The following is a 99,566-nucleotide window of genomic DNA, read 5'->3' on the forward strand; positions in this document are numbered from 1 at the left end:
AAGGAATCTCCAACCCGGATCAAGCGATCCAGGCCGGGGATGTCAACATATCTGGCGTTGACTTTTGGCACGCTGTTGAGTTCTCAAGGAACGGATGCTTCCTTCGAGCCGCCTTCCGGCGAGGCCCTCCGGGCTTCGTTCGTGATTCGAGCTTATCAGATCCGTTTGCTTCGTCTTAACCGAAGCTTTGCGAGCCTGTCACTCAAAATTCATCGCTGCGTTGCGGCGACTCGACAAACCATAGCGGGTCCCGGCGCGAGTGCCTAATCGAGCGCCGCCGGGTGTCACCCGGTCGGACTACGCGAGGCCGGCCGACCTGCGCGGTCGGTTCGATCGTGCCTCCTCACCTCGATGCCGTAGAGTGCGGCGCATCGACCAAGAGGACTAGACCACTTGCCGAGGTCGGCCGCACCGACCGTTGGTACGACAGGGCTGTCGGGCCGTGCGGGCGCGCCAGTGCTGCTCAAGTGGCAGCTTGGGCGGCCTGCGGGCCAGTTGCCATATGTCCGTAGTTGTCATGATTTAGGCTTCAGTCGATGGTTCTGACTGCTGCTCTGCTGCTGGCCGGCGGGGCCGTGGCCGCAGCACGCCGTACTTCTCTGCTCTTCTCCGCTCTTCTCCGCACGCGCTGTACTCCGCACCTGGGAGGCTCACCCATGACCACTGTCACGTCGCCGCTGGCCGGTCGCGCCGTCGGGCTCGCCAATGTGCCCGACCCCGTCTTCGCCGGTGCGATGGTCGGGCCCGGCACCGCCATCGATCCCGTCCGTGAGGTGACCGAGGCGCTGGCTCCGATCGACGGGCAGGTCGTCTCGATGCACCCGCACGCGTTCGTGGTCGTCGACCAGGACGGGCACGGGGTGCTGACCCACCTCGGGATCGACACCGTGCAGCTCAACGGCGAGGGCTTCGAGCTGCTGGTCAACAAGGGCGACACCGTCAAGCGCGGCGAGCCCGTCATCCGCTGGAACCCGGCGGCCGTCGAGGCGGCCGGCAAGTCGCCGATCTCGCCGATCGTCGCGCTGGAGGCCGCCCCCGACGCGCTCAGCGGCGTTGCCGAGTCCGGCGAGATGACCGCCGGTGGCGAGCTCTTCGTCTGGAGCTGACGGCCGATACCAGGCGCTCGCGCCGAACCTGCACCGTCCCACCGCTCGCGTGGGACGGTTGCGTACTGAACGGACAAGTCCAGCCCGGCGACCGGCCGGAGGCGACCGGGTGAAAGGAACAGCAGAGATGGAACAGGTGCTGCGCGGCGTAGGTGTCAGCCACGGCGTCGCGATCGGGCAGGTGCGGCACATGGGGACTGCGGTCCTCGAGCCGCCCGCGACGCAGATCCCGACCGAGGATGCTCCGCGTGAGCAGGCCCGGGCGCAGGCTGCCGTGGACGCCGTCGCGGCGGACCTGATCGCCCGCGGCAACCTGGCCGGTGGCGAGGCGCAGGCCGTGCTCGAGGCCCAGGCGCTGATGGCGCAGGACCCGGAGCTGCTGGCCGACGTCAACCGCCGGATCACCGTCGGCAGCAGTGCCGAGCGCGGTGTGTACGACGCCTTCGCCGCCTACCGCGCGCTGCTGGCGTCGGCCGGGGACTACCTGGCCGGCCGGGTCGCGGACCTGGACGACGTGCGGAACCGGATCGTGGCGCGGCTGCTGGGCGTGCCGATGCCGGGTGTGCCGGACAGCGACGAGCCGTACGTGCTCTTCGCGCGGGACCTCGCGCCGGCCGACACCGCGCTTCTCGACCCGACCCTGGTGCTCGGCTTCGTGACCGAGGAGGGCGGGCCGACCAGTCACAGCGCCATCCTGGCGCGGGCGATGGGCGTGCCCGCGGTCGTGGCACTGCCGGGCGCCGGTGCGGTCGGCGAGGGTGTCGTGGTCGCGGTGGACGGCAGCACGGGTGACGTGATCCTGGAGCCGTCGGCGGACAAGCAGGAGGAGCTGCGCAAGCAGGCGGCCGAGCGCAAGGCGGCGCTGGCGTCCTCCTCGGGGCCGGGGCAGACCTCGGACGGGCACAAGGTGCCGCTGCTGGCCAACGTCGGTGGTCCGGGGGACCTGCCGGCGGCGCTGGACGCGGGGGCCGAGGGCGTCGGGCTGTTCCGCACTGAGTTCCTCTTCCTCGACGACTCGGCCAAGGCGCCGGGCGAGGAGAAGCAGATCGAGGCCTACCGCAAGGTGCTCGAGGCATTCCCGGAGGGCCGGGTGGTGGTCCGGGTGCTGGATGCCGGGGCCGACAAGCCGCTGGACTTCCTCACCCCGGCGGACGAGCCGAACCCCGCTCTCGGCGTGCGCGGGCTGCGCACCCTTCTGGAGAACCCGGACGTGCTGCGGACCCAGCTGACCGCGCTGGCCAAGGCCGCCGCGGGTCTGCCGGTCCACCTGGAGGTCATGGCGCCGATGGTCGCCGACCGGGTGGACGCCAAGGCCTTCGCGGCGGCCTGCCGGGAGGCGGGGCTGCAGGCGAAGTTCGGCGCGATGGTCGAGATCCCCTCGGCCGCGCTGCGGGCCCGCTCGATCCTGCAGGAGGTCGAGTTCCTGTCGCTGGGCACCAACGACCTCGCCCAGTACACCTTCGCCGCCGACCGTCAGGTCGGTGCACTGGCCCGTCTGCAGGACCCGTGGCAGCCGGCCCTGCTCGACCTGGTCGCGGCCTCGGCGGACGCCGCGCAGTCGCTCGGCAAGAGCTGCGGCGTCTGCGGCGAGGCCGCCTCGGACCCGCTGCTGGCCTGTGTGCTGACCGGGCTCGGGGTGACCAGCCTGTCGATGGGCGCGGCGTCGATCCCGTACGTGCGGAGCGCTCTCGCCAAGGTGACGCTGGCGCAGTGTCAGCGCGCGGCGGAGGCGGCCCGGGCCGCTGACACGGCGGACGAGGCACGGGCGGCGGCGCAGCAGGTGCTGTCGGGCGAGTAGTCACCGTCGGAACGAGAAGGGGCGTGCGGGTGAGCCGTGCGCCCCTTCGGCGTTGCCGGGTTCAGGACGATCCGGTGAGCCGGGCCGCCGCGAGGTAGTCCGGGTGCTGCGGGCCGAGTGCGGCGGCCAGGGTGGTGAGGATGCGCTTGGCCTCCGGGGCATCGGCGGTGGCGAGGGCGTGGAGGTGTCGGAGGGTCAGGCCGTCGGGGTGGTCCGGGCCGATGGTGTCCGGGATCGCTCCGAGAGCTGGTGCCGCGTGGGCGGCCGCCTGGTCCCGGTGGCCTGCGGCGAGCGCGATCCGGACCAGGACGGTGCACGCCTGGAGGGCCGTCGGGTGGCCCGGCTCGCCGTCGGCCAGGGCGGTGTCCCAGATCGGTCCGGCGAGGGGCGCGGCCTCCTCGGGGCGGCCGTCGGCGTTCAGCGCGTCGGCGAGGCCCACGGCGGTCTGGCGGGTGGTGGGGTGCTCGGCACCGAGGGCGGTGACGGCGTCCTGGTGGGCCTGCCGGGCGTGCCCGACCGCGTCCGCCGTGCGGCCGGCGCGGCGGCAGGTGGCGGCGAGGTTGGCGCGGGCCCAGACGGTGTCCCGGTGCTGCGGGCCGAGCACCCGTTCGCGCCGGGCCAGCACGTCCTCCTCCACGGGGATCGCGGCCTCGGCCTGGCCGGCCCGGGAGCGCATGGCAGCGAGGTTGCCGGTGAGCATCAGGACGCGGGGGTCGTCCGGCCCGAGCGCTGCCACCCGCGCGGCCTGGACCGGCGTCAGCATGGCAGCGGCTGCGGCGTAGCGGCCGGCCCGGAAGGTGGCCGCCGCGAGGTCCGCCCGAGCGGACTGGCTGTCGGGGTGGTCGGGCCCCTGCAGCCGCTCACGGATGTCGAGCAGTTCCTGCTGGAGCGCCAGCGACTCGGTGGTCCGGCCGAGGCGGCCGAGCAGGATCGCGACATTGGCCCTTGCGGTGAGGGTTTCCCGGTCCTCCGGACCGACCCGTTCGGCGAGCTCCGCCGTGACCTGGCGCATGAGCTCCAGCCCTTCGGCGGTGCGGCCGGCCTCGTCCAGGGCGAGGGCGAGCTGCAGCCTCAGGCCCGAGCGGACCACCGTGTCCGTGCTGGTGGCTTCGGCGGTCGCCACCACGTCCTCGAGCTCGGCCAGCATGTCGCCGGGCTGCCCGGCCGAGCCCAGCGCACGGGCTCGGGCGCAGCGGCTCGCCAGCACCGCCTGATGGCCCGCGCCGAGCAGTTCTGTGGCGAACTCCGCGTTCCGGCCGTGGAGTTCGGCTGCGGTCCGGCTGTCGCCGAGCGCCGACAGGCTGTGGGCCAGATTGTTGCGGGTCAGCATGGTGTCGGGGTGGCCAGGGCCGAGCGAGTCCTCGCGGAGGTGTAGTACCTCCCGTTCCAGGGCCACTGCCTCGGCCACCCGGTCGGCGTCCCACAGGGAGGCGGCAAGGTTGACCTTGGCGGTGAGGGTGTCCGGGTGCTGCTCGCCGAGCAGGCGGCGGCGTGCGTCGAGCACCTCCGTGCCCAGGGCGAGGGCCTCCTCGAACCGGCCGGTGCGCTCCAGTGCCGCGGCGAGGTTGGCCTTGGCGCCGAGCGTGCTCGGATGAGCGGGGCCGTGGAGGTCGGTGAGCGCCTGGCTGACCTCCCGGGCGAGGGTGAGCGCCTCGGTGGGGCGGCCGGTCCCGACGAGGGAGGTGACCAGGTTGCCGCGAGCGGTGAGTGCTTCGGGCGACTTCGGCCCGTGCACTTTGGCGGTGGCCTCCGCGATCGCCGCGGTCACCTCCGTCGCCTGTTCCATCAGCCCTGCCGCGTACAGGGCGGCGCCGAAGTTGACGGCGGCCGAGAGGCTCTGCGGGTGCTCCTCGCCGTAGCGCGCCAGGACGGCTGTCAGCGTGCTCCTGGCGACCTCCACCCCCTGCGCGAAGTCGCCTGCCTGGATCAGCGCGAGGCCGAGGTCGCTGCGGGCCACCAGGGTGGTCGGGTGATCCGGGCCGAAGGCAGCCTCGGCGTCGGCCAACAGGTCCGCCTGGACGGCCACCGCCTCGGCGTCCCTGCCCGCCCGCCGCAGGGCCCGGGTCAGGCCGGTCCGCAGGGTCAGTTCCTGCTGCCTCCCGGGCGACCTGGTCGCCGCGGCCCGGTCGGCCAGCTCCCGCGCCAGGTCGACCGCCTCGGTGTGCCGGCCGAGGTCGGACAGGGCGGCGGCGAGGTTCGACCGCGCCGTCCGGGTGAGCGGGTGGTCCCCGCCGAGGGTTTCGGTCGCGTCCGCGGCGATCGCCTCGTACTCCTCGGCGGCCTCCGCGACGCACCCGCTGTTCGCCAGGGCGAGCGCCGCGTTGTTGCGGCTGTTCAGGGTGCTGGGGTGGGCGAGCCCGAGGGTCTGCGCCTGGAGCTCCCGGACGGCGCGGTTCTCGGCGAGGCTGTCCAGTGTCCGGCCGGTGTTCGCCCACACAGCGGCGAGGGAGGTCCGGGCGGTGAGGGTGGCCGGGTGGCCGGCGCCCAGCAGGGCGGTGCGCAGCCGGACCACCTCGGTCAGGGCCTCCTCCGCCTCCCGGTCGCGCCCGAGCGCGGACCGGACCAGGGCGAGGTTGTGCCGGGCGGTCAGGGTCTCGGGGTGCGTCTCGCCCCGGCGCGCCGCCTCGTCGGCGTGGCATTCGGCGAGCATCACCTCGGCCTCCGCCAGCCGGCCTTCGAACCGGCGCAGTGCGGCGAGTTGGGCCCGGGAGACGACAGTGTCCGGGTGGGTGGCTCCCAGCACTCTGGTCCGTGCGGCGAGGGTCCGTTCCAGCACGGGCCCGGCTTCGTCGACGCGTCCTGCCGTGGTGAGGGCGGCGGCCAGGGTGGCGGAGCAGTGCAGCGTGGCCGGGTGTTCCTCGCCGAGCGCCGCGCGGGCGGTCGTGACCAGCGCGGCAGCCATCGTGGCGGCGTCGGCCGGGCGCCCGGCGGCGATCAGGGCCGCCGCGGCGGCGACCTGGGCGGAGAGCGTCGTCGGGTGGGCCTCGCCGAGCCCGGCGGTGAGGGTGTCGGCGGCCTCGGTCGCCTGCGCCAGTGCCTCGTCGGCGCGTCCGCCGCGCAGCGCGGTCAGGGCCACGCCGAGACGTGCCCCGGCGATCGCCGGGTGTCCGGGACCGTGCAGGCGCTCACGGCGTTCGAGCAGGCCGACGGCCGCACGGTGGGCGGCGTGCGCGTCCCCCGTCCGGGCGAATCGGGTGGCCGCCACCGCGCCCTCCAGGGCCAGCTCGCCGTTGCCGCTGAGCGTGCCGGGGACTCCTGCCTGGTCGAGCACCGCCTGTTCGTGCGCCGCCGCCGCCTCCGACCGGCCGCAGGCCCGCTCGGCGTCCGCGGCCTCCAGCCGGGCGGCCAGGGTGACCCGGTGGGCCGGGCCGAGGGCGGGTTCCGCGTCGTGGGCCAGCGCGCCCGCGAGCTGGGCGGCGGTCTCGTACCGGCCGGCCGCGCCATGGCCCTGGGCGACGACCAGCCGCGCGTGCAGGTGGGCTTCGGAGGCGGTGCCCGCCGTGGCTGACGCGCGGTCGGCGGCTTCCTGGGCGAGGGCCAGCCCGTCCGCGTGGTCGCCGATGGCGATCATGGTGCGGGCCCGGCCGGTCAGGGCGGCGACGGTCTGCGGCGCGTCCGGGCCGAACAGGTCGGTGAGCCTTTCGGTGTGGGCGCTCCACAGCTCTGCCGCTTCACGGAGCAGGCCGGTCGCAGCGGTGCTGCGGAGGTGGCGGGTGAGCAGCGCGGGGCCGTCCGGGGCGGTGTGGAGCTGGTCGCCGAAGGTTCGCTGCAGGGCTCGTGCGTTGGCCCGCAGGGTCTCCTCCAGCTCCCGGTCGGTGTACTCGAACTCGGGCCACTGGCCGAGCAGGGCGGTGGCGGAGCAGGCGGCCCAGGCGGTGCGCCGGTCGGGGGTGAGCTCCTCGCGGGCGGCTCGGGCGGTCAGGGCGTGCAGGCGGACGACCCGGCGTTCGGCCTGCCCGTCGTAGCTGATCAGCCCGTACTCGTTCAGCAGCCGCAGCACGGCGTCGCCGATCCCGCGGCCCCCGATCCCGGCGTAGTCCTCGGCTCCGTGGCCGGTCAGCAGCTCCCGGACGGCGGGTGCCTGCCAGAGCCGGGCGGGGTGGCCGGCCGGGTCGAAGCAGGCGGCGAGTCTCAGCGCCAAGGTGGCGGCTCCTTTCGGGCTGCGGCGGTCGGCGGCCTCCAGCGAGAGCAGGAGCGCGGCGGTGAGGCTCCGCCCGCCGCTGGTCGGGTCGGCGGGGAGCACTCTGTCCAGGCGGGCGGCGTGGTCACGCAGTGCCGTGAGGTACTCGGCGGCGGTGAGCTCCTCGACGGCCATGGCCACCGCGGCGTGGCCGAGGGCCAGCGGGAGGTGTCCGAGCTCCTCGGCCAGTTCGGTCAGCGCCGGGCCGTGCCCGTCCCCGGCCAGGTGCGGGTAAGGGGAGACGAGCAGGCGCCGGTGCAGGAAGGCGAGCGACTCCTCCGGTGCGAACGCGTCGACCGTGACCACGGCGCCGAACGCCGAGCCGGTGTAGCCCCCGCGCAGGCGGGAGGTCGCGAGGACGTGCCGGTCGTCGGCGGTGCTGTGCGGCAGCCGGCCGGCCAGCACCTCCGGGTCGGTGAGGTTGTCGAGGACGACCAGCGCGGACGGACCAGGTGCCCGGAACCACTCAAGGAAGGCGTCGGCCTCCCGCTGCTGGTCCCGGCCGGCCGGGTCGCACAGCTGCAGCCGGTGCGCGGCCGTGGCGTACGAGGTGACGAGCGAGCCGCCGTCGGTCGCGTCGGCCCAGAGCACGAGCCGGCCCGCGCCGCTGTCCAGGACCTGGCGGGCGTGAGCCGCTGCCAGCTGGGACTTGCCCGCTCCGCCGGGCCCGCTGAGCAGCACGGCGCGGTGCGCGGCCAGTGCGGCCGCCAGCCGCCTCCTGGCCTCGGTACGTGGTTGGGCCGCCGGGTCGGGGTCCGGGAACCGCCCGACCGTGACCGGCCAGGAGACGGGCGGGGGCGGCGCAGCGTGTTCGTGGTGGTGGTACTCGACGCTGTTGATCGCGGCAGCGGCGACGCTGCCGACGATGGTGGTGGCGGCCGGGTCGCGCAGGCCTGCGCCGGGTACGGTCAGCCCTGGGCCGTACCCGGCCGGGGAGGGCCCGTCCGAGCTCCCATGGTCAGGTTCTCGATCTGCGTGGCGACGACCGAATCCGCGCCGGAGGCCGTCATCGTCACCGGGCCGTTGAAGACCTGGTTGTGGTGGCCGGCGCCTGCCCCGGACGGACCGGCGGCCCGCAGCTGCTCGACCAGGGCCGCGAGGGCCTGGTCGAAGGCGGGGTCGTGCTCGGCGGCGTCCTCCAGCGAGAACACCAGTCGTTGCCTGGTCCGTGCCGAGAGCTTCCCCGGCTCGGCGGAGGCCTCCTCCTTGGCGCGCTCCAGTGCCGGGTCCTTGCCGAGCTTGCGGGTCACCAGGTCGTGCAGGCGGTCCATGGCGGCCTGCACGGCGCGGTCGACCTCCGCGTCCGCCTGCTGCGCCACGGGCCGTGCCTTGCGCACCAACCACGCGAAGACATAGCCGACCGCGACCTCGATGCCCGTCATCCGCCCCCCTCTGAGCACTGCGACTGCGTGTCAGACAGTAGCCCGTGACGCGCGCCCCCGGGCCGGAACGAGCCGAATCGGCTACCGGGGGCGTGCGTCCGACGGTTCACCCCCGGCGCTGGGCGCCGAGCTGCTCGAAGAAGCGCAGGTGGTCGAGGTTGTCGACCGAGCCGGGGTTGACGGCCTGCTCGAGGGGGGTGCCGGAGAGGAGGCGCTTGACCGGGACCTCGATGCGCTTGCCGGTGAGGGTGTGCGGGAGGCCAGTGACGGCGATGACCTCGTCCGGGACGTGGCGGGGGGAGAGTTCGGTGCGCAGCGAGGTGCGGATGCGGCTGGTCAGGGTGTCGTCGAGGGTGGCGCCGGGGGCGAGGACGACGAACAGCGGCATCCAGTAGCCGCCGTTCGGCTCCTCGAGCCCGATCACCAGGGACTCGGAGATCTCGGGGAGGCGCTCGACCACCTCGTAGATGTCGGAGGAGCCCATCCGGACGCCCTGGCGGTTGAGGGTGGAGTCGGAGCGGCCGTGGATGACGACGGTGCCGCGGGAGGTGGCGGTGATCCAGTCGCCGTGGCGCCAGATGCCGGGGTAGGTGTCGAAGTAGCTGTCGTGGTAGCGGGTGCCCTCGGGGTCGTTCCAGAAGCCGGTGGGCATGGAGGGCAGCGGCTTGGTGACGACGAGCTCGCCGACCTGGTCGGTGTGCGGCTTGCCCTGGACGTCCCAGGACTCGACGGCGGCGCCCAGGCAGGGGGCCTGGATCTCGCCGAGGTGGACCGGGAGGGTGGGGACGCCGCCGACGAAGCAGGAGCAGACGTCGGTGCCGCCGGAGACGGAGGCGAGCCAGACGTCGTGCTTGATCTCGTCGTAGATCCACTGGAAGCCGTCGGGGGGCAGCGGGGAGCCGGTGGTGCCCAGGCAGCGGACGGCGGAGAGGTCGAGGTCGCGGCCGGGGTGCAGCTCGGCCTTGCGGCTCGCGATCACGTACGCGGCGGAGGTGCCGACGACGGTGGCGCGGGTGCGGGCGGCGACGGACCAGAAGGCGCCGGTGTCGGGGTGGCCGGGGCTGCCGTCGTAGGTGACGATCGTGGACCCGACGAGCAGGCCGGCGACGAGGAAGTTCCACATCATCCAGCCGGTGGAGGTGTACCAGAGGAAGCGGTCCTCGGGGGTCAGGTCGATGTGCAGGCCGACCTGCTTGAGGTGCTCGACCAGGATGCCGCCCTGGCTCTGCACGATGGCCTTGGGCAGGCCGGTGGTGCCGGAGGAGTAGAGCACCCAGAGCGGGTGGTCGAAGGGGACGGGCTCGAAGACGGGCTCGACGTCGTCGGCGACCAGGTCCTCCCAGTGCTGGGCGCCCTCGGGGGCGGGGCCGCCGAGCAGCGGGATGTGGACGACGGTGCGGACGGTGGGGAGTTCGCGGCGCAGCTCGGCGACGATCTCGGTGCGGTCGTGGTCCTTGCCGCCGTAGTGGTAGCCGTCGATGGCGAACAGGACCGCGGGCTCGATCTGCTGGAGGCGGTCGAGGACGCTGCGGGCGCCGAAGTCGGGGGCGCAGCTGGTCCAGATCGCGCCGACGGCGGCGGTGGCGAGCAGGGCGACGACGGCCTGCGGGATGTTGGGCAGGTAGGCGCCGACGCGGTCGCCGGGGCCGACGCCCTGGGCGCGCAGGGCGGCGGCGAGGGAGCCGACCTGGCGGCGCAGCTCGGCCCAGCTGAGGGGCTGGGGCTGTTCGGTGGTCTCGTCCAGGTGCAGGATGGCCGGCCGGTCGGCGTTCTCCGGGGCGGCGCCGAAGCGCAGGGCGTGCTCGGCGTAGTTGAGCCTCGCGCCGGGGAACCAGCGGGCGCCGGGCATGGCGGCCTCGGCGAGAACGGCCTCGGGGGCGGTGTCGAAGCGGACGTCGAACCACTGGGTGATCGCCGTCCAGAACCGGTCGAGGTCCTCGGTGGACCAGGCGTGCAGCGCGGCGTACCGGGCGGCGGCCTCCTCGTCGCTCCCGGTGGGGGCGAGCGGGGCGGCGGGGGCGCCGTGGTGCTCGGCCGCCCAGGCCTGGAAGGCGACCAGCTGGGTGGCCGCGGCCTTGGCGGGGTCGGGGCGCCAGAGGGGCTGGTCCTGGATGGGGGTGCTCACGGTGGTGGTCTCCCGGCCGAAGGGATGGGGACGGGATCCGCTGGTGGCAGGGCCCGTCCGGGGTGGCTCTGACGGCCTTGACCATGCCATGTGATCGTCCGGTGCGCCAGAGCCCCCCGGCGCGGTCAGGCGTAGGAGCCGTCGAAGAAGGCCGCCGCGGTGCGGGTGTGAAAGGGGAAGGCCAGGGGCGTGTCGGCGGTGGCCAGCTGCCAGCCGTCGGTCTCGTCGGTGGGGGCGGAGGGCGGCAGCTCGGCGAGGTCGCGGGCGGGCAGCAGTCCGAAGAGGCAGAGGAAGCCGCCGGCGGCGTCGGAGTCGGTGGAGACCAGGGTGACCTCGGCCGGGTCCGCGAGGATGCCGGTCTCCTCGCGCAGCTCGCGGACGGCGCCCTGCTGCCAGGTCTCGCCGTAGTCGAGGTAGCCGCCGGGGAGGGCGAGCTCGCCGAGGCCGGGCTCGATGGTGCGGCCGATGACGACCAGGGACTGCTTGCCGTCGGGCGTGTTGACGGGGAGCAGGACGACCACGACGGGCAGCGGGTTGCGGTAGCTGATCTCGGCGCAGCCGGGGCAGGTGCGGGGCCATTCGACGGTGCCGGACGGGTACGGGGTGCCGCACCAGTGGCAGTGGCTGTGGGGCGCGGCGGGCGGCCGGAGGGCCTCGGAGGTGGTCATGCGGTGGATGCTAGCGGCGGCGCGGGGCGTCCGGTGGGCGGACCGGGAAGACGGCGTTGAGCTGGGCAGACCTAGGGTGGCTGGTATGCGGAGCTTCATGGCGGCGGTGGCGGCGGGGCCGCTGGTGCTGGACGGTGGGTTGTCGAACGAGCTGGCGGCGGCCGGGCACGACCTGGCGGACGCGCTCTGGTCGGCGCGGTTGCTGATGGACGAGCCGGGGGCGCTGGTCGCGGCGCACGCCGCGTACTTCCGGGCCGGGGCCCGGGTGGCGATCACCGGGAGCTACCAGGCGAGTTTCGAGGGTTTCGCGCGGCGTGGGGTGTCGCGGGCGGAGGCGGTGCGGCTGTTCGGGCTGAGCGTGGAGCTGGCTCGGGAGGCGGCGGGCGGGGTCGAGGGGCGGTACGTGGCGGCCTCGGTGGGGCCGTACGGGGCGGTGCTGGCGGACGGCTCGGAGTACCGGGGGCGGTACGGGCTGAGCGTGGCGGAGCTGGAGCGGTTCCACGGGCCCAGGGTGGCGGCGCTGGTGGCGGCGGGGCCGGACGTGCTGGCACTGGAGACGGTGCCGGACGTGGACGAGGCGCGGGCGCTGCTGCGGGTGGTGCGGGGGCTGGGGGTGCCGGTGTGGCTGTCGTACAGCGTGGCCGGTGACCGGACCCGGGCGGGGCAGGGGGTGGCGGAGGCGTTCGCGGTGGCTGCGGAGGCCGAGGAGGTGGTGGCGGTCGGGGTGAACTGCTGTGCGCCGGAGGATGCGGGGCACGCCGTGCGGGTCGCGTCGCGGGTGAGCGGGAAGCCGGTGGTGGTGTACCCGAACAGTGGGGAGAAGTGGGATGCCGAGGTCCGGGACTGGGCGGGCGGCTGGTCGTTCCGGCCGGAGGACGTGGCGGGGTGGGTGGCGGACGGCGCCCGGCTGGTGGGGGGCTGCTGCCGGGTCGGGCCCCGGCAGATCGCCGCGCTGGCTCGGCTGATCCAGTCGGGCGGGGCTCGGCGGAGTGCGGGGCCGGTCGCGCCGTTCCCCGCGCCCCTGACAGTGCAACGACCTCGTAGACTCTGAGCAACACCCCTGCGGTCGACATTGTCGAACGCCTTTCTGCGGAGGTCCTCATGCCCGGCCCGATCCAGTCGCTGTCCCGGGCTGCCGCGATCATGCGTCTGCTGGCGGGCGGTGAGCGGCGGCTGGGGCTGAGCGAGGTGGCGACTTCGCTGGACCTCGCGAAGGGGACGGCGCACGGGATCCTGCGGACGCTGCAGCAGGAGGGCTTCGTCGAGCAGGACCCGGAGAGCGGCAAGTACCAGCTGGGCGCCGAGCTGCTGCGGCTGGGGCAGAGCTACCTGGACGTGCACGAGCTGCGGGCCCGGGCACTGGTCTGGGCGGACGACCTGGCCCGGGCCAGCGGGGAGACGGTGTACCTGGGCGTGCTGCACCAGCAGGGCGTGCTGATCGTGCACCACGTCTTCCGCCCGGACGACACCCGGCAGGTGCTCGAGGTGGGCTCGATGCAGCCGCTGCACAGCACAGCGCTGGGCAAGGTGCTGCTGGCGTACGACCCGGTGGCGCGCGGCGAGCTGGGCGACGGGCCCTGGGAGTCGTACACGCCGCGGACGCTGTCCACCGCCGAGGAGATCGACGCCGAGGGCGCGCTGATCCGCGAGCGGGGCTGGGCGGACTCGGTGGAGGAGACCTGGGAGGGCGTGGCCTCGATCGGCGCGCTGATCCAGGACCGGCGCCGCAACCCGGTGGGGGCGGTCTGCATCAGCGGCGCGGTGGAGCGGGTCTGCGAGGACGGCTTCGTGAAGCCGGGCCTGGTCGCCTCGGTGCGCAGCGCCGCCCGCGCGATCTCGCGCGACCTGGGGGCCGGCCGGTTCTGAGCCGGTCCGGGGTCTCCTGACACAGCGTCGACACCACCTGTGGGCGGACGGGCCAAGGCCTGTCCGCCCACAGGTGTTTTGTCACGTTTACGCCTGGTCCGGCTGCTGGTTTCGCGGCAGCGAGCTCGTCACAGCGAGTGATGGATCACAGCTCGGCAACCCGGCCTTGACGTAGCCAGGACGAGATAGCAAGCTTCCGCATGACGGTCGACATTGTCGAACGGTGTCCGGGAAACGCCGACCACCGCCGTCAGGGTGTGACCCCGGGACGGGAAACACCCACCGCGCGGCCTCCCCCGCCGCACCCCACATCCCCCACCTGCTCCGGGCCATACGGACAAAGGAGTCTCTGTGTCCGCGTTCTCCAACGGCGACATCTTCGTCGGCGAAACCCTCGGCACCGCCGCCCTGATACTCCTGGGCGGTGGCGTCTGTGCCGCCGTCACGCTGAAGAAGTCCAAGGCCGTCAACGCCGGCTGGCTCGCCATCACCTTCGGGTGGGGCTTCGCGGTGCTGATCGCCGCCTACCTGAGCGCACCGAAGTCCGGTGCCCACCTCAACCCGGCCGTCACCCTCGCCCTCGCCGTCGACAGCGGTGACTGGAGCAAGGTGCCGGTCTACCTCGGCTCCCAGCTGCTCGGCGCGATGATCGGCGCCGTCCTGGTCTGGGTCACCTACCTCGGCCAGTTCCAGGCCAACGAGGAGCCGACGCTCGGCATCTTCTCCACCGGGCCCGAGATCCGGAACCCGCTGCAGAACCTGCTCACCGAGATCATCGCCACCATGGTGCTCTGCCTGGCCATCCTCACCCAGGGCCTCAACAAGCAGCTCGGCCTCTCCGGCCTGGGCATCCTGATCACGGCCTTCACCGTGGTCGGCATCGGCCTCTCGCTCGGCGGCCCGACCGGCTACGCCATCAACCCGGTCCGTGACCTGGGCCCGCGCATCGTCCACTCGCTGCTGCCGATCCCGAACAAGGGCGGCTCGGACTGGTCGTACGCCTGGATCCCCGTGCTCGGCCCCGTCATCGGCGGTCTGCTCGCGGGCGCGCTCTACAACGTCGCGTTCTGACGCGGTGCTCTAGCTCTCTCTAGCCCGGGTTTGCCCCGGCACGCTATACGGGACTGGACACTGAGTCCCGCCCTCACTGTTGAACCCTCATTCGAGCCGAGGATCCTCATGACCACTGGCACCGCCAACTACATCGCCGCGATCGACCAGGGCACCACGTCGAGCCGCTGCATCATCTTCGGCGCGGACGGCCGGATCGTGTCCGTCGACCAGCAGGAGCACAGCCAGATCTTCCCCCAGCCGGGCTGGGTCGAGCACGACGCCGCGGAGATCTGGACCCGCGTGCAGTCCGTGGTGCGCGGCGCGCTGGAGAAGGCCGGTCTGACCAAGGACGACATCCGCGCGATCGGCATCACCAACCAGCGCGAGACCACCGTGCTGTGGGACAGGAACACCGGCGAGCCGGTGCACAACGCGCTGGTCTGGCAGGACACCCGCACCGAGGGCCTCTGCCGCGAGCTCGGCCGCAACGTGGGGCAGGACCGCTTCCGCCGCGAGACCGGCCTGCCGCTGGCCAGCTACTTCTCCGGCCCGAAGATCCGCTGGCTGCTCGACAACGTCGAGGGTCTGCGCGAGCGCGCCGAGGCCGGGGACATCCTGTTCGGCACCATGGACACCTGGGTGATCTGGAACCTCACCGGCGGTGTGAACGGCGGCAAGCACGTCACCGACGTGACCAACGCCAGCCGCACCATGCTGATGAACCTCAAGACCCTGGCCTGGGACGAGAGCATCGCCGAGTCGATGGGCGTGCCGCTGGCCGTCCTCCCGGAGATCCGCTCCTCCGCCGAGGTCTACGGCGAGGCCGTCGGCGAGCTGGCCGGCGTGCCGGTCGCCTCCGCGCTCGGTGACCAGCAGGCCGCGCTGTTCGGGCAGACCTGCTTCAACGAGGGCGAGGCCAAGTCCACCTACGGGACCGGCACCTTCCTGCTGCTCAACACCGGCGAGAAGATCGTCAACTCGTACCACGGCCTGCTCACCACGGTCGGCTACCGGATCGGCGACCAGGCCCCGGTGTACGCCCTCGAGGGCTCGATCGCCGTCACCGGCTCGCTGGTGCAGTGGCTGCGCGACCAGCTCGGCATCATCTCCACCGCCGCCGAGATCGAGACCCTGGCCTCGACCGTGGAGGACAACGGCGGCGCCTACTTCGTCCCGGCCTTCTCCGGCCTGTTCGCCCCGTACTGGCGCTCCGACGCCCGCGGTGTGATCGCCGGTCTGACCCGGTACGTGACCAAGGGCCACCTGGCCCGCGCCGTCCTGGAGGCCACCGCCTGGCAGACCCGCGAGGTCGTCGACGCCATGCAGAAGGACTCCGGCGTCGAGCTGACCGCGCTCAAGGTCGACGGCGGCATGACCAGCAACAACCTGCTGATGCAGAACATCGCCGACGTGCTCGCCGCCCCGGTCGAGCGCCCCTTCGTGGCCGAGACCACCGCGCTGGGCGCCGCCTACGCGGCCGGCCTCGCGGTCGGCTTCTGGAACGACCTCGACACCCTGCGGGCCAACTGGCACCGCGCCGCCGAGTGGACTCCCCGGATGGACGAGGCCACCCGCGAGCGCGAGTACAAGAAGTGGCTCAAGGCCGTGGAGCGCACCATGGGCTGGGTGGAGGAGGACGAGCAGCAGTAACCCGCACCGCCGGTCGGGGCCCCGTGGCCCCGGCCGGCGGGCAGCCGTATCCCGGCCCCCGACCAGGGCCGGGGCCGGTCTCCCCCGGAGGCCGGACCCGCACACCCCGAGAGGAGACTCGGCGCCCGCCCACACCGGGAGCCGGACACACAGATGGCTACCTTCCCGACCCTGGGCGCCGGACGCAGCACCGGCCGCACCGCCTCCCGTGCCGAGACCCGCGAGCTCCTCGGCAAGGCGACCTACGACCTGCTGGTGATCGGCGGCGGCATCCTCGGCACCGCCACCGCCTGGACGGCGGCCCAGGCCGGCCTGAAGGTCGCCATGGTGGACGCGGGCGACTTCGCCGGTGCCACCTCCAGCGCCTCCTCCAAGCTGGTGCACGGCGGCCTGCGCTACCTGCAGACCGGTGCCGTGAAGCTGGTCGCGGAGAACCACAAGGAGCGCCGCGCGCTGGCCACCGACGTGGCCCCGCACCTGGTCAACCCGCTGACCTTCTTCGTCCCCGTCTACAAGGGCGGCCCGCACGGCGCGACCAAGCTCGGCGCCGGCGTCTTCCTCTACTCCGCGCTCTCCGCCTTCCGCGACGGCATGGGCCGGGTCTCCACCGCCGCGCACGCCGCCCAGCAGGTGCCGGCGCTGCGCACCGAGGGCCTGCGCTCGGTGGCGGTCTACGGCGACCACCAGATGAACGACTCGCGCGTCGCCGTGATGACGGTCCGCGCGGCCGTGGACGCGGGCGCGGTCGTGCTCAACCACGCCGAGGTCACCGGCCTGCGCTTCTCCGGCTCCCGGGTGACCGGCGCCGAGCTGAAGGACCGCCTGGACGGCACCGAGTTCGGTGTCAACGCCCGCCTGGTGCTCAACGCGACCGGCCCGTGGGTCGACCACCTGCGCAAGATGGAGGACGCGGGCGCGGCCCCCTCGATCCGCCTCTCCAAGGGCGCGCACGTGGTCGTCAAGCGCCGCTCGCCGTGGCGCGCCGCGCTGACCATCCCGATCGACAAGTACCGCGTCTCCTTCGCCATCCCGTGGGAGGACCACGTCCTGCTCGGCACCACGGACGAGGAGTACACCGGCGACCCGCAGGACGTGCGCGCCACCGACGCCGACATCGACCAGATCCTCGGCGAGGCCGGGCACGCCATCCGGGACGAGCACCTGGACCGCGACCTGATCACCTACTCCTTCGCGGGCCTGCGCGTGCTGCCCGGCGGCCCGGGCGACACCGCCGCCGCCAAGCGCGAGACGGTGGTCACCGAGGGCCGGGGCGGAATGCTCTCGGTCGCCGGCGGCAAGTGGACCACCTACCGCCACATCGGCCGCACCGTGCTCGAGAAGCTGGCGCACGTGCCGGGCACCGGGCTGGCCGAGGACATGTCGGCGATCCCGGCCACCGTGCCGCTGCCGGGTGTCGGCGCGCCGAACGCCGTGGCGCACCGCCTGCTGATCGACCGCGAGCCGGGCTCGCGGATGGAGCCGCTGGTGGCCAAGCACCTGGCCAGCCACTACGGCACCCTCTCCTTCGACATCGCCCACCTGATCGCCGAGCACCCCGAGCTGGGCGAGCCGATCCACCCGGACGGCCCGGACGTCTGGGCCCAGGTCGCCTACGCGGCCGACAACGAGTGGGCGTACACGCCGGACGACGTCCTGCGCCGCCGCACCACCATGACGGTGCGCGGGCTCGACACTCCGGAGATCCGCGAGCAGGTGGCGGACTTCCTGAAGAAGCGCTCCGCGAGCTAGTCGCAAGCCACCGAAGGGGCGCGGGACTCCGCGCCCCTTCGGTGTGCCCGATCCTCAAGGGAGGCTCAAAATCCTCCGGACCGTGATCACGTACCGGTGAGACTTCCCTAGGCTCCCGACCATGCATTCCATGACGGGGGACCTTCCAGTGAGCTGGCTCGGCGTGCCCGGCCTCTCCGCGACCACTCTGCTCCTGCTCTGCCTGGCCGCGGCGGGGGCCGGCTGGGTCGACGCCGTGGTGGGCGGCGGCGGGCTGATCCAGCTGCCCGCCCTGCTGGTCGGCCTGCCACAGCTGCCGGCGGCGTACGTGCTCGGCACCAACAAGGCCGTCTCCATCGTCGGCACCAGCGCGGCGGCCGTCACCTACGCCCGCCGGACCAAGGTCGACCTGCGCACGGCCCTGCGGGTCGGCCTGGCGGCCGCGCTCGGCTCGCTCCTCGGCGCGAGCTTCGCGGCCGGGATCGACAGCGCGGTGCTCCGGCCCGTGATCATGGTGGTGCTGCTCCTGGTGCTGGCCTTCGTCCTGTTCCGCCCCTCCTTCGGCACCGCCCCGGCGGGCGGGCCGGTCACCCGGCAGCGCGTGCTGGCCGCGATCCTGCTGGTCGGCACCGGCATCGGCTTCTACGACGGCCTGATCGGCCCGGGCACCGGCACCTTCCTGGTGATCGCTCTGGCCGCCGTCCTCCAGCTCGACCTGGTCCACGCCTCCGCCACCACCAAGATCGTCAACGTCTGCACCAACCTGGGCGCGCTCGTCATGTTCGGCTACCAGGGCACCGTCCAGTGGCGCCTGGCCGCCCTGCTGGCCGCGTTCAACCTGACCGGCGGCATGCTCGGCGCCCGGATGGCACTGAAGCAGGGGGCGGGCTTCGTGCGCGGGGTGCTGGTCGTGGTGGTGGTGAGCCTGGTCTTCAAGCTCGCCGCCGACCAGTGGTTCTGACGGATCGACCGAACGGGCGAAGCCGGGAGGATATGACGATCAGTCACATTACCCGGCGCACCGGTCACACTACCTTGAGTGACAGGCTGTCCGTCCTCCAGAGAGAAGCGCACCGTGCCCGCAGTCCGTCACCGCACACTTGTCATCGCCGCCTTCGCCGCCGCGGCCACTCTCGCCACCACCACCCCGGCGCTCGCCCAGCACACCGCCCCGGCGGTTCTCCATGCGCCGATGCTGCGCCCGCAGGGCGCCCCGCACGGCCGGGTCAACGGAGACAGCGCCAACTGGGCGGGCTACGCGGCCACCGGCGCCAAGTTCACCAGTGTCAGCGCGAGCTGGATCCAGCCGGAGGCGCACTGCACCGACCAGGACACCTACTCCGCCTTCTGGGTCGGCCTGGACGGTGACGGCAGCGAATCAGTCGAACAGACCGGCAGCTCGGCGGACTGCTCCGGCGGACTGCCGCAGTACTACGCCTGGTACGAGATGTACCCGGCCTACCCGGTGGGCTACACGGACACCGTCGAGGCCGGGGACCACTTCACGGCCGGCGTCACCGCGACCACCGGCGGCGGGTTCACCCTGACGATCAGTGACGAGACGCAGGGCTGGAGCCACACCGAGCACAAGACCCTGCGCGGCGCCGCCCTGGCCTCGGCCGAGGTGATCGCCGAGGCTCCGTCCACCGCGTTCGGGCCACTGCCGCTGACCGACTTCGGCACCGCCGCCTTCACCGACGCCACCGCCAACGGCAGGCCGATCGGCGACTTCGCCCCGGAGAACATCACCATGGCGGAGCACGACGGCACCGTGCTGGCGACCACCTCCCCCCTCACCGGCGGCAGCGCTTTCGGGGTGGCCTGGCAGCACAGCTGACCAGGGGCCGCACCCGCCGCTCAGGCTCCCGCGCTCGCGGCCGCACTCCGCACGAAGGCGCAGAGGCGGTCGAGTGCGTCCTGGTAGCCGGACAGGTTGTACGACCTGTCCGGCGGGCCGCCCAGCCACCGCTGCCACAGACCGCCCGGCCGCAGGAACCGCGTCGCGTCGCTCCGGCCCGACCAGGCGTCCAGGCGCAGCAGCGTCGCGAACGCGAACGCCTGGTCGTAGGCGAGGTCGGGCCGGCGCAGGTACCGCTCCAGGTAGGCGACCAGCAGGGCGGCGTCGGCCTCGGCGCCGAAACTGGCGAGTGCCACGCAGTAGGCGGCGCCCGCATAGGGCCCCTCACTGGCGAGCAGCAGTTCGCCGAGCCGCCCGCGGTACTCCGTCCGCCGGGAGACGGCGATCAGCCAGGCTGCCGTCTTGCGCTCGCGCCAGCCGCCCGCCAGCAGGACGTCCAGCTCCTGCGGAGTGATCTCCCCGGCCGCCCGGCCGGTCTCCTGTGCGTACCGGGCCCGTTCGGCCTCCTCCAGCCGGAGCAGCGCGCCGCCGAGCTTCAGGTACCGTCGGCCGGGGGTGACGTAACGCTGGATCACCGCCCGCAGTTCGGGGTCGTCGTGGGCGCGGCCCGCTCGGGGGCCGCCCAGCCTGCGGAGCCAGTCCGTCGGCACGGCTTCCTCGCCCTCGCCGTGCGGCGGTTCGAAGCGGGCGAGGAAGTCGTCCAGGTCCTGCGGGGTGACGGTCAGCGCGTTGGCGTCCGCGCGGTGGTTGCGCTCGGCGAGCCGGTGCAGCAGTTCGTCCCGCTCGACCGGGAAGTACAGCAGCTGCCGGCGCGCACCGGCCGACTCCACCAGGGCCTTGAGCGCGTCGCGGTCCCGCCGGGGCCACAGGCCGTGGTCCCAGATCACGTCCAGGCCGTCGGCGAGCAGGGCGGCCAGGCGCCCGTGCAGCTCGGCGACGACCGGGGCCTCCTTCTCGAAGTAGCTGCTCGCCGGGTAGTCGACGCCGTACCGGCCGTACCGCTCGTGGACGGTCTCGTCCACCGACAGCCGGACCGCCCCGGTCGGCTCCAGCACCCGCCGGGCGTACGTGGTCTTGCCCGAGCCGGGGAGGCCCACCAGCAGGTGGGCCACCGGAGTGCGGGCGCTCACCGTGGGCCGCCCAGGGTGGTGGTCGTCGTCCGCTCGCCTGCGACCGCCAGGACGGCCAGGTCGCCGCACTCCGGGCTCTTGAACCCGGCCCACCCGGACCTGCTGCCGGTGATCTCCGGCCGCGGCCCGGTCCGGCCCACGGCACCGTCGGTCCGCCCGCGCAGCGGCGCGGCGGTCCACAGCCCTTCGCCGAGCGCCCCGAGGGCAGGATGACCGTCCGGCTCGACGGAGATCATGACATTCGCGACGTGGCTCATCCCGTGATCCAACCCTCCGCACCGCCCGTCCCGCCACCGGATTCCCGTCGGCCCCGGCCGGCTGCCCGGCAGTAGTGTGGACGGCATGGACCTGCCGAGCCGGTGGTTGGTGGCCCCGGACCGGGGCCTGGTCGTGCCGGCGACCTGTGCGCACCTGGACGGCCTGCCGGAGCCGGCGCCGGGCACCGCCGACGGGTGCGAGGAATGCCTGGGCAGTGGTGGCACCTGGGTCGGCCTGCGCAAGTGCCTGAGCTGCGGGCACGTGGGGTGCTGTGACAGCTCGCCGGGGCAGCACGCCTACCGGCACGCCCACGCCCACGGCCATCACATCGCCAGATCGACGGGCCCGGGCGAGGACTGGGCCTGGTGCTACACGGACGAGGTCTTTCTGCGTCCTGCCTGACCCGGTCCGCTCAGGCCCTCCAGGAGATCGACGGCGGCGGAGAGGGTACGGGGCACCGCGGTGCCCGCCGGCAGCCTGGTGCGCCCCCAGCCGGGGCCCGCGGCGACGATCACCGCCCCGTTGCGGGAGCCTCGCGGGCCCCACAGGCTGGCGCCGACCCGCCCCAGCAGCTCGCGGTCGGCACTGCCCCGGTCCTGGGACCAGATCATCACCGCCGGCGGGCCGATCCGGCGGACAGCGTCGAGCAGGGCCCGGGGCGGCACGGCCGCACCGAGCATCCGGAACGGCAGCACGCGCTCGGTCATCGCCGCCGCCGTGGCCTCCAGCGGCAGGGTGTGCAGTTCGCCGGGCGCCGCAGCCAGCAGCACCGGCGGGACCGCCCGCAGGTCGGCCGTTCCGACCGCAACACCCCGCAGCGCGCTGGACACGTGCCAGGACAGCAGGTGCTCGACCTCGACGTAGTGCTCGCCGTCCGCCGCCCACTTGCGGCCCGCGGCGCGCAGCGCGGGCATCATGACCTCCGTCCACGCCTCGATCACCCCGTACGCCTCCAGCGCCTCGCGGAGGATCCGGGCGACCTCCGGTGCGTCCAGCCGGACCGCCGCGCGGGCGAGCCCACGGCACTCGGGGCGTACCGTTCCGACCCGGAGCACGCGGCTGCCGCCCGGGCCCGGCCCGGTGGCGGGCCGCGGGTCCGGTTCGGGCGGCCCGGACGCGGAATGCGTCCCGGTGCCGTGGTCGACGCAACCACGCTCGGCCAGGGCCGCGCGGGCGGCTTCGCCCGGGCGCACTCCCCGGGCGGTCAGGCGGCACATGGCCTCCAGGACGGCGATGTCCTGCCTGCTCCAGCGGCGGTGGTGACCGGCCTCCCGGTGCGCGGGGCCGATCCCGTACCGGCGCTCCCAGGACCGCACCGTGGTCGGTGAGACGCCCAGCCGCTGCGCCACTCCACCGGTCGGCAGACCCACGTCCGGCAGCGGGTCGGCGGCGAGCACTCCGGTGTCCTGGTCGGCAGACGACCTCACCATCCCGCGATCCTCCCCACAGCGAAACCGACGCAGCACACCACCATGATCCCGATCACCACCAGGGGGATCCAGCCCGGCCACGCCGTGTGCAGTTCTACCGACTCCGGGGTCGAGATGCCCGAACAGGTCGAGGACTCGCACTCGGGCGTCTCGCTCGGCGGGCTACCCACCACCGGGCGCTGGTTATCCGGCAGCTTCGGGTCCGTGGTCATGGTGTCCTCCTGCGGTCGTGGACGTTGCGGGCCGGACGGCTCACCAGCCCGAGGTTCCGGGCCCCCCTTCCTCCGACGGCAGCGCCGCCCGGAGCCGGGCGAGCCCGTCGCGCATCCTGGTCTTCACGGTGCCCAGCGGCACGCCCACTCGGAGCGCGATCTCCCGCTGGGTGTACCCGCCGTAGTAGGCCAGCACCAGAGCCTCGCGCTGTGCCGCGCTCAGGAGCGCCAGCGCCCGGCACACGCGCCGGCGGTCCAGCGAACCGATCGCCTGCTCGTCCGGCGGATCGCCGCCCGTCAGGCCGAGGAAGCCGGCGCGATGGTCTCGGTCGGCGGAGGCCCGGGCGGCCCGCACGCGGTCCACCGCCCGGTGGTGGGCGATGGTCAGCACCCACGCCCGGACGGTCCCGCGCTCGGGCCGGTAGGCCGCGGCGCTCCGCCACACCTCCAGCAGTACCTCCTGGGCGACCTCCTCGGCGTGTGCCGGGCTGCGCAGGACGCGCAGCGCGACGCCGTACACCGGCCCCGCGACCGCGCGGTACAGGCCCTCGAAGGCCGCCTGGTCACCGCGGGCCGAGCGGTCCAGGAGCGACCGCAGCTCCTCGGCAACCGGCGCGGAGGCGTCGGCTGCCGGGCTCGGGGCGCCGTGGGTCTGCGTCGAGGTGGTCACCACTCCACGCTGCAGCGAATCGATGCAAGCGACCCAGTCGAACTGTTTGTGCAGCGTTTTGCCCGAGGCACCCGCCGGCCCGTGTCGAACGCTGCGGCACCGCTGCGACCGTCGCCGCCCGCCACTGCGGCGGACGCTCCGCAAGGGGATGCCCCCGGGCCAGGACGAACGGAACGGGCCATGAAACTGCACGACGAACTCCCGGTCGACCACCGGCTGTCGCAGGTCCACCGGACCGGCGCCGGGCTCTGCGGCGCCGCCCCGCTGGTGTTCGGCTGTCTCGGCCTCGCGGACGGGCCGGCCTAATTCAGCAGCTGCGGCCCCTGCCGCTACCGGCTCACCGAGCGCCTCGGCGACCGGGCCTGCCCGTACACCACCGGGTACTGGGCCTTCGTCCACCGCCACCACGCGCTGCTGGCCGCCGACCACCGCACGGCGCAGGCCGCCGCCGGGCCGCGGCGCCTGACCGGCCTCCCCGAACTGCTGGCAGCCGAACGCGACCGGGGCAGTCACCGCCCTGAGCCGGCTCCCAGGTCCGCCGCCACCTCGCGGGCCGCCCGCGCCCCCGAGGCCAGGGCCCCCTGCACCGAGGCGGTGGCGCGGTGGTCGCCGCAGACGTAGCGGCCCGGCGCGAAGCGGGTGCCCCGGCTGAGTGCCAGCGGAGGCGGTCCGGCCGGGAGCGCCTCGGCGATCCGGTAGGCGGCCAGCGGCTCCCAGCCCGTGGGGTCAGCTCCGTACAGGGCGGCGGCCCGCGCCCGGACCAGCTCCTCGCCCGCCTGGGTGCCCAGCACCGAGGTCGACACCAGGGCGCGCCCGTCCGGTGAGCAGCCCGGCACCACCTCCGAGAGCACCACCGTGTTGAGGATCTCCCGGCCCGTGTCCGCGACCAGGGTCGGCTCCGGCAGCGGGCTGACCGGCGCCGCGTGGTAGAAGGTCGTCACCGCGCGGGCCGCCGGGAGCGCCAGACCCGGCAGCAGCCGGGCGGCCCGGGACATCCCGGTGGCCACCACCACCGCGCGAGCGCGCAGCTCGGCGCCGTCCGCCAGGACCACTCCGGCCGCCGTCAGCCGCTCCATGCGGGTACCGAGCAGGAGACTGCCCGCGGGCAGTCCGGCGGCCAGTTGCGCCGGGACGGCACCGATCCCGTCCTGCGGCAGGCACAGGGTGCCGCGCACCAGGCTGCGCCACACCAGGTGGAACAGCCGGCTCGACGTCTCCAGCCCGTCGTCCAGGAACACCCCGGCCAGGAACGGCCGCAGGGCCTCGTCCACCGTGCGCCGGGTCAACCCGGCCAGCCGCAGTGCCCGCGAGGTGGTCGTCTCCGGCAGCCGCTTGACCAGGGCGGCCGGGAGCGCGGCGTCGCACAGCGTCAGGAGCCCCAGGGCCGCGAGGTCGCGCGGAGGCAGCGGGCCGCCGGGCAGCAGTGCGAGCGCCTGGGCCGGGCGGCGGACGGGATCCACGACACGGCGCAAGGTCCGGCCGTCGGCCAGCAGGAAGCCGGGGGTGAACGGGTGCAGGCGCAGCGCCCGCAGGTCCAGGCGCCGCCTGACCTGCGGGTAGGACGTGTTGAACACCTGGAAGCCGTGGTCGAGCCGGAAGCCCCGCACCACGTCGGTGCGCATCCGCCCGGCCCGTGAGGCCACTGCCGGGGCAGCGCCGGCCCTCGCCGGGGACGGGCTCGGCACGGGCCGAGCAACGCCCTGCAAGGGCCGGCGGGACTCAGATCAGCAGGCTGAGCGGGAGGATCAGGGCGATGGCGACCACCGAGATGACGGTCTCCATCACCGACCAGGACTTCAGGGTCTGGCCGACGCTCATCCCGAAGTACTCCTTCACCAGCCAGAAGCCGGCGTCGTTGACGTGGGAGAGGAAGAGCGAGCCGGCGCCGATCGCCAGGACCAGCAGGGCCGCGTGGGTCGAGCTCATGCCGCTCGCCAGTGGGGCGACGATGCCGGCGGCGGTGATGGTGGCGACGGTGGCGGAGCCGGTGGCCAGGCGGATCAGGACGGCGATCAGCCAGCCGAGCAGGAGGGCGGAGATGTGCCACTCGGCGGACCAGGTGCTCACCGCGTTGCCGACGCCGACGTCGATCAGGGTCTGCTTGAAGCCGCCGCCCGCGCCGACGATGAAGACGATCCCGGCGATCGGGCCGAGCGAGCCGCCGACGGTGTCGGAGATCCGCGCGGTGGAGAACCCGGCCGCCTTGCCGAGCGTCACCATGCCGAGCAGTACGGCTGCGAGCAGCGCGATCAGCGGCGAGCCGACGAAGTCCGCCACCCGCTGGACGAGCGCCTTCGGGTCGTCCACCACCACGTCCGCGAGCGCCTTGCCGAGCATCAGCAGCACCGGCAGCAGGATGGTGGCGAGCACCGCGCCGAAGGAGGGGGTGCGGTCGGGGCGCTCGGACGGCTCAGGGGCCTCGGGCAGCTCCAGCGGGCCGACCCAGCGCTCGGCGAGGCGGGCGAAGAGCGGGCCGGCCACGATCAGGGTGGGGACGGCGATCAGCAGGCCGAGCGCGAGCGTCACGCCGAGGTCGGCCTTCAGTGCGTCCACCGCGACCAGCGGGCCCGGGTGCGGTGGCACCAGGCCGTGCAGCACGGAGAGCCCGGCCAGTGCCGGGATGCCGACCCGGATCAGCGGCAGGCCGCCGCGGCGGGCCACCAGCAGCACGATCGGGATCAGCAGCACCACGCCGACCTCGAAGAACAGCGGCAGGCCGAGCACCGCGGCGATCAGCGCCATCGCCCAGGGCAGCATCCGGCGGCTCGAGCGGGCGAGCACGGTGTCCGCGATGATGTTCGCCCCACCGGAGTCGGCGAGCAGCTTGCCGAGCATCGCGCCGAGGCCGATCAGCAGGCCGACGCCGCTCACCGTGGCGCCGAAGCCGGTGACGAAGCTGCTGGTGAGCTTGTCGAAGGGGGCGCCGGCCACGGCCGCGAGCAGCCCGGAGCCGAGGGTGAGGGCGAGGAAGGGGTGCAGCTTCAGCTTGCTGATCATCAGCACGATCGCGCCGATGCTCAGCAGGGTGGCGAGCAGCAGCCGGGTGTCGCTGCCGGTGTGCGGCAGGGCCGGTGGGGCGGCCGCGAGCAGGGCGGGGAGTGTCACGCGAGGTCTCCGTTGACGGGCCGGAGCAGGGCTGCGGCCATCTCGACGAGCTGTGGGGGTGTGTGGTCGACCTCCAGCACGGCTCCGCGTTCGCCGGGCCCGAGCGGTTGCAGGGCGGCGTACTGGGAGTCGAGCAGGGAGGCGGGCATGAAGTGGCCGGCCCGGTGGGCGAGCCGGTCCTCGACCAGGTGGTGGCCGCCGGTGAGGTGCAGGAAGAAGGCCTCGGGGCAGCCGGTGCGCAGGGTGTCGCGGTAGGTGTGCTTGAGCGCCGAGCAGGTGACCACCCCGCCCTCACCCGCCGTGCAGCGGGCGTGGAGCCAGCCGGCCAGCGCGGCCAGCCAGGGGGCCCGGTCGGTGTCGTCCAGCGGGGTGCCGGCCGCCATCTTGGCGATGTTGGCGGGCGGGTGGAAGTCGTCGGCCTCCGCGTACGGGAGCCCCAGCCGCTCGGCGAGCAGCCGGGCGACCGTGGTCTTCCCGACCCCCGAGACGCCCATCACGACGACGAGCGGCGGGTGGGGGACGTGGTTCTCGACGTTGAGACCCATGCGGTGGTGCTCCTGTTCTGCCTGGTCGGTGCCACCTTGCACCCAAAGGTATGACTTATTCAACCCATCGAAACTTAATCGTCATACTTTTGCGCCGCGCCCCCGGCCCCGCGGATCACCGGCCTCTACCCTGGTCGGATGGACATCCAGGGCCTGCCGGGCCGCCTCCTCGCCGACCTCGGACCAGCCATCGCCTCGGGTGAGATCCCGGTCGGCGCGGTGCTGCGCAGCGAGGAGCTGGAGGAGCAGTACGGGGTGTCCCGCACGGTCGTGCGCGAGGCGGTGCGCATCCTGGAGTCCATGCGGCTGGTGGAGTCCCGGCGGCGGGTGGGCAGCACGGTGCTGCCCAAGGAGCAGTGGGACGTCTTCGACCCGCTGGTGATCCGCTGGCGCCTGGCGGGCGCGGACCGGGCGGCGCAGCTGCGCTCGCTGGGCTCGCTGCGGGTGGCGGTCGAGCCGGCCGCCGCCGCGCTGGCGGCCCGTCAGGCCACCGACGACCAGCGGCGGGAGCTCAGCGCGCTGGCGGTGGAACTGACCGTGACGGCCAAGGCGGCCGACCTGGAGTCCTTCCTGCGGCACGACATCGCGTTCCACGCGACGGTGCTCCGGGCCTCCGGCAACGAGATGTTCGCCCATCTGGGCGACACGGTGGGCGCGGTGCTGACCGGCCGGACGGAGCATCAGCTGATGCCCCACCAGCCCCGCCCGTACGCCGTGCGTCTGCACCGCGAGGTCGCGGAGGCGATCTGCGCGGGCGAGCCGGAGCAGGCCGAGCGCGCGATGCGGACCATCGTGGTCGGCGCGCTGGAGGAGCTCGACGCCACGCTCGGGTGATCTCGCCCGAACGGGCGAATGAGCGGGCCCCGGTACGGGAAGCTGGAGTGCCGGGGGCGCGTGGCGCGCCGCCCTGGGAGGGGGAGGCGATGAAGGAGGAACGGCGCCGCCGGAGGCTGCCGGACGAAGTACGGAACGCGGCCGTGCGGGCCTGGCTGTTCTTCTCGTTCACGGTGGTGGCCCTGATCGTGGCCTCGCTGGCCTCGATCGCGCGCAGCTCGCTGCTGACGCCGGCTCTGCTGGTCACCGCACTGGGGGTGTTCGGCACGGCCTGGGGGCTGATAGACATCGTGATCAGCCGTCAGATCGCGGCGCAGCGCCTGCGCGGCCCGAACTCGGCCTCGCCGCTCGCGGGCAGCCGCCCGCCCAGGCAGCGGCGGGCCGCGCGGTCGGCCCTCACCCCCGTGGAAGGCCGACCGCGCAGATAGGGGCAGTTACACGGCCCAGCCGTACTGGTCCGGCCAGGAGGGCGCGGCACCGAGGGTGCGGGCCGCGCGGTGCGGCCAGTGCGGGTCGCGCAGCAGCTCGCGGCCGAGCAGGACGACGTCGGCCCGGCCCTCGGTGAGGACGGCCTCGGCCTGGGCCGGGTCGGTGATCAGGCCGACGGCGCCGGTGGGCAGGCCGGCCTCGCCGCGGATCCTGGCCGCGAACGGCACCTGGAATCCGGGCCCGGCGGGGATCTTGGCGTTCGGCACCAAGCCGCCGGTGGAGGTGTCGACCAGGTCCACTCCGGCGGCCGCCAGCTCCTTGGCAAGGCGGACGGTCTCCTCCGGCGTCCAGCTCGGCTTGTCGTCCACCCAGTCGGTGGCGGAGGTGCGGAAGAACAGGGGCAGCTCGGCGGGCCAGACGGCGCGGACGGCGGCGACCACCTCGAGGGCGAAGCGGGCCCGGTTCTCGAACGAGCCGCCGTACTCGTCGGTGCGGCGGTTGGCCAGCGGGGAGAGGAAGGAGTGGATCAGGTACCCGTGGGCGCCGTGGATCTCGACGGCCTGGAACCCGGCGGCCAGTGCCCGCCCGGCAGCGGCCGCGAAGGCGTCGACCAGCTCCTTGATCTCCGCCACCGTCAGCTCGTGCGGCACCTGGTGCTTCGCGCTGAACGGGACGGCCGAGGGCCCGACCGGCTGCCAGCCGCCCGCCTCGGGCGCCACCGGCCCGCCGCCCAGCCAGGGCCGGTCGGTGGCGGCCTTGCGCCCGGCGTGCGCGAGCTGGATCGCGGGGACCGCGCCGTGACCGCGCACCAGCGCGGCGACCCGGGCCAGCTGCTCCTGCTGCCGCTCGTTCCACAGCCCCAGGTCGTACGGGGAGATCCGGCCCTCGGGCCGCACGGCGGTGGCCTCGACCAGCAGCAGGCCCACGCCGCCGGCGGCCCGCGCGCCCAGGTGGGCCAGGTGGAAGTCGGTGGCCACTCCCGTCCCGGCGCCCTCGGGGAGGGCCGAGTACATGCACATCGGCGCCATCCAGATCCGGTTCCGGACGGTCAGCGACCGCAGGGTGATGGGCTCGAACAGGGCACTCACGGCGGGCTCCTCCGGCACACGGCTGATTGGTACGAGAGAAACCGTACTACGAGAAGCATCAAACTACGACCCTCATCGAACTAACAGGCCGGAGCCGTCTCGTACCATGGCTGACGTGACCGAGACCCTGACCGACGCGCACGACGGCTGCCTCCCCGAACCCAGCCCGGAGGAGTTCCGCCTGGCGGCCGTGCTGCACGCCCTCGCCGACCCGGTCCGGCTCCGGATCGTCACCGAACTCTCCTCCGGGCAGCACGAGATGGCCTGCCAGGCCTTCGCCCTCCCGGTCACCAAGTCGACCAGCACCCACCACTTCCGCGTCCTGCGCGAGGCCGGGGTGATCCGCCAGCACCGGCGCGGCACGGCCCGGATGAGCGTCCTGCGCGAGGAGGAGCTGGAGCGGCGCTTCCCCGGCCTGCTCACCAGCATCCTGCGCGCGGCCCGCCTGCAGCCCTGACGGGCTACAGTCCTGGGCTGTGACCGAAGCCAGCCACCTGACCCTCACCCGGACGGCCTACGACACCGTCGCCGCCGACTACGCCCGGCTCGTGCCGCCGTCTTTCGAGGACGACCTGCACGGGCGCGCGATGATCGGCACCTTCGCCGAACTGGTCCGCGCGGGCGGGCCCGTCGCCGATCTCGCCTGCGGGCCCGGGCATGTGACGGCACATCTGCACGCACTCGGCCTGGCCGCGTTCGGCGTGGACCTGTCGCCGCAGATGGTGGCGGTGGCCCGGCGCAGCTACCCGGACCTGCGGTTCGAGGAGGGGTCGGTGACCGGCCTGGCGCTGGCCGACGGCTCCCTCGGTGGCGCGCTCGCCTGGTACTCGACCGTGCACACCCCGCCGGAGCTGCTGCCGGAGGTGTTCACGGAGGTCCACCGGGTGCTGGCCCCGGGCGGCCGGCTGCTGATCGCCTTCAAGGCGGGCGAGCAGCACCGGCACCTGGCACACGCCTACGGGCACGACCTGTCGCTCGAGGTGTACTGGGTCGCCGCCGACCGCTTCGCCGCGCTGCTGGGCCGGGCCGGCTTCGAGGTCGAAGCCCGGCTGGTCTGCGAGCCCGGCCCGGGGCAGCTGTCCCAGCAGGGGTACTTCCTGGCGAGGAGGCCAGACGGCCCCTCGGGGCTCAGCGGCCCCGCAGCTGGGTGAGCAGCTCGCCCTGGTCGGCGATCATGTCGGTGAGGATGCGCCGGGCCGCTCGCAGCAGCTCGGCGACGTCGGGGGTGCTGAGGGCGTAGATCACCGTGTTGCCCTCACGGGTCGCGGTGACCAGCTGGGTGCGGCGCAGCACGGCGAGCTGCTGGGAGAGGCTGGAGGCCTCGATGTCGATCTCGGCGAGCAGTTCACGGACCGGTCGCGGGCCGTCCTGGAGGAGTTCGAGGACGCGGATGCGGGCCGGGTGGCCGAGGGTGCGGAAGAACTCCGCCTTGGCCTGGTAGAGCGGCACCGCCATCTTTCAGTCCTCTTCTTCTTCCTCGGGGGTGTGCGGCAGCCGGATCCCGTACCGCGCCGCGATGTGCAGCAGGCCGGTGATCCGGCCCCGGTAGGCGTCGACCCCGTCGAGGTCGCCCGCCGCCCGGGCGTCGGCCTGGGCCCGACGGGCTTCGGCCAGCTGCTCCAGCAGCTCCTGTTCGAAGACGTCCGTCACGGCTGCCTCCGCTCCGATCGCCGTCCCGAACGCACGGCTCCGGATACAGGATCTATGAATGTGAAGAGTTCTTCAACTCCCCCCGTTCGCCGCCTCAGTCCGTGGCGGCCTCGGCGGGCCGCTTGAACATCCTGGTCGCGGTGATCTCACCGTGGATCACCGGGCCGTCCGGGTCCTGCGGAGCGGGCAGGCCAGGCCGCAGGTGCTCCTCGACCGAGATGTACTTCAGGCCGGCCCGCAGGTCGGCGTCGTTGCGCAGCCGGATGACCAGCGGGAACTCGGCCAGCGCCGTGGTGTCGAACAGGCCGGTGGTGTAGATCAGCTGGACGCCGAGGGCGTCGGCGACGGCCCGCTGGAGCTCGAGCAGGTAGGTCGCGTTGGCCCGGCCGATCGGGTTGTCCAGGAAGAGCGTGCCGGCGTGCCGCAGCTGCGACTGGCCCCGGTCGTTCGCCCGCAGCGCGGCCATCGTGCAGTAGAGCGCGATGGCCGCAGTGAGCAGCTGGCCGCCGGAGAACACGTCCGACATCTGGCCGACGCTGACCCGCTCGGCGCGCAGCACCGCGTCCGGCTTGAGGATCTCGACGCTGACGCCCTTGGGGCCGATCGCCGCCGCGACGCCGCGCAGCAGCAGCGACATGCCGTCCCGGCGCAGGTCGCTGTTCTTGCGCACGGCCGCGCTGGTGGCTTCGTCGATCACCTCGCCGAGGCGCTCGACCAGCAGGGCGTGGTCCGGGTCCTCGAAGCGGATCCGCAGGAACTCCTGGCCGGACCACTCCCCCAGGCCCTCGGGCAGCCGGGAGAGCCGCTGGGCGGCGCGCAGGGTGGCCAGCGAACTCTCCACCAGGCCGCGCAGGCGGTCCACGATCGAGCCGCGGTTGCGCTCGAGCTGGGCCAGCTCGTCGGTGAGCACCCGCAGCCGGGGCGCGAAGGCGGCGGCCCAGGCGGCGGCGTGGTCGGGCAGGGCGGCGGCCGGCAGCTCGCGGATCTGCTGGCGGGCGGGGGTGCGCACGGCCTCGTACCGGGCCGCGTTGGCGTGCCGGATCAGCCCGTCCGAGGCGTCCCGGACGGCCAGCTCGGCGGCGGTCAGCTCGGCGGCCGCGCCGCGCAGCGTCCGGCGGCTCTCGGCGGCGGCCGAGCGGGCCTCGGGCAGGCTGCCGAGGTAGGGCTCGGTGTTCGGATCGGCGTCCTCGTGGTCGCGCAGACCGTCCCGCAGCTGGGCGGCCGACTCGTCGAAGTCGGCGGCGGCGCTCTGCGCGGCGTCCAGGGTGCGCTGCAGGTCGGCCAGCTCGGTGCGGGCCGTCTCCAGCCGCTCGCGGCGCTCGGCGAGCAGGGTGGTGGCGGTGCGCAGCAGGGCCTGGGCGTGCTCGGGGTCGGTGGGGACGAGCTCCTCGGGCAGCTCGGTGTGCGCCTCGCCGCTCGCGGGGGCCGAGCGCTCGGCCTCGCCGCGCAGGCGGCCGAGCTGCTCGCTGGCGGCGGCGGAGCGGGCCTCGATGGTGGCGACCAGATCCTCCGCGCGCCCGGCGGCGGCCTGGCGGGCCGGGCCGTCGGCGCCGTCGGGGCTGGCCAGCAGCTCCTCGGCGCGGGTGCGCACCTTGTTGGTGAGCCGGTCCAGCTCGGCGGCGGCCGCCGTCTCGTCGCCCTCGGCGCGGGCCTGCTCGGCGCGCAGGTCGGCGCCGACGCCGACCTTCTCGTACAGCTGGGAGGCGGCCCGGTAGGCCTCGCGCAGCGCGGGCAGCGAGGCCGAGGCCGGGTCGTCCGACTCGGGGAGCTCGGTGACGGAGAGCTCGGCGCGCTCGGCCCGCAGGGTGCGGGCGGTGCGGCGGGCGTCGTCGGCGGCGCGCTGGGCGGCGCGGCGGTCCTCGTCGCAGGTGCGGGCGCGCTCGGCGCGGACGGCCTGGCGGCGGTCGCACTCGGTGGCGTCCTCGGCCAGCTCGCGCTGCCGGCGGGTCCAGTTGGCCCGCTCGCGCAGGCGGAAGGCCAGGCCGGCCAGCGCGTCGGCCCGGCGGCGGGTGCGCTGGGCCGCCTCGCGGCGCTCCTCGTGGGCGTACGCGGCCGCCGCGTGGTCGGTCTCGGCCTCGGTGTGCTCGGCGCGCAGCGTGCTCAGCTCGGCGGCGGCGGTCTCGGCCTGGGCGGCGGCGGTGCGGGCGGCCTCGGTCAGCTCGGCCAGGGTGCCGGGCGGGCACTGCTCCTGCCAGGAGGCCAGCCGCGCGGTGAGCGCCCGGTCGGCGCCCAGGCGGGCGGCCAGCTCGCGGATGTGCTCCTCGCGGGCGGTGGCCCGGGCGCGAAGCTCGCGGCGCTCGTCGTCGGCGGCGTGCTCGTCGTGCATGGCCGGGTTCGGCGGCACCAGGAAGAACGGGGGCTCGTCGGCGATCGGGGCGATCAGCGCGGCGGCGGTGCCGACGGCCACGGTGGAACGCGGCAGCAGGGCGGCGGCGCTCAGCGTCTCCCGGGCGCGCTCCAGCGATGCGGGGTCGGTGACCACCACACCGTCCACCAGCTCGGGGCGGGCCGCCAGGATCGCCTCGTGGTCGGCCGGGTCGACGGACTGGGCGAGGTAGCGCCAGCCGGGCAGCGCGGGGATGCCGTGCTCGCCGAGGTACTCGACGGTGGCCAGCACGTCCGGGCCGGGCGGCAGCAGGCCGCCGTCGCCGAGCGCGGCCAGGATCCGGGAGTCGTCGGCGGCGGCGGTGCGCAGGTCGAACAGCGTGCGCTCGGCGGTGGCCACCGAGTTCTCCAGCTGCTCGCGCAGGTCGGCGGCGGTCGTGTCGAGGATCGCGGGGGTGAGCTCGCCGTCCTCGGTGCCCTCGCGGTACGGGGTGAGGCCGAGCAGCTCGGCCAGGCGCGGCTCGGCGGCCAGCTGGGCGGCGGTGCGCTGCTCGGCGGCGAGCGCGCGGTGGGCGTCCTTGTACGCGTCGCTGGCGCGGGCGGCGGCCAGCTCGGCGCGGGCCTCGGCGGCGCCGGTCTCGCGCAGCCGGGCGGCGGCTGCCTCGGCGGCGGCCCGGGCCTGCTCGAGGGCGGCGGTGGCGGCCTGCTCGGCGTCGGAGGCGTGCAGGGCGGCCCGGGCGGGGTCGGGCTCGTCGGTCGATCCGTCGATCCAGCCGGCCTCGACGGCGGCCTGGGTCTCCTGCTCGACCTCGGCCAGGCGCTGGCGCAGGTGGTCGGCCTCGCTGCGGGCCTTCTGGGCGGCGGTCGCGGCGGCGGTGGCCTCGGTGTGGGCGCTGGTGCCGTCCTGCTGCAGCTCCTCGGCGCGCAGCTCCTCCTGGTCGGCCCTGGTCTCGGCGGCCTGGGCGGCCGTCTCCAGGGCGCGGGCCAGGGCCCCGGCGGCGCGCGAGCGGGCGGCGAGCGCCGGGGCGGCGTCCAGCTCGGCCTCCCGGATCGCCTCGGCGACCCGGGTGACGCGGTCGGCGGCGGCGCGGTGGCGCAGGACGGCCTCGGCGGCCTGCCAGGCGGAGTGCAGGGTGCGGGCCTCGGTGAGCTCACGGCGCAGCCCGGCGGCCTCGGCGGTGGCGGCGGCCAGGCCCAGGGTGGCGTGCCGGTGGGTCAGCTCGGCGGTGATCAGCGAGTGCCGGGTGCGGTCGGCCTCGGCGGCGGTGACCGCGCTCGCGGCGGCGGCCACCTCGATGGCCAGGTCATGGGCCCGCTCACGCTCGGCGCCCGCGCGGACGGCCAGGCCCTGGGCCAGGCGGCGGGTGCGGCGCTCGGCGGTGCGGTGGGTCTCGCGGACGGACTCGCGGGCGGCGGTGGCCTCGACGATCCGCTGCAGCAGGTCGAGCGAGCCGGCGGTGAAGTCGCGCTCGGCGGTGAGCTCGGCGCGGCGGCCGAGCTTGGCGGCGAAGCCGTGCACCAGGTCGGCCAGGCCGTCGGTGTCGCGGGTGTCGGTGACGGCGCGCAGCAGCAGGTCGGTGAAGTCGGCGTCGTGCTTGACGGCGAACAGGCCGGCCGCCTCGCCCTCGTCGGCGTTCATCTCGCGCTGGTAGCGGAACAGCTCCGGGTCCAGGCCGAGCTCGCCGAGGTGCTCCGTCCAGCGGTCGTGGCCGTCCTCGAAGACCAGGTCCAGGTACGGGTAGGCCTTGCCGGCCTCGGTGAGGGCGTCGCGGAAGCCCTTCATGGTGCGGCGCCGGCCGCGGGCCTTCTGGTCCGCGAGGCTGACCCGCTCGGCGACCGGCAGCGCGTCCAGCGTCAGGCCGGGGCCCGGCCTGAAGGAGTACCAGGTCTCGGCGAACTTGCGCGGGTCGGAGGAGACCTGGCGGCCGCGCCACTCGCTGACCTTGCCGACCACGATCAGCTCGCCGGTGACGGTGTGCTGCCACTCCAGCGCGACGTGGCCGCAGTCGTCGGCCAGCAGGAACTTGCGCAGCACGCCGGAGCTGGCGCCGCCGAGCGTGTTGCGGTGGCCCGGCAGCATCACCGAGAAGATCAGCTTGAGCAGGACGGACTTGCCGCCGCCGTTCTCCAGGAAGAGCACCCCGGCCGGGGCGGGCCGGCGGGCCGGGCCCTCCGGCTCCTCGCCGAACAGCCCCGGCTGCTGCGGCGCCGGGTCGGCCACCGGCTCGCCGACCCCGCGAAGGTCGAGCACCGTGTCGGCGTAGCGGGCACCGGCAGGTCCGATGGAGTACAGGCGGACCCGGTTGAGCTCGTACACCTTGCGCACTCTTCCTGTTCTCGGTCGACAGGCGGGGGCGCCTGGTCTCACCAGAGGATATCGACTGATTGCCGTGCGTTTTTGACGCTCACGCCCTCCCCCTGGCGAGGGAGGCGGATCGCCGCCAGGTGGGATGACCCCGCGCGGCCCCGCCGACAGGCTGAGGGCATGGACACCAGCCACCACGGACCGCTGCGCCGACGGCTCGGCCTCGCCGCCATCGTCGCCTGCCTGCCGGTGCTCGGGGCCGGTCTGTGGGGGCTGCCGGCTGTGGGCGCCGGACGTCCTTCGCGGCTCCGCGCCGCTGTCCCGCAGACCGTCTGAGAGAGGGTGGGACCATGGCACGACTGACCGAGGCCGCTTACACCGGGCAACCGTGGCGCATCCACGAATTCGCCGCCGACTTCCTGGTCGAGGACGTGTGGTCGTTCCGCACGCCCGGCGCCGGGCCCGGGGACTTCCCCGTGATGCTCGCGGCCCTGCGCACCGCGGGCGGGCTCGCGGAGCAGTCCGCACCCGCGAGGTTCCTGTTCGCCGTCCGCTGGAGGCTCGGCGCACTGCTCGGCTGGGACGAGCGCTCACAGGGCGTCGGTACCCGCGTGGGGTCGCTGCGCGAGCGCCTGCCCGCCGACCTGCGGGACGCTCCGCGCGGGCACGACGACGAGGCGATGCCCCTCGAACCGGTCTACGAGCTGCCCCGGGAGGCGGTTCGCGAGCTGGCGAACAAGACCGTGCACACCCTGATGCACCTCGGCTGGGTCGAGTCCGCCGACGGCGGCTACGAGCTGCGGATGACCGTTCTCGTCAGACCCAACGGCGGCTTCGGGCGGCTGTACATGGCCGCCATCGCGCCCTTCCGCCACCTCGTCGTCTACCCGGCCCTGACCCGGCAGTGGGAACGGGCCTGGCTCGAACGGGAGACGGGCGGGCCGGTCTAGAGCGAGTGGAACGGCAGGCCGGCGTCGGCGACCAGGTCCTCGGTGTGGTCGGCCGGGAGGAGGGTGGCCGAGCCGTCGCTGACCGGGACGACGCCGAGGTCGAGCAGCTCGCCCATCGCGGCGCTGCCCGCGAGGTCGCGGACCTGCAGCTGGTAGCGGGCCGTGGTGCGGTAGGTGCCGCCGGCGTCGTCGGAGGTCTTCTGCAGGAAGCCGGAGTCGACCAGGAAGAGCACCGCCTTGGAGACGATCCCGATGGTCGAGCCGGAGAGGCGGCGGGCGTCCTTGGTGGCACCGGTCGCGCTGCGGCGGGCCCAGACCCGCCAGGCCGCCTCCAGCCCGGGGGCGTCGCTGGCCGGGTCGGTGTTGGCGCCCTCGGCGTCGGCCCGCTCCTCCAGGCGGCGGCAGGCCTGGCGGACGAAGGCGTCGACGCCGTTGACGGTGATCCGGCCCAGGTAGCCGTCGTCGGCCAGGTCCTCCGGGCGGGGGAAGGCCATCGCGGCCACCGCGAGGTGGGCCAGCCCGTGCAGGAACCGGTCGGTCGACTCGCTCGCGGCCCGGCGCGAGTAGTCACCCATCCGGACGGCGAACACCGAGTCCTCGGCGGCGGCCACGGCCATCCCGGCCCGCGGCGACACCTCCAGGACGACCAGGCCCATCCCGGTGGCCACCGCATCCGCGAGGCGGGCGAAGCCCTGGTCCTCGCGGTGGCGGCGGACCAGCTCCGCGTACTCCGCGTCCCGCGCGGGCAGCAGCTTGGCCTGCAGCCCGAAGGAGACCAGCCGCGCGGCATCCGCCACATCGGCGGGCGTCAGCGCAGCCGCCGGCGCGGCGGACTCGGCCTCGGGCTCTGGGTGGATCATCACTACAGGGCTTCCTTAAGTTGCACTATTCAGGGGCGCGGGGAACTGCGCGAGGTCGGAAGAGGCGCCAGTCGCAGGCTAACGCCAGGGATCAGTTGCAACTCCCCCAGGGGCGCGGGGAACTGCGCGAAATCGGGAAGCAGCAGGTCCGCGCCTTCCGCGCTCGCGCACGCGGTTGATCGAGCAGAGCCTCGCGCCCCTGGGGGAGTTGCAACCGGCTCACCTGCCCTCAGCGCGGCGGGGCAAGTGGGTTGGCCGCGCCGTTCCCCGCGCCCCTGGGCTTACCCTCGGTGCGTTCTGCAGCCATCCCGACCGCGTCGAGAAGGGCGCTGCCCACGATCAGGTCGGCGCCGCCGAACTCGGGGTCGTCGAGGCGGGTGCCGTCGTCGACGGCGAAGAGCAGGCGCTCCTCGCCCTGGCGGTAGGCGGTGCCGACCGGCGGGCTGGCGGCGTGGACGGCGAGCAGGGCGACCAGGTAGGGCAGCTCCGGGTCGCTGCGGCGGGCCTCGGCGAGCAGGCCGGACAGGCGGCGGGGGGCGTCGGCCGGGAGGTCGAGCAGCTCCAGGGCGGCCTCCAGCTGGGCTTCCGAGAAGCGGCTGTCGTCCGGGGTGGCGACCAGGTCGGGGTCGGGCAGCTCGGCACCGAGGTGCTCGCGCTCGACCGGCGGGGTGAGCAGCAGGTCGACCAGGTCGGCGACCCGGACGGAGACCGGGGTCCGCAGGCCGATGCCCTGGGCGAAGAAGGCGTCGGTCGGCCTGGTGGCCTGCGCTATCGGCAGACCGAGCACGGGGGCGAGCAGCTGGCCGTAGAGGTCGAGCCCGCTGCGGGCGGTGGGTGCGGCGAAGGCCTGCCGGTCCTGCTCGGCGCGGAACAGCGGGCCGGCCTCCAGGAGCCGGGTCTGCAGCTGGGTGTGCCGCCGGATGCAGTCCTTGACGATGTCGACCAGCTCGGCGGCGCGACGCTTGTGCTCCGTGTCCTCGGCTTCGTCGCGGGCCTTGCGGATGTTGGTGAGGATCGCGTTCTCGTGCCGGTACCGGTCGGCGATGTGGTCGAGCGCCTCGTCGATCATGTCGGGGATGGCCTGCATCCAGTCGACCGCGCGGACGTTGCGCCTGGTCGCCTCCAGGGCGCGGCGCAGCGTCTCGGCGTACTGGACCGTCCGGTAGCGGGCCTGCTCGGCGGCGAGCTGGGCGTCGGCCAGGCGGCCGCGCCGGATCAGCACCTCCAGCTTGACCTCGGCGGCGATCTGCGCAGAGGTGACGTCGGTGTCCAGCGCGCCGACCAGCACGTTGACGGCTTCGTCGGTGGAGCGCAGGTAGACCCCGCCGTCCGGGCCGGGGACTTCCTCGAGCAGCTTGAAGTCGTAGTCGCGGCGCACGTACGTGCCGTCGGCCCCGAAGGTGCCGTACACGGCGCGGAAGCCGCGGTCGACGCTGCCGACGTTGATCAGCGACTCGAGCACCCAGCGGGCGACCCGCTCGTGCTCGGCGCTCGGCCGGCCGGGGTTCTGCGCCGCGACGCGCGGCAGCAGGCGGCCGAGCACTATCTCGCGGTCGGCCCCGGTGTCGAAGTCCATGTTGAGCGTGACCAGGTCGATCACGGCCAGGCCGACCTCGGCCATCGCGTAGGAGGAGTACTCGCCGGCCAGGTTGACCTTGCGGTTCTCCAGATCGTGCAGCGGCGCCGTGCAGGCCAGCGCCTTGAGCCGCCGGGCCAGGCCCTCGTCGGCGGCGGGGCCGGGCGCGGGCCGGGGCACACCGGCGGCTGGGGGATGGTCAGCGATGGCGGTCACGGTGGACAAGATTAGAGGTTCGCGCCGTCAAGGTCCGAAACGAGCCTGCTCGTCCCGGTTGCCACCCAGCGGTGGGCCAATATTGAACACGTTCAGTTCTACGTCTAGAGTCACCCTCGAAGCGGTCGAGGGCCCACCTCCACCGCCAGATCGACATATCGACATGGGGGCGGCGCCATGAGCGCACAGCGAGCAGCCGGCGACGAGGTGGACCTTCGGACGGTCCGCCGCTGGCTCTGGATCTTCATCGTCTGCCTGGTGCTCAGCGGCCTGACGGCCTTCCCGCTCCAGCACGAGACCGAGTGGCTGGCCGACACCCTGGACGGCTCCTTCCTCGCCGACCGCTTCCCCGCCGCCGTCGCCTGGGCGGATCGCGTGCGCGACGGCATCGCCGGCACCGACGAGCGCTACCCCTTCCTCGCGTACGGGACCGACTGGCTGGCCTTCGCCCACCTGGTGATCGCCACCGCCTTCTGGGGGCCGCTGCGCGAACCGGTCCGCAACGTCTGGGTGATCCGCTGGGCCCTGCTCGCCTGCGGCGGGATCATCCCGCTCGCGCTGATCTGCGGACCGCTGCGCGGCATCCCGCTGTACTGGCGGTTTGTCGACATGTCGTTCGGCGTGGTCGGCGCGGTGCCGCTGCTGATCGTGCTCCGGGCCATCCGGCGGCTGGAGGCCGCGAGCAGGTTCGCGGCCGGCCCGGCCTGACGGCTCCTCACCACCCGGGCCGAGAAACGTTCCGCCGGTCGGGGGAGCGCGCGAGGGCCCGCAGGCGCTCCGCACAGGGTCAGTGGCGTGGGCACCTGCGGGCAGGCCCTACCATCACCCCCAGGAGCGTGGCGCGGGAGGCGGGTCTGGCGTGGCCGGTGCGGTGATCGATCTCAATGCGGACCTCGGCGAGGGGTTCGGGCGCTGGACGCTGACCGACGACGAAGCGCTGCTCTCCGTGGTGACCAGCGCCAATGTCGCCTGCGGCTTCCACGCCGGGGACCCGTCCACCATGCGCCGGGTCTGCGCCCTGGCCGCCGAGCGCGGCGTACGGATCGGCGCCCAGGTCTCCTACCGCGACCTGGCCGGCTTCGGCCGCCGCGCGATGGACGTGCCGCCCGAGGAGCTGGCCGACGAGATCGCCTACCAGATCGGCGCCCTGCAGGTCTTCGCCCGCGCGGCCGGCTCCCGGGTCAGCTACGTCAAGCCGCACGGCGCCCTCTACAACCGGGTGGTCGGCGACTCCGAGCAGGCCGAGGCCGTCGTCGCGGGCGTGCTGCGCGCCGGGGCGGTCTGCGACGGCCCGCTGCCGGTGCTCGGCCTGCCCGGTTCGCGGCTGCTGATGGTCGCCGAGGGCGTCGGCCTGCCGGTGGTCACCGAGGCCTTCGCCGACCGCGCCTACACCTGGGCCGGCACGCTCGTCCCGCGCCGTGACCCCGAGGCCGTCGTGCACGACCCCGAGGCGGTGATCGCCCGCGCGGTCGGCCTGGCCCGGGACAGCCAGGTGACGGCCGTCGGCGGCGAACTCGTCTCCGTCCAGGCCCGTTCGCTCTGTGTCCACGGCGACACCCCGGGCGCGGCCCAGCTGGCCTGGCGGGTCCGGGGCGCGCTGGCCTCCGCCGGGGTCCGGGTCGAGGCCTTCGTATGACCGATGCGGACGGGCCTGAGCTCCGGGCGGTCGGGGAGGACGCGCTGCTGGTCGAGCTGGGCTCGGCCGAGCAGGTCGCCGCGCTCTACGCGCAGCTGCTCGACCGGCGGGCGGAGCTGCCCGAGATCGCCGAGGTCGTACCCGCCGCGCGGACCGTCCTGCTCGACGGCGTCGCCGACCGCGCCGCGCTGGCCCGGGCGCTGGCCGGCTGGGAACTGCCCGAGCACCCGCCCGCCGACGGGCCGCTGGTCACCCTGCCGACCGTCTACGACGGGCCGGACCTCGCGGAGGTCGCGGCGCTGTGGGGCGTGTCGCCGGAGGCGGCCGTCCGGATCCACACCGGGGCCGAGTACCGGGTCGCGTTCTGCGGCTTCGCCCCCGGCTTCGGGTACCTCACCGGGCTGGCGCCGCGCTACGAAGTACCCCGGCGGGACAGCCCGCGCAGCTCCGTCCCGGCCGGTTCGGTCGCGCTGGCCGGCCCCTACACCGGCGTCTACCCCCGCTCCTCCCCCGGCGGCTGGCAGCTCCTCGGCCGCACCGTGGTGCCGCTCTGGGACGAACGGCGGGAGCCGGCGGCGCTGCTGACGCCGGGGGTGCGGGTCAGGTTCACGGCGGAGCGGGGCTGAGGGGGCGGGCGTGGAGCTGGTGGTGGAGCGGCCGGGGCCGCTGACGACGGTGCAGGACCAGGGGCGGCGCGGGGTCGCCCACCTCGGCGTGCCCAGGGCCGGGGCGCTGGACGGGCCCGCCCTGGCCGCCGCCAACCGGCTCGTCGGCAACCCGCCCGGGGCCGCCGCGCTGGAGACCACGCTCGGCGGCGTCGCCCTACGGGCCTCGGCGCCGCTGCTGGTCGCGGTGACGGGCGCACCGGCCCCCGTCCGGGTCGGCGGCCGGCCCGCCGCCTGGGGCGCGGCGGTGGCGGTCGGCGCGGGCGAGCTGGTGGAGATCGGGGCGGCGACCCACGGCGTGCGCTCGTACCTGGCGGTGGCCGGCGGGATCGCCGTGCCGGAGGTGTTCGGCAGCAGGTCGGCCGACCTGCTCTCGGGCCTGGGACCCTCCCCGCTGCGCACCGGCGACCGGCTCCCGGTCGGCCCGCCGCCGCCCGCACCCGGCGGCGAGCTCGTCCCGCTCCCCGGCCCGCCGGCCGAACTGTTCCTGCCGCTGCGGCCCGGCCCGCGAGCCGACTGGTTCACCCCGGCGGCGTTCACCGCGCTCGCCCGCGGCCGCTACCGCATCTCCCCCGCGAGCAACCGGATCGCGCTGCGCACCGAGGGCCCGGCCCTCCCCCGGGCCCGCACCGGCGAGCTGCCCAGCGAGGGCATGGTGCTCGGCGCCGTCCAAGTCCCGCCCGACGGCCACCCGGTGATCTTCCTCGCCGACCACCCCACCACCGGCGGCTACCCCGTCATCGGCGTCGTCCCCGCCGCCGCGCTGCCGCTCGCCGCCCAGGCCCGGCCGGGCACGCCACTGCGCTTCACCCTGCTGGGCCGGACGGACGTTCAGCGCCGCGCGAGGTAGTACACGTTGATGATGTCGCCCTCCACCCGCTGGACCTCGACGTTGCCGAAACCCGCCTCCGCCAGCATCCGCAGGGCCGTCTGCTCGCCCCATGCGGTGCCCAGCCCCGCGCCGCCCTCGCTGAGCGAGACGCTCATGCAGTAGAAGGTCGAGAAGACGTAGAGCGCCGGGCAGAGCGGGTGGCCGATGTTCTCCTCCAGCCGGCTCGAGGCCGAGATGTCGGCCATCAGGAAGACGCCGTCCTCCCGCAGCGCACCGGCCACGGCGGCGAGCGTCTCGGCCGGGCGGGCCAGGTCGTGGATGACGTCGAAGGCCGTGATCAGGTCGTAGGCACCGGTGAGCTCCGCGCTGTCCCCGACCTGGAAGTCCGCGTTCGTCAGCCCCCACCCGGCCGCCTCCGCCCGCGCGGCGGCGACCCCCTCCTCGGACCGGTCGAGGCCCAGCAGCCGGGAGGCCGGGAAGGCCCTGGCCAGCACGTTGATCGCGTGGCCCTGGCCGCAGCCGATGTCCACCACGTCGATCCCCGCCCGCAGCCGGTCCGCCAGACCGGGCACCAGCGGCACGATCCCGTCCACCAGCGCGAGGTCGTACACCTCGCCCGACTCCTCGGCCTGGATGGCCTGGAAGCGCGGGTACGCCGAGTACGGCACCCCGGCCCCGGTCCTGAACGCCTCGAGGACCTGCTGCTCGACCTCCGCCAGCATGCTGAGGTCCTGCATGATCCGCGCCAGGTTGTTCGGCCCGGCGGAGCGGCTGAGCGCGGCCGCGTGCTCGGGCGGCAGCGCGTACGTCCCGCGCACCGGCTCGTAGTCGACCACCTCGCCCGTCACCATCGCGCCCAGCCACTCCCGGACGTACCGCTCGTTCAGCCCGGCGGCCCGCGCGATCTCCGCGCTGGTGGCCGGCTCCAGGCCCGCCATCACGTCGAACAGCCCGGTCTCGTGGCCCAATCCCGCCATCAGCCCCAGGCAGGCGTCGTTGATCGTCTGGACCATCCGGCCCGCGAACGCCTCCTGCTTCGCTTCGTCCAGTTCCGCCACAGACATCTCTCACTCCTCCCGCCACCGGACCACCGGCGGAAGGGCGAGGTCGCGTCACGGCCGCGCCCGCCCGGCGAGCAGCCCGATGTGCTGCGCCGCCCCCTCCCTCCAACGTAACCGCCGGGCTCGCGGCAGGCAGCTCAGTCGACGGTCAGCCGGCCGGCCCACCCGCCACTCCACCCGGCCCGCCAGACGGCCCGGCCGGCGTAGGTGAAGCAGCAGGTGACCCCGACGCCCCACTCCTCGGCGTCCTCCCCCTCGTACCGGACGTCCGGGTCGGCGAGGGCGGTGCGGAGTCCTTCGAGCGGGATGACCGTGAAGGCGTCGCTGTCGGCGTCCGGCCGGTGCTGGACCTCGATCCAGCCCTCCCGGACGAACGGAAGCAGCGGCGCGAGCTGCTCGTCCGCCACGGCGAGCCGCTCGGCCTCGCCCACGCCGGGCGGCAGATCCGCCCAGATGCCGTAGGGCCCGGTCAGCATGCCGCTCGCCTCGGTGGCGCAGACCAGCACCTCACGCTGCGGAACGCTCAGTTCGTCCCAGGAGGGCAGCCCGGCGAGCTCCGCGACGGGGTAGACCGCGTCCAGCCACCGCTCGCGAGCGGCCTCGCCGGCCGCGAGGTGGTACCGGTGGCCGTCCTTCGGTCCCCGGAGCCAGACGGCCGGATCGGCGAGCAGCTCGCGCAGCCGCGCCCCGGGCAGCACCGGGTCGGTCTCCGCCGCGGACCAGCCCTGCCGCTCCCGGACGGTTACCAGGCCCTGGTCGGCCAGCGCGAGCGCCGTGGCGGCGGCCTGCGGGGCCAGCTCCAGCTGCTCCTCGGTGGTCCAGCTGCGCAGCGGGGCCTCGGGGCCGCCGGACCAGCGCAGGGCCGTGGCGTAGTGCTGGACGGCACCGGCCAGGGACAGCTGCTCAAGGGCACGGCGCAGCAGCGTCTGTTCGAGGACGGTCAGGGCGGCCCAGGGGCGTCCGTCATGCATGCGCCCGTCCTGCCTGGTCAGCTCCCTGCGGAGCGCGCCGTGGCGATGTTGATCCGCATGCCTGCGGCGATCCTGCCGTCCGCGTCCTGGCGGCCGGCCGCGCTCGCCAGGAACTCGGCCTTCAGCTCCGCGGTCTGACGCTCGTCCAGCACCGTCATGTCGTAGAAGCACACGGTCAGCGCCGGCCACAGCTCCGCGGGCGTGCCGCCCAGGTCGATGGTGACGGTCCGCCAACCGACCGGGCCGAACCCGGCCGGGGCCAGGAGCTCGTCGAGGCCCTCGCGGGTACGGCTCCGGCGGTCGCCCAGGCGCGGCATGTGCCGGTCGGCGGGCGCCGCCTTGAGGTACGGCCGGAGGAGGGTGAGGAACAGCTCGACGGCCTCACCCTCGACCGCTCCACCGCCCACCGCGACGGCGAGGGTGCCACCCGGCACGAGCACCCGGGCCGCCTCGGCGGCGACCTGGTCGACGTCCGACATCAGCATCAGCGCCATGTGCGACACGACTGCGTCGAAGCTGCCGTCCCCGAACGGGAGTTGCTGCGCCCGCCCCACCCGCAGCTCCGCCCCGGCCAGCTCCGGCCGGGCCCGCGCCAGCTCCAACTCCCCGGCGGACAGGTCGACCCCGGCCAGCGTCTCGGCACCACGCCCGGCGAGCAACGCCAGCAACGCACCGTCCGCACACCCGAGGTCGAGCACCCGCCGAGCCCCCGCCACCTCGTCGGCCAGCGCCGCGTAGCTGGTCGTCCCGTCCGCCCTGGGAGCCCTCTCGACCCCGACGGACTGCCGCCCGGGTATCCGGTTGTGGATGCTGCGCAGGAAGTCCTCGGCAGCTGCTGCGGTGGCCGGCGGTCGCGGCGAATTCATGGTCACCGCCCGGACCTTACCGCCCCACCCCGAGACAGGACTCCTGATTTGCGCCCCGCCCGCTCCCTCCAAGACCTCGACGGCGGCCCCTGGCCCGCCCCGCCCGCCGACTCGACCCGCCTGGTCCTCACCGCCCACGCCCTGCGCCGCAAGCCGCTCCGCGACCTCACCCCCGAAGACCTCCGCCTCCTGATCAACCAGGGCATCGGCCTCCCCCACCTCCTCCCCCTCGCCCTGGCCCTCCTCCGCACCGACCCCCTCACCGAGGGCGACCTCTACCCCGGCGACCTCCTCGCCGCCGTCCTCCGCTGCTCCCCCGCCCTCCGGCAGACCCACCCTGACCTCGCCGCAGAACTCCGCACGATCGTCACCGCCCTGACAGGCCTCCCGCCCGACCTGGCCCGTGCTGCTGCCGCCTTCACCGCCGGCTAACGCCTCGGCGCCTCGATCGCGCCGGCCGACCGGGGCGAGCGTCTCAGCTCGAAGTGCTGATCACCTGATTGATCGCGACGGTCACGTCCTCGGCGACCTGAGTGGGCCGGTAGGAGGCCTGAGCCCATGGCCGCCCGTTCGACACCCACACGCTTCGAAGACCGAGTGCGTTCGCACCGGCGATTTCGGCATGCGGTGAATCGCCGATCACCCATGCCCCGGTGAGCGGAAGGCCGGCGAGGTCCGCTGCGGCGTGGAAGATCTCCGGTTCGGGCTTCTTGCAGCCGATCGCCTCCGAGACCACCCAGCCCTGGACGAGTCGGTCGAGTCCGGTCTGGCGGATCTTGGCTTCCTGTTGAACGCTGGTGCCATTGGTGACGATCACGCAGGTCCAACCGCCGGCCCGGGCCCTGCCGAGTGCCTCGCGGCAGGAGGCCGTCAACCTGACGCGATCGGCGGCGCCACGGTCGAGCAGGTCACCGACGGCAGCGGCAGGCACCTGGCCCCCGAATCGGTCGACCATGGCCTCGGCGACCGCGCGGCGAGCGGTGTACCCGCCGGCGTCCACGGTCATCACCCACGCGAGATCGGTGTCGGGCAGGCCGTGTTCGGCGAGGAACGCCGTGACGGCGTCGCGGAAGGCCGCGTCGCGGTCGACCAGCGTGTTGTCGAGGTCCAGCATCAGCAGCGGCATGACCGGCAGTAGACCACGAGCGGTGATCTCCGGGCAGGTGGGTTTCCGGGGCCTCGCGCCAACCCCGAAGGTGCTCCCCGTGCAGCTGCGCCGGCTCAGGAGATCGGCTGGTCCAGCACCTCGCGGAGGGTGCGTTCGCCGATGCCGTGCATCAGGGGGTTGTCGGCGGAGTGGGTCAGGAAGACCAGGGCGAGGGCGAGGGCCCAGCCGTGGGCGCGGGTCCAGGTGGCGTCGTCGGCCTGGGCGTAGGAGTGGCGGAGGGTGGCGCGGTGGTCGGCGGAAAAGAGCATCCAGGCGACGGCGAGGTCGGTCGCGGGGTCGCCGGCGGTGAGGTCGCCGAAGTCGATCACGGCGCTCAGGCGGCCGTGGTGGGTGAGGAGGTTGGCCGGGTGGAGGTCGCCGTGCAGCCAGCGGGGCGGGGCCGCCCACGCGGGGGCGGCGAGGGCGGCGTCCCAGCAGCGGACCGCAACGGCCCGGTCGGCGGGGGCGAGGTGGGGCAGGGCGGCGAGGACGCCCTCGGCGCGGCCGGCCAGCGGGATGCCGCGGAAGGGGTTGGCGGGCGCATCCGGCGGGGCCGGGACGTGCAGGGCGGCCAGGAAGGCGCCGAGTTCGGCGGCCGCGGCGTGGGGGTCGGTGAAGTCGGGCTCCGCCGCGACCCGGCCCGGGAAGTACGGGACGACGCTCCACGGCCACGGGTACTCCGCCGTCGGGTGCCCGGTCCGTACCGGTGCGGGCACCGGCAGCGGCAGCCGCCCGGCCAGCTCGGGCAGCCAGCGCTGCTCCCGGATGAGGAACTCGGCGGCCACCGCGCGCCGGGGCAGCCGGACCAGGAGGTCGTCGCCGAGGCGGCACACCAGGTTGTCCCAGCCGTTGGCCGGCTCCGAGACCGGCAGACCGGCCAAGTCCGGGTGCTGCTCGGCGAGCAGGCGCCGCACCAGCCCGACCGTGATCGGCACTTCTGCAGCGGGCATCGGGCGGACGGTCACGACCGAGTCACCTGACCAGCCACTTGCCGACCGGCCCGCTGCGCGGCTGCCGGACGATGACGCGGCCGAAGCTCTTCCGCCCCGCCAACTCCACCCGCAGCAGGGCCGGCGCGTCGAGCCCCGGCACGTACGGGTTCTTGATCTTGCTGAACTCCAGGTGCAGACCGTCCGCGTCGACCACGACGCCCGGCGGGACGACCAGGACGAGGTTCTTGCCGCGCATGGTCAGGTCGATCCGCAGGGTGTCCCGCGTGAGCACGGCCTGGCTGAGGTCGAGCAGCACGTCGCACCACTCCACCCGCAGGTCCATCCGCTGCGGTACCACCCAGCGCCCCACCCGCTCGACCGTGCCGAACCGCTGGTCGATCCGCAGGACGTCGGCGGCCACCGGCGCGCCGGGCCCGGACGGCAGATCGGCGGTCAGTCCGGCCAGCTCGCCGAGGGTCCGGGCCGCGAGGGCGGCCTCCACCCGCTCGTCCAGCTCGTCAGCGGTCAGCCGGCCGTCCCCCGCGGCCACCCGCAGCACGTCGACCACCCTGTCCCGGTCCGCGTGCGAGGCCCGCAGGGCGGGCTGCGATCCGGGGCCGGAGCCCGTCCCGGCGGACACGATCTCTCCCGACATGGTTCCCCTCCTGAGGTCGACGTAGATCTTCCCGCGACCGAGCCGATGCCGCAGCAACCAACACGCTATATCGCGATATGTGTTCCCGCCAGACCCGCCTGACGCCCGCTCAGGACAGCAGCTCCCGCATCGCGCTCACCGGCAGGGCCGGGTTGGCCGCGGCGATCGGACGGTTTGGGGTGGGCGAGGGAGACTGCCGCGGCAGTGGAACGGGCCGCCAGTGCCGACAGCTGAGCAGCGTCCAGGTCGGCTCGCCGGGCCGGTACGCCAAGGACCTCCTCGTCCGCGGTGTCGAGCAGGCGGGCAAGGAGGTCGGCAGGAAGGGCGGGGTTCGCGGCGTGGCCGAGCAGGGTGGCTTTCACGCCAGGCCGTCCTGCCGCGCGCTCCCGGGCGTCCCCTCAACCAAGGTGCCTGCCCGGCCGGTCGCATGGACGGTGGCGCCAACGGCTGGCGTCGCAGGGCCGGAAGGCGCGCACCTCGATGGGCGGCCGCCCGGCGTCATCCGCCGGGCGGGCCGTGGCCACCGGGCCGGACGTCAGCTCGCGCTGCGGCGGCGCCAGAGGAGGATCCCGCCGACGGCCACCACGGCGGCCGCCACGATGCCGATCACCAGCGGGGTGGAGTTCGAGGAGGACTTGCTCGAGGTGGCGGCGGCCGGCGCCGAGGAGGGTGCGGCCGACGGGGTCGCGGAGGCGGCCGCGGCGGCGGAGGCAGCTGCGGAGGCGGCGGCCGAGGCCGAGGCGGCGGAGCCCGAGGCGGCGGCTGCGGCGGAGGCGGCCGCAGCGGCTGCGTCGGCGGCCGAGGCGGGGGCGAGCTTGAGGACGGGGGCCGGGTGGGCCGGCTCCGCGCCGCCCTGGGAGAGGTCGATCCAGCGGTCCACGTGGCCGTCGGTGTAGTTGACCAGGGTCTTGAAGACCAGTTCCTTGGCGTTCGGGAGCCGGTTGATCTTGATCTTGTACTCGGCGGCCTTGCCCGGCGCGAGGGCGGTGCCCGCGAGGGTGTAGCCGTCGGTGCCCGGGGTCAGCTGCCAGCCCTGCGGGCCCTCGGCGAGGGTGATGTCCGCCGGGGTGAGCCCCGTGGGCAGGACGACCTGGATCTTGTTGATACCCGCCGTGTCCGACTCGCCCTCGGCGTTGAAGCCGACCACCACGTTCGCCGCCAGTGCCTGGGCCTGCGCGGGCTCGACCTCGACGTGGGCGAACGCCGGGCCCGCCAGCGCGAGCGCGCCGAGCAGGGCGGCGGCCGGGGTGGCGAGACGTGCGGCGGTACGGAAGCGGTTCATGCGGCAGGCGCTCCAGGGCGAGAGATCGGCAGTGTCCGGCCCATCATGCCCCACCCCTCGGCCCGCCATGCACCGGCGGACGCCGCCCTCTGTCAGGTGCGCGAGCCCAGGCGCATCAGCTCAGCTGCACCAGCCCAGGCGCACCAGCTCTGCTGCGCGAGCTCACGCCGACCGGTCGCGGGCCGTCAGGCGGCCCCGTACGGCGGCGTGCACCTCGGCCTCCTCGGCCGGATCGGCCGCCAGGCGGCGCAGCCGCTCCAGCACGCGGACGTCCCCCGTGGTGGTGACGTGGCGGGCGGCCAGCTCGCGGGTGGTCTCCTCGCAGTCCCAGAGGCACTCGACGGCTATGCCCCGGGCGAAGTAGGAGTCCACCGCGGCGAGGGCCTGGGCGGCCCGGCCGCGCAGCTCGGAGGAGGCGGCCTCGCCGTAGATGTGGCGCAGGGCGGGGACGGCTCCGGCGGCGGCCAGCCGCCCCACACCGTCGACCAGGCTGCCGAGACCGGCGCCGGTGACGCCGTGCACCGAGATCCACCGGCGCAGCGCGGCGACCACCAGCGGCCCGTCGGCGGGCTCGCCGGTGTCGGCCAGCAGGCGTACGGCGGCCTCGCCGAGGGCGCTGTCGGCGCCGCCGGTGGCCGGGTCGGCCCAGCGGCGGGCGTGTGCCAGCGCCTCCGGGCCGCGCATCCGGCCGACCAGCTCGAGTGCGACGGTGACGATCCTGTGGTCCACGTCAGCTGCCGCGGCCTCCAGGAGGCAGGCCACGGCCTCGTCCTGCTGGTCGAGCAGGTGGCGCAGGGCGGCCAGCCGTGCGCCGGGCACGCCGGCCCGGGCGGTGTCGAGGAGGGCGGGCCGGTCCTCCGGGCGGACCACGGCGGCCAGGCAGCGGGCGGCGGCCGCGGCGCGGCGCGCCACCCCCTCGGTGTCGAACGGATTGTGTGCGGGGGTGTCGGCCCAGGCGAGCACGTCGGCCGTGCTCCAGCCCGGGGTGACGCCCTGGCGGTTCAGCTGGCGCTGCCACAGGTCGAAGGGGGACTGCTCGCTCGCGGCGGCGATCCGGGGGTGCTCGGCGGCCCACAGCCGCCAGGGCCGGGGCTCGTACGCGGAGCGGATGGCGGCACGCAGCTCGGCCTCGCCCGCTTCGTCGGCGGGGAAGTGCGCCAGCACGGCGGGGGCCAGCGCGAGCAGCGACTTGTCGTCGTCACGCAGGGCGAGCTCGTCCAGGGCCCAGGCCCAGTTGCTGCCGGTGGCCACGTACCCGCGCAGCAGGTCGAGCGCGTCGCGGCGGCCGTAGGCGGCGAGGTGGCCCAGGACGGAGAGGGTGAGACCCGTACGGCTGTCGTCGGTGTCCAGCACATCGTCCACGCCGTGCAGGTGCTGCTCCAGACCACTGAGCGGCGCCTCCAGCTCCATGTAGAGGCGCGCGTAGTAGAGGGAGCGGTTCTCCAACTGCCAGTCGACCCTGGGGTCGCTGGTGACGCACTGCTCCAGCGCGGCGATCGCCTCGGTGCGGTCGGCGGCCAGCGCGTGCAACTGCCCGTCACCTCGGCCTCGCTGAAGGAGGCCGAGGAGGCTGGCACTGGGCGCTATCACTGGCTCGAACATGAGGTCAGCATCCGTTGCGGCGGTCGTAGTGGCAACGGGATTTCCGTCGCCGGGGGTCTGGTCGGTCCTGCGTGGGCGCCCGGGCGCCGGAATCACCGAAGGTTACCGCCTGGCCGGTCGATACGCACACAAGGCCGACAAGCTGCCGAAATGCATATGCCCCGGGGACTTTTCAAGCGAATTTGTCGTAAGACCCCACGCGGCGGCCCCGGACCTGGCAGAGTCATGGGCAGGCCGAGGCGCACCCCTGTCGCCTCGGCCTTCAACTCGAGCCCCCGCAAAGGCCGATCGGCCCCACGGCGGTCAGAACTCCCGGCGGTCAGAACTCCCGGCGGGGCATCGGCATCGACCGCTCGATCTCCGCCCGCAGCTCCGCGACCGGCGCCAGGCTCCGGTACCGCCCGGAGAGCCGGTACATCTCCCGCAGTCTGTCCCAGGTGCGGGTGGAGGAGGTCTGGCCGATCATGGCCATCGCCAGCCTGGCCTGGACCTGGGCCTCCTCCGGCTCCCCGGAGAGCCAGTGCACCGAGGCCAGCGTGATCCGGTCGAAGAGGGTGGACCGCTCCAGCCCCTTGCGCTCGCGCAGCTCCAGCGCCAGCCGGGCGTGCCGCTCGGCGAGCAGGGCCGCGCCCGGGTCGTGCTCGGCCAGGGTGCGGTAGACCAGGGCCTCCATGCCGTGCAGCTCGGCCTCGTTGAACAGCTGCATCCAGTCGGGAGCCGGCTCGTCCTGGCCCAGCGCGAACAGCTCCTCGGCCTGGTGCAGCGACCGCCGGACGGCCTCCGAGCGGCCCACGGCGGCCTGTGCCCAGGCCTCCACCGTGCACAGCATCGCCCGCGTGCAGGGCTGGGCCTGCTCGCCGCTGCTGGACCTGGCCAGACCGATGAGGTCCAGCGCGTCGTCGGCCCGGCCGAGGTGGATCATCTGACGGGCGGCCCGGGAGATCGCCTCGCCGGCCCGGGGGCGGTCCCCCGCCTCCTTGGCGGCCTGGGCGGCGATCACGAAGTACCGCTGGGCGGTGGGCTCCAGGCCCACGTCGTGGGACATCCAGCCGGCCAGCACCGCCAGGTTGGCCGCCACCGCCCACAGCCGCTGCTTCACGGCCGGCTGCAGGTCGTGCGTGAGCAGCCCGCCCACCTCGTTCAACTGGCCGACCACGGCCTTGCGCTGGAGCCCGCCGCCCCGGGAGGCGTCCCAGGCGCGGAAGACCTCCACGGCGTGTTCGAGCGCCGCCACCTCGTCGAGGCCGACCGGGCCGGGCTCGTACACGTCCGCCAGCGGGCGGACACCGCCCTGGGTGATCACTTTCCGGGGGCCCGGCCGGGCCGCGGCGTACGCCACGTCGTGCCCGGTGAGCCAGTCGTACAGGTTGTCGGCGATGACGGCCCCGGCCGTGAGCCCGGCTCCGGCCCCGACCAATCCGCGTCGGTTGAGCATGAGGTCCATTCCCGTGAACTCGGTGAGGACTTCAGCCGTCCGATCCGGCTCCCAGGCGCCGCCGCCGCTCGCGGGGGAACTGCCGGGCCTGGTGGGCCGGTGTCGTGTCAGACCGAGATCCTCAGTGGTGACGACACGACCGAGCCGCTCGGTGAACACGGCGGCCAGCACCCTCGGCACCGGATCGCGGGGGATCTCCCCCTGCTCGATCCAGCGCCGCACCCGCGAGGTGTCGGTGGACAGCTGCTGCTGACCCATCGCGGCACCGCGCCGGTTGACCAGCCTGGCCAACTCGCCCTTGGACCAGCCGGTCAGGGCGAAGAGATCGGCGAGTCTGGTGTTCGGCCCCTTGCTCACGTGAAGCCCCCAGGAATCCTCGGCTGACTCGACCCTAGTGCGATCGGCATGTGCCACGCGACCATTCGCCATGCTTCGCCAGGGTCCGCCACATGGTGTACCAGTGGCTTCCGGGTGTCATGTAGAGCTGCGCCACCCCACCTTCGGATCGGGAGGGCCGGAAACCCCGTCAGGGCTTGGCACAAGAGCACCCTGACGGAGTGTCAACGGCACTCCCGTGGCCTCATCCGAGGGGGTGGCGCGGCCGGGTGGCGCGGAGGCGCCGGGCACGGCCACGGCAGGCACGGGCACCCGCTCTCCCCAGGGCGCGGGCAGCCGGGCGGCCGTGCTCCGCGCCCGGCGCCTGCGCTCCAACCGGTCCCCCACCCGCCTCCGCCCCGCCCGTCCGTACGAGCGGGGGTCAGCTGCCGCCCCCCGGCATCGCACTGCTCCTCGGCAGCGCGTCCCCCGCGGCAGCTCTCACAGGCTGAGGCCACCGTCGGCCAGGAAGGGATTCTCAACCCCCCATGTACTCCTCCACGACCACCGGCACCTCCGCCCAGCCCCGCGCCGCGCTGCGCCCCCCCACCGCGGTGGGCGGCCGGGCCGGCCAGGGGCCCTCCCCGACCCTGCGCCCGGGCGTGTCCCCGGCCCGCAGCACCGACCTGCGCGACCCCCGCGCGCTGGTCGGCCGGTCCCCCGACCCCCGTGCGCTGGCGGGCCGTACCCCCGCCCCCCGTCCGGCCGAGCAGTACGGCCTGCGGCCCGGTGCCGACCGGCTGCTGCGCACCCGCCCGGTCGAGTCCACCCCGGACCGGGTCGACCCCGCCACCCTGCAGACCCCCGGGGTGCGCGCCGCCCTCGCCAACATCGCGCGGATATGTCCCGCCTTCCTCCCCCGCCAGGTGCTCCGGGAGGGCAGCCGCCACATCCTGATCGCCGGCACCATCGGCCGTGCCCCGGTGGTCGCCAAGTGCCTGGCGCCGCAGGCGCTGCGCACCGAGCAGCACGCCCTGCTGGCCGAGCGGTTCCACCACGAGGTCGCGGTCTACCGGGCCTTCGTCCGGCACCGCCCGCCGATCCGGCTGCCCCGCCTGGTCGCGGCCGACCCGGACAGGTGCGTGCTGGTCCTGGAGCGGGTCCCCGGCCGTCCGGCCGCCCGCGAGCGGCACCCGGTCAACGCGCCCACCCCGGGCGAGGTACGCGCCGTGCTCGGCGCCGTCCGCACGCTGAACCTCTGGCGCCCGCCGACGGACGTCTTCGGCAAGCCGCTCGACTACCAGCTGGAGATCGCCCGCTTCCACTCGGTCGGCCAGCTCACCGACCGCGACGCGGGCGACCTGCGCGGTCTGCTCCACGGCCTCGCGCACACCCCTCTCCAGCTCTGCCACGGCGACGCCCTGCTGGGCAACGTGCTGCTCGCCCCCTCCGGCCCGGTCCTGGTCGACTGGGAGGAGGCCGGCTGGTACCTGCCGGGTTACGACCTCGCGGTGCTGTGGAGCGTCCTGTCGGGCGACACCGCGGCCCGCCGCCAGATCAGCCAGCTCGCCCAGTCCGGCGGCACCGTCGCCCGCGACGCCTTCCTGGTCAACCTGGTGCTGGTGCTGATGCGGGAGATCCGCCTGCACGACGTCCCGGGCGCGGGCGAGGAGCAGCGCATCATGATCCGCCGCCTGTACGACGACGCGGCGCTGGCCCGCCGCGCGGTCCGGGCCGCCGTCGGCACTCGCTGACCAGCGGTCAGCGTCGGTCCAGGGCGGCCTGGGCGAGGGCGTCGACGGTGGCGTCCTCGGCGGGGAAGTGGCCGTGCCCGCTGAGGACGTCCCTCAGGTGACGCTCCAGCGGGTGGCGGCGGCTCAGCCCCTGGGTGCCGGTGAGGGTCACGGCCTGCTGGACGGTGGCGGTGGCGGTCCGGATCACGTGCAGCCGGGCGGGGCCGGTGCGGCCCGTGGCACCGGCCTCGCCGCGGTCGATCCGGGCGGCCAGGCCGGCCAGCAGCTCCTCGGCGACCACGAGCGCGCCCTCGAGCTCCCCCAGCGCACTCCGGTGGCGCGCGGGTTCGCCCGCGCGCGGGGTGAGGAAGCGAACCAGCCACTCCTGGGCCGCCCGCGCCACCCCGAGGTGGACGGCCGCGAACGCCAGGTCGTGCCAGGCGGTCTCCAAGGGGTCGGTGGCACCGGGCGCGGCGAGGCCGAGCACGGCGGTGGCGGGCGCCTCGGCCAGCACCACGTCGTGCCCGGCGCTGGCCCGCAGCCCGAGCTGGTCCCAGACCGGGTCGATCTCGATGCCCGGCCCGTCGCCCCGCAGCAGGAACAGGCCGGTCCTGGGCTCCGGCTCCTCGGTCCGGGCCGGGACGGCCATCCAGGCCAGCGCCTCGGCCCCGGCGCAGCCCGTCTTACGGCCCGTCAACAGCCAGCGCTCGCCGTCCCGTCGGGCCACCGTGCCCGGGAGTGTCCCGGCGCTGCCGGGCTCCGTCCGGAGCAGGTTGAGCAGGGTGGGCCCGCGCCGCGACTCGGTCAGCAGCTTGCGGTAGACGGCGGCCGGCCACGCCCCGGTGCGCCCCTGCTCGGCGTGGCACAGCAGCGTACAGGCGGCCAGCACGGCCACCGAGGCGTCGCCGCGCCCGAGGCCGGAGAGCACGGTGACGGTGTCGGCCAGCCCGCCGCCGGGGCCGCCGTACCGCTGGGCGACGGTGAGGGTGAGCAGGCCGGCCTCGTGCACGGCCTCGACGCCCTGGTACGGGAAGGTGGCGTCCCGGTCGTGCTCCTGGGCCCGGGCGGCGAGCAGGTCGACGACCCGCGGCAGCCCGGCGAGGGCGGCCGCGACGGTCGGGGCCCGGTCGGCGCGGGGAGTGGTCACGGTCATGTGCGGCGCCTCCTGCGGCGTCGGCGTGGGTGAAGGGACGCTCAGGGTCGGGGAGCCCTCACTCACACCCGCGGACACGCCGCGCTGGCGGTGCGCCGCAGGTCCAGGTACCTGCGAGCGGTCAGCAACAGGCGGCGGGGCGGCATGCTGGTGACTGTACGAATCGTTGATCGAACGCGTCAAGCATGGCCGGAAGCCGCCGTCAGCCAGGGGCTCAGCCCTGCTGGAACATGTCCGCCGGCAGCGGCTTCAGCAGTTGGTAGAGGTCGTCCGCGATCGGTCTGTCCCAGGACGCGATGGTGACCTGCACGCCGTCGCTGCGCCCGAACTGGGCGCAGAACACCCGGCCCTCGCTGACCTTGATCTTCCTCACGATCAGCAGGTCGTCGCCGAGCATGACCGGGAAGTCCTCGGCGGAGACGAACTCGACCGGCTCCTCGCTCTCCAGTGCCGCCAGCAGCTGACGGACCTCGAACGGGACTCCGTCAGCCGTGTCGCGGGCCGGGGAGCCCTCGGGGAGGTTGCCGATGAACATCGCCGGGCCGCGCCCGCCGAAGAGGTCGTAGCGCAGGAAGATGCCCTGGCACGAACCGTCCGCGCCGGTCATCGTCATGGCGCCGAAGTGGCCGGGCCAGTCGCCCGGGTCCATCGCGAGCACGTCGAAGTCCGGTCCTGCGGGCGAGCCGGAGCGTCGGCGGAGAAATGACATGACACCATCGTACGTGGCCGTCACGCCCTGCTCACGGGCCGGGTCGGCGGCTCGGCCCAGATCCACGCTCAGAGACCAATGTTGACTCTGAGCAACCGTCCGGGCTACGTTCGGTTCTGCACGACAGCCGCTGTGGACTCGATCCACCGGGGGGCGGTATGTCGCAGCGCGCCCGCGTGCGCGTTCCCTCGCTGCACATGTCGTGCGACTCACCATGATCCGCCTGGGCAGTTCCCGTTGTCCGCAGACCGTCAGACCAGCAGTCCCGACAAGACCCGCCAGTCCGACCCGACCGCGTCCGAACTACGCTCAGACCTGACACACCTGTACCGACCTGACTGAAACACCCAGAAGCCAGGTTCGCGGGGCCCCGGCCCGTCGCACCGCGAACCTCGCCCGGGACACCGCCGCGTGGGGGCGTGCGGATCTCGGGCAAACCGGTGCTTGCGCCCGAGTCGCTCTCGGACGCCGGTGCCACACCTCCCGGCGACTGCCGGCCCTCTCGAGGGCCGGGACCGGCCGACGCACCCCCGGTGCGGTGGGCAGAACCACGGGAGGAGCTCGGCACTCGTGCCGGGCGTCACAGCAGGCGCCGTGCTCGGTCGCGTGGGGGCGATGGGCACGGCGTCTGCCTGCTGCACATACTGTGGGCTGTTTCTTGTCGAACAGTCAACGACAAATCGGGGATTGGCACAGACACCGGGGCTCCGTGCAGGGCTCGGCCCCCGGAGCTGCCGCCCGGGGGCCGAGCAGGCCCGTCAGGTGAGGTCGAACTCGCCGTCCCGCGCCCCGAGCACGAAGGCCCGCCACTCGGCCGGGGTGAAGACGAGCACCGGCCCCTCCGGCTGACGGCCGTCCCGCATCGCGATGTAGCCCTCGACGAAGGCGATCTGGACGTCACCGACCCCCTGGCTGCTGGAGAGCCACTGGGCCTCCGTCAGGTCCAGCTTGGGCTTGGCCTCGACCTTCGTCCCACTGTTCGCCACCACTGCGCAGCTCCTCCCACGGTCGTCCGACTGTCCAGCCTAGCCACGGCCGCACCGCCCGGCGGGGGTTCCGGCCAGCCTCCCTCCCGAGGGGCGAGATCCACCGATCGGCCCGCTCCGGGGCGGCGAGTGTGCTAACGGGCACGGCTGCTGCCAGAGTGGATGTTTCACGCCCCGTCGGTCTCCGGGCGGGCGGCCACCACCCAGGAGCAGCCGATGGACCGCAGCGACGCCCACCGCGGTGGCACCGCGCACGACGCCGAGGTGATCCCGATCTCGACCGCCCACTCCGCGGGCGAGGCCGAGCCCGCGGAGCCGCACCCGGGGCGACCCACCGGGCTCGGGCGGGTCGGTCTGGTGCTGGTCTCGCACAGCGAGGAGCTGGCCGCCGCCACCGGCACCCTGGCCGTGGCCCTCACCGGCAGCCCTGACCCGGCCCCGGTCGCCACCACCGGCGGCAGCCTGGGCGACGGCCCGGGCAGCAGCGCCGTGCTGGTCGCCGCGGCGGCCCGCCGCGTCGACCAGGGCCACGGCGTGGCCGTGCTGGCCGACCTCGGCAGCGCCGTGACCACCGTCCGCGCCCTGCTCGCGGCCGCCGACGAACACGGCCTGCCCTTCCCCGTCCGCCTCGCCGACGCCCCGTTCGTCGAAGGCGCCGTCGCCGCCGTCGCGACCGCCACGGCGGGCGGGGACCTGTCGGCGGTGCTGGACGCGGCGGAGGAGATGTACCGCCAGCGGAAGCTCTAGGGTCTGTCCGGCCGATCACGTCGGATCAGCGGGCGGCGTCGGGTGACGCGCGGGCGGCGCCGACGCGGGGGCACCTCCCGGCCGAAGGCTGGGGGCAGGTCCATGCGGAGCATCGGCGGCTGAGGAGAAGCCGGCGAAGGGCCCCTCCTGCCCGATACCGGGCAAGGAGGGCGCGTGCCCCGGCGGCGACCGCCCGGCGCGATCGGCCGGACGGACCCTAGCCGGCCGTCCGGGCGAAGGCGGCCTCGGGCTTGCCGGCCAGGGCGTGGGTGACCCGCAGAGTGGTGTACTCGTCGAGCTCGGGGAAGTCCTCGGGGGCGAACCAGGTGATCTCCAGCGACTCGTCGTCGTTCACCCGGGCCTCGCCGGAGACCAGCCGGCAGCGGAAGGTCAGGTCCAGGTACTGCGCCTGGTCGCCGTTGGGGTACTGCGTCATCGGCGAGACGGTCACCGAGGTCAGCAGCTCGGGCTCGACCACCACCCCCGCCTCCTCGTACACCTCGCGCACCACGCAGTCGGCGGGCTCCTCCCCCGGGTCGAGGATGCCGCCGATCACCGCCCAGGCGCCGGAGTCGGCCCGGCGGCCGAGCAGCACCCGGCCCGCGTCGTCCACCACCACGGCCCCCACACCGGAGAGCCAGAGCGGGCGAGTCCCGACGTAGGAGCGGAGTTCGGCCAGAAACGGAGGGATAGGCATGCCCCGACCCTACGGGGTGGCGGCGCTGCCTACTGGCCGACCGGCGGGCGCAGCCGGGCGAAGACGACCCGGCCGAGCAGCATCACCCCGGCGGCCAGGCAGCCGGCCACGGCCATCACCCAGGCGGGCCCGTCGCTCTCCGGCACGGCCACCGCGATCATGATGCCGATCCCGACGCAGGCCGCCCCGACCAGTGCCAGCAGCACCGGGTGGCGCCGCAGCGCACCGCCGACCCAGAGCCGGGCCGCCCGGGTCACCGCCTGCTCACGTTCAGTTCCGGCCATACTGCCAACGGTATACCTCGCCGGCCCCAGGAGCACCGCTCACGGCAGTGCGGCGTGGAGGGACGGCGGAGCTCGTGTGCACTCCGCGCGCCTGTGTGAGAAAAGGTGTCACTTGCCGTACAACCATCGGTGAACGTCGGCGGTCTCCACTAGATTGAGCGATCCAGCAGCGGACGCGAATGCGGGTCGGGAGTCCCCGCAGTTCGCTGCCTGACCCGGAGCGGAGCCGCCGCGCCCGGGTTGTCGGAGGCCGGTGACGGTCTCCGGCGGTACCGCCACGCCGTCACCGGCGACCGAGGGGGAACCGTGCCGCAGTCCTTGTCCACCACCATCACCAGCCCGCCACCGGCCGCTCCGGCCGCTCCGGCGCCGGCCGGTCCGCCCGTCGCCAGGCGCAGCCGGGTCGCCCGGCTGCGCCGGAATCCCGGCCAGCCGCTCCGGCACAGCCGGGCGGCCGGGCGCCTGGCCGTCCTCGCCTATCACGGGGTCACCGATCCCCGGTCCTTCGGCGCCCAGCTCGACCGGCTGCGCCGGCTGGCCACGCCGGTCTCACTGCCGGACGTCGAACGGGCGGTGACCGAGGGGCGGCCGCTGCCGCCGCGCAGCGTCCTGATCACCTTCGACGACGCCGACCGCACGGTGCTCACCCACGCGCTGCCGGAGCTGGCGGCCCGCCGCATCCCGGCGGCGGCCTTCGTGATCGCCGAGCTGATCGGCACCGATCAGCCGTTCTGGTGGCTGGAGGCCGAGCACCTGGCCCAGCACGGCGGGCGGGCCCGGGCGATGGGGGCGTACGGCGGCTCCGGCCAGCTGCTGGCCGGGCTGAAGGCACTGCCCGATCCGGACCGGCGGCGCAGCCTGCAGGAGCTGCGGGTGAGCGCCCGCTGCCAGGCGCCCCGGCAGGAGCAGCTGCGCCCGGAGGACCTGCACGAGCTGCGCGCGGCGGACGTGGCGATCGGCAACCACACCCTGGGGCACCCCAGCCTGAGCCGCTGCGACGACCACACGGTGCTGGCCGAGATCCACGGCGCACACGAGATCCTGACCAAGTGGCTCGGCGAGGCCCCGGCCGCCTTCGCCTACCCGGACGGCGGTTACGACCCGCGCGCCGACGCCGTCCTGCGCCAGCTGGGCTACCGGCTCGGTTTCCTCTCCGACCACCGCCTCGGCCCCCGGCTGCCCACCCACCCGCTGCGGATCAGCCGTCTGCAGGTGGACTCCACGACCAGCATCCGCCGGATCGACAGCCTGCTCTCCGGCCTCCAGCGCTCGGGCCTGGCCCGGCTGCTCGACCCGCTCCGCCGCCCGGCGGCCGCCGGCTGACGTGCCCGGGCCCTCCCACCCGCCGTGGCGGGAGGGAGGGCCCGGGCCTGGGGTCAGACCGCCACCTTCAGGCGGCTCGGCTCGGCGTTGTGCCAGGCCTCCTCGCCACGGCTGGGGCGCTTCGGGTCGAGCCCGGGCTCCCACCCGGTGGGCGGGCCGGCGCACGGCTCCGTCGCACCGGCCGGGCGCGGGCCGAGCGGCACCGGCTCGGTGGCCCTGCCGCTGGGCCGCACCACCTCGGCCTGGACCGTTCCGGCGGGCTGCCACGGCGTCACGTACGCGTACAGGTAGACCAGCCGGCCGTTCGCGGCCTGCCACTGGTCGACCAGCCGCAGGGTGCTGGGCGCCTCCAGCGGTTCCAGGAGCTTCCCCTGATCGTCGACGGCGAAGTGGAAGCCCGTCGTCGTCCGGTCGTCGCCGCAGCTCACCGCGGCGGCCTCCGCTCCGACCGCCGCGAAGAGGGTCAGCCAGTCGTGCCCCGGCCGCATCGCGGCGGGGCCGAACAGCGGCACCAGCGCGCCTTCCGAGCCTTCCACCAGCGGCCGGGCGGGGGAACAGGTCACGCCCAGCCGGAGGGTGGCGCTGTACGTGCCGAGGCAGGTCTCCCCGGCGGCCGTCCGCCAGATCCCGGCGGCCACGGTGTCGGTCGCGTAGACCTCGGTCAGGTCGTCCACCGGCGGGTGCCCGGCCGCGACGGCGTCGGCCCGGACGACCGCCGCCGCGTCGGGCTTGCCCGGTGGCTGCCAGCCCAGCGCTCCGCCCTGCCAGCGGACGCCCCCCGCTGGTTGCGGGTGTGCCTCGGCCCCGCACGCTCCCAGGCAGGCCACGGCCAGCGCGGCCGCCACCGGCCCCGTCAGTCTTCGTCCGCGTCGTCGTCCCGTCATGTCCGTCCCCCGTCGGTTGTCGTTGATGGCTCTCCGGAGCAGGTCACGGAGTGCTGCTGTCCAGGTGCTCGGCGCAGGATCCGTGCGGCGAGGCCGCGGCGTCGGCGATCGCCAGCCACTCCTCGCCGCCGGTCACCTCGGCCCGCAGTGCCCCGGACATCCGCCCAGGTGTGGCGAGGACGTAGAGCCGCGGCCGGGGGCCGCCCGGAGCCGGGGCGGCGTCGACCTCCCGGAGCGAGTCGGCCTCACCGACGGCGCCCCCGACGAATCCGGCCAGCCGGGTGCCGTCCGGCAGCGTCACGGAGATGTCGCCCGACGCCACCTGGGACGCGCCGCAGTTCACGTTGTACAGCTCTTCCCGCTGGGTGGCGATCAGCGTCAGCCAGCGGCCCAGCGGCTCCACCCGGACCGGGCCGAGCACCACGGCCGCCCGGGGTGCGGCACCGGTGGGCAGCGCCGGGCCGGCCACGCAGTCGGGCCCGAACCGGGTGGTGTCGCTCGCCGCGCCGAGGCAGAGCTCCCCGGCGGCCGTCCACCAGGCGTCGGCCTCGGCCGCGCTGGACTGGTCGGCGAGGGCCACCCGGCCGACCGGCGCGTGGCCCGCCCTGGCGGCGTCCGCGGCCACCAGCGTGCTGAACACCGGTGCGGAGGCTACGGGCGGCGCCCAGCCCGGCGTGCGCCAGCCGGCTCCGGCGGCACTACCGCCCGGCGGCTGCCCGGCGTGCGCGCAGGCGGCCAGGCTCAGCAGCGCGGTTACGGCCACGGCGTGTCTCAGTGATCTGCCGTGTGGCAGAAGTCCCCTCATGTTCTCCCCCGTCAGCAGGCCCGGTCGACCAGGCTTCTGACGGGGGTGTACCCGCTGAGGGCCGGGACGGACCGTGCTTCAGGCCGGACACCCCGGCGGAGCCCGGAACCGCCCACGGGGCGCGGTCCTGGGTCAGACCGCGACGGAGGCGAGCCGCAGGCCCTCGGGGTAGCTGAGGGCGGCGGGCGGGAGTGCGGTCTCCCGGCCGGCGTGCAGGACGGTGAGGCGGCCGGTGCCGGGCGGGGTGTCGGGGGCGACCCGCCGCAGGGCCTGGGCGGCGACGGCCTCGGCGGAGCCGAAGAAGCGGATGTCCGCTCCGACGGCGGCGCGGATCTCCGCCTCGACCAGCTCGTAGTGGGTGCAGCCGAGCACGATCGCCTCGGTGCCCTGCGGGGTGCGGGCGGCGGCATCCGCCACGGCGGCGGCGATCGCCGCCCGGTCGCCGCGCTCGACGGCGTCGGCCAGCCCGGGGCAGGCCACCTCGGTGACGGCCGAGCCGCCGCCGAACTCCTCGATCAGCCCCCGCTGGTACGGGCTCCCGGTGGTCGCCGGGGTGGCCCAGATCGCCACGCTGCGGCTGGCGGCGGAGGCGGGCTTGATCGCGGGGACGGTGCCGATCACCGGCAGGCCCGGCTCCAGCTCGGCCCGCATCGCCTCCAGCGCGTGCACCGAGGCGGTGTTGCAGGCGACCACCAGCGCGTCGGGGCGCAGCGCGGCGGCCGCCCGCGCGCAGCCGAGCGCGAGCCGGGTGATGTCCTCGGCCGGGCGCGGGCCCCAGGGCATCGAGGCGGGGTCGGAGGAGAGCACGAGGTCCGCGTCCGGCCGCAGCGCGCGCAGGGCGGCGGCGGCGGCGAGCAGGCCGATCCCGGAGTCCATCAGTGCGATCTTCATAGGCCGAAACTCTATAAGACCGACCGGGGACAGGGAGCGCGGGAGAAGAAGGGAGCGCCCCCGGCCGAAGGCGTGGGGACGGTCGGGAGCCGAGACCGGGCGTTCATCGTGAGGAGAGCGCAGCGGCGCTGCGCGCGACGCGGGACGGACGGCCCAGGGCACTTCCCGGCCGATGGCTGGGGGAGGGAGCTGTCGGCGCGCGACGCCGCGGGCGCTGCCACCGGTCGGTCGAAACGCCGCCCGGCCGCCCGGGCTGCGACGGTCCGGTGGGGCAGACTGCGGGAGTGACCGTGCTGCTGTGGATCTCGGGCCTGTCCCTGCTCTGCTGGCTCTGGCTGGCGTGCTGCCACGGGCTGTTCTGGCGCACCGACCAGCGGCTGCCGCCGCACCCGGCCCCGGCCCGCTGGCCGAGCGTGGCGGTGCTGGTCCCGGCGCGGGACGAAGCCGAGGTGCTGCCGGTGAGCCTGCCGAGTCTGCTGGCGCAGGACTACCCCGGCGAGGCCCGGGTGGTGCTGGTGGACGACCACAGCACGGACGGCACCGGCGCCCTGGCCGCCGAGCTCGGCCGCGCCGGCGGTCTGCCGCTGACGGTGACCACTCCCCCGCCGCTGCCGCCGGGCTGGACGGGCAAGCTCTGGGCGCTGCGGCACGGGGTGGCGGCGGTGGGCGAGGAGGCCGAGTACCTGCTGCTGACCGATGCGGACATCGCGCACCGGCCCGGTTCGCTGACGGCCCTGGTGGCGGCCGCCGAGGCGAACGGCCTCGACCTGGTCTCGCAGATGGCCCGGCTGCGGGTGGCCACCCGCTGGGAGCGGCTGATCGTCCCGGCCTTCGTGTACTTCTTCGCGCAGCTCTACCCCTTCCGCCGGAGCAACCGGCCGGGCGCGCGGACGGCGGCGGCCGCCGGCGGCTGCTCGCTGGTGCGCCGCACGGCGCTGGAGCGGGCGGGCGGCGTGGCGGCGGTACGCGGCGCGGTGATCGACGACGTGTCGATCGCCCGGGCCGTCAAGCGCACCGGCGGCCGGACGTGGCTGGGCCTGGCCGAGCAGGTGGACAGCGTCCGCCCGTACCCCGGGCTCGGCCAGCTGTGGCGGATGGTCTCGCGCAGCGCGTACGCCCAGCTGCGGCACTCGCCGCTGCTGCTGACGGGCACGGTGCTGGGCCTGGCCCTGGTCTACCTGGTGCCGCCGGCCGCCGTGGCGGCCGGGCTGCTGGCCGGCTCCCCGCGGGTGCTGCTGCCCGGGGCGGCGGCCTGGGCCCTGATGGCGGGGACGTACCTGCCGATGGTGCGGTACTACCGGCAGCCGGCCGGAGCGGCGCTGCTGCTGCCGTTCACGGCCGGGCTGTACCTGCTGATGACGGTGGACTCGGCCGTCCAGCACTGGCGCGGGCAGGGCGCGGCCTGGAAGGGCCGGACCTACCCGCAGCCCGACTAGGACGTGGCAACCAGCTGGTCCAGCACGGACGGGATCTGCTCGACGCCGCCGGCCGCGGTGGGCGAGGTCCGGTACTGGCCCTGGACCACCACGGTCGGCAGCTCGTTGACCTCGTACCGCTTGAAGAGGGCGGGGGCCTCGCGGACCGCCTGGTCGACCTCGGCGGAGCGGTAGGCGGCGCGGAAGAGGGTGGCGTCCAGGCCTGCCTTGGCGGCCCAGGCGGTGGCGAACTCCTCGGTGGTCAGGTCCGCCTCGTCGATGCGGACGGCGTGGAAGACCTTCGTCTGCAGGCGGTCGACCGCGCCGAGGCGCTCCAGCGTGTAGTAGAGCCGGGCGTGCGCGAGCTGGACCTTCTCCTCCGGGCTGCCGGTCCAGACGGCGGGCACCCGGCGCAGCGTGGCGTCGTCGCGGTGGCGGTCGGCCCAGCGCTCCAGCGGGAGTTCCAGCACGTCGGAGTGGTAGCAGTCGTACCAGAAGAACTCGATGACCTCGTGCTTGGCCGTGGCCACGACGGGCTGCGGGTGCTCGAGGCGGACGTACTGGGCGCTGTCGCGCGGGGCAGCCATGGCCGTCGGGCCGGTGAGCAGGCTGCCGGAGACGGCGAGCAGGATGGCGGTGCGCAGCAGGGGATTCACTCCGACAGCGTGCCAGTCACGCTGCGCACCGGCCCAACTCCGTCGCGTCGCCAGCCCGATTATTCACCCGGCCGGAGCAGTTTTCAGTGGCCGTCCTCGACGGCGGGCGCGGGCTTGGGCACAGCCGCGGGCTGGGGCGCCGCCGTGGGCCGGGGCTTGGCCGCGTTCTCGAAGAAGCGGAGCAGCTCGACCGGGAAGGGCAGCACCAGGGTGGAGTTCTTCTCGGCGGCGACCTCGACCACGGTCTGCAGCAGGCGCAGCTGCATGGCGGACGGCGTGTCGTCCATCATGCTCGCCGCCTCGGCCAGCTTGCTGGCGGCCTGGTACTCGCCGTCGGCGGTGATGATCCGCGCCCGGCGCTCGCGGTCCGCCTCGGCCTGACGGGCCATCGAGCGCTTCATCGAGTCCGGCAGGGCGACGTCCTTGATCTCGACCCGGTCGATGTGGATGCCCCAGGAGGAGGCGGGGCTCTCCAGCATCAGTTCCAGGCCCTGGTGCAGGTTCTCGCGGCCGGAGAGCAGGTCGTCGAGCTCGCTCTTGCCGATGATCGAGCGCAGCGAGGTCTGGGCGACCTGGGACATCGCGAAGCTGTAGTTCTGCACGTCGACGGTGGCCCGGACGGGGTCGACGACCCGGAAGTAGACCACCGCGTCGACCCGGACCGAGACGTTGTCCCGGGTGATGCCCTCCTGGGCGGGTACCGGCATGGTGATCACCTGGACGTTGACCTTGCGCATCCGGTCCACGACCGGCACCAGCAGGGCCGGTCCGGGCTCGCGGACCTGTCCCCGTACCCGGCCGAGCCGGAACACCACACCGCGCTCGTACTGCTGGACGATCCGCACCCCCGTCACCAGCCAGAGCAGCCCGAGCCCCACCACCACAGCGACCACGCCCATGTCAGCCCCTCCCCGTCGCGGCCCGAGGTCCGGCCTCGGCAGTACAACCGCGCCCGCCAGTATGCGCCTGCACGCCGCCCGGGCCCAGAGCGGGTACGCACCCACGTCCGGTCAGGCCTGCCGGGGCCAGCCGGTGAGCTGATGGAGCAGCAGCTGCCAGGCGTCGGTGACCATGGCGAGGTCGAAGCGGGCCAGGGCTCTGGCGCGGGCGGCGGCGCCCAGGTCGGGGGCGGTGGCGAGGGTGCGGCCGAGGGCCTCGGCCAGTGCCTCGGCGTCGCCCGGGGCGACCAGGGCGCCGGTGACGCCGTCCTGGACCAGGTCGCGGACCCAGCCGACGTCGGTGGCGACGGCGGGCAGGCCGGCCAGGGCGGCCTCGATCAGCTGGGCCGGTACGCCCTCGCTGTCGCTGGTGAGGAGCAGCGCGTCGGCGGCCCGGTAGAGCGGGGCGGTGTCGTCGAGGCGGCCGAGGAAGTGGGCCCGGGGCGCGCTCTCGGGCCCGGGGGTGACGCCCTCGCCGACCACGGCCAGGTGCAGGTCGGGCAGGCGCCGCAGCATCTCGAGGGCCAGGTCGAACCGCTTGTCGGCCCCGGCCGCGCCGACCCAGGCGACCAGCGGCCCGTGGCCGGGCAGGCCGAGGGCGGCCCGCGCGGCCGTCCGCTCGACGCCGTAGTGGCTCGGGTCGCCGCGCCCGGCGGTGCGGGCTCCAGGGATGGTCCGCACCCGCTCGGGCGGCAGCCGGAACCGGCGGATCAGGGCCTGCCGGGCGCCGTCCGTGGGTGCGGTGACGGCCGCCGCGCAGTGCAGCAGCGCGCAGTGCGGCAGGGTCCGCAGCCAGGGCTCCCGGGTGCGGCCCCCGGCCCCGGTGCCGGCCACGTGGACGAACGGGACTCCGGTGCCGAGCAGGCCGATGGCCGCGGCGGGCAGCGCCGCCGAGCCGTGCGCGAGCACCACGTCGGACCGGCGGGCGGCGGCCCGCAGCGCGCGCAGGGTGGCCGGGTGCAGCGGGGAGGGGCCCAGGGCGGGGGTGTCGAGGACGCCGGGGTGCAGGGCCCGCAGCCGGGAGGGGTGGCCGCGGCGGGCGAGTTCGGTGTGCAGCTCGTGGGCGCCGCGTGCGGAGCTGTACGGCCCGGGGCCGGTGACGAGGTGCAGGACTCTGGGTGGCGCTGACACGGCGTCGGACATGTGCCCGACACTCGCACAGTGCCGCGTCGGTGCGCAGGCCGTTTCGGGAAGCCGCCGACCCCGGTCGGCACGTTGGCCGTCAGGCGCCGGTCGATGGCCGTTTCCGAGCCGTTTGCCGACCGCACGGGCACACCCGGGCCGCCCGTCACCTCGGGTACGTCCGGGCGTGTGCGGAGCGTCGGCCCACCACCCGGCCGCCGCTCGGGGCATTAGCCGGATCAGGTGAACTCGGTTGGACGGCAAGCCCGTTGAGTCGGAAGGATGGCCCGCCGGGCCGGTCGGCCCCACCCTCGACAGGCCGGTGTGGCGACCGGCCCTCAGCACGATTTGGAGTGAGCCCGGTGTTCAAGGGTTTCCGCAGCTTCCTGCTGCGCGGCAACGTGGTGGACCTGGCGGTCGGTATCGTCATCGGCGCGGCCTTCACCGCCGTGGTCACCGGCTTCGTCGCCGCCTTCCTGACCCCGCTGATCGGGGTCGCCTCCGGCAGCGTCGGCGACTTCAGCAAGGAGGCCTTCAGCGTCGCGGGCACCACCTTCCCGTACGGCGCCTTCCTCAACGCGCTGATCAGCTTCGTCATCGTCGCGGCCGTCATCTACTTCGCCGTGGTGCTGCCCGTCGGCAAGCTCCAGGCCCGGTTCGAACCGGCCAAGGCTGCCCCCGTGGCCAAGATTGACTGCCCCGAGTGCCTCAGCAGCGTGCCGGCGGCGTCCACCCGCTGCTCCTTCTGCACCTCGGAGCTGGCGGGCCGTCCGGGCTTCCCGGCCCAGGCACTGCAGACCCGCTGACATGCCGTGATCCGGGCCCCTCCCGTCCGCACGAGGGGGGCTCGGGCCGCGCGACACGCGCCCTCGGCCTCCGGCCCGGGTGGCGCGAGGGGTGTTTTTCGGACCCGTTCGATCACTGTTCGCCCCATGATCAGGCATTTGTCGACCCCCCGACCGGCGGGGAGCTGGCCTGAATCAGGTGCCGAAATGTCTGATCTTCCTACTTTCGAGACCTTTGTTCTAGCGAAGACTGTGTAAACACTCGAACTACTAGGCCTCTCACTCTCCTCAGCAGGCGCATTGTGGGCTTACGGTATGCCCCATGACCTCGCCCCGCTCCTACGACGGAGTCGGCTACCCCTCTCCGTCCTTCTCCTCCGGCACGCCCATCTACGACAGCCTCGTCGCAGAGCGCGGTGTCCCGCAGATCGCCCCGATCAACGTGCCGGCCGCGCTGCCGCCCGCGTTGTCCACGGGATACCAGCCGAGTTACGGCTCCTCGTACGGCAGCCAGGGCTACGGCTCGACGGGCTTCGACAGCCCGGCGAGCAACCTCCCGGCCCTGCCGCCCGCCCGGCTCGCCCTCGGCCCCGGGCCGAGCAGCGGACCGGCCACCACCTACCTCCCGGCGCAGCCCGCTCCCGGTACCTACGCGGTGCCGCCGCAGGTGCCCGCGCCCGGGTACGGCGGCCCGCAGTCGTACGTGGCGCAGCCGCAGCGTCCGCAGGCGCCCTTCCAGCAGGCGCCGGCCCCGCAGTTCACGCCGGCTCAGCCCGCGCAGGGCTTCGGCGGGCAGCCGTTCGGCGGCCAGAGCTTCGGCGGGCAGAACAACTTCGCCGCCGCTCCGCAGGGCTTCGGCGGGCAGCCGTTCGGCGGGCAGGGCTTCGGCGGGCAGGGCATGGGCGCGCCGCAGGCCGCCCCGCAGGGCTTCGGCGACCAGAGCATGGGCGGCAACCAGTTCCGTCCGGCCGCCGCGCCGGTCGCTCCGGTCCGCCCGGTGCCGCAGCAGCGGCCCGCCCAGTACGGCGAGGCGCCGTACCAGGGCGGCTACCAGGCCAACAGCTTCTGACGGGAGCCGCGCCCACCGAACACCACCTGAGCGGAACCGGCTGACGAGGGGGGCCGGAACCGCCCGTACACCAGGGGTCGACCGAAGGCCGTCCGGAACCGCACACCCGCGGTCCCGGGCGGCCTTCGCGTTCCCGGCGCGCACCCGCTCCGGGAGGAGCCACTGCGCCAGCCACCGATCCCCCGGACTCCAGCGTCCTCCCCGCCCGCCGCCGCGCCGGCCCGCTCCGCACCGCCCCCGACGGCTTCCCCGTCTCCCCCGCCGTCCCGACCTGCCCAGCGGCCGGGCGATCACCGAGTCTCCCCGTCTCCCTCATCCACCCGCCCCGCCGATCCGGCTGCCCCGGGCCGAAGGGGTGAGCGGCGGCTGGCAGGATAGGGCGTATGCCTCAGCTGATCGGACTTCACGTCTACCCGCTCAAGTCCGCCTACCGCCAGAGCCCGCAGAGCGCCACCGTCGAGCCGTGGGGCCTGGCCGGTGACCGCCGCTGGATGCTGGTCGACCGCTCCGGCCGCGCCGTGACCCAGCGCGAGGAGCCGACGCTCGGTCAGCTCCGGGTCAGCCACGGCGCCGACGGCCTGCTCACCGTCACCTCCCCCGAGGGCGACCGGCTCGAGGTGCCCGCTCCCACCGCCGCGAACGGCGCCGAGCTGGTCGAGGCCGACGTCTTCGGCGCCGTCTTCAAGGCCGCCGCCGCCGCGCCCGAGGTCGGCGAGTGGTTCGCCGAGCGCTTCCCCGCCCGGTTCGAGCGCCGGGTCGGGCCGGTCCGGCTGGTGCACCTGGACAACCCGCTCAGCCGGGGCGTCAACCCCAAGTACGCCCCGAACGGGGAGACGGTCAGCATGGCCGACGCCTTCCCGGTGCTGCTGGCCACCACCGCCTCGCTGGCCGCGCTGAACGAGCTGCTCGCGGCCGACCACCCGGACGACCCGGCCAAGGGCGCCGCCCTCCCGATGGAGCGGTTCCGCCCCAACCTGGTGATCGAGGGCACCGAGCCCTGGGCGGAGGACGGCTGGCGCCGGATCCGGGTCGGCGAGGTGACCTTCCGGGTCGCCAAGCCCTGCGGGCGCTGCGTCATCACCACCACCGACCAGGAGACCGGCGTCCGCAAGGGCCCCGAGCCGCTGCGTGCCCTGGGCCGCCACCACCGCTTCGACAAGAGCCTGGCCTTCGGCATCCAGCTGATCCCCGAGCGCCCCGCCGGGCTGAGCGGCGACGCCCTGGGCACCGTCCGCCTCGGCGACACCTTCACCGTCCTGGAGCAGGGCCCGCGCCTGGTGCCGGACCCGCTGACGGAGGACTAGCCCAGGAACCGAGGGCGGGCCCGATCGTTGTAGCTGGTGTGCGGGCACTCGGCGCTCGGCAGGACCAGGGCCGTCCGGCGGAACACGTCAGGCGGCGCCACGGAGACGGACGCGGAGACGACGGAGCGGCATGGGTGAGCACAGGGTCCGGGTCACGCAGGACAGCGCATCGCGGTGGCGCCGCCGGGCGGGCGAGTACGAGACGCTGCGCGAGGCGCTGGCGGCGGCCGAGCCGGGCGACACCCTGACGCTGCGGCCCGGCACCTTCCGCGAGAACGTGGTGGTCGACCGCGCCGTCACCCTGCAGCCCGCCGAAGGCCCGGGCACCGTGCGGATCGACCCGCCCTCGGGCACCCCGCTCACCGTGACGGCCGCCGCCACCGTGCGCGGGCTGGTGATCGAGGGCTCCGAGACCTCGGCCCCGGCGGTGCTGGTCACCGGTCCCGGGGCGGAGGCGGAGTTCTCCGGCTGCCGGGTGGAGACCCGCTCGGCCGTCGGGGTCGAGCTCACCGAGCAGGCCCGGGCCACCCTGCAGGGCTGCACCGTGAGCAACCCGGCGGGTCTCGGGGTGCGACTGCGCTCGCGGGCCGCCGCGACCCTCACCGACTGCGAGCTGCTCGACTCCGGCCAGGCCGGGCTCGCCGTGCTCGACGGCGCCACCGCCACCCTGGAGCGCTGCCGCCTGCACCACGCGAGCGGCGCCGGGGTGCTGCTCACCGACCCGGGCTCCAGCGCCGCGCTGACGGCCTGTGAGATCTACGAGATCCGTGGCAGCGGCGTGCAGGCGGAGGCCCAGGCCAGCGGCCGCCTCGCGGACTGCGAGATCAGCCGGGTCACCGGCAACGGGCTCACCCTGGACACCGAGGCCGAGCTGATGCTCACCGGCTGCCGGGTGCACGACCTGCCGGAGAACGCCGCCGACCTGCGCGGGCGCTCCCGGCTGACCATGGAGAAGACCACCCTGCGCGAGTTCGGCCGCGGCGCGCTCTCGGTCTGGGACAGCGGCACGCTGGCCGAGGCGATCTCCTGCGAGCTGCACTCCAGCACCGGCGACTACCCGGCCGTCTGGGTCAGCGACGGCGCCCGCCTCACCCTCACCGACTGCTCGCTGCACGACCTGCCCGACGCGCTGTTCGTGCTGGACCGCGAATCCAGCGCCACCGCGAATGAATGTTCGTTCAGCCGGATCCGCAGCTCGGCCGTCTCGGTCAGCGGCGGCGCCAGCATCGACCTCGCCAACTGCCGCATCCAGGAGGCCGGCACCGGCCTGTGGTTCCGCGACCACGGCAGCGGCGGGCGGCTGACGGGCTGCGAGATCTCCGAGGTGGCCACCGGGGTGATCGTCACCAAGGGCGCCGACCCCGAGCTGCGCGAGTGCACCGTGCGCGCCGCCGCCGAGGCCGCCGTGTACGTCTCGGCCCAGGGGCGCGGCAGTTTCGAGGACTGCCGGGTCTCGCACGGCAAGGGCTTCGGCTTCCACATCATCGACGGCTGCCGCACCGCGCTGACCCGCTGCCGGGCCGAGCAGAACGGCAGGGCGGGCTTCGAGTTCAGCGAGCCCGGCCCGGTCACCGAGGGCTGCACCTCGGACGACGTCGCCCCGGTGGTCGAGCTGCCCGCGCCCCGCACCGCGCAACTGACCGCCGCCGCCCCGCTCGCCCCGGCCGCGCCCCAGATCGCGCCGATCCCCGACTGCCGCCCGGCCGACGAGGCGCTGGCCGAGCTGGACGCGCTGATCGGGCTGGCCACGGTGAAGCAGGAGGTGCGCACCCTGATCGACCTGATCTCGGTCGGCCGCCGGCGCCGCCAGGCCGGGCTCAAGGCGCCGTCCCTGCGTCGCCACCTGGTCTTCACCGGCTCCCCCGGCACCGGCAAGACCACGGTGGCCCGGCTCTACGGCGAGATCCTGGCCTCGCTCGGCGTGCTCCAGCAGGGCCACCTGGTCGAGGTCGCCCGGGTCGACCTGGTCGGCGAGCACATCGGCTCCACCGCGATCCGCACCCAGGCCGCCTTCGACCGGGCCCGCGGCGGGGTGCTCTTCATCGACGAGGCGTACGCGCTGGCCCCCGAGGACGGCGCGCGGGACTTCGGCCGGGAGGCGATCGACACCCTGGTGAAGCTGATGGAGGACCACCGGGACGAAGTCGTGGTGATCGTCGCCGGGTACACCGCCGAGATGGAGCGCTTCCTCTCCGCCAACCCCGGGGTCTCCTCCCGCTTCTCCCGCACCATCACCTTCCCCGACTACACCGCCGCCGAGCTGCTGCAGATCGCCCGCACCCAGTGCGCCGAGCACGAGTACTCCCTGGCCGAGGAGACGGCCGAGGCCCTGCTCGAGCACTTCGCCGGCCTCGAGCGCGGCCCCGGCTTCGGCAACGGCCGGACGGCCCGTCAGGTCTTCGAAACCATGGTCGAACGCCACGCCATGCGGGTCGCCCAGCTCCCCGATCCCTCCACCGAGGAGCTCCAACTGCTGCTCCCGGCCGACCTCCCCGGTCGGCAGGCGGCGGGATCTGCAAGGATGGTCAGTTAAGGACGATCGGGAGGGCGGACCACGTGGCCGACAACAGCAACCTGCTTGCGGAGCAGCGCCGGGCGCTGATCCTCGACGAGGTACGGCGGCGCGGCGGCGTGCGCGTCAACGAGCTGACCAAGCGGCTGAACGTCTCCGACATGACGATTCGGCGCGACCTGGACGCGCTCGCCCGGGCGGGCGTGATCGAGAAGGTGCACGGCGGGGCCGTGGTGGTCGAGGAGGCCCGCACGCACGAGCCGGGCTTCGAGGCGAAGTCCTCGCTGGAGCTCTCCGCCAAGGAGGAGATCGCGCTGGCCGCCGCCCGCCTGGTCTCTCCCGGCAGCGCGATCGCGCTCTCCGGCGGCACCACCACCTTCGCGCTGGCGCAGCACCTCACCGAGATCGAGCAGCTCACGGTGGTGACCAACTCGGTGCGGGTGGCCGACGTCTTCGAGCGGGCCCGCGGTACCGGCGCCCCGGGCGCCACCGTGGTGCTCACCGGCGGGGTGCGCACCCCCTCGGACGCGCTGGTCGGGCCGGTCGCGGACCGGGCGATCCGCTCGCTCCACTTCGACCTGCTCTTCCTCGGCACCCACGGCCTCTCCCCCGAGGCGGGGCTCTCCACGCCGAACCTGGCGGAGGCCGAGACCAACCGGAACTTCGTGGCCTCGGCCCGCCGGGTGGTGGCCGTGGCCGACCACACCAAGTGGGGCATCGTGGGCCTGTCCACCTTCGCCGAGCTGGCCGAGGTGGACACCTGGGTGACCGACACCGCCCTGCCCGCCGAGGCGGCCGAGGCGGCCCGCGAGCACGTCCGCGAGCTCATCCTGGCGGGCTAGCGAACCCGTGGGCAGCGCCCCGTCAGGGGCGCGGGGCTGTGCTCGATCAACCGCGTGCGCGACCGGCCACCGACCAGGTGTACGGCCGCGCAGCGGTCCCCGCCGCCCCGAAGTGGTTCCGATCAGACCAGCGGGAGCTCGAAGTAGACCAGCTTGTCGTCCTCGCGCACCAGCTTCATGCCGGCGCCGAGCATGACCTTGTGCGAAGCGGGGTTGTCCAGGTCGGCGTTGCCGGTGAAGTTCTTCACCCCCTGCTCGCGGGCCAGCTCGATCATGCGGCGGACGGCCTCGGTGGCGTAGCCGTTGCCCCGGACGGACGGGGACAGGCCGTACCCGACCTCCACGGCGCCGTGCTCGTCCGGCCCGCCGTGGAAGCCGATGCCGCCGACGGCCGTCCCGTCGGGCAGGCGTATCTCGTAGCCGCCGAAGGGCCGGGGGTCAACTCCGGCCTCGCAGGCGTTGGCGAACATCCGGGCGCCTACGCGCTCTCCCGGCTGGGGGTAGTCGGCGGCCCAGTTCGCACCCTCGGGGCGCTCGGCCAAGTCCACCTGGCGGGCCTCCTCGGGGGTGAGGGGGTGCAGAATCAAACGGTCGGTCAGAAGGTCTTCCATGACGCGTTGAGTATCACGCGCCGCACCCTCCTGGCCAGCGGTTTTTCCGACCCCGGCCGGCTGACCGGCCGTCAGCCGAGCTGCGCGCCCCCGGCGAGGAAGGCCTCCAGCTCGGCCACGTACGGCGCGATGTCCAGGCCCTGCTCGGCCAGCCACTGGTCCGAGTAGTACTTGTCGAGGTAGCGGTCGCCCGGGTCGCAGAGCAGGGTGACCACGCTGCCGCGCCGCCCGGCGGCCCGCATCTCGCCGACGATCTTCAGCGCGCTCCACAGGCCGGTGCCCGTCGAGCCACCGGCCCGGCGGCCGAGCGCCTCCTCCAGCACCCGCACGGCGGCGATCGAGGCGGCGTCGGGGACCTTCATCATCCGGTCGATCGCGCCGGGCACGAAGCTGGGCTCCATCCGGGGCCGGCCGATGCCCTCGATCCGGGAGCCCTTGGGACAGACCGCCTCCGTGTCCTCGCCGACCCAGCCCTCGAAGAAGCAGGAGTTCTCCGGGTCGGGCACGCAGATCCGGGTGTTGTGCTGCATGTAGTGCACGTACCGGGCGATGGTCGCCGAGGTGCCGCCGGTGCCCGCGGTGGCGACGATCCAGGCCGGCTCGGGGTGGGGCTCCATCGCCAGCTGGTGGAAGATCGATTCTGCGATGTTGTTGTTGCCCCGCCAGTCGGTGGCCCGCTCGGCGTAGGTGAACTGGTCCATGTAGTGCCCGCCGGTCTTCTCGGCGAGCTCCGCGGAGACCTCGTACACCTCGGCGGGGTTGTCGACCAGGTGGCAGCTGCCGCCGTGGAACTCGATCAGGTCGATCTTGGCCTGGCTGGTGCTCTTGGACATCACGGCGATGAACGGCACGCCGATCAGCTTGGCGAAGTACGCCTCCGAGACGGCCGTCGACCCGCTGGAGGCCTCGATCACCGGCTTGCCCGGTCTGATCCAGCCGTTGCACAGCCCGTACAGGAAGAGCGAGCGGGCCAGCCGGTGCTTCAGGCTGCCGGTCGGGTGGGTGGACTCGTCCTTGAGGTACAGGTCGATGCCCCACTCCTCGGGCAGCGGGAAGCGCAGCAGGTGCGTGTCGGCCGAGCGGTTGGCGTCGGCCTGGACCCGCCGGACCGCCTCCTTCAGCCAGTCGCGGTAGGCGACGTCGGAGCGGTCGACATCAATGGTCACAGCAGCCATCACGCTTCTCCTCGACAAGGCCGGGAAACTCCCGACGCACACAACCGAGTGTAACCGCCAACTACGATAAGTGACCTTTACGGTAGCCAGTGGCCTGACTTATCGTCAGCCGCGCCACCCTGATCCCGTCAGCTCCCCCCAAACGGCAGCCGCCCCACCGGTACGGCCGCCGTGCCGCAGGCGCCGACACCGCGAACGACCTCGTCGGCCTCGGCCGGGCCATGTGCCTGACCGAGTGGTGGTTCGACAACTGGATTCAGCCGACGGCCACCGACTGCGGGTCGGCGAGGAAGGGCTCCCAGGCCAGTTCGGCGGCGCCGGCCAGGCCCGCGTGGCGGACTTCGGCGGGCACGATCGGCACCCGGCCGCTGCGGCCCCACAGGCAGCGCTCGGCCACCACGGCCGCCAGGCGCTCGGGCGCGGCGGCCAGCAGGTCGCGGTGCAGTCCGCTGAGCACGATCCGGTCCGGGTTGAGGATGTTCACCAGGCCGGCCAGGCCGAGACCGAGCCGGTCCACCACGTGCTCGACCGCCGCCCGGGCGGCCGGATCGGCCGCCAGCTCACGGGCCTGGTCGAGCACCGGCCGGGCCGGGCCGGCCGTGCGGCCCGCGGCGGCGAGCAGCGCGTCCGGATCGGTCTCGGCGTTGAGGCAGCCGCGGTTGCCGCACGGGCACGGGCGGCCGAGCGGATCGACCGTCAGGTGCCCGACCTCGAGGGCCAGCCCTGCGCTGCCGGTGTGCAGCCGGCCGTCGATCACCAGGGCGCCGCCGACCCCCCGGTGGCCGGAGGTGACCAGGAGCAGGTGCCGCGCGCCGCGCCCGGCGCCGTGCCGGTGCTCGGCGAGGGCGGCCAGGTTGGCGTCGTTGGCCACGGCGGTGGGGAAGGGGCTGCGGGCGCGCGGGCCCAGGTCCGCCTTGCGGATCTCCTCGGCGAACAGGTCGGCCACCGGGGTGCCGCTCGGCCAGGCGAAGTGCAGGGCGGCCAGCGCGGCGCCGTCCGGCTCGGTCACGGGGTTGGGCAGCGCGAGGGCCGCCCCCAGGCAGCGGCGGTCCGTGCCGCGCGCCAGCTCGGCCCCGGCCCGGGCCACCGCGCGCAGCAGCCGCACCGGGTCGGTGGCGGCGGGCAGCGGGTGGTGCACCGGCTCGCCGAGCTGCCCGCCGAGGCCGGCCGGCGCGACGCTCAGGCCGTCCGCGTGCAACTGGGCGGCGATCACCATCGGGCCCTCGGGGTCGACGGCCAGCCGGTGCGAGGGGCGGCCCCGGCCGCCGCCGGCCGGGCTGGAGTCGACCGTGATCAGGCCCAGTGCCTCCAGCTCGGCGCTGACCGCCCCGGCGGTCGCCCGGGTCACGTCCAGGGCGCTGGTCAGCGCCGAGCGGGTGGGCGCCCGGCCGGTGTGCACCAGGGCGAGAGCCGGGCCGAGCAGGGTGCGGCCCCGGTCCGGCGCGGCTCGCTTGGCGTCGCCCGGTCGGCCGGAACCGTCACGCTGCACCTGAGGTCGAGACCCACCGCCGGAGCGGCCGGGCTCGGCGGGCGGCGGGGGCTGGCTTGTCGGCTTCTGCGGCATTCCCCTATTCTGACTTTGTGCCGCTCCTAAACAAAACCCGCGCCCGGTCCGCCGCCCACCTTCACCCGGACGGCCCCGGCGAAATCCGCGCCTGGAGCCCCGCCCGCCTCGCCCTGACCGCCTTCTTCGCGGTCGACGGCTTCCTCTTCGCCACCTGGGTCGTCCGCATCCCGGACATCCGCGCCCAGGTCGGCGCCTCGCACAGCGCCCTCGGCCTGGCCCTGCTCTGCATCTCGGCCGGAGCCGTGGCCACCATGTCCGTGATCGGGCGGCTCTGCGTCCGGTACGGCTCCCGCCGGCTGACCGTGGTCTCGCTGGTACTGCTGAGCCTGGCCCTGCTGCTGCCCGCCCACGCCCACACCGTGCCGAGCCTCAGCGCCGCCCTGCTGCTCTTCGGCGCGGGCTACGGCGCCGCCAACGTGGCGATGAACAGCGCCGCCGTCGACCTGGTCGCCCAGCTGCGCCGGCCCGTCATGCCCAGCTTCCACGCCGGTTACAGCCTGGGCGGCCTGCTCGGCGCGGCGGTCGGCGGCCTGCTGGCCGGCCGGCTGACCGCCGCCTGGGCGCTGAGCCTCGGCGGCCTGCTCGGCCTGCTGGTCTCGGCCCTGGCCGGGTACGTCCTGCTGCGCGGCGCGGCCACCGCCGCCCCGGCGCTCCGGCCCGCCCCGGCCGGGCCCGCACCCCGGCGCTCGGCCCGGCTGCTCGTCCTGCTGCTCGGCCTCACCGCCCTGTGCACCGCGTACGGCGAGGGGGCGCTCGCCGACTGGGCGACGCTGCACCTGACCGACGACGTGCACGCGAGCGCCGGGGTCGCGGCGAGCGGGTACGCGGCCTTCGCCTGCGCGATGACCGCCGGCCGGGTGTCGGGCACCTGGCTGGCCGTCCGGCTCGGCCAGACCCGGGTCATCCTGCTCGGCGGCCTGACCGCCGGGGCGGGCATGCTCACCGCCGCCCTCGCGCCGTCGGTCCCGGTCGTCCTCGCCGGGCTCGCCCTGGTCGGCCTCGGCCTGGCCAACATCTTCCCGCTCGCCATCGCCCGGGCCGGCGCGGTCGGCGGCCCCCGCGGCGTGGCCACCGCCTCCACCCTCGGCTACGCCGGCATGCTGATCGGCCCGCCCGTCATCGGCCTCCTCGCCGACTCCGTCGGCCTCCCCGCCGCCCTCACCACCGTCGCCGCCTCCGCCACCCTGGCGGGCCTGCTCGCCACCCTCGCCCGCAGGCCCGTAGTGGTCGGCTAGTCTCACCTCCAACGTGCGGACGAGGAACGGACCACTCACATGACGGTGCAGGTACTGCGGGCCGAAGGCCGGGCCGCCACGCCGTGGTTGAACGGCGGCGGGGTGACCAGGGAGGTGGCCGGGTTCCCGGCCGGGGCCGGGATGACGGACTTCCTGTGGCGGGTCAGCCTGGCCGACGTGGCGCAGGGCGGGCCGTTCTCCCGCTTCACCGAGGTGGACCGGGTGATCACCGTGGTGCGGGGCGAGGGGATGGCCCTCACCGTGGACGGCACCGAGCACGAGCTCGCCAAGCCGTACCGCCCGTTCGCCTTCAGCGGCGACGCCGACACCGACTGCCGCCTGCTCGGCGGCCCGGTGGTCGACTTCAACGTGATGACCCGCCGGGGCCGCTGCCGAGCCGAGGTGGAGATCGCCGACTTCCAGCGGGATGTCACCGTCCCGCCCGGCGGGAGCGTCCTGCTGGTCTGCCTCCAGGGCACCGCCGAGCTCGGCGCGGCCGATCTGCGGCTCGGCGAGTTCGACGCCGCCCTGCTCGAGCGTGGCGAGGACCAGCTCCGGGTCGACGGCGTGGCGGCCCTGGTGACGCTCCGCCGGCTCGGCTGATGCTGGTCCTGGTCACCGGCGCGTACGGCTTCGTCGGCCGCGCCGTCGTCCGCCGGCTCGCCGCCGACGGCCACCAGGTCCGCGCCCTGACGCACCGCCCGCCCACCGCCGCCCTGCCGAGCCTGCCGGTCGAGCGCACGCACCATGCGGACGTCCGCGACCGCGCCGCGCTGGCCCCGGCCGTGGCGGGGGTGGACGCCGTCTGCCACCTGGCCGCGCTCACCAACGGCCGGGACTCGGGCGGCCAGGCCGAGCGGTACCGGGAGGTCAACCTCGGCGGCACCACCGCCCTGCTCGACGCCCTCGCCGCCGAAGGCCTGGTCCGGCGGTTCGTCCTCGGCTCCACCGCCGCCGTCTACGGCGCACCCGAGCGGCAGCCGATCACCGAGACCACCGGACCCGCCCCCGGCAATCCGTACGGCGCCTCCAAGCTGGCCGCCGAGCGCGAGCTCGACGCCCGGACGGCGGCCGGACAGGTCGAGGGGGTGGTCCTGCGCTGCTTCAACGTCGGCGGCACCGAGGACCGCGACCAGGCCCGGATCATCCCCCGGGCCCTGGCCGTCGCCGCCGGACACCACCCGGCGCTCGAGCTGAACGGCGACGGCAGCGTCGTCCGCGACTTCGTCCACGTCGAGGACCTGGCCCGCGCCTACGCGCTGGCGCTCACCGCACCGCTGCCCCCGGCCCCGGGCGCGCGCGTCTACAACGTCGGTGCCACCCCGGCGAGCATGCGGGAGATCATCGCCACGGTCGAACAGGTCACCGGCCGCCGCGTCCCGCTGAACCACCGCCCGCCGGTGGCCGAGGCCCCGTACCTCGCCGCCGACACCTCGCGGATCACCCGCGAGCTCGGCTGGAAGCCGGAGCGCTCCGACCTCGTCGGCCTGGTCACCGACGCCTGGCAGGGCTTCTGACGGTCACTGGCCCACCCGGCCGTCGACGCACTCCCGCAGCAGGTCGGCGTGCCCGCAGTGCCGGGCGTACTCCTCGATCCGGTGCACCAGCATCTCCCGCACGGTGATCTGCTGCCGGCCGACCCGTGCGCCCAGGTCCGGGAAGGCGGCCAGCGTGGCGTCGGTGGCCGCCTGCTCCCGCTCCAGGTCGGCGAACGAGGCCTCGACCACGGCCTGCTCCCCCACCGCCCCGTCGAAGTCCCCGTCCCGCACCCCGTACAGCTTCGGCAGCGGCTCGCCCTCGGTGATCCAGTTGTGCCAGTCCCGCTCCACCTCGGCCAGGTGCCGCACCAGCCCGAGCAGCGACATCGTCGACGGCGGCACCGACCGCCGGGCCAGCTGCTCCGCGCCGAGCCCCTCGCACTTCATCCGCAGGGTGTGCCGGTAGTTCGTCAGGAAATCCTGCAGCGTGGCCAGCTCGCCCTCGGGGCTGTTCCCGTTGTCTCTCGGGTCGTCGTCCGGGTCCACCCACATGTCCGCGTAGACCGTCGCCTGCGTCCACCGCTCCGTCTGCTCGCTCATGACCGCAGCTTTACCCGCGAAGGCCCGGCCCCGCCACCGAATTAACGGGGCGTCAGGAGGCGTCCTGGCTCTGCCCCGGCAGGCGCAGGTCCCAGCCGATCAGGGCGCGGAGCTGGTCGGCGGTGACGTCCGGGATCGGCTGGGGCGGCTCGTGGCGGAAGGGGGGCTGCCAGCCCTCGGCCTCCTCCCAGGAGCGGACCACGCGGGCGGGGGCGCCGGCCACCACGCTGAAGTCGGGCACCTCGCCGCGGACCACCGACCCGGCCGCCACCACCACGTTGCGCCCGATCCGGGCGCCCGGGAGGATCACGGCGCCGGTGCCGATCCAGCTGCCCGCGCCGATCTCCACCGGCTCGTTGCGCGGCCACTGCTTGCCGATCGGCAGCTCGGTGTCGTGGTACGAGTGGGCGGTGTCGGTGATGTAGACGTACGGGCCGGTCCAGACGTCGTCCCCGAGGGTGATCGACTGGTGGCCGACGATGTGGCTGCCCCGGCCGATCACGCAGCCGCCGCCGATCCGCACCACCGGCTCGTCCCCGAGGTCGAGCCCCGGCAGGAAGCCCGCCGAGATGGTGACCCGCTCGCCGATGATCGAGAACGGCCCGATGGTGATCCACTGCTCGTTGAAGACCGCCCCCATCGGGAAGGCCAGCTTGGTGCCGTCCCCCAACTCGCCGAAACGGTACGGTCCGGGGTTCTGGTTCGAGACCGCCCCGGTCTCCTGCACCCAGCGCCACCCCCGGTGCACCAGCCGCCCGGCGGCGCGGCGGCCACGGAGTCGGGCGGCGGACAGGAGCGTACGGGCGTTCGGCATACGCCCCACGCTATCCGCCCGCCAGGGGCGGCGGGCGGCCGGGGCGAGCAAGGTCACACCGGCTCGGCCGCCGGGACGTCGCGCAGTCGGCGCAGCGGGGAGCAGAACACGAACCAGCCGGCCGCCCAGGAGCCGACGGCCGCCACCCAGAGCACGGGCCGCACTCCGACCAGCGTGCCCAGCACCCCGCCGATGAGGTTGCCGAGCGGCAGGGTGCCCCAGACGATCCAGCGCACGGCCGCGTTCATCCGGCCCATCAGCTCGGGTGGTGTCACCGACTGCCGGTAGCTGACCTGGGCGACGTTGTAGACCATCCCGGCGAAGTACGCGATGCCCCAGCCGAGCGGGAACAGCAGCACGCCCCAGCCCTGCCAGGCCGCCGCCATGACCACCTGCGGCGCGCCGAACACCAGGATCGACACCCAGATGATCCGCGCCGAACCGATCCGCCGGGCGAGCCGGCCCGCGAACACTCCCCCGAGCAGTCCGCCGACGGCCGCGCCCGCCATGACCAGCCCGGTCAGCGCGGGTGCCACGTGCAGCACCCGGATCAGGAAGACCACCGACAGCGCCCACCCCATGCCGCTGAACAGGTTCGAGGTGGCCGTGCACGCCACGACCTTGCGCAGGATCCGGTGCCCGAGGACGAACCGCAGCCCCTCCGCGATCTGGCTCCGCAGGGTCTCCTCCGCCCGCCGGGCGCGCGGCGGCTCCTCGCGCCCCCGGATGCCCCAGGTCGCGAGGGTCGAGACCAGGTAGGAGAGCGCGTCGGCCGTCACCGCCCCCGCCACGCCGACGACCCCGACCAGGCCCCCGCCCAGGCTCGGCCCGCCCAGCTGGGCGAAGGCCGAGGTCGCACCGAGCTTGCCGTTGGCGTCCAGCAGGTGCTCGGGGCGCACCAGCGAGGGCAGGTAGCTCTGGTAGGCGACGTCGAAGAACACCGTGCACACACCGGCCGCGAGCGCGACGAGGTAGAGCTGGACCATCGTCAGGGCACCGACGGCGGCCGCCACCGGTATCGAGCCGACCAGCAGCAGGCGCAGCAGGTCGCAGCCGATCAGGACGGGCCGCTTGCGGCCGCGGTCCACCAGCGCGCCCGCGGGCAGCGCGATCAGCGCGAACGCCGCGGTGCCGGCGGCGCTCAGCAGCCCGACCTGGAACGTGCTCGCCCCGAGCACGGCGACCGCGAGCAGCGGCAGCGCGATCTCGGTGACGGCCGATCCGGCCTCACTGACCGTCTGGCCGCCCCACAGCAGCATGAAGTCCCGCTGCCGCCACAGGCTCGGCCCCGCGGTGTCCCGCCCGGTGCCCACCGCCGCCCCCGCCAGTTCTGTCACTGCGTCAACTCCGTTCTCGGTTGTGTCCATCTGTTCTCTCCTCCGACCGCCTGCCGGTTGTCGGACCCACCTGGCAGACTCGCCGCCATGCAGACCATGGAGCCCCTGGAGACCGTCCGGCACCTCGCCGCGCTGCGCCGCGAGGGCGAGCTGTTCACCGCCGCGATCGCCGTCACCGCCGCCGACGCGCCCGTACCCACCTGCCCGGAGTGGACGCTGGCCGAGCTCGTGCGGCACACCGGCACGGTGCACCGCTGGGCCACCGCCTACCTGGTGCACGGGCACCAGGGCCCCGTCGCGCCCGAGGGCCGGCCGCCGACGGCCGACGCCGCACTGCTCGAGTGGTTCCGGGAGGGCCACGCCGGCCTGGTCGCGGCCCTGGAGCAGGCCCCCGCCGACCTGGCGTGCTGGACCTTCCTGGACGCGCCGTCCCCGCTGGCCTTCTGGGCCCGCCGCCAGGCGCACGAGACGACGATCCACCGGGTGGACGCCGAGTCGGCGGCCGGCCTGCCCGTCACCCCCGTCGACACCGCCTTCGCCGCGGACGGCATCGCGGAGCTGACGGCCGGTCTGCTGGCCCGCCCCGCGTTCGAGCTCCGCAGCGAGACCGAGCGCACCCTGCTGATCCGCCCGACCGACGGGCCCACGCCCTGGCTGGTGCGGATCGGCCCCGGCCCGCTCCAGGTCACCCGGGAGAGCGCCGAGGCCGACCTCGAGCTGACCGGCACCGCGAACGAGCTCTACCTGCTGCTCTGGAACCGCCTCGCCGAAGGGGCCGTCAAGGTGACGGGGGACCAGTCCCTGCTCGCCCTCTGGCGCGAGTCGGCGCAGATCCGCTGGCGCTGACGGCCCCGGCCGGCTCAGCCCTGGACGGCCCAGGGGGCGGGGCGGCGCTCCAGGAAGGAGCGCATGCCCTCCTGGGCCTCCGGGGAGCCGAACAGCCGGGCCGAGAGCTCGACCAGAGAGTCGGCGTGCTGCTCGAAGGAGGCCACCACGGCGGCGTTGGTGAGCCGCTTGGACTCGGCGAGGCCCTGCGGCGAGCCGAGCCGCACCGCGTCGAGGATCACGGCCAGCGCGGCGGCCGGGTCCTCGGCGGCCTCGGTGATCAGGCCGATCCGGGCCGCCTCGGCGGCGTCGAAGGTCTCACCGGTGAGGTAGTAGCGGGAGACCGCCCGCGAGGTGAGCTTGGGGCGCAGCGGCAGCGAGATGACGGCCGGGGCGAGCCCGAGGCGGACTTCGGTGAAGGCGAAGGTGGAGTTCGGGCCGGCCACCACCAGGTCGCAGGCGCCGAGCAGGCCGAGCCCGCCCGCCCGGACGTGCCCGTCGACCAGGGCGATCACGGGCTTCGGGCAGTCCACCAGCGCGCGCTGGATGTCGACCAGGCCGCGCGGGCCGACCGTCGGGTCGCTGCCGGTGGCCTCGGAGAGGTCCGCCCCCGCGCAGAACACCTTGCCGGTGTGCCCGAGCACCACCGCCCGCACGGCCGGATCGGCCGCCGCCTCCGCCAGTCCCTTGGTCAGCTCGGCCATCAGCCGGGTGGAGAGGGCGTTGCGGTTGTGCGGGGAGTCCAGCTCCAGGGTGGTGACGGCATCGGCGGTGGTGGTGCGGACGAGCGGTACTTCGCGGGTCATCGCGGCTGGCCTGCTTTCCGGCTGGTGAGGGCCCCGGAGGGGTCTCCGGGCGAGGGTTCGGCGAGCGCACCGGTCCGGTACCGCCCGCCGGGAGGACTCTGACACGTCCGACCTGCCCCGATCCAGACCCCACCGCACTTTTTGAAGATCAGCCACGCCCTCAGACCGTGGGCGCCATCCGCCCCCGCGCCCACCGCACGGCGGGCCCCATCGCCAGCCCCGCCACCGCGAAGACGGCGGCCAGCATGCTCCAGCCGAGCAGGCCGTTGCTGATCACCACGGTGGTGACCAGTGCGGGCCCGAGCATCAGCGAGGCGGACATGCCGGCGTTGAAGACGCCCTGGTACGAACCGTGCGCACCCTCGCCCGCGAGGTCGTAGCTGAGGGCCCAGCCGGCGGCCTGCGAGTAGACCTCGCCGAGCGCCTGGAAGCCGATCCCGGCGGCCACCAGGACGGCCGCCGCCCAGGCCGGGAGGCCGTGGGCCAGGCCCTCGACCACGCAGGCGAGCGCGACCAGGAGCCCGCCCCGGGCGAAGATCCGGGCCGCCGCCCCGGGCTGCTCGGTGCCCTTGGTGGCCCGGACCTGGAGGGCGACCACGAAGACCATGTTGACGATCAGTGAGCCCGCGACCATCAGCCGGGGCGCGTCGGTGTACTTGGCGATCCACAGCGGCACGCCGATCTCGACCACGGCGAACTGCAGGCCCAGCACGGCGTTGAGCACCGTCACCGTGACGAACGGCAGGTTCCGCAGCGCCGGGTTCCCGCGCTCGGCCGGCGCCGCCCCGGCCGTCGCCGGGGCCCCCGCGGCCGAGGCGACGGCCAGGGCGCCCGGCAGCAGGCGGGCGAACATCACCGCGACCAGCGCGAAGGAGACGGCGTCGGCCACGATCGCGGTCACGTACGCCTCGCGGGTGTCGGCCTGCAGGGCGAGACCGGCCACGACGGTGCCGATGCCCAGGCCGACGTTGGTGACCACCCGCAGGTAGGCCCGCCCGGCGACCCGCCGGTCGGCGGGCAGCACCTCGGCGTACAGCGCGTTGCGGACGGCGGACGAGCCCCGGTCGGCGGCGGTGCCGACGCAGGCGAGCAGCACGAAGAGCGCGAACTGGTGCACCACGGCGTACGCGGCGGTGCAGACCCCGTCGAGCAGCACCAGGCTGATCAGCACCCGCCGGGTGCCCCAGCGGTCCGCGGCCCGCCCGGCCGGGATGGAGGCGAGCACCCCGCAGAGCCCGGCGGCGGTCAGCCCGAGGCCGACCTGTGCGGCGCCGAAGCCGAGCACCCGGGTGAAGAACAGGGCGCTGAGGGTCATCAGCAGCCCGTTGCCGACGGTGTTGACCATGGTGATGTTCGCCAGGCGGCGCACCATCGGATCGGGGTGCAGAAGTCGGGGACGGCGTGACGGAGTGGCCGAGGCCTCGGCCGAGGAGATGGCGGTCATGTGACGATCCCACCGGCTAACCACCGACAGCGGAATTGATTTAGGCTCCGGCTAATACATGGGGGTTGAAATGCACCGATTCCGGCTGTCGTTGGCGGATCTGGCCGACGCGTCCTTCGCCTGCTCACCGCTCCAGGAGGCCGTGCTCGGCCTGCGGATGTGGAAGCACCCGGGCGTGTACACCCAGCAGACGGCCTGGTTCGAGCGGCTGCGCCCCCGGTTCGAGGAGCTGGACACCGAGCTCCTCTGCTCGCTGGTCGCGACCAACAACCGCTACGTGCCGGACTTCCTCACCCCGCGCCCGGTCAGCGCCTTCCCGAGCTTCCAGAGCGAGCTCGCCCTGGTGCGCGCGTTCCCGCCGGAGCTGCTGGCGGGCGAACTGGAGCGCACCTTCCTGCCGCACGACCACGAGCTGCCGCCCCGCCTCGCCGCCGGCCTGGCCGATCCGGCCCGGCTGATCGGCGAGATCGCGGACGCACTGGCCGGGTACTGGGAGCACTGCCTGGCCCCGACCTGGTGGCCGCGGGCCCGGCCGGTGCTGCACGCCGACGTCGTGCACCGCTCGCGGATCCTGGCCGAGCGCGGCGCGGCGGCGCTCTTCGCCGACCTCGACCACCGCCTCTCCTGGGACGACGGCGTGCTGACCATCGACCGGGACTGGACGCCGGAGGACGAGGAGATCCCGGTGGCCAGCCGGGGGCTGGTCTTCGCCCCGACCTTCTTCTGCCGGGGCGCGATCACCACGATCAGCTACGACTCCCTGCCGATCGTCATCTACCCGGTGCGCGGCCAGGGCGCGATGGCCACCACCCCCCAGCTGCCGCCCACCCCGCAGGCGCTCACCCAGCTGCTCGGCGCCCCCAAGGCCCGGCTGCTCGCCCTGCTCGCCGAGCCCGCCTCCACCACCCAGCTGGCCGGCCACCTCGGCGTCAGCCCGGGCGCCGTCAGCCAGCACCTGGGCGTGCTGTACGCGACCAGGCTGGTCACCCGGGTCCGGCACGGCCGGGTGGTGCTGTACGCGCGCAGCCCGCTGGCCGACGAGCTCTACGGCTGACGCACACTCAACTCACACCTGGCCTAGTCCTGTTGACAGAATGGCCCATTCTCTTTCCCGGGGGCATTTCATTCCCCTGCATCCCTGTACGGCACCGTTCCAATTCAAGTGATCAGGAGTGGGTCCCGGTCCCAGGTCTGATCACTGCGGGCACCCCGAACGGTGCTGGATGCCCGGCTGGTCGCCCGCGTTCTCGTGGTCCCCGCTCGGCTGCGCGCATCGCGTGCACGGTCCGTGGCGGGGCGGCGGGTCTCCTCACGCCCTCGGATGCCCGGTGGGGCCTGGGCGGTCCGAAGCCCGCCACCATCGCTCTGGTGGTGCCGGGGCGGTGCCGTCCGTCGCCGGATCGGGTGTCCGAGGGCGCGTCGTCCGATGGCGATGCTCGCGGCATCGTGTCGGCTAGTGGTGCGGGTTGGGGTCGTGAGCGGCTTCTGCCAATGCTGCGCGCCCCAGCGGGACGTGTAGGCGGGATCCACCGCGACGATGACCATGTCCAGCTCGGCCGCCATAGACACGAGTCGGGCGCGGAGTCTCGCGGTGGGGATGCCAACGATCAGCTGGCGGAGGCGCTTGCGGCGGCCGTGTTTCTCGCGGGTGGCCTCGGCGGTGAAGTCCAGGTCCTCCAAGCCGATCGCGGTCACGCCGCAGCGTTTGGCCCAGTGGAGCAGCCGGCTGATGGCGTGGCGAATCTGGGCGTCGCGGTGGGTGGCGGGGCCGGTGAGGTCGTAGGGGAAGCGGAGGGGTTCGCCGACCGGGTTGCCGTGCTGGTCGAGGTACCAGGCGGCGAAGTGGTCGGCGTTGGTGTCCACGCTGACCATCCCAGCCGCGCGAGCCGCCCCCATCGGCATCGTCCGTACCACGGACCGGGTCCAGGAGGCGTCCAGGTACCAACGCCCCCGCTGCGCGTCCAGGTGGATACGCTAGGCAACCGCCCGGTTGCCCTCGGTCCGGTCGGCCCACTCGTCGCCCCGGTGCGCGAACGCCACCCTCGCGGCCAAGACGTACCGGCCGTTCCGGGCGTTGGCGAGGTCCGCCAGTGGGGCGGGCAGCCTGAGCGACACCTCGCCGCTGGGGGAGACGCGGATCGTCTCGTTCCCGAACCGCTTCCCCGATTCCCCGTCAGCGGACAGAAACCACCGCGCGCTCTCCCAACGCGCCCGCCACTCGGGTGCGGTGAGCGTGGCGGCGTCCAGATGGTGCCGGGTGTTCAGCAGCTTCCGCCCGCCGCGCACCACGTGCACGCGGCCTGCCGCATGATCGGCCCGGGCAGCCGTGTACCGGTCCTCCAAAGCTGCGAGGCGACGGGACTTGGCGAACCACTCGTGCCTGGAGCGGTAGCCGCCGGGTGCGTGTTTAGTGCCCTTGTGCCCGACCGGCAGCAACAGGCGGTGGCGCAGCATCCGAATGGCCGCGTCCAGCGAGTCCAGGTGCGCGGCCTGCCCACGCCGGGCCAGCGCCCACTGGTCATGCGTCGTCTTGGTGAGAGAACCGGCCCAGCGCGAGGACGACTCCACGGTCAGGTCGCGCTTCCGCGCGGCCCACCTCTGACTGTCGCGGTCCGGGCCGTCCGCGCAGCGAAGCTTCAAGTCCCTCGACGCCAGAGCCCCCAGGTGCCCGCCGACCAGCCGCAGCACCTCCTCGTCCTCGACTGAGAGGCCCTTGAGACGGCCACGGACCGTCACACCCGACGGCCCGATGCAGACGAACGGCGCGTTGGCCCGCCGGAGTTTCCCCTTCGACCCAGCCACGCCATCCCCCTCCCTGTCACGGCCACCACCCTCACACACACCGCTGACAGTCACCTCATCGATCCGACAGGCCTTGATCGAACTCAGACGCACGGGAGACTTGGGAACTCCAAAACGATCTCAGCCTCCAACAGCGCACACCCCTGTACCAGACAGGGAGCCGCCGCTTGCACAGCCGTCACCATTGCAGGCACCTCACCGCCAACGCGCACGCCCTCGCTTGAGCTGACCGGGCGCCGCGCGGATGTCTTCCCAGTCGCCTCCCACAAGGTCGCACGCCGCAAAGGACGCCCAGTCGTTGGATTAGCAAGGTGCCGTAGCAGCCCGGCGGCTACCGCGCCGCCAGGGCCGCCAGCCGGCGGGCGGCGCGGTAGTCGCGCATCACCTGGGCAAAGGTGGTGTGCCCCTGCGTGGTGCGGGCGAAGGCCCGCCAGGCGGGGGTCACCAGGCAGACGGCGGCGTGGAACAGGTACGGCCGCCGCTCGAAGGCGTTCAGCATCACCTTGCCCGCGCGCATCTCCACCCCGAGCCCGGCCTTGATCGCGAAGGCGTAGTTGAGCGCCTGGCGCCGCACGTCGGCCGTGCCGTTCGCCTCGGCCACCTTCACGGCCCACTCGCCCGCGAGCCGCCCGGAGCGCAGCGCGTACGAGATGCCCTCGCGGGTCCACGGCTCGAGCAGCCCGGCCGCGTCGCCCGCGACCAGCACCCGGCCGCGCGAGAGCGGCGAGTCCTCGGCCCGGCAACGCGTCAGGTGCCCGGACTCCACGGCGGCCGGGAAGCCGGCCAGGCCCAGCTGCTCGATGTAGTCGGCCAGGTACTGCTTGGTCCGCTCGCCGTCGCCGCGCGCCGAGATGACACCCACCGTCAGCGAGCCGGAGTCGGTCTTGGGGAAGACCCAGCCGTAACTGCCCGGCAGGGGGCCCCAGTCCAGGTGGATCCGCCCGGCCCAGGCCCGCGAGACGGCCTCGGGCACCGGGATCTCGGCCTCCAGGCCGAGGTCGATCTGGTCGAAGGTGACCCCGACGTGCCGCCCGACCCGGCTCGCCGAGCCGTCGGCGCCGACCACCGCGCGGGCGCTCACCGCCCGGCCGTCCGAGGTGGTCACGGAGACGGTGCGGGTGTCCCCGCCCTGCTGCTCGACGCCGGTGACGGTCACTCCGGTGACCAGCACCGCGCCCGCCTGCTCGGCGGCCTGCACCAGGCGCAGGTCGAACTCGTCCCGGTTGACCAGCCCGAAGAGCATCCGCTTCGAGCGCCGGGTGCGGGTGAACCGGCCGGTCAGCGCGAAGGTGACGGCGTGCACCCGGTCCTGCAGGGGCAGCTTGAAGTCCGGCGGGAGGCTGTCCCGGGAGGGGCCGATGATGCCGCCGCCGCAGGTCTTGTAGCGGGGGTGCTCGGCCTTGTCGAGCAGCAGCACCCGCCGCCCCTGCGCCGCCGCGGCGTACGCCGCCGAGGCCCCGGCGGGCCCGGCACCGACCACGACCACGTCCCAGACCCCGCCGAGCGGGTCCGGTCCGGTCGCGTCGGCGGCGGGGTCGGTGTGGTCGTCGAGGTGGTCACGGTCCAGGGAGCTGCCGGATTCAGTCACGGCTGGCAATCTTAGTCGGCGTCACCGGCCGGACCGCCAGGTTCCACTTCGTCAGTCCGCACCGGGGCGCGGTCCGCTCCCTCCGGTGGACCTTCCCGGTACGACCTTCCCTGCGGCATATCATCGGACCACCGATCCTCCAACCCCCTCGGAGCAGTTTCATGACCGAGCAGCCCCTGGCCGCGGCCGTCCGATCCCTGATGCCGCGCGCCAAGGCCGACCTGGCCGAACTGGTGGCCTTCCCCTCCGTCGCCGACCCCCGGCAGTTCCCGGTCGAGGAGTGCGAGAAGGCGGCCCGCTGGGTCGCCGACGCCTTCGCCGCCGAGGGCCTCACCGGCATCCGCCTGATCGACACCCCGGACGGCACCCAGTCCGTCTACGGCGAGCTGCCCGGCCCCGAGGGCGCCCCCACCGTCCTGCTCTACTCCCACTACGACGTGCAGCCCCCGCTGGACGAGGCCGCCTGGGAGAGCCCCGCCTTCGAACTGACCGAGCGCGACGGCCGCTGGTACGGGCGCGGCGCGGCCGACTGCAAGGGCAACATCCTGATGCACCTGACCGCCCTGCGCGCCCTGCGCGAGGTGGACGGCGGCTTCCCGGTCGGCCTCAAGGTGATCGTCGAGGGCTCCGAGGAGCAGGGCACCGGCGGCCTGGAGCGCTACGCCGAGGCCAACCCCGAGCTGCTCACCGCCGACGTCATCGTGATCGGCGACACCGGCAACTTCGCCGCCGGCCTGCCCACCGTGACGGCCTCGCTGCGCGGCATGACCGTGGTCGAGCTCACCATCGACACCCTGGCCGGCAACCTCCACTCCGGTGCCTTCGGCGGCGCCGCCCCGGACGCCCTCCAGCTGCTGGTCAAGGTGCTCGCCTCGCTCCACGACGAGCACGGCGACGTCGCGGTCAAGGGCCTGACCATCGACCAGACCTGGACGGGCGTCGAGTACCCGGAGGAGCAGTTCCGCGCCGACGCCCGCGTCCTGGACGGCGTCGCGCTCACCGGCACCGGCACGGTCGCCGACCGCCTCTGGGCCCGCCCCTCCGTCACCGTGCTCGGCATCGACGCCCCGCCGGTGATCGGCGCCACCTCCTCGGTCCAGTCCACCGCCAAGGCCTCGATCAGCCTGCGCATCCCGCCGGGCACCGAGCTGAAGGCCGCTCAGGACGCCCTGGTCGCCCACGTCGAGGCAGCGGTCCCGTTCGGCGCCCAGGCCACCGTCACCCGTCTGAGCGGCGGCGAGCCGTTCAGCGCCAACACCACCGGCCCGGCCTACGAGGCCATGGCCGCCGCCATGCGCGAGGCCTTCGGCACCGACATGGTCGCCTCCGGCGAGGGCGGCTCCATCCCCCTCTGCAACACCCTCCGCAGCCTCTACCCGGACGCCGAGATCGTCCTCATCGGCGTCGAGGAGCCCACCACCCAGATCCACGCGGTCAACGAGAGCGTCGACCCTCAGGAGCTGGAGCGCATGGCCCTGACCGAGGCCCTCTTCCTCCGCCGTTACGCGCAGGCGTAAGCCCCCAGGGGCGCGGGGAACTGCGCGACTCGGAAGGGCTCATACCCGAACCTTCCGGCCGTCGCTCACCCCCTCGCGCCCCTCCCTTGCCTCAACCACCCGCGAGCCCAGCGCATAAGCCAACACCCCCACCCCCAACCCGGCCCCCGCCCCGAAACACAGCTCCGCCACAACATCCCGCTCCCCCCGAGCCAGCCGCGCCGCTGCACCCCCCACCGTCGCCGCCACCAGCCCGCCCAGCACCCCCCGCCGGGCCCGCGCCGACAACGTCACCACCTCCCGCCGCTCCCCCCGAGCAACCCCCCGAAGGTGCCAGCCCAAGCACCCGAGCCCCACCACCGAAGTCCCGTACTGCAGCAGGTCGTACACCGGCGCCCCCGCCACTCCCCGCCCGAGCACGGGGAACAGCCGGACTCCTGCCGCACCCCCGTGCGTGAACGCGTCCCACCCCACATGGCTCGCCGCCCCCACCGCCGCCGAAGCCACGAACCACCAGCCCCGCCCCGGCTCCCGCCAGCCACCCCGCACCACGGTCGCCGCCTCCGCCACCCCCGCCCACGGCTCCGGCAGCAACGCGACCACCGGCCGCCGCACCAGCCCGTGCCAGGCCAGCACCAACCCCCCGGCCACCGCCACGTCCACCGTCGGCACCGCCCACCAACGGTGCGCCGGCCCGCCCAGCCCGAACGTCCCCGGCACCACCGACTCCAGGAAGAACGGCACATCCGGCGCGAACGCCCCCGCCACCAGCGCGGAGGCCACCCACGGCCCCCGCGCCCGCGCACCCTCGATCAGCGGCAGCACCGCAGCAGCATGGCTGAGCGTGAAAGGCATGCCTCCATCCTGGGGGCTAACCCTGCCGGACGGCCAGCAGTGCCGAACTCCCCGGCGTGGTCAGCACCTCGGCGGCCCGCAGCGCTGGGTGGGTCAGGTAGTACACCCGCAGCTCGTCCACCTCGCCGCCGAACCGGGGCGGCCACTCGGCCGAGGGCGTGAAGTCGTCGAGGACCAGCACACCGCCCACCGCGAGCAGGTCGACCACCCGCTGCGGGTCGTCCCGCTTGCCGCCGCCGTCGCAGAAGAACACGTCGAACGGCGCGTGCTGCTCCAGCAGCCGCCAGTCCCCGTGCAGCACCTGCACCCGCTCGTCCTCGGCGAACAGCTCGGCCGCCCGCCGGGCCGGCTCGGCGTCCCGCTCGACCGTCACCAGCCGGGCGCCCGCGCCCAGTCCGCTGTGCAGCCACGCCGTGCCGACCCCGACCCCGGTGCCGCTCTCCGCGATCACCCCGTTCGGCTTCGAGGCCGCGACCGCCGCCAGCAGCCGCCCCACCTCCGGCCGCGAGCTCTTCCCGAAGCCGAGCTCCCCGGCCGTCTTCTCCGCCGCCACCACCAGCTCCGGCAGCTCCCGCCCCGCACTCAGCACAGCCCCGCACCTCTCCTCGACCACCCCCGACGCCCACCGCCGGGGAAGCCCTACGGGCCGACCGCCGCCGGCAGCCCGGCCTCCAGGTACCGCAGCTCGCCGCACCCCCGCGCCTCCAACGCCGCCCCCAGCCGCCGCAGCCGCGCGGGCGGCAGCAGCGCCCCCGCCTCCTCCAGCGTCACCAGCCGCCAGCCCCGCAGCTCCTCGGCCGGCAGTCTCAGCGCGCCGAGCGCAGCCTCCGAGAGCCGCCCGCCGTCGTAGACCAGCCGCAGGCCGCCCCGGCGCGGTCCCGTCCGGGGCTCCCAGTCGACGGCCAGCAGCCGCAGCGCCGAGGTCTCCAGCCGCAGCCCGAGCTCCTCCGCGACCTCCCGCTGCGCCGCGTCGGTCGGGGCCTCGCCCCGCTCGACCACCCCGCCGGGGAACTCCCAGGAGGGCTTGTAGACCGGGTCGACCAGCAGCACCCGGTCCTGCTCGTCGAAGAGCAGCACGGCGGCCGCCACGGTGTCCCCGGTCGCGTCCGCGCTCTGCACGATCGGACAGCGCGCCGTCCCGTCCTTGACCAGCTCGGCCAGCCGCTCGGCGGTGGCCGCCGCGTCCAGCTCGCTGGTGTCCACCAGCTCGGCGTCCCGGGCCAGCCAGCGCCGGGCCAGCCGGTACTGGGTCAAGTGCTCCAGGCACCACTCCCGGACCCGTCCGCTGGCCGCTGGGTCCCCCGGGCACTCTTCCCGGGCCGCGATCCGCTCCTGCAGGATCGTTTCATCGGGATCGAGCACGAAGTGGTGCACCGCAAGCCCCCGGGCGGCCAGCGCGCCGAAGATCTCGTCCCGGTAGTCCTCCCGCAGCAGCGTCATCGGCACCACCAGCGGGCCCGGCACCTCGGTCAGCAGCGCCGCCGCGACCTCCGGCACCAGCCGCCGCCAGGACGGCAGGTCCTGGAAGTCCGAGACCGGCGTCATCCGGTCGGCGGGCAGCAGGTGCCGCAGGCCCTGGCCGACCGTCTCCGGGTCGAACAGCAGGCTGCCCGGCAGCAACTCGACCAGCTCGCGGCAGGCACTCGTCTTGCCCGCGCCGAACGCGCCGTTGACCCAGACGATCACGATGTCCCCTGCTTTCTCTCCCCCGAGGCGCCGTCCACGCCGGCCGCCCACCGCCAACCCAGGTGGTACCCCGGCCGGGCCTGTCCCCACTCCTCGGCCCCGGCCGCAACGTCGCTTCCCGGCCGTGCGGCACATTCCACCCGCCCTGGGGCGTGTCGTCCGGATCACGCCGGGCGATCACCGCCGGGGCAGCCTCACAGCCGCTCGAGCAGCTGCTTCTTCAGTACCTTGCCCATCGCGTTCCGGGGCAGCTCCTCGACCAGCACCACCCGCCGGGGGCGCTTGTGCACCGAGAGCCGCTCGGCCACGAAGGCGGTCAGCTGCTCGCCCGTCACCGCGCCGTCGGCGATCACGTACGCGACCACGGCCTGACCGAGGTCCGCGTCGGGCGCGCCGACCACGGCCGCGTCGGCCACCGCCGGGTGGTCCCGCAGCGCGGCCTCCACCTCGCCCGCGCCGATCCGGTAGCCGCCGCTCTTGATCAGGTCCACCGAGGCCCGCCCGACGATCCGGTGGAAGCCGTCCGGGCCGATCACCGCGACGTCCCCGGTCCGGAACCAACCGTCGGCGGTCCACGCCTCGGCGGTCGCCTCCGGCCGGTGCAGGTAGCCGTCGAACATGGTCGGCCCGCTCACCTGCAGCTCGCCGACCGTCTCGCCGTCGGCCGGCAGGGGCCGCCCGTCCTCGCCCACCAGCCTGGTCCGCACGCCCGGCAGCGGCAGACCCACGCTGCCCGGCCGCCGCTCGCCGTCGGCCCGGGTGCTGACCGTGATCAGTGACTCGGTCATCCCGTAGCGCTCGATCGGCCGGTGGCCGGTGAGCGCGGCCAGCCGCTCGAAGACCGGTACCGGCAGCGGCGCGCTGCCCGAGACCAGCAGCCGGGCACTCGCCAGCTCCCGCGCGGCGCTCTCGTCGGCGGCCAGCCGCGACCACACGGTCGGCACACCGAAGTACAGGCTGCCGCGCGCCTCGGCGTACGCGGCGGGCGTGGGCCGGCCGGTGTGCACCAGCTTGCTGCCGGTGCGAAGGGCGCCGAGCACACCGAGCAGCAGGCCGTGCACGTGGAACAGCGGCAGACCGTGCACCAGCGTGTCCTCCGCCGTCCACTGCCAGGCCTCCGCGAGCCCGTCCAGCCCGGCGGCCAGCGCCGAGCGGGAGATCAGCACGCCCTTGGGCGCCCCGGTGGTCCCGGAGGTGTAGAGCACGAAGGCCGGGCCGTCCGAAGCGGTCTCCCGGTACGAGCCGCCGCCGCGGGCCGCCAGGTCCACGGCCACCGGGTCGATGCCCTCGTCCCCGCTGCCGCCCGCGAGCAGGGCGGCCCCCGAGTCCTTGAGGATGTGCCCGCGCTCGGTCGGCCCGGAATCCGGCGGCAGCGGCACCACGGGCACGCCCGCCAGCAGGCCACCGACCACCGCCACCACGGTCTCCGCGCTCGGCCGCGCGAGCACCGCCAGTGCCGGCGCCCCGGCGATCCGCCCCGCGAAGGCCGAGGCCGCGCCGAGCAGTTGCTCGCGCGACATCGCGTGCCCGTCGATCCGCAGCGCGTCGGCCGCGTCGCCGTACCCACCCGCCAGTGCCGTCAGCAGCGGCCCCGTCGCAGCCCTGTCCATGCCCCCACCACTCCCGTTCATGATTGCGGACTCTACGCGGCCCCGGTAAACCGAAGGGCGCGGTCCGGAAAAACCGGACCGCGCCCTTCGTCACACTGCGTGGATCAGCCCTTGCGGGCCTTGACCTCGGAGGTCAGCTGCGGCAGCACCTCGAAGAGGTCGCCGACCACGCCGTAGTCGACCAGCTCGAAGATCGGGGCCTCGGGGTCCTTGTTGATGGCCACGATGGTCTTCGAGGTCTGCATGCCGGCCCGGTGCTGGATCGCGCCGGAGATGCCCGCCGCGACGTACAGCTGCGGCGAGACCTGCTTGCCGGTCTGGCCGACCTGGTTGGTGTGCGGGTACCAGCCGGCGTCGACGGCGGCACGCGAGGCACCGACGGCCGCGCCGAGCGAGTCGGCCAGCGCCTCGACCACGGCGAAGCCCTCGGCGGCACCGACACCACGGCCACCGGAGACCACGATCGCGGCCTCGGTCAGCTCCGGGCGGCCCGAGGACACGCGCGGGGTGCGGGCGACGACCTTGGCGGCCTTGCCGGTGAACTCGACGGTCACGTTCTCGACGGCACCGGCGGCCGGGGCGGCCTCGGGGCTGGTCGAGTTCGGCTTCACGGTGATGACCGGGGTGCCGTGCGAGACCTTGGACTTCACCTGGAAGGAGGCGGCGAAGACCGACTGGGTCGCGACCGGGGCGCCGTCGACGGCCTCCAGGTCGACGGCGTCGGTGATGATGCCGGAGCCCAGGCGCAGCGCCACGCGGGCCGCGACCTCCTTGCCCTCACCCGAAGAGGTGACGAGCACGGCGGCGGCGTCGGCCGCCTTGGCGATCTGGGCCAGGGCGTCGACCTTGGCGACGACCAGCTGGTCGGCGAACTCGGCGGCGTCGGCGACGTACACCTTGGCCGCACCGAACTCGCCGGCCTTGGCGGCGATGTCGGCGGCGGCGGCACCGGCGCCGAGCACGACCGCGGAGGGCTCGCCGATGCGGCGGGCCAGCGTCAGCAGCTCGAGGGCCGGCTTGCGGACCACGCCGTCGGCGTGGTCGACGAGGACGAGAATCTCACCCATTGCTCAATGTCTCCTGTTTCTCCTGACTGCCCTTCACCGCTCGGGGAGGGCAGCCACCACGTCAACGGGTCAGATGAACTTCTGCTCGGCGAGGAAGGTAGCGAGCGCCTTGCCGCCCTCGCCCTCGTCCTTGACGATCGTGCCGGCGGTGCGGGCCGGGCGGGCGGCGATCGCCTCGACCGCGGTCCAGGCGCCGGCCAGGCCGACCTCGTCCGCCTCGATGCCCAGGTCGTCCAGGTCGTACTCCTGGACCGGCTTCTTCTTGGCGGCCATGATGCCCTTGAAGGAGGGGTAGCGAGCCTCGCCCGACTGGTCGGTGACGGAGATCACCGCGGGGAGCTCGGCCTCGACCTGCTCGGTGGCGGCGTCACCGTCGCGGCGGCCCTTGACCGTGGTGCCCTCGAGGGAGACCTCGGAGAGCAGGGTGGCCTGCGGAACGCCCAGGCGCTCGGCCAGCAGGGCCGGCAGGACACCCATGGTGCCGTCGGTGGAGGCCATGCCGCAGACGACCAGGTCGAACTCGGTCTTCTCCAGCGCCTTGGCGATGATCGCCGAGGTGCCGATGACGTCGGTGCCGTGAATGTCGTCGTCGTTCACGTGGACGGCCTTGTCGGCGCCCATCGACAGCGCCTTGCGGAGCGCGTCCTTGGCGTCGTCCGGGCCGACGGTGAGGACGGTCACCTCGGCGTCGCCGTGAGCCTCGGCGATGCGGAGCGCCTGCTCCACGCCGTACTCGTCCAGCTCCGAAAGGAGGCCGTCGACGCCCTCCCGGTCGGTGGTGGTGTCGTCCGCGAAGCGACGGTCACCGGTCGCGTCGGGCACGTACTTCACACAGACAACGATCCTCAAGCTCACGGCCTGTCTCCTGTACTGGTCTCGTCCGGCGGCTGCGGCTGTGCAAGCGGGCTGGAATCACACTCCACGCCCACTCCGGGCAGCGATTTCCCGTGCCCGTCCGGAACTTCCTGGCAGCATACTCGCCAGTAGCTTAGCCGTCACTACTGGCCAGTAGCTTAGCGCTGCGCGGTCCCGGCCAAGCGTCTCGCACCCCCTCTGTTCCCTGGCCGGGAGGGGTGCGGGACAGCTGCACTGCCGTCTGCGCCCATCCTGCCCCAGTCCAGCCCTTGGACCACCTGACTGCGCGGCAGATCCGCTGTGAGATTGAACGGTCTTGACAGATCCACTCGCCCCGGACGCTCCTTCACCCCACCCTGCCCGGCTCGCCTTTCAGCTCCCTTAAGACCCCGTCCGCCCGCCGTTCTCCAACCGGCTCAACACACCGCCCCGAGCGCCGCGATCACGTCCACCCGCCGGGGCTGCCCGGCCGCCCGGCGCACCACCTGACCTGCGGCATCGAGCACCAGTACGGTAGGCGTACGCACGACCCCCAGCCTGCGCACCAACTCCAGCCGCTCCTCCGCGTCCACCTCGACGTGCGCCACCCCCGGGACCATCGCGGCCACCTCCGCCAGCACCCGCCGGGTCGCCCGGCACGGCTGGCAGAACGCCGTGGAGAACTGCACCAGCGTCGCCCGCTCCCCGAGCCCGGCCCCCACCTCGGCCGCCGTCAGCCGCTCCACCGCATGCCGCCCCTTCCTCTGTTTCCGTCACACCCGATGCCGCCAAGTGTGGGCCACCTCACGTGCCGCCCCCACGCCGTGCGGGATGCATCACGTGCGGGACGCCCTCGCGTGACAGACCGCATTGCTTCGGGGGATTATCTCCCTGTATCACCGACCGGGCAGCAGCCCGAGGGAGCAGGGCCAACCCCGTGGCAGAGTTCGTCTACCCGCCAGTGATCCGCACCGCGCTCACGGTCTTCCGTGCGCTCGACGTGAAGATTCGGATCGAGGGCGCGGAGCACATCCCCGCCACCGGCGGCGCCGTCCTGGTCAGCAATCACATCAGCTACCTGGACTTCCTCTTCGCCGGCCTGGGCGCCTTCCGCGGCGGCAAGCGCAAGACCCGCTTCATGGCCAAGGACGACGTTTTCAAGCACAGCATCTCCGGCCCCCTGATGCGTGGCATGAAGCACATCCCGGTCGACCGCACCGACGGCCAGCCGGCCTACGACGCCGCCGTGAAGGCCCTGCGCGAGGGCGAGGTCGTCGGGGTCTTCCCCGAAGCGACCATCAGCCGCTCCTTCATGCTCAAGAAGTTCAAGACCGGCGCCGCCCGGATGGCCGCCGACTCCGGCGCCCCGCTGCTGCCCGTCATCCTCTGGGGCACCCAGCAGCTCTGGACCAAGGGCCGCCCCAAGACCCTCACCAAGCGGCACGTCCCGGTCACCATCATGATCGGCGAGCCCATCGTCCTCGCCCCCACCGACAAGCCCGTGATGGTCACCCGCCGCCTGCGCGCCGCCATGAGCGAGATGCTCGACCGCGCCCAGCGCGAGTACCCCGCCACCCCCAAGGGCCCGGACGACACCTGGTGGCTCCCCACCCACCTCGGCGGCACCGCCCCCACCCTGGAGACCGCCGAGGCCGAGGACGAGGCCGAAGCCGCCGCGAAGGCCGAGCGCCGCGCCGCCCGCGCCTGACCTCCCACCCGAGCACACCGGCCCCACCTGGACCCTGCCAGGTGGGGCCGTGCCGTTCCCCGCGCCGCTCGGATCAGACCCCGTCGTATGCCGCCTGCAGAGCGGCAAGGTCGAGCTTGCGCATCGTCATCATCGCCTCGAACGCCCGCTGCGCCTTCTCCGGATTCTCATCGCTCCACAGGTCCACCGCGGCGGCCGGGATCACCTGCCAGGACAGCCCGTACCGGTCCTTCAACCAGCCGCAGGGACCCTCCTCACCGCCCTCGGTGAGCTTGGCCCAGTAGTAGTCCACCTCGTCCTGGTCGTCGCACATCACCTGGAGCGAGACCGCCTCGTTGAAGGTGAACTGCGGCCCCCCGTTCAGCCCGACGAACTTGTACCCGTTCGCCTCGAACTCCACCACCATCACCGAGCCGGCCGGCCCCGGCGCCCCCTCCGGGTAGTGCCCGATCCGCCCCAGCTTCGAGTCCTTGAACACCGACGTGTAGAAGTTCGCCGCCTCCTCCGCCTTCCCGTCGAACCAGAGACAGGTCACAAACCCCTGCGCCACCATCGCCGCCACCTCCTGGACACGATTCGCTACCGGTCCCATCCTGCGCCCGAGGTGTGACAGCGCAGGGCAGCACACGCCGGAAACGCGAAGAAGCCCCCATCCACGAATGGATGGGGGCTTCTTCTGAATAATTGTTCGGCGGCGTCCTACTCTCCCACAGGGTCCCCCCTGCAGTACCATCGGCGCTGTGAGGCTTAGCTTCCGGGTTCGGAATGTAACCGGGC

Annotated in this window: 94 protein-coding genes, 1 rRNA gene and 1 pseudogene; 38 read left to right on the forward strand and 58 right to left on the reverse strand. The window is 74.3% G+C overall.

Annotated features, from left to right (window positions below; all coding sequences use genetic code 11):
- Positions 1 to 656: 656 nt before the first annotated feature.
- Both ABT095_RS23910 and ptsP read left to right on the forward strand, forming a co-directional pair.
- Positions 657 to 1,106: a PTS sugar transporter subunit IIA gene (locus ABT095_RS23910; RefSeq protein WP_350531517.1), complete on the forward strand. Its 450-nt coding sequence runs from the start codon at positions 657 to 659 to the stop codon at positions 1,104 to 1,106.
- Positions 1,107 to 1,233: 127 nt separating this feature from the next.
- Positions 1,234 to 2,904, forward strand: a complete 1,671-nt coding sequence (gene ptsP, locus ABT095_RS23915; RefSeq protein WP_350531518.1) for a phosphoenolpyruvate--protein phosphotransferase — start codon at positions 1,234 to 1,236, stop codon at positions 2,902 to 2,904.
- Between the two features lie 61 nt (positions 2,905 to 2,965).
- Here ptsP and ABT095_RS23920 read toward each other — a convergent pair whose 3' ends face one another.
- The 4 genes from ABT095_RS23920 to ABT095_RS23935 form a co-directional block, all read right to left on the reverse strand.
- The gene (locus ABT095_RS23920) at positions 2,966 to 7,765 is read right to left on the reverse strand and encodes a tetratricopeptide repeat protein (protein WP_350531519.1); all 4,800 of its coding nucleotides are present in this window, start codon (positions 7,763 to 7,765) and stop codon (positions 2,966 to 2,968) included.
- Positions 7,766 to 7,992: 227 nt separating this feature from the next.
- The gene (locus tag ABT095_RS23925) at positions 7,993 to 8,466 is read right to left on the reverse strand and encodes a hypothetical protein (RefSeq protein WP_350531520.1); all 474 of its coding nucleotides are present in this window, start codon (positions 8,464 to 8,466) and stop codon (positions 7,993 to 7,995) included.
- A 106-nt stretch (positions 8,467 to 8,572) separates the two neighbouring features.
- Complete coding sequence (locus tag ABT095_RS23930; RefSeq protein ID WP_502884983.1) at positions 8,573 to 10,681, reverse strand: acetoacetate--CoA ligase; 2,109 nt, start codon at positions 10,679 to 10,681, stop codon at positions 8,573 to 8,575.
- 35 nt (positions 10,682 to 10,716) lie between these two features.
- The gene (locus tag ABT095_RS23935) at positions 10,717 to 11,259 is read right to left on the reverse strand and encodes an NUDIX domain-containing protein (protein WP_350531522.1); all 543 of its coding nucleotides are present in this window, start codon (positions 11,257 to 11,259) and stop codon (positions 10,717 to 10,719) included.
- An 85-nt stretch (positions 11,260 to 11,344) separates the two neighbouring features.
- Between ABT095_RS23935 and mmuM the strand changes: the two genes are divergently transcribed.
- From mmuM to ABT095_RS23970, 7 genes are all read left to right on the forward strand, one after another.
- The gene (gene mmuM, locus ABT095_RS23940; RefSeq protein ID WP_350531523.1) at positions 11,345 to 12,310 is read left to right on the forward strand and encodes a homocysteine S-methyltransferase; all 966 of its coding nucleotides are present in this window, start codon (positions 11,345 to 11,347) and stop codon (positions 12,308 to 12,310) included.
- A 50-nt stretch (positions 12,311 to 12,360) separates the two neighbouring features.
- A complete protein-coding gene (locus ABT095_RS23945; RefSeq protein ID WP_350531524.1) occupies positions 12,361 to 13,125 on the forward strand; it encodes an IclR family transcriptional regulator in 765 nt (254 codons plus the stop codon).
- A gap of 351 nt (positions 13,126 to 13,476) precedes the next feature.
- Positions 13,477 to 14,196 (forward strand): MIP/aquaporin family protein, encoded by a 720-nt coding sequence (locus ABT095_RS23950; protein WP_350531525.1) that lies wholly within the window; start codon positions 13,477 to 13,479, stop codon positions 14,194 to 14,196.
- Positions 14,197 to 14,304: 108 nt separating this feature from the next.
- On the forward strand, positions 14,305 to 15,828 hold the full coding sequence (gene glpK / locus ABT095_RS23955) for a glycerol kinase GlpK (RefSeq protein WP_350531526.1): 1,524 nt from the start codon (positions 14,305 to 14,307) through the stop codon (positions 15,826 to 15,828).
- Positions 15,829 to 15,981: 153 nt separating this feature from the next.
- Complete coding sequence (locus ABT095_RS23960) at positions 15,982 to 17,577, forward strand: glycerol-3-phosphate dehydrogenase/oxidase (protein ID WP_350531527.1); 1,596 nt, start codon at positions 15,982 to 15,984, stop codon at positions 17,575 to 17,577.
- A gap of 130 nt (positions 17,578 to 17,707) precedes the next feature.
- Positions 17,708 to 18,517, forward strand: a complete 810-nt coding sequence (locus ABT095_RS23965; RefSeq protein WP_502884984.1) for a sulfite exporter TauE/SafE family protein — start codon at positions 17,708 to 17,710, stop codon at positions 18,515 to 18,517.
- A gap of 114 nt (positions 18,518 to 18,631) precedes the next feature.
- Positions 18,632 to 19,393, forward strand: coding sequence for a G1 family glutamic endopeptidase (locus ABT095_RS23970; RefSeq protein WP_350531528.1), 762 nt, complete (start codon positions 18,632 to 18,634; stop codon positions 19,391 to 19,393).
- 20 nt (positions 19,394 to 19,413) lie between these two features.
- On the opposite strand, the gene ABT095_RS38870 is transcribed toward ABT095_RS23970, so the two are convergent.
- Entirely contained in the window at positions 19,414 to 20,544 is a 1,131-nt protein-coding gene (locus ABT095_RS38870) for a DUF6000 family protein (protein ID WP_502884985.1), read from the reverse strand.
- Complete coding sequence (locus ABT095_RS23985; protein WP_350531529.1) at positions 20,541 to 20,801, reverse strand: hypothetical protein; 261 nt, start codon at positions 20,799 to 20,801, stop codon at positions 20,541 to 20,543. The genes ABT095_RS38870 and ABT095_RS23985 overlap by 4 nt, the downstream gene beginning before the upstream one ends.
- Positions 20,802 to 20,886: 85 nt before the next feature.
- Between ABT095_RS23985 and ABT095_RS23990 the strand changes: the two genes are divergently transcribed.
- Positions 20,887 to 21,204: a UBP-type zinc finger domain-containing protein gene (locus tag ABT095_RS23990; RefSeq protein WP_350531530.1), complete on the forward strand. Its 318-nt coding sequence runs from the start codon at positions 20,887 to 20,889 to the stop codon at positions 21,202 to 21,204.
- On the opposite strand, the gene ABT095_RS23995 is transcribed toward ABT095_RS23990, so the two are convergent.
- Genes ABT095_RS23995 through ABT095_RS24005 form a run of 3 tightly spaced genes read right to left on the reverse strand, consistent with a single transcriptional unit; the run spans position 21,171 to position 23,114 of the window.
- Positions 21,171 to 22,232 (reverse strand): MerR family transcriptional regulator, encoded by a 1,062-nt coding sequence (locus ABT095_RS23995; RefSeq protein WP_350531531.1) that lies wholly within the window; start codon positions 22,230 to 22,232, stop codon positions 21,171 to 21,173. The two genes, ABT095_RS23990 and ABT095_RS23995, sit on opposite strands and share 34 nt — an antisense overlap.
- Positions 22,226 to 22,444: a DUF6480 family protein gene (locus ABT095_RS24000; protein ID WP_350531532.1), complete on the reverse strand. Its 219-nt coding sequence runs from the start codon at positions 22,442 to 22,444 to the stop codon at positions 22,226 to 22,228. The genes ABT095_RS23995 and ABT095_RS24000 overlap by 7 nt, the downstream gene beginning before the upstream one ends.
- Positions 22,445 to 22,484: 40 nt before the next feature.
- Positions 22,485 to 23,114 carry a sigma-70 family RNA polymerase sigma factor gene (locus ABT095_RS24005; RefSeq protein WP_502884986.1) on the reverse strand — a complete coding sequence of 210 codons (630 nt, stop codon included), beginning with the start codon at positions 23,112 to 23,114 and terminating at the stop codon, positions 22,485 to 22,487.
- A 180-nt stretch (positions 23,115 to 23,294) separates the two neighbouring features.
- Here ABT095_RS24005 and ABT095_RS24010 point away from each other — a divergent pair, with 180 nt between their 5' ends.
- On the forward strand, positions 23,295 to 23,420 hold the full coding sequence (locus ABT095_RS24010; RefSeq protein ID WP_350531533.1) for a hypothetical protein: 126 nt from the start codon (positions 23,295 to 23,297) through the stop codon (positions 23,418 to 23,420).
- A 203-nt stretch (positions 23,421 to 23,623) separates the two neighbouring features.
- Here ABT095_RS24010 and ABT095_RS24020 read toward each other — a convergent pair whose 3' ends face one another.
- From ABT095_RS24020 to ABT095_RS24030, 3 genes are all read right to left on the reverse strand, one after another.
- Positions 23,624 to 24,736, reverse strand: a complete 1,113-nt coding sequence (locus ABT095_RS24020; protein ID WP_350531534.1) for an FAD-dependent oxidoreductase — start codon at positions 24,734 to 24,736, stop codon at positions 23,624 to 23,626.
- 97 nt (positions 24,737 to 24,833) lie between these two features.
- Positions 24,834 to 26,180, reverse strand: a complete 1,347-nt coding sequence (locus tag ABT095_RS24025) for a GntT/GntP/DsdX family permease (protein WP_502884988.1) — start codon at positions 26,178 to 26,180, stop codon at positions 24,834 to 24,836.
- 35 nt (positions 26,181 to 26,215) lie between these two features.
- A complete protein-coding gene (locus ABT095_RS24030; protein ID WP_350531535.1) occupies positions 26,216 to 26,764 on the reverse strand; it encodes a gluconokinase in 549 nt (182 codons plus the stop codon).
- Positions 26,765 to 26,902: 138 nt separating this feature from the next.
- On the opposite strand from ABT095_RS24030, the gene ABT095_RS24035 reads away from it, so the two are divergent.
- Together ABT095_RS24035 and ABT095_RS24040 are read left to right on the forward strand one after the other, a co-directional pair.
- Entirely contained in the window at positions 26,903 to 27,598 is a 696-nt protein-coding gene (locus ABT095_RS24035; RefSeq protein WP_350531536.1) for a FadR/GntR family transcriptional regulator, read from the forward strand.
- 89 nt (positions 27,599 to 27,687) lie between these two features.
- On the forward strand, positions 27,688 to 28,026 hold the full coding sequence (locus ABT095_RS24040) for a hypothetical protein (RefSeq protein WP_350531537.1): 339 nt from the start codon (positions 27,688 to 27,690) through the stop codon (positions 28,024 to 28,026).
- A 6-nt stretch (positions 28,027 to 28,032) separates the two neighbouring features.
- On the opposite strand, the gene ABT095_RS24045 is transcribed toward ABT095_RS24040, so the two are convergent.
- Positions 28,033 to 29,115: an NADH:flavin oxidoreductase/NADH oxidase gene (locus tag ABT095_RS24045; protein ID WP_350531538.1), complete on the reverse strand. Its 1,083-nt coding sequence runs from the start codon at positions 29,113 to 29,115 to the stop codon at positions 28,033 to 28,035.
- 115 nt (positions 29,116 to 29,230) lie between these two features.
- Here ABT095_RS24045 and ABT095_RS24050 point away from each other — a divergent pair, with 115 nt between their 5' ends.
- Together ABT095_RS24050 and ABT095_RS24055 are read left to right on the forward strand one after the other, a co-directional pair.
- Positions 29,231 to 29,572: an ArsR/SmtB family transcription factor gene (locus ABT095_RS24050; protein WP_350531539.1), complete on the forward strand. Its 342-nt coding sequence runs from the start codon at positions 29,231 to 29,233 to the stop codon at positions 29,570 to 29,572.
- A gap of 19 nt (positions 29,573 to 29,591) precedes the next feature.
- Complete coding sequence (locus ABT095_RS24055; protein WP_350531540.1) at positions 29,592 to 30,266, forward strand: class I SAM-dependent DNA methyltransferase; 675 nt, start codon at positions 29,592 to 29,594, stop codon at positions 30,264 to 30,266.
- Here the strand turns inward: ABT095_RS24055 and ABT095_RS24060 are convergent.
- The 3 genes from ABT095_RS24060 to ABT095_RS24070 form a co-directional block, all read right to left on the reverse strand.
- A complete protein-coding gene (locus ABT095_RS24060; RefSeq protein ID WP_350531541.1) occupies positions 30,244 to 30,570 on the reverse strand; it encodes an ArsR/SmtB family transcription factor in 327 nt (108 codons plus the stop codon). The two genes, ABT095_RS24055 and ABT095_RS24060, sit on opposite strands and share 23 nt — an antisense overlap.
- 3 nt (positions 30,571 to 30,573) lie before the next feature.
- Positions 30,574 to 30,765 (reverse strand): hypothetical protein, encoded by a 192-nt coding sequence (locus ABT095_RS24065; protein ID WP_350531542.1) that lies wholly within the window; start codon positions 30,763 to 30,765, stop codon positions 30,574 to 30,576.
- A gap of 94 nt (positions 30,766 to 30,859) precedes the next feature.
- On the reverse strand, positions 30,860 to 35,407 hold the full coding sequence (locus ABT095_RS24070) for a hypothetical protein (RefSeq protein ID WP_350531543.1): 4,548 nt from the start codon (positions 35,405 to 35,407) through the stop codon (positions 30,860 to 30,862).
- 168 nt (positions 35,408 to 35,575) lie between these two features.
- Between ABT095_RS24070 and ABT095_RS24075 the strand changes: the two genes are divergently transcribed.
- Both ABT095_RS24075 and ABT095_RS24080 read left to right on the forward strand, forming a co-directional pair.
- Positions 35,576 to 35,731 (forward strand): hypothetical protein, encoded by a 156-nt coding sequence (locus ABT095_RS24075; protein WP_350531544.1) that lies wholly within the window; start codon positions 35,576 to 35,578, stop codon positions 35,729 to 35,731.
- A gap of 14 nt (positions 35,732 to 35,745) precedes the next feature.
- Positions 35,746 to 36,345: a DUF2867 domain-containing protein gene (locus ABT095_RS24080; RefSeq protein WP_350531545.1), complete on the forward strand. Its 600-nt coding sequence runs from the start codon at positions 35,746 to 35,748 to the stop codon at positions 36,343 to 36,345.
- On the opposite strand, the gene ABT095_RS24085 is transcribed toward ABT095_RS24080, so the two are convergent.
- Together ABT095_RS24085 and ABT095_RS24090 are read right to left on the reverse strand one after the other, a co-directional pair.
- Entirely contained in the window at positions 36,342 to 37,205 is an 864-nt protein-coding gene (locus ABT095_RS24085) for a hypothetical protein (RefSeq protein ID WP_350531546.1), read from the reverse strand. The genes ABT095_RS24080 and ABT095_RS24085 overlap by 4 nt on opposite strands.
- 229 nt (positions 37,206 to 37,434) lie before the next feature.
- Positions 37,435 to 38,997 (reverse strand): hypothetical protein, encoded by a 1,563-nt coding sequence (locus tag ABT095_RS24090; RefSeq protein ID WP_350531547.1) that lies wholly within the window; start codon positions 38,995 to 38,997, stop codon positions 37,435 to 37,437.
- Between the two features lie 177 nt (positions 38,998 to 39,174).
- Between ABT095_RS24090 and ABT095_RS24095 the strand changes: the two genes are divergently transcribed.
- From ABT095_RS24095 to ABT095_RS24110, 4 genes are all read left to right on the forward strand, one after another.
- Positions 39,175 to 39,705, forward strand: a complete 531-nt coding sequence (locus tag ABT095_RS24095; RefSeq protein ID WP_350531548.1) for a hypothetical protein — start codon at positions 39,175 to 39,177, stop codon at positions 39,703 to 39,705.
- 151 nt (positions 39,706 to 39,856) lie between these two features.
- The gene (locus ABT095_RS24100) at positions 39,857 to 40,633 is read left to right on the forward strand and encodes a LamB/YcsF family protein (protein WP_350531549.1); all 777 of its coding nucleotides are present in this window, start codon (positions 39,857 to 39,859) and stop codon (positions 40,631 to 40,633) included.
- Positions 40,630 to 41,259 carry a 5-oxoprolinase subunit PxpB gene (gene pxpB, locus ABT095_RS24105; protein WP_350531550.1) on the forward strand — a complete coding sequence of 210 codons (630 nt, stop codon included), beginning with the start codon at positions 40,630 to 40,632 and terminating at the stop codon, positions 41,257 to 41,259. The genes ABT095_RS24100 and pxpB overlap by 4 nt, the downstream gene beginning before the upstream one ends.
- Positions 41,260 to 41,269: 10 nt before the next feature.
- Positions 41,270 to 42,148, forward strand: coding sequence for a 5-oxoprolinase subunit C family protein (locus ABT095_RS24110; protein WP_350531551.1), 879 nt, complete (start codon positions 41,270 to 41,272; stop codon positions 42,146 to 42,148).
- On the opposite strand, the gene ABT095_RS24115 is transcribed toward ABT095_RS24110, so the two are convergent.
- The 3 genes from ABT095_RS24115 to ABT095_RS24125 all read right to left on the reverse strand — a co-directional run bounded on the left by ABT095_RS24115 (position 42,130) and on the right by ABT095_RS24125 (position 45,028).
- Positions 42,130 to 43,194: a class I SAM-dependent methyltransferase gene (locus ABT095_RS24115; RefSeq protein ID WP_350531552.1), complete on the reverse strand. Its 1,065-nt coding sequence runs from the start codon at positions 43,192 to 43,194 to the stop codon at positions 42,130 to 42,132. The genes ABT095_RS24110 and ABT095_RS24115 overlap by 19 nt on opposite strands.
- 134 nt (positions 43,195 to 43,328) lie before the next feature.
- Entirely contained in the window at positions 43,329 to 44,162 is an 834-nt protein-coding gene (locus ABT095_RS24120; RefSeq protein WP_350531553.1) for a hypothetical protein, read from the reverse strand.
- 17 nt (positions 44,163 to 44,179) lie between these two features.
- The gene (locus tag ABT095_RS24125) at positions 44,180 to 45,028 is read right to left on the reverse strand and encodes a class I SAM-dependent methyltransferase (protein ID WP_350531608.1); all 849 of its coding nucleotides are present in this window, start codon (positions 45,026 to 45,028) and stop codon (positions 44,180 to 44,182) included.
- A 48-nt stretch (positions 45,029 to 45,076) separates the two neighbouring features.
- Between ABT095_RS24125 and ABT095_RS24130 the strand changes: the two genes are divergently transcribed.
- Positions 45,077 to 45,460, forward strand: coding sequence for a contact-dependent growth inhibition system immunity protein (locus ABT095_RS24130; protein ID WP_350531554.1), 384 nt, complete (start codon positions 45,077 to 45,079; stop codon positions 45,458 to 45,460).
- Positions 45,461 to 45,503: 43 nt separating this feature from the next.
- Here the strand turns inward: ABT095_RS24130 and ABT095_RS24135 are convergent, their stop codons facing one another.
- From ABT095_RS24135 to ABT095_RS24165, 7 genes are all read right to left on the reverse strand, one after another.
- Positions 45,504 to 46,154, reverse strand: a complete 651-nt coding sequence (locus ABT095_RS24135) for an HAD family hydrolase (protein WP_350531555.1) — start codon at positions 46,152 to 46,154, stop codon at positions 45,504 to 45,506.
- Positions 46,155 to 46,249: 95 nt separating this feature from the next.
- Complete coding sequence (locus ABT095_RS24140) at positions 46,250 to 47,125, reverse strand: aminoglycoside phosphotransferase family protein (RefSeq protein WP_350531556.1); 876 nt, start codon at positions 47,123 to 47,125, stop codon at positions 46,250 to 46,252.
- A 22-nt stretch (positions 47,126 to 47,147) separates the two neighbouring features.
- On the reverse strand, positions 47,148 to 47,762 hold the full coding sequence (locus ABT095_RS24145; RefSeq protein WP_350531557.1) for a DUF1707 SHOCT-like domain-containing protein: 615 nt from the start codon (positions 47,760 to 47,762) through the stop codon (positions 47,148 to 47,150).
- Between the two features lie 65 nt (positions 47,763 to 47,827).
- Positions 47,828 to 48,124 (reverse strand): hypothetical protein, encoded by a 297-nt coding sequence (locus ABT095_RS24150; RefSeq protein WP_350531558.1) that lies wholly within the window; start codon positions 48,122 to 48,124, stop codon positions 47,828 to 47,830.
- Between the two features lie 173 nt (positions 48,125 to 48,297).
- A complete protein-coding gene (locus ABT095_RS24155; protein WP_350531559.1) occupies positions 48,298 to 49,044 on the reverse strand; it encodes a DUF1775 domain-containing protein in 747 nt (248 codons plus the stop codon).
- A 162-nt stretch (positions 49,045 to 49,206) separates the two neighbouring features.
- Positions 49,207 to 50,646: a HEAT repeat domain-containing protein gene (locus tag ABT095_RS24160; protein ID WP_350531560.1), complete on the reverse strand. Its 1,440-nt coding sequence runs from the start codon at positions 50,644 to 50,646 to the stop codon at positions 49,207 to 49,209.
- A gap of 319 nt (positions 50,647 to 50,965) precedes the next feature.
- Complete coding sequence (locus tag ABT095_RS24165) at positions 50,966 to 52,438, reverse strand: DNA-binding protein NsdB (RefSeq protein WP_350531561.1); 1,473 nt, start codon at positions 52,436 to 52,438, stop codon at positions 50,966 to 50,968.
- 506 nt (positions 52,439 to 52,944) lie between these two features.
- Here ABT095_RS24165 and ABT095_RS24170 point away from each other — a divergent pair.
- Positions 52,945 to 54,150 carry an aminoglycoside phosphotransferase family protein gene (locus ABT095_RS24170; protein WP_350531562.1) on the forward strand — a complete coding sequence of 402 codons (1,206 nt, stop codon included), beginning with the start codon at positions 52,945 to 52,947 and terminating at the stop codon, positions 54,148 to 54,150.
- Between the two features lie 7 nt (positions 54,151 to 54,157).
- On the opposite strand, the gene ABT095_RS24175 is transcribed toward ABT095_RS24170, so the two are convergent.
- The 3 genes from ABT095_RS24175 to ABT095_RS24185 form a co-directional block, all read right to left on the reverse strand.
- Complete coding sequence (locus tag ABT095_RS24175) at positions 54,158 to 55,282, reverse strand: acyl-CoA dehydrogenase family protein (protein ID WP_350531563.1); 1,125 nt, start codon at positions 55,280 to 55,282, stop codon at positions 54,158 to 54,160.
- Between the two features lie 214 nt (positions 55,283 to 55,496).
- A complete protein-coding gene (locus ABT095_RS24180) occupies positions 55,497 to 55,991 on the reverse strand; it encodes a hypothetical protein (protein WP_350531564.1) in 495 nt (164 codons plus the stop codon).
- Between the two features lie 758 nt (positions 55,992 to 56,749).
- The gene (locus ABT095_RS24185) at positions 56,750 to 56,980 is read right to left on the reverse strand and encodes a DUF397 domain-containing protein (protein ID WP_350531565.1); all 231 of its coding nucleotides are present in this window, start codon (positions 56,978 to 56,980) and stop codon (positions 56,750 to 56,752) included.
- 351 nt (positions 56,981 to 57,331) lie between these two features.
- On the opposite strand from ABT095_RS24185, the gene ABT095_RS24190 reads away from it, so the two are divergent.
- Positions 57,332 to 57,724 carry a PTS-dependent dihydroxyacetone kinase phosphotransferase subunit DhaM gene (locus tag ABT095_RS24190; protein ID WP_350531609.1) on the forward strand — a complete coding sequence of 131 codons (393 nt, stop codon included), beginning with the start codon at positions 57,332 to 57,334 and terminating at the stop codon, positions 57,722 to 57,724.
- Between the two features lie 217 nt (positions 57,725 to 57,941).
- Here ABT095_RS24190 and ABT095_RS24195 read toward each other — a convergent pair whose 3' ends face one another.
- Positions 57,942 to 58,421 carry an NUDIX hydrolase gene (locus tag ABT095_RS24195; RefSeq protein ID WP_350531566.1) on the reverse strand — a complete coding sequence of 160 codons (480 nt, stop codon included), beginning with the start codon at positions 58,419 to 58,421 and terminating at the stop codon, positions 57,942 to 57,944.
- Positions 58,422 to 58,450: 29 nt separating this feature from the next.
- Positions 58,451 to 58,705 carry a hypothetical protein gene (locus ABT095_RS24200; protein WP_350531567.1) on the reverse strand — a complete coding sequence of 85 codons (255 nt, stop codon included), beginning with the start codon at positions 58,703 to 58,705 and terminating at the stop codon, positions 58,451 to 58,453.
- A 306-nt stretch (positions 58,706 to 59,011) separates the two neighbouring features.
- On the opposite strand from ABT095_RS24200, the gene ABT095_RS24205 reads away from it, so the two are divergent.
- Positions 59,012 to 60,028: a polysaccharide deacetylase family protein gene (locus ABT095_RS24205; RefSeq protein WP_350531568.1), complete on the forward strand. Its 1,017-nt coding sequence runs from the start codon at positions 59,012 to 59,014 to the stop codon at positions 60,026 to 60,028.
- 53 nt (positions 60,029 to 60,081) lie between these two features.
- On the opposite strand, the gene ABT095_RS24210 is transcribed toward ABT095_RS24205, so the two are convergent.
- From ABT095_RS24210 to ABT095_RS24220, 3 genes are all read right to left on the reverse strand, one after another.
- Positions 60,082 to 60,912 (reverse strand): hypothetical protein, encoded by an 831-nt coding sequence (locus tag ABT095_RS24210; protein ID WP_350531569.1) that lies wholly within the window; start codon positions 60,910 to 60,912, stop codon positions 60,082 to 60,084.
- Positions 60,913 to 60,955: 43 nt separating this feature from the next.
- Complete coding sequence (locus ABT095_RS24215; protein ID WP_350531570.1) at positions 60,956 to 61,675, reverse strand: hypothetical protein; 720 nt, start codon at positions 61,673 to 61,675, stop codon at positions 60,956 to 60,958.
- Positions 61,676 to 61,849: 174 nt separating this feature from the next.
- Positions 61,850 to 62,608 (reverse strand): glutamate racemase, encoded by a 759-nt coding sequence (locus tag ABT095_RS24220; protein WP_350531571.1) that lies wholly within the window; start codon positions 62,606 to 62,608, stop codon positions 61,850 to 61,852.
- Between the two features lie 284 nt (positions 62,609 to 62,892).
- On the opposite strand from ABT095_RS24220, the gene ABT095_RS24225 reads away from it, so the two are divergent.
- Positions 62,893 to 64,044 (forward strand): glycosyltransferase, encoded by a 1,152-nt coding sequence (locus ABT095_RS24225; protein ID WP_350531572.1) that lies wholly within the window; start codon positions 62,893 to 62,895, stop codon positions 64,042 to 64,044.
- On the opposite strand, the gene ABT095_RS24230 is transcribed toward ABT095_RS24225, so the two are convergent.
- From ABT095_RS24230 to ABT095_RS24240, 3 genes are all read right to left on the reverse strand, one after another.
- Positions 64,041 to 64,679 carry a thiol:disulfide interchange protein DsbA/DsbL gene (locus ABT095_RS24230; protein WP_350531573.1) on the reverse strand — a complete coding sequence of 213 codons (639 nt, stop codon included), beginning with the start codon at positions 64,677 to 64,679 and terminating at the stop codon, positions 64,041 to 64,043. The two genes, ABT095_RS24225 and ABT095_RS24230, sit on opposite strands and share 4 nt — an antisense overlap.
- An 83-nt stretch (positions 64,680 to 64,762) precedes the next feature.
- Entirely contained in the window at positions 64,763 to 65,578 is an 816-nt protein-coding gene (locus ABT095_RS24235; protein ID WP_350531574.1) for a slipin family protein, read from the reverse strand.
- Positions 65,579 to 65,689: 111 nt separating this feature from the next.
- Positions 65,690 to 66,760, reverse strand: a complete 1,071-nt coding sequence (locus ABT095_RS24240; RefSeq protein WP_350531575.1) for a glycosyltransferase family 4 protein — start codon at positions 66,758 to 66,760, stop codon at positions 65,690 to 65,692.
- 341 nt (positions 66,761 to 67,101) lie between these two features.
- Between ABT095_RS24240 and mscL the strand changes: the two genes are divergently transcribed.
- The 5 genes from mscL (at position 67,102) to ABT095_RS24265 (ending at position 73,251) form a co-directional block, all read left to right on the forward strand.
- A complete protein-coding gene (mscL, locus tag ABT095_RS24245; RefSeq protein WP_350531576.1) occupies positions 67,102 to 67,545 on the forward strand; it encodes a large conductance mechanosensitive channel protein MscL in 444 nt (147 codons plus the stop codon).
- Positions 67,546 to 67,846: 301 nt separating this feature from the next.
- On the forward strand, positions 67,847 to 68,593 hold the full coding sequence (locus tag ABT095_RS24250; RefSeq protein ID WP_350531577.1) for a DUF6643 family protein: 747 nt from the start codon (positions 67,847 to 67,849) through the stop codon (positions 68,591 to 68,593).
- 383 nt (positions 68,594 to 68,976) lie between these two features.
- Positions 68,977 to 69,897 carry an MOSC domain-containing protein gene (locus tag ABT095_RS24255; protein ID WP_350531578.1) on the forward strand — a complete coding sequence of 307 codons (921 nt, stop codon included), beginning with the start codon at positions 68,977 to 68,979 and terminating at the stop codon, positions 69,895 to 69,897.
- A gap of 130 nt (positions 69,898 to 70,027) precedes the next feature.
- Positions 70,028 to 72,430 carry a right-handed parallel beta-helix repeat-containing protein gene (locus ABT095_RS24260; RefSeq protein WP_350531579.1) on the forward strand — a complete coding sequence of 801 codons (2,403 nt, stop codon included), beginning with the start codon at positions 70,028 to 70,030 and terminating at the stop codon, positions 72,428 to 72,430.
- 23 nt (positions 72,431 to 72,453) lie between these two features.
- Complete coding sequence (locus ABT095_RS24265) at positions 72,454 to 73,251, forward strand: DeoR/GlpR family DNA-binding transcription regulator (RefSeq protein ID WP_350531580.1); 798 nt, start codon at positions 72,454 to 72,456, stop codon at positions 73,249 to 73,251.
- Positions 73,252 to 73,373: 122 nt separating this feature from the next.
- Here ABT095_RS24265 and ABT095_RS24270 read toward each other — a convergent pair whose 3' ends face one another.
- From ABT095_RS24270 to ABT095_RS24280, 3 genes are all read right to left on the reverse strand, one after another.
- Positions 73,374 to 73,862 carry a GNAT family N-acetyltransferase gene (locus ABT095_RS24270; RefSeq protein WP_350531581.1) on the reverse strand — a complete coding sequence of 163 codons (489 nt, stop codon included), beginning with the start codon at positions 73,860 to 73,862 and terminating at the stop codon, positions 73,374 to 73,376.
- A 71-nt stretch (positions 73,863 to 73,933) separates the two neighbouring features.
- Positions 73,934 to 75,037 (reverse strand): PLP-dependent cysteine synthase family protein, encoded by a 1,104-nt coding sequence (locus ABT095_RS24275; RefSeq protein WP_350531582.1) that lies wholly within the window; start codon positions 75,035 to 75,037, stop codon positions 73,934 to 73,936.
- A gap of 256 nt (positions 75,038 to 75,293) precedes the next feature.
- On the reverse strand, positions 75,294 to 76,526 hold the full coding sequence (locus ABT095_RS24280) for an ROK family protein (RefSeq protein ID WP_350531583.1): 1,233 nt from the start codon (positions 76,524 to 76,526) through the stop codon (positions 75,294 to 75,296).
- Between the two features lie 92 nt (positions 76,527 to 76,618).
- On the opposite strand from ABT095_RS24280, the gene ABT095_RS24285 reads away from it, so the two are divergent.
- Genes ABT095_RS24285 through ABT095_RS24295 form a run of 3 tightly spaced genes read left to right on the forward strand, consistent with a single transcriptional unit; the run spans position 76,619 to position 79,356 of the window.
- Entirely contained in the window at positions 76,619 to 77,839 is a 1,221-nt protein-coding gene (locus ABT095_RS24285; protein ID WP_350531584.1) for an MFS transporter, read from the forward strand.
- 39 nt (positions 77,840 to 77,878) lie between these two features.
- The gene (locus ABT095_RS24290) at positions 77,879 to 78,442 is read left to right on the forward strand and encodes a HutD/Ves family protein (RefSeq protein WP_350531585.1); all 564 of its coding nucleotides are present in this window, start codon (positions 77,879 to 77,881) and stop codon (positions 78,440 to 78,442) included.
- Positions 78,442 to 79,356, forward strand: coding sequence for an NAD-dependent epimerase/dehydratase family protein (locus ABT095_RS24295; RefSeq protein ID WP_350531586.1), 915 nt, complete (start codon positions 78,442 to 78,444; stop codon positions 79,354 to 79,356). Before ABT095_RS24290 ends, ABT095_RS24295 begins: the two co-directional genes overlap by 1 nt.
- A 3-nt stretch (positions 79,357 to 79,359) precedes the next feature.
- Here the strand turns inward: ABT095_RS24295 and ABT095_RS24300 are convergent, their stop codons facing one another.
- From ABT095_RS24300 to ABT095_RS24310, 3 genes are read right to left on the reverse strand one after another with little or no spacing between them, the layout of a single operon-like run.
- On the reverse strand, positions 79,360 to 79,917 hold the full coding sequence (locus tag ABT095_RS24300) for a DinB family protein (RefSeq protein ID WP_350531587.1): 558 nt from the start codon (positions 79,915 to 79,917) through the stop codon (positions 79,360 to 79,362).
- Positions 79,918 to 79,969: 52 nt separating this feature from the next.
- Positions 79,970 to 80,731 (reverse strand): acyltransferase, encoded by a 762-nt coding sequence (locus ABT095_RS24305; protein WP_350531588.1) that lies wholly within the window; start codon positions 80,729 to 80,731, stop codon positions 79,970 to 79,972.
- Between the two features lie 53 nt (positions 80,732 to 80,784).
- On the reverse strand, positions 80,785 to 82,098 hold the full coding sequence (locus ABT095_RS24310) for an MFS transporter (protein ID WP_350531589.1): 1,314 nt from the start codon (positions 82,096 to 82,098) through the stop codon (positions 80,785 to 80,787).
- A 57-nt stretch (positions 82,099 to 82,155) separates the two neighbouring features.
- Between ABT095_RS24310 and ABT095_RS24315 the strand changes: the two genes are divergently transcribed.
- Entirely contained in the window at positions 82,156 to 82,914 is a 759-nt protein-coding gene (locus tag ABT095_RS24315) for a maleylpyruvate isomerase family mycothiol-dependent enzyme (RefSeq protein WP_350531590.1), read from the forward strand.
- Between the two features lie 14 nt (positions 82,915 to 82,928).
- Here ABT095_RS24315 and ABT095_RS24320 read toward each other — a convergent pair whose 3' ends face one another.
- Together ABT095_RS24320 and ABT095_RS24325 are read right to left on the reverse strand one after the other, a co-directional pair.
- Positions 82,929 to 83,699 carry an enoyl-CoA hydratase family protein gene (locus ABT095_RS24320; protein ID WP_350531591.1) on the reverse strand — a complete coding sequence of 257 codons (771 nt, stop codon included), beginning with the start codon at positions 83,697 to 83,699 and terminating at the stop codon, positions 82,929 to 82,931.
- 160 nt (positions 83,700 to 83,859) lie between these two features.
- Positions 83,860 to 85,143 (reverse strand): MFS transporter, encoded by a 1,284-nt coding sequence (locus ABT095_RS24325; protein ID WP_350531592.1) that lies wholly within the window; start codon positions 85,141 to 85,143, stop codon positions 83,860 to 83,862.
- Positions 85,144 to 85,213: 70 nt separating this feature from the next.
- Here ABT095_RS24325 and ABT095_RS24330 point away from each other — a divergent pair, with 70 nt between their 5' ends.
- Positions 85,214 to 86,197 (forward strand): ArsR/SmtB family transcription factor, encoded by a 984-nt coding sequence (locus ABT095_RS24330; RefSeq protein ID WP_350531593.1) that lies wholly within the window; start codon positions 85,214 to 85,216, stop codon positions 86,195 to 86,197.
- A gap of 104 nt (positions 86,198 to 86,301) precedes the next feature.
- On the opposite strand, the pseudogene ABT095_RS24335 reads toward ABT095_RS24330, so the two are convergent.
- Both ABT095_RS24335 and ABT095_RS24340 read right to left on the reverse strand, forming a co-directional pair.
- A pseudogene (locus ABT095_RS24335) lies at positions 86,302 to 87,945 on the reverse strand (IS200/IS605 family accessory protein TnpB-related protein).
- 331 nt (positions 87,946 to 88,276) lie between these two features.
- Entirely contained in the window at positions 88,277 to 89,431 is a 1,155-nt protein-coding gene (locus ABT095_RS24340; protein WP_350531610.1) for a geranylgeranyl reductase family protein, read from the reverse strand.
- 263 nt (positions 89,432 to 89,694) lie between these two features.
- On the opposite strand from ABT095_RS24340, the gene ABT095_RS24345 reads away from it, so the two are divergent.
- A complete protein-coding gene (locus tag ABT095_RS24345; protein ID WP_350531594.1) occupies positions 89,695 to 91,050 on the forward strand; it encodes a dipeptidase in 1,356 nt (451 codons plus the stop codon).
- 39 nt (positions 91,051 to 91,089) lie between these two features.
- Here the strand turns inward: ABT095_RS24345 and ABT095_RS24350 are convergent, their stop codons facing one another.
- The 7 genes from ABT095_RS24350 to ABT095_RS24380 form a co-directional block, all read right to left on the reverse strand.
- A complete protein-coding gene (locus ABT095_RS24350) occupies positions 91,090 to 91,884 on the reverse strand; it encodes a DUF4184 family protein (RefSeq protein ID WP_350531595.1) in 795 nt (264 codons plus the stop codon).
- Between the two features lie 16 nt (positions 91,885 to 91,900).
- Positions 91,901 to 92,473, reverse strand: a complete 573-nt coding sequence (locus ABT095_RS24355; protein WP_350531596.1) for an O-methyltransferase — start codon at positions 92,471 to 92,473, stop codon at positions 91,901 to 91,903.
- A gap of 50 nt (positions 92,474 to 92,523) precedes the next feature.
- Positions 92,524 to 93,570 (reverse strand): NUDIX hydrolase, encoded by a 1,047-nt coding sequence (locus tag ABT095_RS24360; RefSeq protein WP_350531597.1) that lies wholly within the window; start codon positions 93,568 to 93,570, stop codon positions 92,524 to 92,526.
- A gap of 194 nt (positions 93,571 to 93,764) precedes the next feature.
- A complete protein-coding gene (locus ABT095_RS24365) occupies positions 93,765 to 95,180 on the reverse strand; it encodes an acyl-CoA synthetase (protein WP_350531598.1) in 1,416 nt (471 codons plus the stop codon).
- 104 nt (positions 95,181 to 95,284) lie between these two features.
- Positions 95,285 to 96,247 carry an electron transfer flavoprotein subunit alpha/FixB family protein gene (locus tag ABT095_RS24370; protein WP_350531599.1) on the reverse strand — a complete coding sequence of 321 codons (963 nt, stop codon included), beginning with the start codon at positions 96,245 to 96,247 and terminating at the stop codon, positions 95,285 to 95,287.
- A 69-nt stretch (positions 96,248 to 96,316) separates the two neighbouring features.
- Entirely contained in the window at positions 96,317 to 97,102 is a 786-nt protein-coding gene (locus ABT095_RS24375) for an electron transfer flavoprotein subunit beta/FixA family protein (RefSeq protein ID WP_350531600.1), read from the reverse strand.
- Between the two features lie 416 nt (positions 97,103 to 97,518).
- Positions 97,519 to 97,827, reverse strand: coding sequence for a TlpA family protein disulfide reductase (locus ABT095_RS24380; protein WP_350531601.1), 309 nt, complete (start codon positions 97,825 to 97,827; stop codon positions 97,519 to 97,521).
- 191 nt (positions 97,828 to 98,018) lie between these two features.
- Between ABT095_RS24380 and ABT095_RS24385 the strand changes: the two genes are divergently transcribed.
- Positions 98,019 to 98,789: a lysophospholipid acyltransferase family protein gene (locus ABT095_RS24385; protein WP_350531602.1), complete on the forward strand. Its 771-nt coding sequence runs from the start codon at positions 98,019 to 98,021 to the stop codon at positions 98,787 to 98,789.
- 73 nt (positions 98,790 to 98,862) lie between these two features.
- Here the strand turns inward: ABT095_RS24385 and ABT095_RS24390 are convergent, their stop codons facing one another.
- Positions 98,863 to 99,342: a VOC family protein gene (locus ABT095_RS24390; RefSeq protein ID WP_350531603.1), complete on the reverse strand. Its 480-nt coding sequence runs from the start codon at positions 99,340 to 99,342 to the stop codon at positions 98,863 to 98,865.
- A 133-nt stretch (positions 99,343 to 99,475) separates the two neighbouring features.
- A 5S ribosomal RNA gene (rrf, locus tag ABT095_RS24395) occupies positions 99,476 to 99,566 on the reverse strand; the annotation flags it as partial.

The sequence above is a fragment of the Kitasatospora sp. NPDC002227 genome (genome assembly GCF_040296285.1).
In the GTDB taxonomy this organism is placed as follows: domain Bacteria; phylum Actinomycetota; class Actinomycetes; order Streptomycetales; family Streptomycetaceae; genus Kitasatospora.

Excerpts from the sequence above, each read along its gene's own strand:
- ABT095_RS23910 (WP_350531517.1), top strand. The coding sequence starts at position 657 with ATGACCACTGTCACGTCGCCGCTGGCCGGTCGCGCCGTCGGGCTCGCC.
- ptsP (WP_350531518.1), top strand. The coding sequence starts at position 1,234 with ATGGAACAGGTGCTGCGCGGCGTAGGTGTCAGCCACGGCGTCGCGATC.
- ABT095_RS23925 (WP_350531520.1), bottom strand. The coding sequence starts at position 8,466 with ATGACGGGCATCGAGGTCGCGGTCGGCTATGTCTTCGCGTGGTTGGTG.
- ABT095_RS23930 (WP_502884983.1), bottom strand. The coding sequence starts at position 10,681 with ATGGCATGGTCAAGGCCGTCAGAGCCACCCCGGACGGGCCCTGCCACC.
- ABT095_RS23935 (WP_350531522.1), bottom strand. The coding sequence starts at position 11,259 with ATGACCACCTCCGAGGCCCTCCGGCCGCCCGCCGCGCCCCACAGCCAC.
- mmuM (WP_350531523.1), top strand. The coding sequence starts at position 11,345 with ATGCGGAGCTTCATGGCGGCGGTGGCGGCGGGGCCGCTGGTGCTGGAC.
- ABT095_RS23945 (WP_350531524.1), top strand. The coding sequence starts at position 12,361 with ATGCCCGGCCCGATCCAGTCGCTGTCCCGGGCTGCCGCGATCATGCGT.
- glpK (WP_350531526.1), top strand. The coding sequence starts at position 14,305 with ATGACCACTGGCACCGCCAACTACATCGCCGCGATCGACCAGGGCACC.
- ABT095_RS23960 (WP_350531527.1), top strand. The coding sequence starts at position 15,982 with ATGGCTACCTTCCCGACCCTGGGCGCCGGACGCAGCACCGGCCGCACC.
- ABT095_RS23965 (WP_502884984.1), top strand. The coding sequence starts at position 17,708 with ATGACGGGGGACCTTCCAGTGAGCTGGCTCGGCGTGCCCGGCCTCTCC.
- ABT095_RS23985 (WP_350531529.1), bottom strand. The coding sequence starts at position 20,801 with ATGAGCCACGTCGCGAATGTCATGATCTCCGTCGAGCCGGACGGTCAT.
- ABT095_RS23990 (WP_350531530.1), top strand. The coding sequence starts at position 20,887 with ATGGACCTGCCGAGCCGGTGGTTGGTGGCCCCGGACCGGGGCCTGGTC.
- ABT095_RS23995 (WP_350531531.1), bottom strand. The coding sequence starts at position 22,232 with ATGGTGAGGTCGTCTGCCGACCAGGACACCGGAGTGCTCGCCGCCGAC.
- ABT095_RS24000 (WP_350531532.1), bottom strand. The coding sequence starts at position 22,444 with ATGACCACGGACCCGAAGCTGCCGGATAACCAGCGCCCGGTGGTGGGT.
- ABT095_RS24010 (WP_350531533.1), top strand. The coding sequence starts at position 23,295 with ATGAAACTGCACGACGAACTCCCGGTCGACCACCGGCTGTCGCAGGTC.
- ABT095_RS24020 (WP_350531534.1), bottom strand. The coding sequence starts at position 24,736 with ATGCGCACCGACGTGGTGCGGGGCTTCCGGCTCGACCACGGCTTCCAG.
- ABT095_RS24030 (WP_350531535.1), bottom strand. The coding sequence starts at position 26,764 with ATGGGTCTCAACGTCGAGAACCACGTCCCCCACCCGCCGCTCGTCGTC.
- ABT095_RS24035 (WP_350531536.1), top strand. The coding sequence starts at position 26,903 with ATGGACATCCAGGGCCTGCCGGGCCGCCTCCTCGCCGACCTCGGACCA.
- ABT095_RS24040 (WP_350531537.1), top strand. The coding sequence starts at position 27,688 with ATGAAGGAGGAACGGCGCCGCCGGAGGCTGCCGGACGAAGTACGGAAC.
- ABT095_RS24060 (WP_350531541.1), bottom strand. The coding sequence starts at position 30,570 with ATGGCGGTGCCGCTCTACCAGGCCAAGGCGGAGTTCTTCCGCACCCTC.
- ABT095_RS24075 (WP_350531544.1), top strand. The coding sequence starts at position 35,576 with ATGGACACCAGCCACCACGGACCGCTGCGCCGACGGCTCGGCCTCGCC.
- ABT095_RS24080 (WP_350531545.1), top strand. The coding sequence starts at position 35,746 with ATGGCACGACTGACCGAGGCCGCTTACACCGGGCAACCGTGGCGCATC.
- ABT095_RS24085 (WP_350531546.1), bottom strand. The coding sequence starts at position 37,205 with ATGATCCACCCAGAGCCCGAGGCCGAGTCCGCCGCGCCGGCGGCTGCG.
- ABT095_RS24095 (WP_350531548.1), top strand. The coding sequence starts at position 39,175 with ATGAGCGCACAGCGAGCAGCCGGCGACGAGGTGGACCTTCGGACGGTC.
- pxpB (WP_350531550.1), top strand. The coding sequence starts at position 40,630 with ATGACCGATGCGGACGGGCCTGAGCTCCGGGCGGTCGGGGAGGACGCG.
- ABT095_RS24115 (WP_350531552.1), bottom strand. The coding sequence starts at position 43,194 with ATGTCTGTGGCGGAACTGGACGAAGCGAAGCAGGAGGCGTTCGCGGGC.
- ABT095_RS24120 (WP_350531553.1), bottom strand. The coding sequence starts at position 44,162 with ATGCATGACGGACGCCCCTGGGCCGCCCTGACCGTCCTCGAACAGACG.
- ABT095_RS24125 (WP_350531608.1), bottom strand. The coding sequence starts at position 45,028 with ATGAATTCGCCGCGACCGCCGGCCACCGCAGCAGCTGCCGAGGACTTC.
- ABT095_RS24135 (WP_350531555.1), bottom strand. The coding sequence starts at position 46,154 with ATGCCGCTGCTGATGCTGGACCTCGACAACACGCTGGTCGACCGCGAC.
- ABT095_RS24140 (WP_350531556.1), bottom strand. The coding sequence starts at position 47,125 with ATGCCCGCTGCAGAAGTGCCGATCACGGTCGGGCTGGTGCGGCGCCTG.
- ABT095_RS24145 (WP_350531557.1), bottom strand. The coding sequence starts at position 47,762 with ATGTCGGGAGAGATCGTGTCCGCCGGGACGGGCTCCGGCCCCGGATCG.
- ABT095_RS24155 (WP_350531559.1), bottom strand. The coding sequence starts at position 49,044 with ATGAACCGCTTCCGTACCGCCGCACGTCTCGCCACCCCGGCCGCCGCC.
- ABT095_RS24160 (WP_350531560.1), bottom strand. The coding sequence starts at position 50,646 with ATGTTCGAGCCAGTGATAGCGCCCAGTGCCAGCCTCCTCGGCCTCCTT.
- ABT095_RS24170 (WP_350531562.1), top strand. The coding sequence starts at position 52,945 with ATGTACTCCTCCACGACCACCGGCACCTCCGCCCAGCCCCGCGCCGCG.
- ABT095_RS24175 (WP_350531563.1), bottom strand. The coding sequence starts at position 55,282 with ATGACCGTGACCACTCCCCGCGCCGACCGGGCCCCGACCGTCGCGGCC.
- ABT095_RS24180 (WP_350531564.1), bottom strand. The coding sequence starts at position 55,991 with ATGTCATTTCTCCGCCGACGCTCCGGCTCGCCCGCAGGACCGGACTTC.
- ABT095_RS24195 (WP_350531566.1), bottom strand. The coding sequence starts at position 58,421 with ATGCCTATCCCTCCGTTTCTGGCCGAACTCCGCTCCTACGTCGGGACT.
- ABT095_RS24200 (WP_350531567.1), bottom strand. The coding sequence starts at position 58,705 with ATGGCCGGAACTGAACGTGAGCAGGCGGTGACCCGGGCGGCCCGGCTC.
- ABT095_RS24210 (WP_350531569.1), bottom strand. The coding sequence starts at position 60,912 with ATGACGGGACGACGACGCGGACGAAGACTGACGGGGCCGGTGGCGGCC.
- ABT095_RS24220 (WP_350531571.1), bottom strand. The coding sequence starts at position 62,608 with ATGAAGATCGCACTGATGGACTCCGGGATCGGCCTGCTCGCCGCCGCC.
- ABT095_RS24235 (WP_350531574.1), bottom strand. The coding sequence starts at position 65,578 with ATGGGCGTGGTCGCTGTGGTGGTGGGGCTCGGGCTGCTCTGGCTGGTG.
- ABT095_RS24240 (WP_350531575.1), bottom strand. The coding sequence starts at position 66,760 with ATGTCCGACGCCGTGTCAGCGCCACCCAGAGTCCTGCACCTCGTCACC.
- ABT095_RS24250 (WP_350531577.1), top strand. The coding sequence starts at position 67,847 with ATGACCTCGCCCCGCTCCTACGACGGAGTCGGCTACCCCTCTCCGTCC.
- ABT095_RS24255 (WP_350531578.1), top strand. The coding sequence starts at position 68,977 with ATGCCTCAGCTGATCGGACTTCACGTCTACCCGCTCAAGTCCGCCTAC.
- ABT095_RS24260 (WP_350531579.1), top strand. The coding sequence starts at position 70,028 with ATGGGTGAGCACAGGGTCCGGGTCACGCAGGACAGCGCATCGCGGTGG.
- ABT095_RS24270 (WP_350531581.1), bottom strand. The coding sequence starts at position 73,862 with ATGGAAGACCTTCTGACCGACCGTTTGATTCTGCACCCCCTCACCCCC.
- ABT095_RS24275 (WP_350531582.1), bottom strand. The coding sequence starts at position 75,037 with ATGGCTGCTGTGACCATTGATGTCGACCGCTCCGACGTCGCCTACCGC.
- ABT095_RS24290 (WP_350531585.1), top strand. The coding sequence starts at position 77,879 with ATGACGGTGCAGGTACTGCGGGCCGAAGGCCGGGCCGCCACGCCGTGG.
- ABT095_RS24295 (WP_350531586.1), top strand. The coding sequence starts at position 78,442 with ATGCTGGTCCTGGTCACCGGCGCGTACGGCTTCGTCGGCCGCGCCGTC.
- ABT095_RS24300 (WP_350531587.1), bottom strand. The coding sequence starts at position 79,917 with ATGAGCGAGCAGACGGAGCGGTGGACGCAGGCGACGGTCTACGCGGAC.
- ABT095_RS24305 (WP_350531588.1), bottom strand. The coding sequence starts at position 80,731 with ATGCCGAACGCCCGTACGCTCCTGTCCGCCGCCCGACTCCGTGGCCGC.
- ABT095_RS24310 (WP_350531589.1), bottom strand. The coding sequence starts at position 82,098 with ATGGACACAACCGAGAACGGAGTTGACGCAGTGACAGAACTGGCGGGG.
- ABT095_RS24315 (WP_350531590.1), top strand. The coding sequence starts at position 82,156 with ATGCAGACCATGGAGCCCCTGGAGACCGTCCGGCACCTCGCCGCGCTG.
- ABT095_RS24320 (WP_350531591.1), bottom strand. The coding sequence starts at position 83,699 with ATGACCCGCGAAGTACCGCTCGTCCGCACCACCACCGCCGATGCCGTC.
- ABT095_RS24325 (WP_350531592.1), bottom strand. The coding sequence starts at position 85,143 with ATGACCGCCATCTCCTCGGCCGAGGCCTCGGCCACTCCGTCACGCCGT.
- ABT095_RS24330 (WP_350531593.1), top strand. The coding sequence starts at position 85,214 with ATGCACCGATTCCGGCTGTCGTTGGCGGATCTGGCCGACGCGTCCTTC.
- ABT095_RS24345 (WP_350531594.1), top strand. The coding sequence starts at position 89,695 with ATGACCGAGCAGCCCCTGGCCGCGGCCGTCCGATCCCTGATGCCGCGC.
- ABT095_RS24350 (WP_350531595.1), bottom strand. The coding sequence starts at position 91,884 with ATGCCTTTCACGCTCAGCCATGCTGCTGCGGTGCTGCCGCTGATCGAG.
- ABT095_RS24365 (WP_350531598.1), bottom strand. The coding sequence starts at position 95,180 with ATGGACAGGGCTGCGACGGGGCCGCTGCTGACGGCACTGGCGGGTGGG.
- ABT095_RS24370 (WP_350531599.1), bottom strand. The coding sequence starts at position 96,247 with ATGGGTGAGATTCTCGTCCTCGTCGACCACGCCGACGGCGTGGTCCGC.
- ABT095_RS24390 (WP_350531603.1), bottom strand. The coding sequence starts at position 99,342 with ATGGTGGCGCAGGGGTTTGTGACCTGTCTCTGGTTCGACGGGAAGGCG.